The sequence below is a fragment of the Jeotgalibacillus aurantiacus genome (genome assembly GCF_020595125.1).
In the GTDB taxonomy this organism is placed as follows: Bacteria; Bacillota; Bacilli; order Bacillales; family Jeotgalibacillaceae; genus Jeotgalibacillus; species Jeotgalibacillus aurantiacus.
On record NZ_JACNMS010000003.1, the window covers coordinates 507,984 to 618,600 of the forward strand.

Annotated in this window: 116 protein-coding genes, 10 tRNA genes and 1 rRNA gene (1 of these 127 running past the window's edge); 92 read left to right on the forward strand and 35 right to left on the reverse strand. The window is 44.4% G+C overall.

What is annotated here, in order from left to right:
- The 5 genes from metX to H7968_RS12225 form a co-directional block, all read left to right on the forward strand.
- Positions 1–829 carry the 3' portion of a homoserine O-acetyltransferase MetX gene (metX, locus tag H7968_RS12205; RefSeq protein ID WP_227396418.1) on the forward strand. 245 nt of this gene lie to the left of the window's left edge, so only the last 829 of its 1,074 coding nucleotides appear in the window; its start codon lies beyond the left edge, outside the window; it ends in the stop codon at positions 827–829.
- A gap of 58 nt (positions 830–887) precedes the next feature.
- Positions 888–1,871 carry an aliphatic sulfonate ABC transporter substrate-binding protein gene (locus tag H7968_RS12210; protein WP_406566408.1) on the forward strand — a complete coding sequence of 328 codons (984 nt, stop codon included), beginning with the start codon at positions 888–890 and terminating at the stop codon, positions 1,869–1,871.
- A gap of 11 nt (positions 1,872–1,882) precedes the next feature.
- The gene (locus H7968_RS12215; RefSeq protein ID WP_227396420.1) at positions 1,883–2,665 is read left to right on the forward strand and encodes an ABC transporter permease; all 783 of its coding nucleotides are present in this window, start codon (positions 1,883–1,885) and stop codon (positions 2,663–2,665) included.
- Positions 2,666–2,679: 14 nt separating this feature from the next.
- On the forward strand, positions 2,680–3,423 hold the full coding sequence (locus H7968_RS12220) for an ABC transporter ATP-binding protein (RefSeq protein WP_227396421.1): 744 nt from the start codon (positions 2,680–2,682) through the stop codon (positions 3,421–3,423).
- Positions 3,424–3,503: 80 nt separating this feature from the next.
- Positions 3,504–4,355, forward strand: a complete 852-nt coding sequence (locus H7968_RS12225) for a dimethylarginine dimethylaminohydrolase family protein (protein ID WP_227396536.1) — start codon at positions 3,504–3,506, stop codon at positions 4,353–4,355.
- Positions 4,356–4,936: 581 nt separating this feature from the next.
- Here H7968_RS12225 and H7968_RS12230 read toward each other — a convergent pair.
- Positions 4,937–5,089 (reverse strand): hypothetical protein, encoded by a 153-nt coding sequence (locus H7968_RS12230; protein WP_227396422.1) that lies wholly within the window; start codon positions 5,087–5,089, stop codon positions 4,937–4,939.
- Between the two features lie 183 nt (positions 5,090–5,272).
- On the opposite strand from H7968_RS12230, the gene H7968_RS12235 reads away from it, so the two are divergent.
- A complete protein-coding gene (locus H7968_RS12235) occupies positions 5,273–6,853 on the forward strand; it encodes a long-chain-fatty-acid--CoA ligase (protein ID WP_227396423.1) in 1,581 nt (526 codons plus the stop codon).
- Between the two features lie 39 nt (positions 6,854–6,892).
- A complete protein-coding gene (locus tag H7968_RS12240) occupies positions 6,893–7,162 on the forward strand; it encodes a hypothetical protein (RefSeq protein ID WP_227396424.1) in 270 nt (89 codons plus the stop codon).
- 218 nt (positions 7,163–7,380) lie between these two features.
- Here the strand turns inward: H7968_RS12240 and H7968_RS12245 are convergent, their stop codons facing one another.
- Complete coding sequence (locus H7968_RS12245) at positions 7,381–7,908, reverse strand: YceI family protein (RefSeq protein WP_227396425.1); 528 nt, start codon at positions 7,906–7,908, stop codon at positions 7,381–7,383.
- Positions 7,909–8,196: 288 nt separating this feature from the next.
- On the opposite strand from H7968_RS12245, the gene H7968_RS12250 reads away from it, so the two are divergent.
- Positions 8,197–9,318: a hypothetical protein gene (locus tag H7968_RS12250; protein ID WP_227396426.1), complete on the forward strand. Its 1,122-nt coding sequence runs from the start codon at positions 8,197–8,199 to the stop codon at positions 9,316–9,318.
- A gap of 9 nt (positions 9,319–9,327) precedes the next feature.
- On the forward strand, positions 9,328–10,473 hold the full coding sequence (locus H7968_RS12255) for a S1C family serine protease (protein WP_227396427.1): 1,146 nt from the start codon (positions 9,328–9,330) through the stop codon (positions 10,471–10,473).
- A 45-nt stretch (positions 10,474–10,518) separates the two neighbouring features.
- Here H7968_RS12255 and H7968_RS12260 read toward each other — a convergent pair whose 3' ends face one another.
- Both H7968_RS12260 and H7968_RS12265 read right to left on the reverse strand, forming a co-directional pair.
- Entirely contained in the window at positions 10,519–10,839 is a 321-nt protein-coding gene (locus H7968_RS12260) for a winged helix-turn-helix transcriptional regulator (RefSeq protein WP_227396428.1), read from the reverse strand.
- 74 nt (positions 10,840–10,913) lie between these two features.
- Positions 10,914–11,834: a ketopantoate reductase family protein gene (locus tag H7968_RS12265; protein ID WP_227396429.1), complete on the reverse strand. Its 921-nt coding sequence runs from the start codon at positions 11,832–11,834 to the stop codon at positions 10,914–10,916.
- Between the two features lie 167 nt (positions 11,835–12,001).
- On the opposite strand from H7968_RS12265, the gene H7968_RS12270 reads away from it, so the two are divergent.
- The 7 genes from H7968_RS12270 (at position 12,002) to H7968_RS12300 (ending at position 20,594) form a co-directional block, all read left to right on the forward strand.
- Positions 12,002–13,501: a methyl-accepting chemotaxis protein gene (locus H7968_RS12270; protein WP_227396430.1), complete on the forward strand. Its 1,500-nt coding sequence runs from the start codon at positions 12,002–12,004 to the stop codon at positions 13,499–13,501.
- Positions 13,502–13,593: 92 nt separating this feature from the next.
- A complete protein-coding gene (locus H7968_RS12275; protein ID WP_227396431.1) occupies positions 13,594–14,523 on the forward strand; it encodes a DUF1002 domain-containing protein in 930 nt (309 codons plus the stop codon).
- Positions 14,524–14,920: 397 nt separating this feature from the next.
- Entirely contained in the window at positions 14,921–15,940 is a 1,020-nt protein-coding gene (locus tag H7968_RS12280) for an ABC transporter ATP-binding protein (RefSeq protein WP_227396432.1), read from the forward strand.
- Positions 15,912–16,940, forward strand: a complete 1,029-nt coding sequence (locus H7968_RS12285) for an ABC transporter ATP-binding protein (protein ID WP_227396433.1) — start codon at positions 15,912–15,914, stop codon at positions 16,938–16,940. Before H7968_RS12280 ends, H7968_RS12285 begins: the two co-directional genes overlap by 29 nt.
- Complete coding sequence (locus H7968_RS12290) at positions 16,933–18,561, forward strand: ABC transporter substrate-binding protein (protein WP_227396434.1); 1,629 nt, start codon at positions 16,933–16,935, stop codon at positions 18,559–18,561. The genes H7968_RS12285 and H7968_RS12290 overlap by 8 nt, the downstream gene beginning before the upstream one ends.
- A gap of 98 nt (positions 18,562–18,659) precedes the next feature.
- Positions 18,660–19,664, forward strand: coding sequence for an ABC transporter permease (locus H7968_RS12295; RefSeq protein WP_134372337.1), 1,005 nt, complete (start codon positions 18,660–18,662; stop codon positions 19,662–19,664).
- A 48-nt stretch (positions 19,665–19,712) separates the two neighbouring features.
- Positions 19,713–20,594: an ABC transporter permease gene (locus H7968_RS12300; protein WP_406566413.1), complete on the forward strand. Its 882-nt coding sequence runs from the start codon at positions 19,713–19,715 to the stop codon at positions 20,592–20,594.
- A 261-nt stretch (positions 20,595–20,855) separates the two neighbouring features.
- Here the strand turns inward: H7968_RS12300 and mscL are convergent, their stop codons facing one another.
- From mscL to H7968_RS12315, 3 genes are all read right to left on the reverse strand, one after another.
- Positions 20,856–21,236, reverse strand: a complete 381-nt coding sequence (gene mscL / locus H7968_RS12305) for a large conductance mechanosensitive channel protein MscL (protein WP_227396436.1) — start codon at positions 21,234–21,236, stop codon at positions 20,856–20,858.
- Positions 21,237–21,755: 519 nt separating this feature from the next.
- A complete protein-coding gene (locus H7968_RS12310; protein WP_227396437.1) occupies positions 21,756–22,556 on the reverse strand; it encodes an alpha/beta fold hydrolase in 801 nt (266 codons plus the stop codon).
- A gap of 72 nt (positions 22,557–22,628) precedes the next feature.
- A complete protein-coding gene (locus tag H7968_RS12315; RefSeq protein ID WP_227396438.1) occupies positions 22,629–22,979 on the reverse strand; it encodes a CHY zinc finger protein in 351 nt (116 codons plus the stop codon).
- A 113-nt stretch (positions 22,980–23,092) separates the two neighbouring features.
- On the opposite strand from H7968_RS12315, the gene H7968_RS12320 reads away from it, so the two are divergent.
- The 5 genes from H7968_RS12320 (at position 23,093) to H7968_RS12340 (ending at position 29,571) form a co-directional block, all read left to right on the forward strand.
- Positions 23,093–24,853 carry a sensor histidine kinase gene (locus H7968_RS12320; protein WP_227396439.1) on the forward strand — a complete coding sequence of 587 codons (1,761 nt, stop codon included), beginning with the start codon at positions 23,093–23,095 and terminating at the stop codon, positions 24,851–24,853.
- Position 24,854: 1 nt separating this feature from the next.
- Positions 24,855–25,580 (forward strand): LytR/AlgR family response regulator transcription factor, encoded by a 726-nt coding sequence (locus H7968_RS12325; protein ID WP_227396440.1) that lies wholly within the window; start codon positions 24,855–24,857, stop codon positions 25,578–25,580.
- 149 nt (positions 25,581–25,729) lie between these two features.
- Entirely contained in the window at positions 25,730–27,187 is a 1,458-nt protein-coding gene (locus tag H7968_RS12330) for a carbon starvation CstA family protein (RefSeq protein WP_227396441.1), read from the forward strand.
- 295 nt (positions 27,188–27,482) lie between these two features.
- On the forward strand, positions 27,483–28,037 hold the full coding sequence (locus tag H7968_RS12335; protein WP_227396442.1) for a methyltransferase family protein: 555 nt from the start codon (positions 27,483–27,485) through the stop codon (positions 28,035–28,037).
- A 16-nt stretch (positions 28,038–28,053) separates the two neighbouring features.
- On the forward strand, positions 28,054–29,571 hold the full coding sequence (locus tag H7968_RS12340; RefSeq protein ID WP_227396443.1) for a phytoene desaturase family protein: 1,518 nt from the start codon (positions 28,054–28,056) through the stop codon (positions 29,569–29,571).
- Between the two features lie 397 nt (positions 29,572–29,968).
- On the opposite strand, the gene H7968_RS12345 is transcribed toward H7968_RS12340, so the two are convergent.
- Positions 29,969–30,778: a GNAT family N-acetyltransferase gene (locus tag H7968_RS12345; protein WP_227396444.1), complete on the reverse strand. Its 810-nt coding sequence runs from the start codon at positions 30,776–30,778 to the stop codon at positions 29,969–29,971.
- A 137-nt stretch (positions 30,779–30,915) separates the two neighbouring features.
- Positions 30,916–32,457, reverse strand: a complete 1,542-nt coding sequence (locus H7968_RS12350) for a BCCT family transporter (RefSeq protein WP_227396445.1) — start codon at positions 32,455–32,457, stop codon at positions 30,916–30,918.
- A 144-nt stretch (positions 32,458–32,601) separates the two neighbouring features.
- On the opposite strand from H7968_RS12350, the gene H7968_RS12355 reads away from it, so the two are divergent.
- A complete protein-coding gene (locus H7968_RS12355) occupies positions 32,602–33,210 on the forward strand; it encodes a class I SAM-dependent methyltransferase (protein WP_227396446.1) in 609 nt (202 codons plus the stop codon).
- Here the strand turns inward: H7968_RS12355 and H7968_RS12360 are convergent.
- Positions 33,188–33,694 (reverse strand): DNA topology modulation protein, encoded by a 507-nt coding sequence (locus H7968_RS12360; protein WP_227396447.1) that lies wholly within the window; start codon positions 33,692–33,694, stop codon positions 33,188–33,190. The genes H7968_RS12355 and H7968_RS12360 overlap by 23 nt on opposite strands.
- Before the next feature lie 298 nt (positions 33,695–33,992).
- On the opposite strand from H7968_RS12360, the gene rsgA reads away from it, so the two are divergent.
- Both rsgA and H7968_RS12370 read left to right on the forward strand, forming a co-directional pair.
- Positions 33,993–35,027 (forward strand): ribosome small subunit-dependent GTPase A, encoded by a 1,035-nt coding sequence (gene rsgA, locus H7968_RS12365; RefSeq protein WP_227396537.1) that lies wholly within the window; start codon positions 33,993–33,995, stop codon positions 35,025–35,027.
- A 453-nt stretch (positions 35,028–35,480) separates the two neighbouring features.
- Positions 35,481–36,110, forward strand: coding sequence for a DUF4166 domain-containing protein (locus tag H7968_RS12370; RefSeq protein ID WP_227396448.1), 630 nt, complete (start codon positions 35,481–35,483; stop codon positions 36,108–36,110).
- Positions 36,111–36,525: 415 nt separating this feature from the next.
- Here the strand turns inward: H7968_RS12370 and H7968_RS12375 are convergent, their stop codons facing one another.
- Genes H7968_RS12375 through H7968_RS12385 form a run of 3 tightly spaced genes read right to left on the reverse strand, consistent with a single transcriptional unit; the run spans position 36,526 to position 38,898 of the window.
- Complete coding sequence (locus H7968_RS12375) at positions 36,526–37,107, reverse strand: sulfurtransferase TusA family protein (protein ID WP_227396449.1); 582 nt, start codon at positions 37,105–37,107, stop codon at positions 36,526–36,528.
- Positions 37,108–37,123: 16 nt separating this feature from the next.
- Positions 37,124–37,471, reverse strand: a complete 348-nt coding sequence (locus H7968_RS12380; protein WP_227396450.1) for a rhodanese-like domain-containing protein — start codon at positions 37,469–37,471, stop codon at positions 37,124–37,126.
- Between the two features lie 17 nt (positions 37,472–37,488).
- Positions 37,489–38,898, reverse strand: coding sequence for an MBL fold metallo-hydrolase (locus H7968_RS12385; RefSeq protein WP_227396451.1), 1,410 nt, complete (start codon positions 38,896–38,898; stop codon positions 37,489–37,491).
- Positions 38,899–39,088: 190 nt separating this feature from the next.
- Here H7968_RS12385 and H7968_RS12390 point away from each other — a divergent pair, with 190 nt between their 5' ends.
- The 5 genes from H7968_RS12390 to H7968_RS12410 all read left to right on the forward strand — a co-directional run bounded on the left by H7968_RS12390 (position 39,089) and on the right by H7968_RS12410 (position 42,826).
- A complete protein-coding gene (locus tag H7968_RS12390) occupies positions 39,089–39,910 on the forward strand; it encodes an amino acid ABC transporter substrate-binding protein (protein ID WP_227396452.1) in 822 nt (273 codons plus the stop codon).
- Entirely contained in the window at positions 39,897–40,604 is a 708-nt protein-coding gene (locus H7968_RS12395; protein ID WP_227396538.1) for an amino acid ABC transporter permease, read from the forward strand. The genes H7968_RS12390 and H7968_RS12395 overlap by 14 nt, the downstream gene beginning before the upstream one ends.
- Before the next feature lie 15 nt (positions 40,605–40,619).
- Positions 40,620–41,366, forward strand: coding sequence for an amino acid ABC transporter ATP-binding protein (locus H7968_RS12400; RefSeq protein WP_227396539.1), 747 nt, complete (start codon positions 40,620–40,622; stop codon positions 41,364–41,366).
- Between the two features lie 127 nt (positions 41,367–41,493).
- On the forward strand, positions 41,494–42,288 hold the full coding sequence (locus H7968_RS12405) for an HAD family hydrolase (RefSeq protein ID WP_319799498.1): 795 nt from the start codon (positions 41,494–41,496) through the stop codon (positions 42,286–42,288).
- 73 nt (positions 42,289–42,361) lie between these two features.
- The gene (locus tag H7968_RS12410) at positions 42,362–42,826 is read left to right on the forward strand and encodes a DUF4064 domain-containing protein (protein ID WP_227396454.1); all 465 of its coding nucleotides are present in this window, start codon (positions 42,362–42,364) and stop codon (positions 42,824–42,826) included.
- Between the two features lie 41 nt (positions 42,827–42,867).
- Here the strand turns inward: H7968_RS12410 and H7968_RS12415 are convergent, their stop codons facing one another.
- The 3 genes from H7968_RS12415 to H7968_RS12425 are packed head-to-tail and all read right to left on the reverse strand — an operon-like array spanning position 42,868 to position 45,640.
- On the reverse strand, positions 42,868–43,584 hold the full coding sequence (locus H7968_RS12415; protein WP_227396455.1) for a hypothetical protein: 717 nt from the start codon (positions 43,582–43,584) through the stop codon (positions 42,868–42,870).
- On the reverse strand, positions 43,581–44,642 hold the full coding sequence (locus H7968_RS12420; protein WP_227396456.1) for a FecCD family ABC transporter permease: 1,062 nt from the start codon (positions 44,640–44,642) through the stop codon (positions 43,581–43,583). Before H7968_RS12420 ends, H7968_RS12415 begins: the two co-directional genes overlap by 4 nt.
- On the reverse strand, positions 44,639–45,640 hold the full coding sequence (locus tag H7968_RS12425) for a FecCD family ABC transporter permease (protein ID WP_227396457.1): 1,002 nt from the start codon (positions 45,638–45,640) through the stop codon (positions 44,639–44,641). The genes H7968_RS12420 and H7968_RS12425 overlap by 4 nt, the downstream gene beginning before the upstream one ends.
- Positions 45,641–45,803: 163 nt before the next feature.
- On the opposite strand from H7968_RS12425, the gene H7968_RS12430 reads away from it, so the two are divergent.
- Together H7968_RS12430 and H7968_RS12435 are read left to right on the forward strand one after the other, a co-directional pair.
- The gene (locus tag H7968_RS12430; protein WP_227396458.1) at positions 45,804–46,787 is read left to right on the forward strand and encodes an ABC transporter substrate-binding protein; all 984 of its coding nucleotides are present in this window, start codon (positions 45,804–45,806) and stop codon (positions 46,785–46,787) included.
- A 215-nt stretch (positions 46,788–47,002) separates the two neighbouring features.
- Positions 47,003–47,428, forward strand: coding sequence for a pyridoxamine 5'-phosphate oxidase family protein (locus H7968_RS12435; protein WP_227396459.1), 426 nt, complete (start codon positions 47,003–47,005; stop codon positions 47,426–47,428).
- Between the two features lie 12 nt (positions 47,429–47,440).
- Here the strand turns inward: H7968_RS12435 and H7968_RS18040 are convergent, their stop codons facing one another.
- Positions 47,441–47,575 (reverse strand): hypothetical protein, encoded by a 135-nt coding sequence (locus H7968_RS18040; RefSeq protein WP_264476711.1) that lies wholly within the window; start codon positions 47,573–47,575, stop codon positions 47,441–47,443.
- 123 nt (positions 47,576–47,698) lie between these two features.
- Between H7968_RS18040 and H7968_RS12440 the strand changes: the two genes are divergently transcribed.
- Positions 47,699–48,163, forward strand: coding sequence for a GNAT family N-acetyltransferase (locus tag H7968_RS12440; protein ID WP_227396460.1), 465 nt, complete (start codon positions 47,699–47,701; stop codon positions 48,161–48,163).
- Entirely contained in the window at positions 48,160–48,318 is a 159-nt protein-coding gene (locus H7968_RS12445; protein ID WP_227396461.1) for a hypothetical protein, read from the forward strand. Before H7968_RS12440 ends, H7968_RS12445 begins: the two co-directional genes overlap by 4 nt.
- Before the next feature lie 183 nt (positions 48,319–48,501).
- Here the strand turns inward: H7968_RS12445 and H7968_RS12450 are convergent, their stop codons facing one another.
- A complete protein-coding gene (locus tag H7968_RS12450; protein WP_227396462.1) occupies positions 48,502–48,690 on the reverse strand; it encodes a DUF2187 family protein in 189 nt (62 codons plus the stop codon).
- Positions 48,691–48,967: 277 nt separating this feature from the next.
- Between H7968_RS12450 and H7968_RS12455 the strand changes: the two genes are divergently transcribed.
- Positions 48,968–49,426, forward strand: a complete 459-nt coding sequence (locus H7968_RS12455) for a hypothetical protein (protein WP_227396463.1) — start codon at positions 48,968–48,970, stop codon at positions 49,424–49,426.
- Between the two features lie 111 nt (positions 49,427–49,537).
- Entirely contained in the window at positions 49,538–49,807 is a 270-nt protein-coding gene (locus tag H7968_RS12460) for a hypothetical protein (protein ID WP_227396464.1), read from the forward strand.
- A gap of 32 nt (positions 49,808–49,839) precedes the next feature.
- Here the strand turns inward: H7968_RS12460 and H7968_RS12465 are convergent, their stop codons facing one another.
- From H7968_RS12465 to pulA, 4 genes are all read right to left on the reverse strand, one after another.
- Positions 49,840–50,097 carry a metal-sensitive transcriptional regulator gene (locus H7968_RS12465; protein ID WP_134372393.1) on the reverse strand — a complete coding sequence of 86 codons (258 nt, stop codon included), beginning with the start codon at positions 50,095–50,097 and terminating at the stop codon, positions 49,840–49,842.
- 82 nt (positions 50,098–50,179) lie between these two features.
- On the reverse strand, positions 50,180–50,407 hold the full coding sequence (locus H7968_RS12470) for a DUF2164 domain-containing protein (RefSeq protein ID WP_227396465.1): 228 nt from the start codon (positions 50,405–50,407) through the stop codon (positions 50,180–50,182).
- A 78-nt stretch (positions 50,408–50,485) separates the two neighbouring features.
- Positions 50,486–50,674: a YqaE/Pmp3 family membrane protein gene (locus tag H7968_RS12475; protein ID WP_227396466.1), complete on the reverse strand. Its 189-nt coding sequence runs from the start codon at positions 50,672–50,674 to the stop codon at positions 50,486–50,488.
- Positions 50,675–50,715: 41 nt separating this feature from the next.
- A complete protein-coding gene (gene pulA / locus H7968_RS12480; RefSeq protein WP_227396467.1) occupies positions 50,716–53,268 on the reverse strand; it encodes a type I pullulanase in 2,553 nt (850 codons plus the stop codon).
- A gap of 185 nt (positions 53,269–53,453) precedes the next feature.
- Here pulA and H7968_RS12485 point away from each other — a divergent pair, with 185 nt between their 5' ends.
- The gene (locus H7968_RS12485; RefSeq protein WP_227396468.1) at positions 53,454–54,077 is read left to right on the forward strand and encodes an FMN-dependent NADH-azoreductase; all 624 of its coding nucleotides are present in this window, start codon (positions 53,454–53,456) and stop codon (positions 54,075–54,077) included.
- A gap of 61 nt (positions 54,078–54,138) precedes the next feature.
- Here the strand turns inward: H7968_RS12485 and H7968_RS12490 are convergent, their stop codons facing one another.
- Both H7968_RS12490 and H7968_RS12495 read right to left on the reverse strand, forming a co-directional pair.
- A complete protein-coding gene (locus H7968_RS12490; RefSeq protein ID WP_227396469.1) occupies positions 54,139–54,468 on the reverse strand; it encodes a DUF4870 domain-containing protein in 330 nt (109 codons plus the stop codon).
- Between the two features lie 94 nt (positions 54,469–54,562).
- Positions 54,563–55,372, reverse strand: coding sequence for a DUF368 domain-containing protein (locus H7968_RS12495; protein ID WP_227396470.1), 810 nt, complete (start codon positions 55,370–55,372; stop codon positions 54,563–54,565).
- A 126-nt stretch (positions 55,373–55,498) separates the two neighbouring features.
- Here H7968_RS12495 and H7968_RS12500 point away from each other — a divergent pair, with 126 nt between their 5' ends.
- The 3 genes from H7968_RS12500 to yidC all read left to right on the forward strand — a co-directional run bounded on the left by H7968_RS12500 (position 55,499) and on the right by yidC (position 57,753).
- A complete protein-coding gene (locus H7968_RS12500; protein WP_227396471.1) occupies positions 55,499–56,392 on the forward strand; it encodes a diacylglycerol/lipid kinase family protein in 894 nt (297 codons plus the stop codon).
- A gap of 250 nt (positions 56,393–56,642) precedes the next feature.
- On the forward strand, positions 56,643–56,924 hold the full coding sequence (locus tag H7968_RS12505) for a hypothetical protein (RefSeq protein WP_227396472.1): 282 nt from the start codon (positions 56,643–56,645) through the stop codon (positions 56,922–56,924).
- 31 nt (positions 56,925–56,955) lie between these two features.
- The gene (gene yidC, locus H7968_RS12510; protein ID WP_227396473.1) at positions 56,956–57,753 is read left to right on the forward strand and encodes a membrane protein insertase YidC; all 798 of its coding nucleotides are present in this window, start codon (positions 56,956–56,958) and stop codon (positions 57,751–57,753) included.
- A gap of 365 nt (positions 57,754–58,118) precedes the next feature.
- On the opposite strand, the gene H7968_RS12515 is transcribed toward yidC, so the two are convergent.
- Positions 58,119–58,673, reverse strand: a complete 555-nt coding sequence (locus tag H7968_RS12515) for a sugar O-acetyltransferase (RefSeq protein WP_227396474.1) — start codon at positions 58,671–58,673, stop codon at positions 58,119–58,121.
- Between the two features lie 92 nt (positions 58,674–58,765).
- Here H7968_RS12515 and H7968_RS12520 point away from each other — a divergent pair, with 92 nt between their 5' ends.
- From H7968_RS12520 to H7968_RS12530, 3 genes are all read left to right on the forward strand, one after another.
- Positions 58,766–59,509, forward strand: a complete 744-nt coding sequence (locus H7968_RS12520) for an SDR family NAD(P)-dependent oxidoreductase (RefSeq protein WP_227396475.1) — start codon at positions 58,766–58,768, stop codon at positions 59,507–59,509.
- A 153-nt stretch (positions 59,510–59,662) separates the two neighbouring features.
- Positions 59,663–59,947, forward strand: coding sequence for a DNA primase (locus tag H7968_RS12525; protein WP_227396476.1), 285 nt, complete (start codon positions 59,663–59,665; stop codon positions 59,945–59,947).
- A gap of 159 nt (positions 59,948–60,106) precedes the next feature.
- Positions 60,107–60,709 carry a pyroglutamyl-peptidase I gene (locus H7968_RS12530; RefSeq protein WP_227396477.1) on the forward strand — a complete coding sequence of 201 codons (603 nt, stop codon included), beginning with the start codon at positions 60,107–60,109 and terminating at the stop codon, positions 60,707–60,709.
- 399 nt (positions 60,710–61,108) lie between these two features.
- On the opposite strand, the gene H7968_RS12535 is transcribed toward H7968_RS12530, so the two are convergent.
- The 3 genes from H7968_RS12535 to H7968_RS12545 all read right to left on the reverse strand — a co-directional run bounded on the left by H7968_RS12535 (position 61,109) and on the right by H7968_RS12545 (position 63,029).
- Positions 61,109–61,270: a hypothetical protein gene (locus H7968_RS12535; protein WP_166805832.1), complete on the reverse strand. Its 162-nt coding sequence runs from the start codon at positions 61,268–61,270 to the stop codon at positions 61,109–61,111.
- A 64-nt stretch (positions 61,271–61,334) separates the two neighbouring features.
- A complete protein-coding gene (locus H7968_RS12540) occupies positions 61,335–62,474 on the reverse strand; it encodes an MFS transporter (protein ID WP_227396478.1) in 1,140 nt (379 codons plus the stop codon).
- Between the two features lie 132 nt (positions 62,475–62,606).
- Positions 62,607–63,029 carry an organic hydroperoxide resistance protein gene (locus H7968_RS12545; protein WP_227396479.1) on the reverse strand — a complete coding sequence of 141 codons (423 nt, stop codon included), beginning with the start codon at positions 63,027–63,029 and terminating at the stop codon, positions 62,607–62,609.
- A gap of 170 nt (positions 63,030–63,199) precedes the next feature.
- Between H7968_RS12545 and H7968_RS12550 the strand changes: the two genes are divergently transcribed.
- From H7968_RS12550 to H7968_RS12565, 4 genes are all read left to right on the forward strand, one after another.
- Positions 63,200–64,075, forward strand: coding sequence for a M15 family metallopeptidase (locus H7968_RS12550; RefSeq protein WP_227396480.1), 876 nt, complete (start codon positions 63,200–63,202; stop codon positions 64,073–64,075).
- 124 nt (positions 64,076–64,199) lie between these two features.
- Complete coding sequence (locus tag H7968_RS12555; RefSeq protein WP_227396481.1) at positions 64,200–65,144, forward strand: ABC transporter permease subunit; 945 nt, start codon at positions 64,200–64,202, stop codon at positions 65,142–65,144.
- Complete coding sequence (locus H7968_RS12560; RefSeq protein ID WP_227396482.1) at positions 65,141–66,031, forward strand: ABC transporter permease subunit; 891 nt, start codon at positions 65,141–65,143, stop codon at positions 66,029–66,031. The genes H7968_RS12555 and H7968_RS12560 overlap by 4 nt, the downstream gene beginning before the upstream one ends.
- A gap of 12 nt (positions 66,032–66,043) precedes the next feature.
- Positions 66,044–67,033: an NAD-dependent epimerase/dehydratase family protein gene (locus H7968_RS12565; protein WP_227396483.1), complete on the forward strand. Its 990-nt coding sequence runs from the start codon at positions 66,044–66,046 to the stop codon at positions 67,031–67,033.
- A 407-nt stretch (positions 67,034–67,440) separates the two neighbouring features.
- On the opposite strand, the gene cls is transcribed toward H7968_RS12565, so the two are convergent.
- Positions 67,441–68,889: a cardiolipin synthase gene (gene cls, locus H7968_RS12570; RefSeq protein WP_227396484.1), complete on the reverse strand. Its 1,449-nt coding sequence runs from the start codon at positions 68,887–68,889 to the stop codon at positions 67,441–67,443.
- A 324-nt stretch (positions 68,890–69,213) separates the two neighbouring features.
- Between cls and H7968_RS12575 the strand changes: the two genes are divergently transcribed.
- The 3 genes from H7968_RS12575 to H7968_RS12585 all read left to right on the forward strand — a co-directional run bounded on the left by H7968_RS12575 (position 69,214) and on the right by H7968_RS12585 (position 72,253).
- Positions 69,214–69,534 carry a metal-sensitive transcriptional regulator gene (locus tag H7968_RS12575; RefSeq protein WP_227396540.1) on the forward strand — a complete coding sequence of 107 codons (321 nt, stop codon included), beginning with the start codon at positions 69,214–69,216 and terminating at the stop codon, positions 69,532–69,534.
- A gap of 30 nt (positions 69,535–69,564) precedes the next feature.
- Positions 69,565–69,774: a copper chaperone CopZ gene (gene copZ, locus H7968_RS12580; RefSeq protein ID WP_227396485.1), complete on the forward strand. Its 210-nt coding sequence runs from the start codon at positions 69,565–69,567 to the stop codon at positions 69,772–69,774.
- A 76-nt stretch (positions 69,775–69,850) separates the two neighbouring features.
- On the forward strand, positions 69,851–72,253 hold the full coding sequence (locus tag H7968_RS12585; protein ID WP_227396486.1) for a heavy metal translocating P-type ATPase: 2,403 nt from the start codon (positions 69,851–69,853) through the stop codon (positions 72,251–72,253).
- Positions 72,254–72,327: 74 nt separating this feature from the next.
- On the opposite strand, the gene H7968_RS12590 is transcribed toward H7968_RS12585, so the two are convergent.
- The gene (locus H7968_RS12590; protein ID WP_134374897.1) at positions 72,328–72,735 is read right to left on the reverse strand and encodes a CBS domain-containing protein; all 408 of its coding nucleotides are present in this window, start codon (positions 72,733–72,735) and stop codon (positions 72,328–72,330) included.
- A gap of 226 nt (positions 72,736–72,961) precedes the next feature.
- Here H7968_RS12590 and H7968_RS18045 point away from each other — a divergent pair, with 226 nt between their 5' ends.
- Both H7968_RS18045 and H7968_RS12595 read left to right on the forward strand, forming a co-directional pair.
- Positions 72,962–73,096 carry an Lmo0850 family protein gene (locus tag H7968_RS18045; protein ID WP_256369349.1) on the forward strand — a complete coding sequence of 45 codons (135 nt, stop codon included), beginning with the start codon at positions 72,962–72,964 and terminating at the stop codon, positions 73,094–73,096.
- A 137-nt stretch (positions 73,097–73,233) separates the two neighbouring features.
- On the forward strand, positions 73,234–74,139 hold the full coding sequence (locus H7968_RS12595) for a diacylglycerol/lipid kinase family protein (protein ID WP_227396487.1): 906 nt from the start codon (positions 73,234–73,236) through the stop codon (positions 74,137–74,139).
- Positions 74,140–74,364: 225 nt separating this feature from the next.
- On the opposite strand, the gene H7968_RS12600 is transcribed toward H7968_RS12595, so the two are convergent.
- Positions 74,365–75,657 (reverse strand): alkaline phosphatase, encoded by a 1,293-nt coding sequence (locus tag H7968_RS12600; RefSeq protein WP_227396488.1) that lies wholly within the window; start codon positions 75,655–75,657, stop codon positions 74,365–74,367.
- A 381-nt stretch (positions 75,658–76,038) separates the two neighbouring features.
- The gene (locus tag H7968_RS12605) at positions 76,039–77,220 is read right to left on the reverse strand and encodes an FtsW/RodA/SpoVE family cell cycle protein (RefSeq protein ID WP_227396489.1); all 1,182 of its coding nucleotides are present in this window, start codon (positions 77,218–77,220) and stop codon (positions 76,039–76,041) included.
- Positions 77,221–77,547: 327 nt separating this feature from the next.
- Here H7968_RS12605 and H7968_RS12610 point away from each other — a divergent pair, with 327 nt between their 5' ends.
- From H7968_RS12610 to H7968_RS12645, 8 genes are all read left to right on the forward strand, one after another.
- On the forward strand, positions 77,548–78,318 hold the full coding sequence (locus H7968_RS12610) for a hypothetical protein (RefSeq protein WP_227396490.1): 771 nt from the start codon (positions 77,548–77,550) through the stop codon (positions 78,316–78,318).
- Between the two features lie 228 nt (positions 78,319–78,546).
- Positions 78,547–79,779, forward strand: a complete 1,233-nt coding sequence (locus H7968_RS12615) for an ABC transporter substrate-binding protein (protein WP_227396491.1) — start codon at positions 78,547–78,549, stop codon at positions 79,777–79,779.
- Positions 79,760–80,626 (forward strand): ABC transporter permease family protein, encoded by an 867-nt coding sequence (locus H7968_RS12620; protein ID WP_227396492.1) that lies wholly within the window; start codon positions 79,760–79,762, stop codon positions 80,624–80,626. Before H7968_RS12615 ends, H7968_RS12620 begins: the two co-directional genes overlap by 20 nt.
- A 12-nt stretch (positions 80,627–80,638) precedes the next feature.
- Positions 80,639–81,436, forward strand: a complete 798-nt coding sequence (locus H7968_RS12625; RefSeq protein ID WP_227396493.1) for an ABC transporter permease — start codon at positions 80,639–80,641, stop codon at positions 81,434–81,436.
- The gene (locus H7968_RS12630; protein ID WP_227396494.1) at positions 81,433–82,398 is read left to right on the forward strand and encodes an ABC transporter ATP-binding protein; all 966 of its coding nucleotides are present in this window, start codon (positions 81,433–81,435) and stop codon (positions 82,396–82,398) included. Before H7968_RS12625 ends, H7968_RS12630 begins: the two co-directional genes overlap by 4 nt.
- A 22-nt stretch (positions 82,399–82,420) precedes the next feature.
- Entirely contained in the window at positions 82,421–83,083 is a 663-nt protein-coding gene (locus tag H7968_RS12635; protein WP_227396495.1) for a TVP38/TMEM64 family protein, read from the forward strand.
- Between the two features lie 12 nt (positions 83,084–83,095).
- Positions 83,096–83,677, forward strand: a complete 582-nt coding sequence (locus H7968_RS12640) for a CDP-alcohol phosphatidyltransferase family protein (RefSeq protein WP_227396541.1) — start codon at positions 83,096–83,098, stop codon at positions 83,675–83,677.
- Between the two features lie 22 nt (positions 83,678–83,699).
- Positions 83,700–84,791: an NAD(P)/FAD-dependent oxidoreductase gene (locus tag H7968_RS12645; RefSeq protein WP_227396496.1), complete on the forward strand. Its 1,092-nt coding sequence runs from the start codon at positions 83,700–83,702 to the stop codon at positions 84,789–84,791.
- Positions 84,792–85,159: 368 nt separating this feature from the next.
- Here the strand turns inward: H7968_RS12645 and H7968_RS12650 are convergent, their stop codons facing one another.
- Positions 85,160–86,350, reverse strand: a complete 1,191-nt coding sequence (locus tag H7968_RS12650; RefSeq protein ID WP_227396497.1) for a dicarboxylate/amino acid:cation symporter — start codon at positions 86,348–86,350, stop codon at positions 85,160–85,162.
- Positions 86,351–86,614: 264 nt separating this feature from the next.
- Here H7968_RS12650 and H7968_RS12655 point away from each other — a divergent pair, with 264 nt between their 5' ends.
- The 4 genes from H7968_RS12655 to H7968_RS12670 all read left to right on the forward strand — a co-directional run bounded on the left by H7968_RS12655 (position 86,615) and on the right by H7968_RS12670 (position 92,354).
- Positions 86,615–87,685 carry a D-alanine--D-alanine ligase gene (locus H7968_RS12655; RefSeq protein WP_227396498.1) on the forward strand — a complete coding sequence of 357 codons (1,071 nt, stop codon included), beginning with the start codon at positions 86,615–86,617 and terminating at the stop codon, positions 87,683–87,685.
- Between the two features lie 12 nt (positions 87,686–87,697).
- On the forward strand, positions 87,698–89,065 hold the full coding sequence (locus H7968_RS12660) for a UDP-N-acetylmuramoyl-tripeptide--D-alanyl-D-alanine ligase (RefSeq protein ID WP_319799499.1): 1,368 nt from the start codon (positions 87,698–87,700) through the stop codon (positions 89,063–89,065).
- Positions 89,066–89,806: 741 nt separating this feature from the next.
- Positions 89,807–90,520: an alpha/beta hydrolase gene (locus tag H7968_RS12665; protein WP_227396500.1), complete on the forward strand. Its 714-nt coding sequence runs from the start codon at positions 89,807–89,809 to the stop codon at positions 90,518–90,520.
- Between the two features lie 376 nt (positions 90,521–90,896).
- The gene (locus tag H7968_RS12670; protein ID WP_227396501.1) at positions 90,897–92,354 is read left to right on the forward strand and encodes a DEAD/DEAH box helicase; all 1,458 of its coding nucleotides are present in this window, start codon (positions 90,897–90,899) and stop codon (positions 92,352–92,354) included.
- Positions 92,355–92,437: 83 nt separating this feature from the next.
- Here H7968_RS12670 and H7968_RS12675 read toward each other — a convergent pair whose 3' ends face one another.
- Complete coding sequence (locus H7968_RS12675; RefSeq protein WP_227396502.1) at positions 92,438–92,989, reverse strand: hypothetical protein; 552 nt, start codon at positions 92,987–92,989, stop codon at positions 92,438–92,440.
- A 199-nt stretch (positions 92,990–93,188) separates the two neighbouring features.
- Between H7968_RS12675 and H7968_RS12680 the strand changes: the two genes are divergently transcribed.
- Positions 93,189–93,671: a PH domain-containing protein gene (locus H7968_RS12680; protein WP_227396503.1), complete on the forward strand. Its 483-nt coding sequence runs from the start codon at positions 93,189–93,191 to the stop codon at positions 93,669–93,671.
- Positions 93,664–95,172 (forward strand): PH domain-containing protein, encoded by a 1,509-nt coding sequence (locus H7968_RS12685; protein ID WP_227396504.1) that lies wholly within the window; start codon positions 93,664–93,666, stop codon positions 95,170–95,172. Before H7968_RS12680 ends, H7968_RS12685 begins: the two co-directional genes overlap by 8 nt.
- A 34-nt stretch (positions 95,173–95,206) precedes the next feature.
- Here the strand turns inward: H7968_RS12685 and H7968_RS12690 are convergent, their stop codons facing one another.
- On the reverse strand, positions 95,207–95,803 hold the full coding sequence (locus H7968_RS12690) for a rhomboid family intramembrane serine protease (protein WP_227396505.1): 597 nt from the start codon (positions 95,801–95,803) through the stop codon (positions 95,207–95,209).
- A 64-nt stretch (positions 95,804–95,867) separates the two neighbouring features.
- Between H7968_RS12690 and acpS the strand changes: the two genes are divergently transcribed.
- The 27 genes from acpS to H7968_RS12825 all read left to right on the forward strand — a co-directional run.
- Positions 95,868–96,236: a holo-ACP synthase gene (acpS, locus tag H7968_RS12695; protein WP_227396506.1), complete on the forward strand. Its 369-nt coding sequence runs from the start codon at positions 95,868–95,870 to the stop codon at positions 96,234–96,236.
- Positions 96,237–97,172: 936 nt separating this feature from the next.
- Entirely contained in the window at positions 97,173–98,186 is a 1,014-nt protein-coding gene (locus tag H7968_RS12700) for a LolA family protein (protein ID WP_227396507.1), read from the forward strand.
- A gap of 54 nt (positions 98,187–98,240) precedes the next feature.
- Entirely contained in the window at positions 98,241–99,386 is a 1,146-nt protein-coding gene (gene alr / locus H7968_RS12705; RefSeq protein WP_227396508.1) for an alanine racemase, read from the forward strand.
- 153 nt (positions 99,387–99,539) lie between these two features.
- Positions 99,540–99,821, forward strand: a complete 282-nt coding sequence (locus H7968_RS12710) for a CopG family ribbon-helix-helix protein (RefSeq protein ID WP_227396509.1) — start codon at positions 99,540–99,542, stop codon at positions 99,819–99,821.
- Positions 99,822–99,825: 4 nt separating this feature from the next.
- Complete coding sequence (locus tag H7968_RS12715) at positions 99,826–100,176, forward strand: type II toxin-antitoxin system PemK/MazF family toxin (RefSeq protein ID WP_134375994.1); 351 nt, start codon at positions 99,826–99,828, stop codon at positions 100,174–100,176.
- Between the two features lie 122 nt (positions 100,177–100,298).
- Positions 100,299–101,126 (forward strand): STAS domain-containing protein, encoded by an 828-nt coding sequence (locus H7968_RS12720; protein WP_227396510.1) that lies wholly within the window; start codon positions 100,299–100,301, stop codon positions 101,124–101,126.
- A gap of 3 nt (positions 101,127–101,129) precedes the next feature.
- The gene (locus tag H7968_RS12725; RefSeq protein ID WP_134375992.1) at positions 101,130–101,486 is read left to right on the forward strand and encodes an STAS domain-containing protein; all 357 of its coding nucleotides are present in this window, start codon (positions 101,130–101,132) and stop codon (positions 101,484–101,486) included.
- Between the two features lie 4 nt (positions 101,487–101,490).
- Positions 101,491–101,892 (forward strand): anti-sigma regulatory factor, encoded by a 402-nt coding sequence (locus H7968_RS12730; protein ID WP_134375991.1) that lies wholly within the window; start codon positions 101,491–101,493, stop codon positions 101,890–101,892.
- Positions 101,893–101,908: 16 nt separating this feature from the next.
- Positions 101,909–102,919 carry a PP2C family protein-serine/threonine phosphatase gene (locus H7968_RS12735; protein WP_227396542.1) on the forward strand — a complete coding sequence of 337 codons (1,011 nt, stop codon included), beginning with the start codon at positions 101,909–101,911 and terminating at the stop codon, positions 102,917–102,919.
- 81 nt (positions 102,920–103,000) lie between these two features.
- Complete coding sequence (locus H7968_RS12740) at positions 103,001–103,336, forward strand: anti-sigma factor antagonist (RefSeq protein ID WP_227396511.1); 336 nt, start codon at positions 103,001–103,003, stop codon at positions 103,334–103,336.
- Complete coding sequence (gene rsbW / locus H7968_RS12745) at positions 103,336–103,806, forward strand: anti-sigma B factor RsbW (RefSeq protein WP_227396512.1); 471 nt, start codon at positions 103,336–103,338, stop codon at positions 103,804–103,806. Before H7968_RS12740 ends, rsbW begins: the two co-directional genes overlap by 1 nt.
- Entirely contained in the window at positions 103,784–104,578 is a 795-nt protein-coding gene (sigB, locus tag H7968_RS12750) for an RNA polymerase sigma factor SigB (protein WP_134375988.1), read from the forward strand. Before rsbW ends, sigB begins: the two co-directional genes overlap by 23 nt.
- Complete coding sequence (locus H7968_RS12755) at positions 104,578–105,171, forward strand: PP2C family serine/threonine-protein phosphatase (RefSeq protein ID WP_227396513.1); 594 nt, start codon at positions 104,578–104,580, stop codon at positions 105,169–105,171. The genes sigB and H7968_RS12755 overlap by 1 nt, the downstream gene beginning before the upstream one ends.
- Before the next feature lie 888 nt (positions 105,172–106,059).
- Positions 106,060–108,231, forward strand: a complete 2,172-nt coding sequence (locus H7968_RS12760) for a Tex family protein (RefSeq protein WP_227396514.1) — start codon at positions 106,060–106,062, stop codon at positions 108,229–108,231.
- Positions 108,232–108,252: 21 nt separating this feature from the next.
- On the forward strand, positions 108,253–108,666 hold the full coding sequence (locus H7968_RS12765; protein ID WP_227396515.1) for a hypothetical protein: 414 nt from the start codon (positions 108,253–108,255) through the stop codon (positions 108,664–108,666).
- 59 nt (positions 108,667–108,725) lie between these two features.
- The gene (locus H7968_RS12770; RefSeq protein ID WP_227396516.1) at positions 108,726–109,193 is read left to right on the forward strand and encodes a SprT family protein; all 468 of its coding nucleotides are present in this window, start codon (positions 108,726–108,728) and stop codon (positions 109,191–109,193) included.
- Between the two features lie 265 nt (positions 109,194–109,458).
- A tRNA-Asn gene (locus H7968_RS12775) sits at positions 109,459–109,533 on the forward strand.
- Positions 109,534–109,540: 7 nt separating this feature from the next.
- Positions 109,541–109,631: transfer RNA gene (locus H7968_RS12780), tRNA-Ser, on the forward strand.
- 6 nt (positions 109,632–109,637) lie between these two features.
- Positions 109,638–109,712, forward strand: a tRNA-Glu gene (locus H7968_RS12785).
- A gap of 23 nt (positions 109,713–109,735) precedes the next feature.
- Positions 109,736–109,811: transfer RNA gene (locus H7968_RS12790), tRNA-Asp, on the forward strand.
- A gap of 18 nt (positions 109,812–109,829) precedes the next feature.
- Positions 109,830–109,904 (forward strand) — tRNA-Gln (locus H7968_RS12795).
- A gap of 1 nt (position 109,905) precedes the next feature.
- Positions 109,906–109,981 (forward strand) — tRNA-Lys (locus H7968_RS12800).
- 13 nt (positions 109,982–109,994) lie between these two features.
- Positions 109,995–110,076: transfer RNA gene (locus H7968_RS12805), tRNA-Leu, on the forward strand.
- Between the two features lie 73 nt (positions 110,077–110,149).
- Positions 110,150–110,235, forward strand: a tRNA-Leu gene (locus H7968_RS12810).
- An 8-nt stretch (positions 110,236–110,243) separates the two neighbouring features.
- Positions 110,244–110,320: transfer RNA gene (locus H7968_RS12815), tRNA-Arg, on the forward strand.
- Positions 110,321–110,344: 24 nt separating this feature from the next.
- A tRNA-Gly gene (locus H7968_RS12820) sits at positions 110,345–110,418 on the forward strand.
- Between the two features lie 102 nt (positions 110,419–110,520).
- Positions 110,521–110,617, forward strand: a 16S ribosomal RNA gene (locus H7968_RS12825); the annotation flags it as partial.

The window sequence follows — 110,617 nt, forward strand, 5'->3', positions numbered from 1 at the left end:
GACAAAATTTCAGGTCATTACTTTTAATGTGATCGGGGGATGCAGCGGTTCAACTGGGCCGGCTTCCCTCAATCCGGATAAAGAGCTGTACCGCTCGGATTTTCCCTTTGTATCCATCAAAGATATGGTCAATGCACAGCATAAGGCATTGAACGAACTGGGCATCGGACATTTACACGGTGTCATTGGCGGATCGCTAGGCGGGATGCAGGTGCTGGAGTGGAGCGTATCGTATCCGGATTTTATGGATAAAATCGTTCTGCTTGCTGCGACACCGTCATTGAGTGATTACGGCATCGCTTTTAACAGAATCGGTATTCATGCCATTGAAAATGACCCTGGATGGAACGGGGGAAATTATGATCAGGCTTCAGAGGTTAAAGGCTTTGAAGTAGCAAGAATGGTCGGCCTCGTTACGTACCGGAGTCCAGCGCTTTTCACAGGACGTTTTAAACGGGAGGAAAAACCATCTGAGGAAGAACAGCCTTACTATCAGGTGGAATCGTATTTACGTTATCAAGGTGAAAAAATCACGAAACGGTTTGATCCAAACAGTTACTTAACCCTTCTCTATGCCATGAACCATCATGATATTGGACGTGGCAGAGGCGGGATCGAGCAGGCAGCAGCACGAATTAAAGGCGAATTTTTAGGTGTAGGGTTTAAGGGAGATCTCCTTTATCCGCCGCAGGATATCAGACAGTTTGCGGCGCTGGTGGAAGGTGGGTCCTACCATGAAGTCGATACCCATTTTGGACATGACGGATTTTTAGTTGAATTTGATAAATGGGGTCCGTTGGTTAAACATCATTTTGAAAGTAAAGAATAGGCAGTCCGGCTGCCTCTTTCTTTTAACTATAAAACAGAGTAAACAGGGAGGAATTATGATGAATAGAAAAACAACAGGTCTTGTCTTATCTTTAGCAGCAATTGGGGTCCTCGCTGGCTGCTCTGCAAATGCCAATTCTGATGAACAGCCAGATAAAATAACACTTGATTATGCCTATTACTCACCGACAAGTCTTGTTCTGAAGGAGCAGGGACTGGTGGAAAAAGCACTGGAAGACGAAGGGATAGAAGTCGAGTGGGTGCTGAGCCAGGGAAGTAACAAGGCACTCGAGTTTCTCAATTCGCGGAGTGTGGATTTCGGCTCAACGGCTGGTGCTGCAGCACTGATTGCCAAATCAAACGGGTCGCCTATTGAGTCCGTTTATCTATATGCCAAGCCTGAATGGACAGCACTTGTTGCGCCGGAAGGATCTGATATTGAAAGCGTGGAAGATCTAGCTGGCAAAAAGGTAGCGGCAACGCTTGGGACGGATCCCTATATCTTTTTACTAAGAGCACTTGAGGAAGCGGGCCTGTCATCTGAAGACGTGGAAATCGTAAACCTGCAGCATGCTGATGGCGCCAATGCGTTGAGCTCAGGACAGGTGGATGCTTGGGCAGGACTTGATCCTCATATGGCAAGAGCAGAGCTGGATACAGGAGCAGAGCTGTTTTACCGTAATGCTGATTTCAATACATACGGTACGCTGAATGTCCGGTCAGATTTTGCTGAGGATTACCCTGAGTTGGTGGAAACCGTGATTGAGCAATACGAGGTGGCTAGAGAATGGACGATTGAAAATCCGGATGAAGCTGCGGCCATTCTGTCAGAAGAAGCGGATATGAACATTGAAGTAGCGAAAGCGAGTGTCGCACGTAATGATTTTTCAAATCCTGTCATTGGTTCAGAGCATACGGATGCGCTGATTGCAGCGGGTGAAGTGCTGAGAAATGAAGAGGTCATTGATGCAGATGCCGATGTGGAATCACTCGTTAATGAGCTGTTAAATCCTTCATTTACAGAATCACTTGGATCTGAATAGGAGGTGCTTTTATGAAGCAGGTCAATAAAAAGTTATCGATCGCTGGAATCGGACTCGTACTGCCCGTTTTGCTTCTGGTGATCTGGGAAGGGGCAGCCAGACTTGGATGGATTGAACCGTATCTCCTTCCCGCTCCTACAGTGGTCGTCACTTCTATTGTTGAAATGGCACAGGATGGGACGCTTTGGGGACATGTATCTATCACGCTGTACCGTGTGCTCATTGGGTTTTTGATCGGAACGGCTGCGGCGCTCGTGATCGGTTCAGCGGTTGGCTATTTCAAAAGGTTTGAACAGCTGATGGACCCGATTCTTCAGGCATTCCGATCCATCCCTTCACTGGCATGGGTGCCATTGTTTCTTTTATGGATGGGCATAGGGGAGCCGTCGAAGGTCACGCTGATTGCAGTCGGTGTCTTTTTTCCGGTTTATTTGAACATTGTCTCAGGCATCCAGGGTGTGGACAGAAAATTAATTGAAGTTGGGAAGGTGTACCGTTTCAGCTCTTTCCAGCTCGTCAAAAGAATTATCCTGCCAGCCTCGCTCCCATCCTTTTTAGTCGGTATCCGGAGCGGGCTTGGACTTGGCTGGATGTTCGTCGTGGCAGCTGAATTACTTGGGGCAAGCGAAGGTCTCGGTTATTTGCTCGTGCTCGGACAGAATACGTCATCTCCTGAACTGATTATTGCAAGTATTTTATTGTTTGCTGCATTAGGTAAAGGAACAGATGCCTTATTAAAGCAGGTGGAAGTCCGCTCGCTGAAGTGGCAGGATAATCTTCAAAATGCTCAATAACGAGGTGAGAACATATGCTGACAGTCAAGAAAGCATCAAAGTTATTTAAAGGTGGAACAGCCGGTTTTAAAGACGTCAGTTTTACGATACAAAAAGGCGAAATTGTCGGGATTCTCGGTACAAGTGGATGCGGGAAAAGTACGCTTCTGAGGGTGTTATCAGGTCTTGAGCAGTCAGACAGCGGAACCATTCATACCGGTGGAGAGCAGGGTGAGCATCAGGCAGGTGGAATGATTTTTCAGGAGCCGAGATTAATGCCGTGGCTATCAGTTGAGGATAACGTGCTCTTTGGCTTTGGTCAGCCAAAAAAGCATACTGACAAAGCAGGTCATTATTTATCACTTGTTGGATTAAGTGATTTTGCCAAGTCACTGCCGCGCGACTTATCAGGCGGGATGGCGCAGCGGACTGCGATTGCCAGAGCCCTTGCATCACAACCCTCCGTATTGCTTTTAGACGAACCCTTCAGCGCACTGGATGCTTTTACAAAAATGCAGCTGCAGGATTTACTGCTTGATATTTGGAGTCAGGAAAAAACGACAATGGCCATTGTCACGCATGATATAGATGAAGCGCTCTACTTATGTGACAGAGTGCTCGTGATGAGCGGTCAACCAGGTACCATTGCTGCAGAATTGAAAATCAAACAGCCGAAGCCGAGGAGCCGCAGTGATATCAGCCTTGCCGTCTATAAAGAAAAAATCTTTTCCATTCTTGAAGGCACGAACGGCAAGACTAAAGCACAGACAGCAAAATAAAATCCAGCTATTTCCGTTTAATCTCTTTTAAAAAAGGAATAATACACAAAAAGAGAAAATTCGGAGGACTGGATATGTTAATGGAACGAAAAGAGAGTAACAAACGTGCTGGCTGTGAAAACGAATATGGAACCCTCGAACGTGTATTAGTCTGTCCGCCGGCTTTTATGAAAATTGAAGAAGCAATAAATGAAACACAGAAGCATTTTCTAAAAGACAATATTGACCAGGAAAAAGCGATGGAGCAGCATAAAGCTTTTATTCAGCTTCTCCATGAACATGGTGCGGACGTTGTTCAACTGCCGCCAATTTCCGCGTATCCGGAGCAGGTATTTACACGTGATATCGGCTTTACGATTGGAGATACCGTTTTTGTTTCGTCAATGGGTACAGAAATGAGAGATGGCGAGGAATCCATTCTGCTTGAGTGGCTGAGAGAATCAGGTGTGCCTCATAAGAAAATCAAAACATCTTCCATTGAAGGTGGGGATGTCGTCGTTGATGGAAAAACGGTCTGGGTAGGCATCAGCAGCCGCACTACTGTCGAAGCTGTTGAAGAATTACGCACCGCTCTGCCGGATTATGACATCATTGAAGTACCATTTGATTCACAATATCTGCATCTGGACTGTCTGTTCAACATTGTTTCAGAAAATGATGCCCTCATTTATAAAGAGGCATTTGATCAGAAAACCATTGACCATTTTGCTGAAAAGTACGAGTTAATGATGGTGAATGATGATGAACAATTCACAATGGGTCCCAATGTTTTATCTATTGGAAATGATAAAGTCATCAGCCTTCCGGTCAATAAAGAAGTAAATCGCAACCTGAAACGGGCAGGCTATGATGTTTTGGAACTCGATATCTCAGAGATTATCAAATCAGGCGGTTCATTCAGGTGCTGCACACTGCCTGTGAACCGCTCATGACAAACACCTCTCCACTTGATGTGGGGAGGTGTTTTATAGTTGTTGAATAGTAACCGTGCCGTTCCTTTTCGCGGACACGGAAAAGAACGGCACGGCACTCAGTGATAAATTGATAAATAGCCTTGTTTAGAGAAAGAGATTTTCACAAAAATGTCCAAGCTTGGGTGCTAAGTGACCAAATAGCGAAGGAAAGTGACCAAGCCGGGGCGGAATGTGTCCAAATGACTTGCGAAAGTGACCAAATCAGCCGAAAAAGTGACCAAGCTCCGCCTGCCTGCGCTTTTCTTGTCTAGCTCCACCGGGCAGGGACTAGCAAACTTCCCGTCCTCTCCTTCGATAAGTCAACATCAGCTCACTGCGTTCACCGTGTTTCCTTTATCTTCGTCGAGGCCGGTCCAGTTTGTACGTCCCTAAACGCCCGCTTCTGCTTTTCTATGTCTAGCTCCACCGGGCAGGGACTAGCAAACTTCCCGTCCTCTCGTTCGATAAGTCAACATCGGTTCACTTCGTTCACCGTGTTTCCTTTATCTTCGTCGAGGCCGGTCCAGTTTGTACGTCCCTAAACGCCCGCTTCTGCTTTTCTAGGTCGCTGGCTGATCCGGCCCTTCCAGTTTCTTATCTTTTATCACTCCTGCATTTCTTTCTTTCCGGTCAACGGTGCCTTCTTCGTACATGCGCTGGATTTGTTCTTCAGCGAATGATTCTTCGATTTGTGTTTTCTTTTTATCGTTCATGATAAATCGCCTCCTTTTTGAATTAGTATCGTTAAAATGAGACCGATTATTCCTGAGGATGATTACTCTGAAATTTCTGTCAATATTTGATTTCTTTTGTGAAAACGGATACAATACACCATATCTTTCAGGTTTTTCAAAAATGTTAAGGCAATCATAGAACGATCAAAAGGGGATGGGAATATGCATGTGCCATTAATTTTAACGGATTTTCTTGATCGCGCTGTTACACTTTACGGTGATAAAACAGCTGTCGTTGACGGAGAACGCTCGCTGACTTACAGCGATGTTGAAAAAAGGGTCAATCGTTTATCAAGGGGATTAGATGAACTTGGCATCAAAAAAGGAGATAAAGTGGCGTATCTGACGCCGAATTCCCTTGAGATGTTTGAGGGATTTTATGGACTGTACCAGGTGGGGGCTGTGATGACGTCGCTCAACACGCGCCTTCGTCCGGAGGATTATCAGTTCATTTTAAATCACAGTGAAAGTAAAGTGCTGTTTGTTGCTGCAGACTTATATCCGCTCATTGAATCAATCCGGCCAAATCTTGAAACCGTACATACATTTATTATTCATGACGGGGACGCAGAAGGCTGCCTTTCTTATGAACAATGGCTGTCCGACTATTCAGAAGAAGCTTATGACAGGGTGCCACTTGAAGAAACTGATATTGCTTCGCTCCTTTATACGAGTGGGACAACGGGGGATCCAAAAGGGGTGCTCCTGTCACATCGTTCAAACTATCTCCATGCTTTAACGACAATGCATCACTTAAAAGTCAGTGATCAGGATACACTGCTTCACGTCCTGCCAATGTTTCACGTGAACGGATGGGGATCACCCTTTTATTACACGGCAAATGGTGCCACCCAGGTGATGCAGCGTAAAGTGGATCCGAAAGCCATCCTTGAAAATGTGGCTAAACATCAGGTCAGCATTATGCATATGGCGCCGACCGTTTTAAATATGCTGATTGAAGAATCATCCCACACGAACGCAACATTTGATCACGACTTAAGAGTAGTCATAGCCGGCTCTGCACCACCTCCGGCTTTTGTCAGGAAAGTGGAAGAGGAACTCGGGTGGGAATTTATTCAAGTATACGGCATGACAGAGATTTCACCGCTCGTCACAATGTCAGCTCACCGCAGTAATACGCACGTAAAAGACGCAGCCCATTCAGCTAAATTAAAATCCAAAACGGGCTATGAACTGATTGGCTCCAGGGTAAGAGTATTTAATGAAATGGGTGAAGAAGTCGCCCATGACGGTAAATCCATCGGCGAAATTGCGGTCCGCTCCAACAACGTGATGGAGGGCTACTTTAAAAATCCGGAAGCTACCTCAGCAACAATCCGCGATGGATGGCTGTATACAGGAGACATGGCAATAGTGGATGAGCGGGGATATATTGAAATCGTGGATCGCAAAAAAGATGTCATTATCAGCGGCGGTGAAAATATTTCATCCATTGAGGTAGAGGCCGCTTTATACGATCACCCGGCGATTCTTGAGGCAGCGGTCATTGCGGTACCACATGAAAAATGGGGAGAAGTTCCGCATGCCGTGATTGTCAAAAGAGAAGGCTACGAGTTAACAGAGGATGATATCATCGCATTCGCCAATGAAAAACTGGCCCGATTTAAAATCCCAAAAAGCTTCAGCTTCACAAACCAGCTTCCAAAAACAGCATCAGGAAAAATCCAAAAAGTCGTGCTGCGAAAAGAATTCTGGGATAAGGACGGGAAGATGGTGAATTGATCAGTAATCGATGATGACCAAACTGAACAGGAGGATAAGATGAAAAATAGTATTTCCGCTCTGATTTTAACCATCTTTGGTCTTTTAGTTGCCTACATGATCTTTCCGCCATTTAACATATCCTTTGGTAAAGGATCAATGCTAGCCATACCAATTGGATTTATCATTTTTTTGATAGGGGTAACATATGGCATCATTGCCTTCTATAAAAAAGAAAAAGGAGTCCTGAAATATATTTCGTTAACACCTATTCCACTAGGCGTTTTGTATGTGGTCTTCATATTTTATTTGTTTGAAGGGCTGATATAATTCATAGAACTTTTGAAGTGACAATTAGACTTCACTTTGAAAAGCTCATTGAAGATCGTAGTTCCAAACCAGAGTGCCTGGTCATTCCGTAGACTCCCTGCGCGCCGGAGCTAGACAAAGAAAAGCGAAGGAATGACCCGGCACGGTTTACTTATACTATAAAAAAGGGTCAAACATGATCGCCTCATGTTTGACCCTTTTTACTTTTTATAACAAACTTACGCTTCCTGTGCCTGAATCTGCAGGTTAATTTTGATGTCTTCTCCTACAAGCACACCGCCTGTTTCAAGCGCCTGGTTCCACGTTAAGCCGTATTCCTTACGGTTCAGCTTGCCGGTAGCAGAGAAACCGACTTTTTCGTTCCCCCATGGATCTTTTCCAGCACCTTCATATTCCACAGTGAAAGTTTCCTTGCGTGTTACATCCTTAATCGTTACATCACCAGTTAACTCGTACTCGTCGTCACCGGTTTTCTTTACATCTGTCGAAACGAACGTGATGTTTGGAAATTGCTCAACTTCAAAGAAGTCAGCTGAACGAAGGTGATTATCGCGGTCCTGATTGCGTGTGTCAATTGAATTTACATCAATAGAAAAGCGGATATCAGCTCCAGTAAGGTCAGTCGGATCAGCGGTTACATCTGCTGAAAAGTCATGGAAAGATCCTTTTACCTTTGAGATCATCATATGCTTTACTGAAAAATCGATACTTGAGTGTGCTGCGTCTACTGCCCATTTTTTTGTCATAGAAAATTCCTCCTTAAAACAAGTTACATTAAGTAACTTGGTTAGTATTTGTAATTAGTATATTCTGAGCTAAAAAGAAAGTCAATAACTTTCTCTCGAATTCGAGATATTTTTTATTTAATCTATATACCGCTCGTCTGGACTTGAAAATATTTGCGATCAGGAGCACAATAGAAACTTTAAAGAATAAGCCTGTTTCTTCACATAATTATCATTGAATTCTTTGGAAATAGAGTGAAAAATGGTAAGAAAGGGTAGTAGAATATAAGAAAAGAGGAGGGTGACACGATGAGTAACAGACATTCACATGAATCATCTTCAGATCAACCATCGTCTAAATCTCCTTCAAAAGATTTCAGTAAACCTTCGAAACCTTTTTTCAGGCCGATGAGCCTTTTAACGCTGGTTTTTGTGATCTGTATCTTATCTCTTGGAGCAGTATATGTCTATGAGACATGGAGAAATCATCAGGTTGAAGCATGGAAGACTTCGGCGGAAAATGCCGCTTTTAATAAACAATGGAAAGACGCAGAAAGAGATCTGGCACGAGCTGCCTCTGTGCGTCCGGAATATGAAGAGTTGCGCCAGAGTCTGACAGCAGTCAGAGATGCGCGTTTGTTTGAAAAAAAGATTGCACGGCTGGAGGAGAAGTTAGCGGCTGGACAGATTGAAGAAGTAGAAAACGAGATTCGTGATATCCGTGAGACACTTCAAAAAGACAAAAACGGCCTGCTCTTTCTGGAACAGCAAAAAATAATGTCTTTAAAAGAATCCACGCTTATTACTTCGATTAAAAATGAAATCAAAGAGCCTTTATCCATTCAGGCTTTGGCTGGAAAGTTGCTTGAGGTATCGGAGATTAATCGTCCCGAGGCTAAAGAGGTTCAAAACCTCATACGAAATCAGATTGCGGGATTATCAATTGATCAGGCTTCTGCAGAATTAAATAAGTTTCATTTTACAGAAGCGCTGAATATTGTCGAGATTGGACTTGGATATGCACCATTGCATGAAGAATTGATTCAATTTAAAAAAACCATTGAAGCTGAGCGTAATGCCTATCAGGAAGAGGAATATATCAGGCTTGCTGAAGCGCAGGAAGAAGCTGAAAGGCAGGATCATTTTAACCGTACTGAGGCAGTGTCAGTGGAAGAATGGGAAGTGAAAAATATAAATGATACCATTCAATTGACAGGTACGATTAAGAATAACGGAACAAGACCGATCAGCTGGATTGAAATTGAGTGGACCGTTACAGACAAAGTTGGACAGGTGATGTCCGAGAGTCTGACGGTCGTGGATCCCGAATATGTCTTACCTGACGGAGAGGGTTCTTTTAAAGATGAATTAAATTTGTCAGGAGACTATGAAAAAGTGGAGATTACATCCATCACATGGTATTTGGAATAGGGGTGAAGTATGAAGAAAAAATGGATTTCCAGCATACTTGTCTCCGTTACATTAATTGCCCTTACAGTATGGGGAGGCCTGATGCTTAGGGAAGAAATACAGCAAAACGTTAAAGAAGAACCTTCTTATCTGGTTAGTAACCAGCTTGATTCTTCACAGCGGAATTTTATTGAACAGCTTTCTCTTAATCGCGAAGAGGCACTTTTTGAAGCGCAGCAAAAAGTCATTCAGATCGAAACCCCTATCGGTTCAATAGGATCAGGGTTTATTTATAACACGGAAGGGGCAGTCGTCACGAATGCCCATGTGGTGGCAAATGCTTCTGAAGTCACGGTCATTACGGCTGACTCTGCCCGTTACGATGGTGTTGTCATCGGCATCAGTGAAAAAGAGGATATTGCTGTGATACAGGTTGATGAATTGAAGGGGAGAGAGCCTTTGGAGTTGGAACTCGACAGGGAAGCGCAGGTGCTTGATCAGGTGCTGGCACTGGGAAGTCCGCTTGGATTTCAGAACACGGTAACAGCGGGTGAGATCAACGGGACCAACCGATCATTCACCATTGAGCCGTTTATATACGAGAATATTGATCAGTTTACTGCTGCGATTTCTCCGGGAAATAGCGGTGGCCCTTTACTGAATTCATCAACAATGAAGGTAATCGGTATTAATTCAGCGGAGGAACCTGAACAGAATCTTGGTTATAGCATCCCCATTATTGATGTGAAAGATCAGATTGATGAATGGATCGCCTCACCGATGCAGGAGCTCCCGTCATTTGAGAATTACGCCGATCAGCCACAGGATGCAGTCGTTCCAACATTGGAAGAACAGGCTCTGTATATTGCACAATATTATTTATCCAGTATTGAATTTGGTGACTATGTTACGGCTTATTCTTTACTTGGCGCAGACTATCAGAATGACACGAGCTTTAACACATTTAAAGACGAATTTCGAAATCTGCTTTCCATTTCTCTGAAGACGTCTGAAGGTATTGCGATTTCCGGAGAGGTCGAAGTGAGAGCGACTGTTGAAAAAGAGGAAATTGTTTCGGGTAAACCTGAAAAAAATCTTTACTCCTATCGCTTTTTGATCACAGATGAGAATGGTCAGATGAAAATTAAACGGCTGGAATATCAGGAAGCAGAATGACAGGCATAAAAAAACAGCGGGAAATTTCCCGCTGTTTTTTTATATTCAATGACTGGAGTCAATCCATTCATCCGCCCACTTCTGTACGCCGTCCAGAATAGGAGTGAGCGAGTGTCCTTTATCAGTCAGACTGTATTCAATTCGAACCGGAGTTTCAGGGTACACGTCTCTTGCGACGAGACCATGCTCTTCCAGTTCTTTTAAACGTTCGGTTAGAATTTTGTTGCTGATCTGAGGGATCGGCTCTGCAATTTCCGAAAAGCGTTTAGGACCTTCGGCAAGTACACGGATAATCACACCATTCCAGCGTTTGCCGAGAATTTGAAACGCCTGCTCGAATTTGGGACATAAAGACATCGCGGCCATCCTTTTCCCTCCTTTATATGAAAGATGCGTTTAGTCAATCTAAGTATACAGGAGGAGGAGTGGGTTCGTCACCTTCAGCGGTTTAACAGCGTTTCGTATATTTTCACGTTGGCATAAGCTGCTTCCAAAACCGGTGCTTCAAGCTGATACTGGCTCGCTTTTTCCAGCAGCCAGCCCTGCAGGTGATGCGTTTCAGTCTGAAGTCCCTTTTCCATATCGCGCTGCATAGAGGATTTCATGCCGTATTCCATCTCCTGCATTCTCTTCATCTGAATGTCCGGCAGGTTATGGGCAATCGGAGCTTCAATCGCTCTCATGATCATCGAAATTTCTTTAAATAGACGCTCGAGGGTTTGTTTGGCAGCAGGAATTTCAACGGCAGGGCCCACCGGAGCGCGCATGAGCGTAGTAATGCCGGACATTGCTGTGATGAAAGAATATTTGTGCCACATATCCTGCATAATCGTGTCACTTCTTTTAAAGGATGCCTTCGTACCATTAAAAATTTCTTCCAATGCTGAAATTCTGTCAGTTTGACGGCCATCCCGTTCGCCGTATACGAGATCATGAACGGGGCTCGATTGAACAACGGCTCCATTTTCATCAAGTGTCGTTTCAATAAAACAGAGTCCTCCAAGAACACGATCCTCTCCGAACGCTTCAATCAATGGATCGAGGTGGGCGATACCATTCAGCAACGGAAGGATCATGGTCTTGCTGTGGACAAAAGGTGTAATATCCTTGATCACCTGATCAAGATGATAAGCTTTGGTTGTCAGGATGATGAGATCAAATGTCTCGCCCTGATCCTGAGCAGTCAGTAAAATAGGCGCTGTTGAATAATCTCCATGGGGACTTTTGATGACAAGCCCCATTTGCTGCAGCTGACGTTTGCGGTTTTCACGGACAAGAAACGTTACTTTCTGTCCTTTTTCCATCAGTCTCCCACCGAAATAGCCTCCAATTCCCCCGGCACCGGCAATTAGAATATTCATGATGCAAACCTCCAATTCAGTTTTAGTCATTATTGATCATACGTCATTTCGAAAGAAGTCGAAAGAAAAGTCGATTGAATTTTATAAAAATTCCTTTTCATCCCATAATGATCACACTATAATTAGGTTAATTGACTTACATAGATACATATAGGGGGATTATTTTTATGACAAATGGGGGAGTGGGGAAGCGTGAGACAGAACAAAAGCTGTCTGTCCTTCTTTGCAAAATATTTCTTGTTTCTGCTGCTTTAATGGTTGTTAACATGGTTGCGCAGGTATTACTATACGGAATACCTGATTTGACGGTAATGAATGTATTGTATAACACACAGTTCCTGCTGCTGATCTTACCGCCTCTTTACTATAAATTGTCCAGGGAACCGGTCTATTTTAAGGAGTTATCTGTTTTGTCCACTCTTTTATTGGCGTTTATTTTTTATTCAAACGCCTGGGTGAATGTTCCGTATTTCTGGTTTGTACCACTGGGTATTGCAGCGGTTTATGCGGATGCAAAGCTGATGAAAAAAGCATTGATTTCGACCGCGGTTCTGCTGGGAGTAGCTCAGTTTGTTCATTTGTATTTTGCAGAGCCGATGACCGTTACGACGTCGATGGAATTCGCCATTTTAACAGGAGCTTATCATATCGTTCAATATGTTCCGATCGCGATTATTCTGTTATATGCTGTGCGCCGTGCGCGGATCAAAACTGAACAAAGTGAAGAACTAAAAGAAGCGCTTCAAACAATGCTTGAAAAAGTGGAAAGTACCGCTGTTAAACTGGAAGGAAAAGTTGAGAGCCTGACTGATCAGTTAAATGGATCCTCACAGGCTGTGACTTCAGTGAGCAGACAGTTAGAAAAAATGGAAGCGGTATCATTTCATTACCGTGAATCTTCAGCAGCTGCCGAACAGCATGCTGATGGAATTATCAATGAGGTCAGAAATGTATCAGCACGTACAGATGAGATGCACCTTTTAACAGATGAAGTGATCCATGCTGCTGCTCAAAATCAGGCGAATCTGAGGGATACAATCAGACAGATGTCTGAAGTCCAAAGTTCGTCTGAAAAATCTGTTGATACCGTTCAGGTCCTTGATGAAAAAACGAAGGAAATTGATCAGGCACTGAATTTAATCGAAGGAATCGCTGATCAGACAAATCTTCTGGCACTGAATGCATCCATTGAAGCGGCAAGAGCAGGAGAGCATGGAAAAGGATTTGCGATTGTGGCAGATGAGGTAAGAAAGCTTGCAGAACAATCCTCTGTTTCTTCTGAACACATCAGAGCGATCGTCTCCGACATCTCAAACGCTAAAGAGGAGGTCGTTCAGTCGCTGAATAGCACAAAAGGAAAAATCGATACGAGTATGGCTTCTATTCAGGACACTGCTACTGTTTTTCAGCAGCTGATTGGACGTCAGGAACAACTGAAGCAGCAGCTCAATCAGGTCATTGAGGCATCAAAGGGTTCCGCTCAAAGCGGACAGTCTGTTCATGAAGCCATGCAGGTACTTCAGCAGCACGCATCAGAAAATGATAAAAGCATTGAAGACATCATTGATTCCATGCACAGATTAGAACAAACATTTAACGACATCCAATCCTTTGCCGATGAGGTAAAAGGACAGGCAAATGACCTGATGGCTAACCTGAAAAAATAATCCTGAAACCTTTTGTTCAGAAAAAACGTCTATATAGGAGACAGTCAAACCTGACTGCTCTGTTAAATATGGAAATCAAAAGGAGAAATACAATGTTAAAACGCATATTATTATCAACGATGGCGGTTATGCTCATGGTACCTGCTCTGTATGCAGGCGCATCTGATCATAACACGGAAGAAAGTATTGACGAGCGCTTCGGCCTGCCGATTCTCGTACTTGGTGGCACGCTTTCTGAGGATCAAAAGCAGGAAGTGCGCGAAATGCTTGAAGTAAACGATCCGGAAATGGTGGAAGAAGTGGTCGTAACCGGCGAAGATCTTGTGCGTTATATTGATGGAGAAGATCGCAATGCACGTATGTTTTCTTCAGCTAAAATCACACGTGAGGATGACGGGCACGGGCTTGTTATTGAGCGTGTAACCCCTGAAAATATTACTGAAGTAACGGACAGTATGTATGCGAATGCTCTCTTAACAGCAGGGATTGAAAATGCCACAGTGGAAATCGCTTCTCCTGTAAAAGTAAGTGGGCACTCTGCGCTTACAGGGATTTACAAAGCATACGAAGTGAGTGGTGAAGAGCTTGATACAGCAAGACTTGAAGTAGCCAATGATGAATTAAATCTGGCAACGGACCTTGCAAACAAAGAAGGCATTGATCAGGAAAAAGTAAGTGAACTCTTAACAGAAATCAAACAGGCGATTGCTGAGCAGAATCCGGCAACTCGTGAAGATGTCGAGCAGATTGTTAACGATCAGCTGACAAATCTTGAAATTAATCTGAGTGAGGAAGATCGTCAAAGATTAACAGACTTGTTTGAACAGATGAGAAATTTAAATATCAATTTTGATAACGTATCACAGCAGCTGAATGATTTATCCACAGCGATCCAGGATCAGCTCAGCGACGTGATCAATGATGAAGGTTTCTGGCAGGGAGTGCGCGACTTCTTCCAGGGGATTATCGACGCCATTTCAGGCATTTTTGGTGGCGGCACAGAGGATGAATCAACTCCATAAGAAATCCAGTTCAAAACTCTCCGGGATGTCCCGGGGAGTTTTTTAAGTATCAGGCAGTAAGTTGCCTTCCTCTCAAACCATTTTCCTTGTATAGTCATGATCTGTTCATAAATATACAAGTAAGAAAATGAAAATAAAGAGTACGTAAAGGTTCATGTCAACATTTCTCGTTTGATACGGATCTTTTATTATCTTTGTACAAAGGAAAAGATGGATTTATCTTTGATTTAGAAGGGTTTGTCATATTTATACTCAATGCAAAATTATGCAATCTACAGAAAAATTAAAAAATTAGTATTGAAATATTCCTGTAACATCGTATAATAAGGCTTATCAAATTCAGAAAACTAAGTATATTAGAAAAATAAAAATGATTCAGGTTTTGAGGGGGATGACCATGAACACGCAGGAAAAGGTGCTTGACGTCAAAGGGCTCAAGGTTTCCTTCTTCACAGACGATGGGGAAGTACCGGCAGTTGATGATATTGACTTTTATGTCCGAAAGGGAGAAGTCCTTGGTATTGTTGGTGAATCAGGGTGCGGAAAAAGTGTAACATCATTATCCGTCATGGGTTTGATTCCAAGTCCTCCAGGTAAAATTGTCGGAGGCAGCATTAAATTAAATGATGAAGAATTAACAAAAGCTTCTGAGAAGAGGATGCGGCAAATCAGAGGAAATGATGTAGCCATGATTTTTCAGGAGCCGATGACATCGCTGAATCCGCTTTTTACAATTGGAAATCAGCTGATGGACTCGATGCTTATACATAAAAAAGGGAATAAACGAGAAGCGAAAAAACGGGCGATCGACATGCTGAAGCTTGTCGGTTTGCCTCGTGCCGAAGAATTGATGAATGACTATCCGCATCAGCTGTCAGGTGGAATGAGGCAGCGTGTCATGATTGCGATGGCGATGGTGTGCGATCCGAAGCTGCTGATTGCAGATGAGCCGACAACGGCATTGGATGTAACCATTCAGGCCCAGATTCTGAAGCTGATGAAACGTCTGAATGTAGAGCTGAACACTGCTATCATGCTGATTACACATGATCTTGGAGTTGTTGCTGAAACATGTGAGCGGATCGTTGTTATGTATGCAGGGAAGGTCGTTGAAACAGGCCCTGCAATTGATATTTTCAAAGATCCACAGCATCCATATACCAGAGGATTAATCCAATCAGTACCGGACATGAGATACAAAAAGCAGCGGCTTTATTCGATTCCGGGCAATGTACCAAAACCAGGCTCAATCAAAACAGGGTGCCGCTTTGCAGACCGCTGTGAATTCGCATTTGACCGTTGCAGACAGGAAGACCCGCCACTGTATCATACGGCGGAAGGCCGCTCCACAAGATGTTTCCTGTTCGATGAAAAGGAGGGCGCAGCTCATGACAACAGAGCCACTGTTGAAAGTTGAAAATCTTAAGAAGCATTTCCCTGTTCGCGGGGGAATCTTAGGTAAAGAAGTTGGCAGTGTAAAAGCAGTTGAAGGTGTATCGTTTACCGTACATAAAGGTGAAACGCTTGGCATCGTTGGTGAGTCAGGCTGCGGCAAATCGACAACAGGACGCATGCTTCTCAGACTGATTGAGCCGACTGATGGAAAGGTTTACTTTGAGGGTCAGGATGTCACGACATTAAGTACATCTGAAATGCGTAAGCTTAGACGTGATATGCAGATGGTGTTCCAGGACCCGTTTGCTTCACTCAATCCAAGACATACGGTTGAAAAGATTCTCGAAGAACCGTTGAAAGTCCATGGAATTGGTACGCCTAAAGAACGTAAACAGAAAGTACGTGAATTACTTGAAATCGTTGGGCTCAGCAGTTATCACGCCAAGCGTTATCCACACCAGTTCAGTGGTGGACAGCGTCAGCGGATTGGCATCGCCCGGGCACTGATGACCCGTCCGAAATTAATTATTGCGGATGAGCCCGTCTCAGCGCTGGATGTATCGATTCAATCCCAGGTGCTGAACCTGATGCAGGATTTACAAAAAGAATTTCAGCTTACGTATATCGTGATCGCTCATGATCTCGGTGTCGTTCGCCATATAAGTGACCGTGTCGGTGTGATGTATTTAGGTAAAATGGCTGAGCTTGCTGATAGTGAAAGGCTTTATGAAAACCCATTACACCCTTATACGCAGGCATTATTATCAGCCGTGCCGATTCCGGATCCACTGTTTGAAAAAGAGTCTGTTGTGCTTGAAGGAGATATTCCAAGTCCAGCGAATCCGCCATCAGGCTGTACATTCCACACAAGATGTCCATTTAAAATGGATGTTTGTGCCCAAAAGGTTCCCGAGTTGAGGGAGCATGAATCAGGACATTACGTTGCCTGCCATTTATATACAGAGAACGGCAGTGCAGCGAGTCAAAATACAAAAGTACTTGAGGAGGGAAAGCATGAATAAGAAAGCATGGTTATTATTTTTCGTATTGCTTCTTACGGTCTCAACTGCATTATTTGGTTGTTCCAGTGAGGATGGGGCGTCAGAAGACGGCTCAGGAAATGATGGGGGCGGCGATTCTGCTGAAGAAACACAAGATACACTTGTCTTTGGACGTGGGGGCGACTCAGTCGGACTTGATCCAATTACAGTAACAGACGGTGAATCTTTCAAAGTAACGAAAAACATCTTTGATACACTGATTTCCTTCGGTGAACAGGATACTGAAATCCAGCCTGGACTTGCTGCAGAATGGGAAGTGTCTGAAGATGGTCTGACTTATACTTTCATGCTTCAGGAAGGTGTAACATTCCACGATGGTACTGAATTTAATGCGGATGCGGTTGTGTTCAACTTTGACCGCTGGGCTAATGGAACAGAAGATAAGTTCTACTACTACAAATCAATGTTTGGTGGATTCGGTGATGATGAAGGGCACGTAATTGAATCCGTTACAGCGGTCGATGATCTGACTGTTGAAATTAAGCTCAAGCGTCCACAGGCGCCATTCCTTAAGAATCTTGCAATGAGCCCGTTTGGAATTGCAAGCCCGGCTGCACTTGAAGAATTGGGTGATGAAGGGTTTAATGAGGCACCTGTAGGTACAGGTCCATTCAAGTTTGTTGAGTGGAGAAGAAATGAGCGTATTGTGATTGAGAAAAATGAAGATTACTGGCAGGAAGGTTATCCAAAGCTGAACCAGGTTATTTTCCGTTCAATTCCTGAGAACTCAGCACGTCTGAATGCGCTATTGAATAACGAAATTGATCTTGCTGACGGTATCAACCCGAGTGATGCTGCACAAATCGAAGGCAATGACCAGCTGCAGCTGTTTGAACGCCCATCGATGAATGTTGGTTACCTTGGTCTTACTGCAACTCGCGAACCATTTGACGATCCAAAAGTACGTCAGGCGATGAACCACGCAATTGACCGTCAGGCGATCGTGGATGCATTCTTTGAAGGTCGTGCTGAAGTAGCGAAAAACCCTATGCCACCAGTTATTGCAGGATACAATGATGAAATTGAAGGCTACGAATACGATCCTGAAAAAGCAAAGCAGCTTCTGGAAGAAGCAGGTCTTGGTGACGGGTTTGAAATGGAGCTTTGGGCAATGCCGGTTCCACGTCCTTACATGCCAGATGGACAAAAAGTTGCTGAAGCGATTCAGAGTAATCTTGCTGATGTAGGGATTACTGCTGAAATCGTAACATATGAGTGGGCTACTTACCTTGAGAAAGCACGTATGGGAGAAGCTGATGCATTCCTTCTTGGATGGACTGGAGACAACGGTGATGCTGACAACTTCCTTTATGTTCTATTAGATCAGGATAATATCGGAAGCAACAACTATACGTACTACGAAAATCAGGAAGTACACGATCTGTTAATTCAGGCTCAGTCTGAAACAGATGAAGATGCACGTAATCAGCTGTATATGGAAGCACAAGAGCTGATTCATGCGGATGCTCCTTGGGTACCACTTGCACACTCTACGCCTCTGATGGCAGGGTCTGCAGCACTTCAGGACTTCGTTGCTCACCCAACTGGCTCTGATGATCTTCACAAAGTATACTTTGAATAATCAGTAACACGATTGCGGGGGAAGGTGATCATTCGCCTTCCTCCTTTTTCTTTGTCAAACATTACATATTTAATAGAAGTGTTGAGAGGTGAAAAAGGATGCTTCAATACATCATTAGAAGATTGCTGCAGCTCATACCGGTATTACTCGGAATGACGTTTATCGTGTTTTTAATTATACGGGCGATTCCCGGAGACCCTGCATTGGTGATTCTGGGACAGCAGGCTACAGAGGAAGCCGTGGCCGCATTAAGGGCATCTCTTGGTTTGGATGAACCATGGTATGTTCAATATTTTCAGTATCTTGGTAACTTGTTTACAGGAGACCTTGGGGAATCAATCCGGACGCGTACCCCTGTAAACGAAGAAATCTGGCCTTATCTTGCTACAACGTTTGAGCTTTCATTTTTTGCGATTTTAATTGCCGTTATTATTGGAGTTAATGCGGGGATTATCTCAGCATGGTTTCAAAATTCATGGTTTGATTATACAGCGATGATTTTAGCACTTGTAGGTGTGTCAATGCCTATCTTCTGGCTTGGTCTGATGATGCAGTATCAGTTTTCCCTGCAGTGGGACTGGCTGCCGACATCAGGTCGTGAGGATGTTAGGGACCCTGTAACTGCTATTACAAATTTGTACTTACTCGATACATTAATCCAGGGCAGATTCGATCAGTTCTGGACGGTGCTTAAGCATCTGATCATGCCGGGTATTGCACTTGCAACCATTCCAATGGCGATCATTGCGCGTATGACAAGGTCAAGCATGCTTGAGGTCATGAAATCAGATTATATTCGTACTGCACGTGCGAAGGGTGAAAAAATGTTCTGGGTTGTTTATAAGCACTCTCTCAAGAATGCTGTTATTCCAGTTCTGACAGTAATCGGTCTGCAGACAGGATTACTGCTTGGAGGAGCAATTCTGACAGAAACCATTTTCAGCTTGCCTGGTATAGGACGCTACATCTATGAAGGTATTTCATCCCGTGACTATCCGGTTATTCAATCAGGCATTCTGGTCGTTGCCTTTATTTTTGTCATGATCAATCTGATTGTCGATATCCTTTACTCAATTATTGATCCTAGGATTCGCTACAACTGATGGGATTTCACGTAAGAGAGGAGTGTTTGTATGGGTGAACCAGCTAAAATGCAGGAGCCGCCAGCTCCAGTGCAGCCACAAGAAGAAAATATTTCTCCATGGAAAGAAGGATGGAGAAAATTCCGCAAAAATAAAATTGCTCTAGTAGGGACGAGTATTGTTTTGTTCTTTGTCCTGATGGCAATCTTTGCACCATGGATTGCTCCTCAGGGAATCAATGAACAGGACCTGCCAAATCGTCTTCAGCCGCCATCGTCTGAATTCTGGTTTGGAACCGATGATTTTGGCCGTGATATTTTCTCACGTGTTGTGTATGGAGCGCGAATCTCTCTGACCGTTGGATTTCTGGCGGTAGTCGGGTCTGCAGCTGTTGGAAGTCTGCTTGGCATTCTGGCAGGATATTATGGACGCTGGGTAGATACGATTATTTCACGTCTATTTGATATCATGCTGGCGTTTCCTAGTATTCTGTTAGCGATTGCGGTCGTTTCAATTCTGGGCCCTTCACTGCGCAACGCGCTAATTGCCATTGCGATCATTAATATACCGAACTTTGGACGACTAATCCGATCGAGAGTACTAAGCGTAAAAGAAGAGGAATATATTATGGCAGCGAAAGCAATTGGGATGAGTGATGCACGGATTTTATTCTCACACGTTCTGCCGAATTCAATGACACCAATCATTGTACAGGGATCACTTGCCGTTGCAACAGCCATACTGGAAGCAGCAGCATTAGGATTCCTCGGGCTTGGTGCTCAGGTACCGCAGCCGGAGTGGGGAGCCATGCTTGCAGCGTCCCGTGCCTTGCTTGTACAGGCGCCATGGACACTTTTCTTCCCTGGTCTTGCCATCATGCTTGCAGTACTGGGCTTTAACCTGATGGGTGACGGGCTGCGTGACGCACTTGATCCAAAAATGAAAACATAAAAAAAATTCGCCGGTGATGCCGGCGAATTTTTGTGTTACATGGTATTTAGATGCTTGTCTATAAATTGCTGAAGGTGGTAGGGTATAGGTCAAATGACACGATTTTTCGAACAAACCTGAAATTCTTACGAACGTGTCGTATAGTCCTCCGATCCAGGGCGCAAATCCTGTGAACCATCAGCAACATCCCACGAACCTCAGCCGAAATCCTGCTAACCAGCGCCTGCTGAAGCGAAGGACGGCTACTGCCCGATTTATAAACTACAAAGTCTTCTCCTCTTTCAACAAATCCCTGATTTCACGCAAAAGCTCAATCTGTGGATCAGGCACAGGAACAGCTTCCTTCGCCTCTTCTTTCCGCTTGAGTCGGTTCAACAGCTTCACAAACAGGAAAATAGCAAACGCCACAATAATAAAGTCAATAATAGCCTGGATAAACACACCATATGTAACAGCTGCATCGCCAATCGTCAGTGCCAGCCCTGAGAAATTGACACCACCCATCACAATGCCAATCAGCGGAGTGATGATGTTCTCAACAAGTGCGGTTACAATTTTTCCAAATGCTGCACCGAGAACAACCGCAATCGCAAGATCCAGGACGTTTCCTCTCATCGCAAATTCTTTAAATTCCTTCAACATATGATCACCGCCTTTTCTTTTCATTATAAAACAGCAGAAGAGAAATAGTAGTGTTTATTACAAAGACTCTAAATGTTGAAAAATTATAAAAAACCGTGCCTGGTCATTCCTTCGCTTTCCGCTGTCTAGCTCCGTCGGGCAGGGACTAGCAAACTTCCCGTCCCCTCGTCCGATAAGTCAACATCAGCTCACTGCGTTCGCTGTGTTTCCTTTATCTCCGTCGGGTCCAGTCCAGTTTGTACGTCCCTAAACGCCCGCCTCCGCTTTTCTATGGCCGCGCGGTGAGCCAGCTAGTGCTCCGCACTACGCTGTCTCACCTGTCGCTTCTCTGCCGCAGGAGTCTCCGGAATGACCAGGCACTTTAGTGAGAGTTAACCTATAACTTCATTTTTGAGGAGCGTGACTGAATATAACATATCCTTATTTTTTAGCGTTCTATCACATTCTTGTAGCGTCTAGATAAAAAACAAAAAAAGGATGAAACAATTCTTCCTTTTGAAGATGTCCCATCCTGTTTCATTACCCTGTAGCTAATTGCTTACTTTTGTTTTCCAACTTATAAATATAGTCAATTGTCTGAAGGTTAAATTCCTCCGGCTGATCGATGTTGCAAACATGACCGGAACGTCGGATAGTAATGTACTGAAGTGACTGGTCGCGTCTGACAAGCTCTTCTACGGGAGCACGGAAGAGGTAATCCTCCTGTCCCATCACAAAAAATGTCGGGATTCCTTTGTGATCAAGCTGCAGCTTTGATAAATAAGGATTAATCATCTTTGTGAGTGAGAACCACTTGATGAACTCTTTCTGACACATTTTTTTAGCAGAATTGACAAACGCTAAACGGGATTCTTCATGCCGGCGATTTGGCATAATGATCCAGGCGAACAGCTTGTACAGAAGCATGTATGGAATGAAGCGTTTCGTTGTCCGGCCGAACCATAACAGGAACTTGGTGCGGATATCAAGCTTGATAATCGCCCCGCATAAGATCTGTGAGCGGACATATTGAGGGAACTCGCTTGTAATCGTCTGAACAACGATGGTTCCAAGAGAGATTCCGATAAAATGAGATTGCTTTACATGTAAATGATTTAATACGTCAATGACTTCTTTTGAGATCTCTTTAAACGTATCTCCCTTTTTCCAGCGGCCGCGCTCTGACTGGCCGTGACCACGAAGGTCAACAACAATGACGTTAAAATGTTTTCTGAATTCCTTGATTTGTTTAAACCAGATGCTTGAGCTTCCACCGGCACCGTGAATAAAAGTAACCCATGGAAGAGATTCGTTATTTTGATAGGTTCTGTAATGAAGCACGTATCGTTACCCCTTTTTATATACTCTATTAATCTAAACATATTAAACCCTATTGAATCAACTGAAAAGCGGTCAGACCACTTGGAAATAATAGTGTTTGTGAAGGCTGCAGCCCGGGTTGAAGGAAGCCTGGCAGGAAGGGCAGACAGAGTCGCTTTGCAAGTATTCGTTAATCGTTAATTCTGTTCCGCAGGACCCGCAGAGGATTGCTTTTTGATCGAACTGATCAGCAGGCCAGACCTGATGGTTTCCGCAGCCGGATTCATCGTGACAGTTTTTACACGGATAATAACGTCCGCAGCAGTAAAACTTAATCGCAATAACATCGAGTGGGGAATGATAATGAGTGCACCTTGTTTCGCGATCAATTTGTGGTCCGAAGACATCTATACCGTGAATATTGACTTTATGCTGAATTGTCATGTGAGATCACCATTTTTTCTTTTATCTTATCATAAAGGAAGGAAATGCAGCTTCTCTCTATTTAGTAAAAGGTGTTATGATAGCGTTAACAATAAAGGGATGAAGGTGATTGGATGCTGATTCTTGCGATGATTGAACGTCTGGGCATCATTGTCACGGTGGCATTTTTATTGACTCGTTTATCTTTTTTCAGAAGACTGTTTGACTCTCACGGGCAAATTGATGTAAAGCAGCGAATCCTGCTGGTCATCGTATTTGGCTGTTTTGGCATCATCGGTACTTATACAGGCATTATCATTAATCCGATGGAGGATTCGATTGATCGCTGGACCAGGGTGCTGAATGATGATGAAGCGATTGCGAATTCCCGGGTGCTTGGTGTGGTTGTAGCAGGGCTGCTTGGCGGCTGGCGGATCGGTGTAGGAGCAGGTTTAATTGCGGGTGTTCACCGTTTCTTTCTTGGAGGCTTCACCGGCATTGCATGTGGCATTGCAACCATTGTCGCCGGCGCTATGGCAGGTATCATCTCATCAAAGCAAAAGAAAAGCCGGATCGTGACACCAAAGGCTGCGCTGGTAGTAGGTGCATCAGCAGAAGCTGTTCAGATGCTGATCATTCTGGGTATGGCAAGACCTTTTGACCGTGCGTGGGCACTGGTACAGGATATCGGGATTCCGATGATTGTGGCAAATGGGATCGGGACTGCCCTCTTTGTGCTCATTATTAGAAGTGTTATTCAGGAAGAGGAGCGGATGGGTGCCGTTCAGTCTCAAAAAGCCTTACGTATTGCGAATCTGACTTTGACTCATATGAGAAAAGGACTGACGCCTGTTTCAGCTGCTGAAGTCTGCGCTATTTTATATAAGGAGATTCCTTCACTGGCGGTTGCGATTACAGACCGGACCACGATTTTATCACATATCGGAAACGGTCTTGATCATCACGGAACAGGGGAGGAAATCCGGACGGAAGCCACTAAATACGTGATCGAAACCGGACAGGGCATCACGGTTGGGAAGCAGTCCATTCAGTGCGATGATCCTGACTGCCCACTGCAGGCAGCCGTTATTGCCCCGTTAAAGCAGAAGGATAAAACGATCGGGACATTAAAGGTGTATTTTTCATCTGAACGGATGATTTCTCCGATCATGCTGGAGCTGATAAGGGGATTATCGACTTTGTTAAGCCATCAGCTTGAAATTGCGGATGGGGAAAAGCATAAAGAGCTGGCCAGAGAGTCCGAGATCCGGATGCTGCAGGCTCAGGTCAGCCCGCACTTCCTGTTTAATGCGTTAAATACCATTGTCTCCCTTACAAGAACGAATCCGGATCATGCCAGAAAGCTGCTGATCTCATTATCAGCCTTTTTCAGGCAGAACCTTTCCGGAACCACGAAGAAAATTTCTACGGTGAGTGAGGAAATTGAACACGTGAAAGCCTATCTGTCCATTGAGGAAGCGCGTTTTTATGACAGGCTGGATGTCTCCTATGAAGTGGATCCTGGTGCTTTATCTGCAGCTGTTCCGCCGATGACGCTGCAGCCGCTTGTTGAAAATGCGATTAAGCACGGCTTGAAGGGAAAGAGTGAAGGCGGCAGACTGATCGTCAGGGTATACAAAGACGGCGACCGTGTCAGGATAGAAATAGAAGATAACGGACAAGGAATGGATGAAACCCGCCTTGGCTCACTGGTTTCAGCTGCTGTTCCATCAGAAAAGGGAACCGGGATCGGCCTTTACAATCTAAACGAACGTTTGATTAAGGTCATTGATGAGCACGCCGGACTGATTGTGAAATCAGAAAAAGGAAGTGGTACAACCGTCCGTTTTTCTGTTCCGGCCCCTGCAGACGAGTTTATGGGAGAGGTGATGTGACATGGAAATCAAAGCTGTCATCATTGATGATGAACCGCTCAGCAGACAGGAATTACTTCACCTCCTCGGCATGCACGCCGAAATACATGTGATCGGGGAAGCTTCTTCAGCTGAAAAGGGTCTGGAAATTGTACTCAAAGAAGAGCCGGACGCTTTGTTTCTGGATATTGAAATGACCGGTATGAATGGTGTTGAACTTGCTGAAGCCCTTCAGCGGATGAAAAAACCGCCGGCCATTATTTTCGCGACGGCTTATCCGGATTATGCCGTTAAAGCTTTTCGGGTGGAAGCGGTCGATTATTTGCTGAAGCCCTTTGATGAGATCCAGCTCGAACAGGCGATTAACAGGTTAAAACAGCGGCTCGCACCTCCGGAAGTAAAGGTATCTTCTCCGGGAGCCGGAAGACTGGCTGTACAGAGTGAGGACAGGATTATCTACCTCAAACCCGAGGAAATTCTGTACGTCTACAGAGAAGGCAGGGATACCTTTGTTGTGAGTGAAAAAGGCACATATCCAACGAAAGCTGCGCTAAAGGATCTTGAAATAAAGCTGAAAAACTTCTCTTTTTTCCGTGTCCACAAAGGATATCTCGTCAATATAAAAAAAGTGGAGGAGCTTGTATCCTGGAGCACAAATGTTTTCGAATTGAAGGTCCGTGACAGGGCTGAATCCATACCAGTCAGTCGCAATTATGTAAAAGAATTACGTGAAACGCTTGAATTGTAACAGGGGGTGGTCATCACCCTCTTTACACGTCAGGCGTTATTTTTTACTTTTCAGACTTTTATACACACATGTTATCCGGATTTGATCTCAAAATGCCTCTCTCCCGCTAAAATGAAAGCGTATACAAAATGCGTGAGGGGGAACAACAGATGGTTACATTTCTCGTCGCTATCGCTATTTTAATTGTTGGGTATTTTACGTACGGCAAATTTGTAGAAAAAGTATTCGTGGTAAAGGAACAGCGCCTTACACCTGCTTATTCTCATGCAGATGGCGTGGACTATGTACCGATGGATACAAAGAGAAATTCCATGATCCAGCTGTTAAACATCGCTGGAGTAGGGCCGATCTTTGGTCCGATTATGGGGGCGTTATATGGTCCGGTTGCGTTTTTATGGATTGTATTCGGCTGTATTTTTGCCGGAGCGGTTCACGATTATCTGACCGGTATGATCTCAATCCGGAATAAAGGAGCTCACCTTCCTGAGCTTGCCGGAAAGTTTTTAGGTAAGGCCTTTAAGCACGTCGTCAATGCATTCTCTATCTTATTACTTGTTCTTGTCGGAACCGTGTTCGTAACGGCACCTGCTGCATTAATTGCAGACCTGACGCCGGCCTGGATTACAATGGGTGTAATTATTGGAGCCATTTTTGTTTATTATATTTTTGCTACATTGCTTCCGGTTGATAAAATCATTGGACGTCTTTATCCGATCTTTGGTGCTCTTCTTCTGATTAGTGCGATAGGAGTAGGGGGAGCGCTTGTTGTTCAGGGCCACCCGATCCCTGAAATGACATTAGAGAACATGCATCCGGGTGGACTGGCGATCTTCCCGTTATTATTCCTGACGATTTCATGTGGTGCACTATCCGGATTCCATGCCACACAGTCGCCAATCATTTCAAGAACGACCCAGAAAGAAAGTCAGGGAAGAAAAATCTTCTACGGCATGATGATTTTAGAGGGGATTATCGCGATGATCTGGGCAGCAGCCGGTATGGCACTGTTCAATGGTGCGGATCTAAATGAAATTCTTGCTGCAGGCGGTCCTGCTGCAGTCGTACGTGAAGTATCGATTACAACGCTTGGTGCGATTGGCGGAACACTTGCCATTATCGGGGTTATTGTCCTTCCGATTACATCAGGCGATACAGCTTTCCGAAGTGCTCGTATGATTATTGCGGATTACATTAAGGTTGGACAAAAGAAGATTATGAGCCGACTTTGGATTGCGATTCCACTGTTTGTGATCTCAGTTGTGTTAACTCAGATTGATTTCAATATTCTATGGCGCTACTTCTCCTGGGCGAACCAGTCAACAGCGATGATAGCGCTTTGGGTTGGTGCGATGTACCTTGCGCTTCAGCGTAAAAATTTCTGGATTGCAGCTGTACCGGCCGCCTTTATCACAATGGCTACTTTTACGTACATTCTGAATGCAGAAATTGGCCTCAGGCTGCCGATTGAAGTCTCGTATGCAGGAGCAGCTCTCATCACAATCGGTGCCATTGTTGCTTTCTTCTATACGGTTAAAGTAAGACTGGCAGCAAATGATTCAGGACTCCGTCCGATTGTAGTCGATGACGAGTTTGATCAGACCGCGTAAAACAGGGGTTTAGGGTTAAATATAGAGGCCTTTCAGGATGTGTCGCCTGAAAGGTTCCTCAAAACAGTACAGTGGCGAACCATTTTCCGTTGCTGTCCTGTTTTGAGGAATACTGCCGGCAGCGTTCCTCTGATTTACACCTGACCCATAAATATTTTCCCAAATGACCTCCTTTCTGATGAAGGGAGGTTTTTTTATGTATGAAGTAGGCAATAACAGGAATATGTGCAATAATTCCTCATTGTATTAAGTCTGAAAATTCTTTATATTTAAAGGAGCAGGGGGGTGGAGACCGATGTCTATAGCAGAATGGATCTTTATCCTTGTCAGTGTCGCCTGGGTGGGGGAATTTATATTCTTCCGAAATCGGGGAACCGGAAAAGGTGATCCTCTTGAAAAACGCTCTTTTTACTACATCCTCGGAAGTCTGCTCGCTGCTATAGCGCTGGCACTCGCACTTCAGGAAATGAAAGAAACCGGCATAGAGACAGTACTTAGATGGATAGGTCTCACTCTTTTTGCAGGGGGCGTTTTTCTGCGTTACTGGGGTATTCTGCATCTTAAAGCGCAGTTTACACGTCATGTAACCGTCCGTGAAGGTGACAGTATAGTCAGTTCCGGACCTTATCGGAAGCTGAGACACCCGCTCTACACAGGCCTCTTTTTAATCGGTATCGGCATGACCCTGTTTTTCATGAGTCTGCTCGCCGCCGCAATCGGTTCCGTTGCTTTACTTTTCACACTTTTATACCGGATTCAATATGAGGAGAAGTTGCTGATTACGCAGTTTGGACCAGAGTACGAAGAATGGATGAAAAGCCGTTACAGGCTGATTCCATTTATATATTGAAAAGGGGAGTGGCAGAATGAAGAAGAAAGCATTGGTTATTGGTGCAGGTTTAGCAGGTATGTCAGCAGCGATCAGATTGACAGCTGACGGATACGACGTAAAGATTATTGAGAAAAACAGCAACGTGGGTGGTAAGCTGAATCGCCGTGAAGGAAAAGGCTTTACGTTTGATACAGGACCATCTATCCTGACAATGCCGTGGGTACTTGAGCAGCTGTTTTCAAGCGTACACCGCCGGATTGAGGACTACATAACGATCGAGAGAATTGAGCCCCAGTGGCGTACATTCTTCGAAGATGGTGTCCAGCTGGATGTTACGAGCGATCTTCCTACCATGATTGATGAAATGAAAAAAGTGAGCGGCAACACAGATGCCAGCATCAGTGAGCTCATCAACTATTCAGAGAAGATGTACGACCTCTGCATGAAGAGCTTTTATAAATACAGTCTTGCAGATTTAAAAGATCTGAAAAAATATCATACACTAAAAGATTTAATGTCGATGGATCCGCTTAATACGGTTGCAGAAGGCACGAAGAAAAAATTAAACAACAAACATCTTGAACAGCTGTTTAATTTCTTCGTGATGTACGTCGGATCAAATCCGTATCAGGCGCCGGCTATTTTAAACCAGCTCATTTACGTTCAGCTTGGACTTGGCATTCATTATGTAAAAGGTGGCATGTACAACATTGCCATTGGAATGAAAAAGCTGCTTGATGAGCTGCGTGTTGAAGTTCAGCTGAATTCACCGGTTGATCATCTTGTACTGGAAGGAAAAACAGTAACGGGCGTCAGAACAGCTGACGGTACATTACATGAGGCGGATATCGTTGTATCCAATCTGGAAGCGATCCCTGCTTACCGCAACCTCGTCCCACATAAAGAAGGGAAGAAGGAAGCGAAGAAGCTGAATAAAACGTTTGTTCCAAGCGTGTCAGGACTTGTTCTCCTTCTCGGAGTAGACCGCCAGTTTACAAACCTAAAGCACCACAATTTCTTCTTCTCAGAAGATCCTGAAAAAGAATTCAGTGATATTTTCGAAAAAGGGATCCCATCAGATGACCCGACTGTTTATGTTGGCATTTCTTCCCGCTCAGATGACTCGCAGGCACCCGCCGGCAAAGATAATCTGTTTGTCCTTACACATGTCCCGCCACTTAAAGAAGGTGAACAGGGTAAATACGACTGGGCAGAGTATCGCGAACTCGTACTCGACAAGCTTGAGCGTATGGGTGCAAAAGGACTGCGTGATTCTATCGAGTTTGAATACCGCTTTACGCCGGAAGACCTTGAAGAGCTTTACGGTCCAAACGGAGGCTCCATTTACGGTATTGCATCTGACAAGAAAAAGAATGGCGGATTCAAAATTCCTGCCAAGAGTGAGCTTTACGAGAACCTTTATTTCGTAGGTGGCTCAACTCACCCGGGTGGCGGCGTACCAATGGTCACATTATCCGGCCAGCTGACAGCCGATTTAATTAAGAGAAATGAAGAGGGCACTTTAGTCAATTCGAAAGTGAAGCACGCGTGATAGATAAAGAAGCCGGGATGATATTCCGGCTTCTTTTTTTAGGTTTTTATCTGAATTTGGATTGCTTGTGGGGGAGTGTGAAGCGGTCGACAGAAATTAAGCTTGTATCGACAGAAATGTAGCGTGTAACGTCAATAAACCGTGGTCTACCAACAGAAATGAAGTGTCAACCGACAGAAATGCTGATGCAGATGAATTGATCGACAGAAATGTAGCTTGTATCAACAGAAATATAGCGTATAATGCCAAAAAATCGGGGTCTACCAACAGAAAATGGAGCGTGAATCCGCACAAATGTTGATGCAGGTTGAGCGATCAACATTTGTGCATTGTTTAAAGAATAAAATGTAAGCAAACGTTATGAAAGCACTTCGTTTGCTCACTCATAGATAAAACGTCAGCTCAGCGGAAAGTCAAAATAATCCTGGGCATGGTAAACCTTGAATCCACATGATTCATAAAGCTTCAAGGGACCTTTATTCTCAGCCTCCACCTCAAGATGCACCTCAACGTTTTCCTGCTGAAGCTGGCTCAGGACAAGAAGCAGCGCATTTCGGCCAATCCCTCGTCCTCTCAAATCAGAAGAAACGACAAATCCGTAAATCCACTTTTGACCATCGTTTGAATGGATTCTGATCTTCCCTGCAGGTTTCCCATTCCATTCAATGATATAAGTGATGGTGGAAGGGTCGTTGCGTTCTGCGTTCAGAAATTGTTCAGCGTCCTCCACCGGCACGAAAAAGCCCTTCGCATCGAGCTTGATTTGGAATTGACGATCTTTTTCTTCAGAGCGGCGGATCGACACTGCTTCAGAAGCAGCAGGAAGCGGCTGTGATTCCCATTTCATCTGGTATTCCGTCATTTTATAAACCGCTTTTACTGCCTGGATAAATGCCTGCCCGGATTCTGATTGAGCCGGTGTGTTCAACAGCATTGTTTTGATGCCCATCTCAGGTACCGCATCAATTGCTTCTTTGAACAAAGTTGAAAAAAGACCCTGTCTCCTGTAGTCGGGGTGAACCATTCCACAAACTTCACCCACAGAGCCGAAATAATAAACACCCAGATAGGCAATCAGTTCATCACTTATAAATTGATAAAACATCTTAACACCGTCACCTGTCTGAATGGTGTCTTCGTTCAGTTTTAATTGAATTCCATCCGTTTTCTCACAAAGCGTTTTCAGCTCAGAAATTTTCTCTAACATAACGATCCCTACTTTACTCATAATGATGATTGATTCTTCTATCAGAATAGCTTAAAAAGATAAATTCCACTATGAATCATTCATAAAAAAACTGGAGACGAACGCAATGCGCCATCATCTCCAGCTTTATCATCTATTTACTCACCACTTCTCTTTTTCGCTTTTCGGATCGGAGGAGCAGGGAACTCCTTTCGTAAAAGGCTGAAGAGTGTATAAACCATCAGAATAAGGATAATGGTAAATGGCAGTGCTGACACAAGTGAGGCCGTCTGCAGTGCTTCGAGTCCGTTCTCGCCGGCCACAAGAAGTACGAGGGTAATCGCTCCAATTAAAATACCCCAAATGATGCGGACGATCAAAGGAGGGTTCAGGCCTCCAGATGTTGTCATACTGCTGATAATGTATGTGGCAGAATCCGCAGATGTAATAAGGAAAGTAAAAATCAGCGAAATAGCCAGTATTGACAGGACCAATGAAAGTGGGAGCTCATTAAAAGTCACGAATAAAGCACTCGTTATATCATTGTTTACTGCTTCGGCAATATTTGTTCCCTGAAATAAGTCAAGGTGCAGCGCAGTTCCGCCAAAGACTGCAATCCACAGAATGGCAATAACCGGAGGAACAATTAACACGCCGACAATAAACTCACGAATTGTACGGCCTTTTGATACACGGGCAATAAAGGCTCCGACAAATGGAGACCAGGCGATGGCCCATGCCCAGTAGAAAATGGTCCAGTCATTCACCCACGTACCACCCTGATAGGGCTGCAGACGCAAGCTGTAACGAACGAAATTTGTAAGATAATCTCCAAGACCCAAAACAAATGTTTCAAGAATAAAGATTGTTGGACCAGCGAAAAACACAAACAGCATTAACAGTAATGCGACACCCAGATTGACATTACTGAGCCATTTGATCCCGCGGTCGATCCCTGTGGTAGTGGAGAAAATAAAGAGTGCAGTAAGGACCACCATAATAATAATTTGCGTAGTTCCGTTATTCGGAACATCAAATACGCTGTTCAGTCCTCCGTTGATTTGAAGGACACCGAGTCCGACCGAGGTAGCGACACCCATAACAGTAGCGATGACCGCCAGGATATCAATTGTCTGATTCAGAGGTTTTTTGTAGGAGCGTTCTTTGATCATTGGTGAAAGACTGGTTGAGATGAGCCCATTCTCTTTTCTTCGGAACTGAAAATAAGCAATAATCAAACCTACAATGGCAAACACAGACCACTGACTGATACCCCAGTGAAAAAAGGAGTATGCCATAGCGAGTCTGGCTCCTTGTTCAGTCAAAGGTTCTGTTGATGCTTCAGGAGAAGTGAAAAAGTGGCTCATCGGTTCGGCGATTCCCCAGAATACGAGGCCGACACCGAATCCTGCAGAAAACAGCATTCCGATCCACGTGAAGAATGGATATTCAGGACGATCATCATCCCCGCCAAGTCTGACCCTTCCGTATCGGGTCAAAGCTAAAAACAGCAAAAATAAAACAAAAAAGAATACCGCCAATAAGTAAAGCCATCCGAATGATTCCGTTGTGAAACCGAACGCAGCATTCGCCCCTGCTGAAAACTGTGCAGGAAGGAATGCTCCAATCAGCACTAACACCGTTATGATGGCAGCTGATACATAAAAAACAAGTCCAAGTGATTTCTTTTCTTTCTTCATGTTGTCTCCTTTCTTGGTTAAATGTTTACCTGTTCTAGTCCTTATTTCCCTGTTGGCTCTCACATTAAACGGAAAAACTGTGTTTGAACTGGAGAGAATCAGTCAATAATAAACTATCAAAATTCAAACGGAGAAGGTGCGATGATGAGTGTTCCCTTTTTTAAACAGTTCAGCCGTCCAAAAGGTGCAATGGGAAAAGTGGCGGGATACATTATGTCAAAGGAAAACAAAAAGCTGAATCGCTGGTCTGCAGGCTGTCTTGATGTGCAAACCGGTGAAAGAATTCTTGAAATCGGTTATGGACCAGGTGCGTGTATGAAGGAAATCATTAAAAAGAATGTCATTATTGACGGTATTGATGCATCCGCAGCGATGGCAGAACAGGCCGGAAAAAGAATGGAGCAATCAATTGAGAGTGGGAAGGCGAGAGTCATGCAGGGGAAGGTTGAACACATTCATCTGCCGGAAGAATACTATGACAAAATACTCTCCGTTAACAATTTCACCATATGGGAAGATCCGGATCAGGGGCTTAAAAAGCTGTATCACGCCTTAAAAGAAAATGGCCGGATCGTGATTACGATGCAGCCCCGTGAAGATACAGCCAGCCCGAATTTAACCCGTATGATGGGCAATGATCTTTATCGCCGACTGGAAAAGGCCGGTTTTGAACATGTGACTCTTTCCTACAGAAGGTTCTGGCCGGAGCTTGCTGTAGCGGCTGTTGCATTTAAAAAGAAGAGAGATCATTAAGCCATTTTTCAGTTTCGGCAGGTGAACGGTGGATGATGATCCGGGCATCTGTTTTGTTCAGACGACCCATGACAACAGGGGCGTGGCGGTCATTGTAAAACCAGATCCATTTCAAAAAATCCAGGTCCAGTTTTTCCTTGCAGCCCTCTGTCATATCCGGACGGGAACGGTTGGCGTACTGTAACCTTCTTTTTATGGCTCGGCTCACACAAATAAAACGGGAGTAGTGCAGGAAAATAACGGTGTCGCACATTTCAAGACGCTGTTCCATGGTGCTGTTGAAGTTTCCATCAATGATCCACTGTTCCTGCATCATAATATCCTGTGTTTTATGACGGAACTCGTCCCGGTCACTCTGCTCCCAGCCCGGTTTCCAGAATAACGCGTCAAGATGATACACCGGGATGCTCAAAATGTCTGAGAGCCTTCTGGCCATGGTCGATTTCCCGGCACCGCCGGATCCGATAATCAGGATTTTTTTCATAGTAAAAACCTCCTTTAATAAAAAATATAAAAAGTGCTGGTCAGATGCAGCGCTTTCAATTATACTAAAAAAGAAGTAAATGGAAAGGGTGTGTTGAATATGACAAACGACGTAAATATGATCATTGTCTTAAGCGTACACAACCCGTCTGACCACTTGAGGTCTTCCATTCAGGAATAGGATTCTTCTGTTATTTTTCAAATCAGAAGTCCGCGGGTTTGTGTACATTCACAAATTCGCGGGCTTTTTTATATTTGAAAAATCAGGAGGAATTACATTGACAACTTTATTATCAAAAATGGGCTGGAATCAGGACTGGGAAAATAAAATATCTAAAACAGAACTGACACCCGGCAGAATTATTACAGAGCACAAACACATTTACCGTATTCAAACGGAACAAGGATTATTAATCGGTGAAGTATCAGGGAAATTCCGACACCAGGCCATTTCACGAGAGGACTATCCTGCTGTTGGGGACTGGGTGATGGCAGATATCCGCCCGGAAGAAGGAAAAGCGACCATCCATGAAATCCTGCCGAGAATATCGAAATTCTCCCGAAAGGCACCCGGAGATACGACTGAAGAACAAATAGTGGCTGTAAATATCGATACCGTCTTTCTGGTCATGGCATTAAATCAGGACTTTAATTTGAGACGCCTTGAACGTTATCTTCTTTCAACATGGGAAAGTGGCGCAAATCCGGTTGTGATTTTGTCAAAAGCTGATTTGTGTTTGGATCCGGGTGCGAAGCTGGCTGAGGCTGAATCGGTTGCCATGGGTGTACCAATCACAATCACAAGTGCGAAAAATGGCACAGGCATTGAAGAAGTGAAATCCTACATCAAAGAGGGGATGACGATCGCTGTCATGGGATCATCCGGTGTCGGCAAGTCGTCCATCATCAATTCACTGCTTGGAGAAGAGCGGATGCTGACCCATGAAATCAGAGAAGACGATGGAAAAGGAAAGCATACGACAACACACAGAGAACTGCTATTACTTCCGGAACAGGGTGTAATTATTGATACGCCAGGGATGAGAGAGCTTCAACTCTGGGAATCAGAAAGTGGTCTGTCCCACAGCTTTCAAGATATTGAGCAAATTGCTGAACAATGTCAGTTCAGGGATTGCCGTCACGAATCAGAACCCGGCTGCGCTATTTCCCGGGCAATAAATAATGGCGAAATAGATCAGTCCCGATTCGACAGCTATGTCAAACTGCAGAGAGAGCTTGCTTACCTGGAACGTAAAACGAATAAAAAAGAACAGCTCCTGGAGAAAAAGAAATGGAAGAAAATTTCCCAGCAGCAAAAAGCGCACTACCGTTAAAAATCCGGCTTCGGCCGGATTTTTACTATTTAAGCATCTATCATTTTGAGAGTGTAGGCGACTCGTACAGCCCCGACAAGCATAAGTCAAAGATGAAAAGAGGGCCGACCTTCGCTTTCGTTCATCTTTGGCGTATGACCTCGAGTTGCTAGTCGCCGCAGTTGGAAAATGAAAGCATAGAATTTCTTTTGAAAATAATTATGTGATTTAATACCAGAGTGCCGGGGACATCCGAAGACTCCTGTGGCGGAAAGGGTCAGGTGAAACCGACTGTGCGAAGCGCAGGTGGGTTCACCGCCCGGCCACGGAAAGCGTAGGATGTCCCCGGCACGGTTTTATATGGTTAAACATCTAAAGACAGATGAAGCCATCTATAAACACATACATCCTCATGAAATGACTATTGCGGTGCTATACTGATATTATCAATTTCAAATATCAGGAGGACCTGAGATGAAATCAATGTTTGAAAAGGCGGTCGGAAACTCATTTAACCGGATGCACCCTGAGCTTCAAAAGAAATACGCCCTCCATAGCGAGTCCGGCTATATGGTCATCACCGAAGGAACCATGCACGAAATAAAAGGAGGATCTTTACTAGTCAGAAAAGTATCGATTCTTGGCACGAAGCTTAATTTCGCTTTTCCGGAACGCGGAGACGAAATTCCTTTTTATATGGAGAATAAAGCATATAAAGATAAGCACGGTAAAGAAAGCATGACGTGGAAAAGAACCTTTCGATTTCCCGGAACTGTCCGCTACTTCCACGATGAGATGAAGGAAGGAGAGCACCCCGATACGGTCGATAATTTAACAGACCAATGGGGAATTGTCCGTCTTCCACTAGACCTGAAAGTAACGAAAACAGGTGGCATGCTGCTGACCTCAAGAACCATGACAGTTCATCTGTTCAATACAATAATTCAAATCCCATCTTTTTTAGGTGTAAAAGCAACCGTAATTGAAGAATTCAACAAAGAAAAAGACCTGTTCGACGTTCACATTCATATTTATCAGCCCTTGTTTGGAACGATTCTTTCTTACAAAGGGACTGTGAAGATGAGATTTCCGGAAGTGGATTGAGAGTGGTGGCAGGTTCGTAAAATAATGGACAGGGTTCGCAGAATGTGAGCTGATGTTCGCGGAATTTCAAGGATGTTTCGCAGGATTTTTGGCTCGTTTCACAAAATCCCGCATCACTTTCGGAGAATTGTACCAATTGACCTATGCGCGGAGACTAACAAGCCAGTACAGCTTCCTACTCCACACTTACTCAATAATAATACTTTTTATACAAACAATAGGACCCTGTATCCCTCATCACGCAGCCGTGAAGAAGGGGATACAGGGTCCTGTTCTATTTTCTCAAATCAATTAGATAATGCTAAGACCAGACGCATCCGCATACTCTTCCGGCAGAAAAGTGACAGGTGAGACAGCTTAGTGCGTGCGGGTTCACCGTCCAACCGTGGAAGAATGAGTCCGGCCTGGTTTTATATTATTTCATCCCTGCCGTCGCCAGCAATTCACTCGTAATCGGACCATTCCACTCACTCATCCCCGGTGCAACGCGGATGATATTCGAGCGTCCATTCACCATCAGGTTGTCACACGCCATTTGACTGCGCATCCCTGATTTACATAAAACATAAACCGGCTCTGATGCAGGAATCGCAGCAATATACTGCTCCACTTGTGCAAGTGGAACTGAATGCGCGCCTGGAATGTGACCGCCTGCATATTCTTCGGGCTCGCGGACGTCCAGTAAAATAACGGGCCCCGTTTTCATTTTTGCTTCCAACTCTTCGTTCGAGATGCTCTTCACATCTCCGGCAGGTGCAACTTTCTTACGTTCAGTACGTTTTACATAATGAGTCTGAACGTTTCCATCCTCTGAGCCTGATAAATATTCATTTCCTGTGCTTTTACACCATGCAGGGATATCAGCCATTGAGCCTTTATCTGTTGTGGTGATTTGAAGAATTTCTCCTTCCTGCAGGTTAGCCATCGCTTTCTTCGTACGCACGATTGGCATCGGGCAGGCAAGACCTTTGGCATCGAGTTTGTGATCAGCATTCATTGATTCAAAACACTCCTTATAGTTGGTTCATCCCGCCGCGTACATTGACAATGCGGGTGAAGCCTTGTTTTTTCAGTACTTTTGCAGCCTGCGTGCTTCTCATTCCACTTTGGCACAGCAGGACGACTTCTTTATTTTTATCTAACGAGGATGCCTGCTGCGGCAGACTCCCTAACGGTATATTTTGAAACCCTCTCATGTTGCGTGCTTTGAATTCTCCAGGGGTTCTCACGTCAATCCACTGGGAATCCTTTGTCTTTTTTAATGTTTTCAGTTCGTCTGCTGAGATCGTCTTGACTCCTTTAGCAGGCATCATTCGCCAGATAAAAAAGAGGACAACGGCTCCGATTAAGATCCATTCCATTTATGACATGCCCTCCATTACACGAGTACTTCCTTGGGACGATTCTTTGACCATGCATTGAATCCTCCAGTCAGGTGTGTCACATCTTTATAACCAAGACCAAGCATGACGCTTGCTGCGATCGCAGAGCGTGCGCCTGACTGACAATGGATCAGTACCGGTTTATTTGGATCCAGTTTTGACCCTTCTTTTCTTAAATGACCAAGCATTTTGTGCTCGGTTCCTTCAATGCGTCCATTTTTCCACTCGCTGTCATTTCTAACGTCGATAACCTGGTAGTCTTTGTTATCTTTCAGCTTTGCAAATGTTTCAGTATCAACAGATGTGTAGGTTTCAGTTGCAACAGATGCAATGATTGCCGGATCAGCAAGCTTGACGATGCGGTCTAAATGAATGGACTGCAGCGTCTGGATGGCTTCTTCCGCCTGTTCAGGTTTGACGATAAGTGCAATGTCTTCATCGTAGTTGATTAACCAGCCAGCCCAGTTCGGCAGCATTTTTCCGAATGGAATATTGATGGAGCCTGGCACCAGCCCTTTTTCAGCTTCTTTTGAAGGGCGTGTATCAATCACGATGTTTCCAGGCTGTTGACTGAAAGCTGCCAGATCGTCTGCGCTGTTAAACCATTCAACGTTCGTCTCATCCAGAACGGCTGGACCAAGTTTGTTGACCTTTTTCATTTCAGCAAAATAAGCAGGTGCTTCAGGCTGATCCTTCAGAAGCTCTTCGATAAATGCAGCTTCATTCGTCTCTTTCATCGCCCAGTTGAATTGCTTCTCATAGCCGACTGTTGATTGCGGCACTGCGCCGAGTGATTTGCCGCATGCGCTTCCTGCACCGTGACCCGGCCATACCATCAGATAATCAGGCAGTTCCTTAAAGCGCTGGACAGATTGGAACATCGCTTTTGCTCCGCTTTCGGCAGTCCCTGCAGCACCGGCAGCTTTTTCGAGCAGGTCCGGACGGCCGATATCTCCAACAAAGACAAAGTCTCCTGTAAAGATACCCATTGGTTTGTCTGCACCGCCACCTCTATCTGTCAGGATAAAGGAGATACTCTCGGGGGTATGACCCGGGGTATGCAGCACCTTAAATTCAATGTTTCCGATCTTGAAGGTGCTTCCATCTGTAACCGGCTCTACATTCAGATTGTCTGTATATTGATATTTCCAATTTTCATCCCCTTCATCAGAAAGGTATAGCTTTACACCATGTTTTTCAGCAAGCTGTCGTGCGCCTGACACGAAGTCTGCATGAATGTGTGTTTCCGCAGCAGCAGAAACCGAAAGTCCTTCTTTTTTTGCATCCGCCAGAATGGCTTCAACGCTTCGCGGCGGATCAATCAGGATAGCTTCTCCTGTACGCTGGCAACCGACAAGATATGAATATTGTGCAAGTTTTTCATCAAAATAAGACCGGAATAACATACGTTAAACGCCTCCTTGGATAGTCACAGAGATTATTTATGGTTAATACCCTGTGGGGTATAATTGAATTAAATCATCTTCATGGCACAAAAGCAAGTGCAAAGTTTGAAAAAGTTATTTACATTTTTGACGAATCGGAGTACAATCATCCGTATGTTTATAAATCCGATAAGAATAGGTGGTTTTTATTTTGAAGAAACGATTTGCATTTTCAGCATTTGCATTAGCAGGACTTTTAGCGGCTTGTGGTTCAACTGACGATGGAGGCAGCACAAACGGATCAGGCGGCAGTGAGAGTTCAGAAGAGCTGACTCTTTTAGAGCAGATCCAGGAAGAAGGTGTCATCAAAGTTGGAACGGAAGGAACTTATGCACCTTTCACATTCCACGATGAGTCAGATACGCTTACTGGTTACGATGTTGAAGTCATGAATGAAGTGGCAGAACGTATGGGTGTAGAAGTTGAATATATGGAAACGCAGTGGGATTCTATGTTTGAAGGCTTGAATTCGGAGCGTTTTGATGTCATTGCCAATCAGGTAGGCATTCGTGAAGACCGCTTGGCTGAATATGATTTTTCTATTCCATATACGCTTTCATCTGCAGTAGTTGTTGTGCCGGAAGAGAACTCAGCGGTATCTTCATTTGAAGATCTAGAAGGACTGCAATCTGCACAGTCATTGACAAGTAACTACGCTGATATCGCAACAGAATACGGTGCCGAGCTTGTGCAGGTAGAAGGATTGGCACAGGCGATTGAATTGATTAAGACAGGCCGTGCGGAAGTTACGGTAAATGATAAGCTTGCGATTCTTGATTTCCAGAAGCAGCAGCCGGATGCAGGGATTAAGATTGCTGCTGAAGAAGGAGATGTGGCAGAAAGCGCATTTATGTTCCGCAAAGGAAATGAAGAGCTTGTAGAGGAGTTTAATAAGCACCTTGAAGAGATGCAGGAAGATGGAACATTAACAGAAATCTCAGAGAAATGGTTTGGCGAAGATGTTTCTCAATGATCTCAACATAAATAATGCGGCTCCAATCGTGGACTGGGATTTATTCTGGTCCTCACTTGGTCCGATGATTGAAGGCGGAATCCAGTATACGATTCCGCTTACTCTTATTTCCTTTGCATGCGGGATTGTCATTGCAGTATTGACTGCATTGGCGCGTATATCAACGAGTAAGATCCTGGCTGGAATCGCACGGGTATATGTGTCTGCGATTCGTGGAACACCTCTGCTCGTACAGCTGTTTATTATTTTTTACGGGCTTCCGAACCTTGGAGATGCTTTTGTGCTCGATCCATTTCCGAGTGCTGTCATCGCATTTTCGTTAAATGTCGGCGCTTATGCTTCAGAAATTATCCGTGCATCCATCCTTTCTGTTCCGAAAGGGCAGTGGGAGGCAGGCTATACAATTGGGATGACATATCGTCAGACGCTGTTTCGCATTATTCTGCCTCAGGCAACAAGAGTATCTATTCCGCCATTATCAAATTCCTTTATCAGTCTGGTGAAGGACACATCACTTGCTTCGCAGATTCTTGTAGTGGAGCTGTTCAGAAGATCGCAGGAAATCGCTGCGCGAACGTATGATTTTCTTCAGCTTTATTTAACAGCAGCACTTCTATACTGGATCATCTGCTTTATTCTATCAATAATACAAGGCAGAATCGAAAAAAGGCTGGATCGTTATGTTGCTAAATAAGGAGGGACAATGATGCTGATCAGTGTGAAAAATCTTCATAAGTCATTTGGCGATTTGGACGTTTTACGTGGAGTGGACCTGGAGATTCCTAAAGGAAATGTTGTAGCGATTATCGGTCCTTCCGGTTCAGGAAAGACAACCTTTTTGCGCTGTCTGAATGCACTTGAAATGCCGAATAAGGGAACCTTTACTTTTTCGGACGGTTTTGAACTCGATTTCTCCCGTTCACCTAAAAAAGAAGAGATTTTAAAGCTTCGCAGGAAATCAGGGATGGTGTTTCAATCCTACAACCTCTTCCCGCACAAGACCGCCCTTGAGAACGTAATGGAGGGGCCGGTTATCGTACAACGCAAGAAGAAAGAAGAGGTACGTGTGAAAGCGGAAGAGCTTTTAAAGAAAGTGGGATTGGCTGAAAAAATGCACCTGTATCCTCACCAGTTGTCAGGCGGACAGCAGCAGCGTGTAGGTATTGCCCGTGCGCTTGCGATTGAACCTGAACTGATGCTGTTTGATGAGCCGACCTCTGCACTTGATCCTGAGCTTGTGGGGGAAGTGTTAAGCGTAATGCGTGAGCTTGCGAAGGAAGGGCAGACGATGGCTGTTGTCACACACGAGCTCAAGTTTGCCGAGGATGTGGCAGATCACGTGATGTTTATTGATGGAGGCGTCATTGTAGAGCAGGGACCACCTGAAGAGATCTTAAAATCTCCAAAAGAAGCACGAACCAAACAGTTTCTGGACCGGGTGTTGAACCCGTCTTAAAATGATAGGAAGACCTGATCTGAGGATTGGGTCTTTTTGTTTTGGGCAAAGCGGCTGTTGTCCGTTTACTGCCTGTATTGCTTTTCATCCTGAATTTTGTGACAATGAATAAAACCATTGTGAAGGAGTGAGCGTTTTGCCGAAAACACTGTTTTTTGATTTGGATGATACGCTTTTATGGGATAAAAAAAGCATTGATACAGCACTACAGAAAACGGCTGACGATGCAGCTGAGAAGTATGGGGTGGAGTCAGAACAGCTGATTGCTGAAGTAAGAAAGGTAGCACCTGAACTTTATAGCAGACTTACGAGCTATGAGTTTACAAAAAAAATCGGTATTAACCCCTTCGAAGGGCTCTGGGGTGAATTTGGTGATGTGGTTCATCACGGTTTCAGAACAATGGGGGAAGAAGTGCCCGCCTATCAAAAAGTGGTTTGGGAAACCGCTCTTCAAAACCTTGGTGTGAATGAAGAAGGTGGCAGGCTTCGTGAGAAATTTATTGAACACCGAAAAACTTCTCCTTTTTTATATGAGGAAACAATGGATGTATTAAATGAGCTCAAACAGCTTGGTCACCGCCTTGTTATGGTGACAAACGGTGCTCCTTCACTGCAGCTGGAAAAGCTACGTATTACACCGGAAATCGTACCGTATTTTGAATACATCGTCATCTCAGGAAACGTCGGGGAAGGGAAACCCGCTAAAGCTGTGTTTGACCACGCATTGAGATTAGCGGAGGAAAATAAAGAAAACGTCATCATGATTGGGGATAATCTGAAAACTGATATTCTTGGTGCAAACCGCTCAGGAATTGAAAGTATATGGATCCGGCATGACTTGTCCGTTTCACCACAGCAGGACATTGACGGTCAACCGGCTCACACGGTCAGCCGCCTGAAAGAAATTTTTTCCGTTCTTTGAAACTTTTAAGTGTAAGCATGCGTAAAATAGGGGAAAGGAAATTATTCCATACATATTTTAAGGAGGTTTTTTCATGAAACGTACCGCTGAAGGTGTATTAACGATTATTGGCATTGTTATTAACTTTTTAATGATCGGTGGGGCTCTGCTAATACTTGCGCTATTTAGTGATCCGGTTGCACGGCAGGAATTTGAAATGCAGTTTCAGGCTGATCCTGCTTTAGCTGATGCAGGCGTCACGCCGGATCAGGTTTTTGGTATTGTAGACAGCCTTGGTTTTGCATTTAATATTGTTGTTATCATTAGTATCATTTTGAGTTTTGTAGCATTGTTTGCGATGAAGCGTAATAAAAAGCCAAAGCTTGCAGGAAGTCTCCTCATTGCAAGTGCGCTGCTTGTTGGAGTTGCGACTATTCTGCTAGGCTGGTTGCCGGCACTTCTCTTCCTGATTGCAGGAATTATGTGTTTTGCAAGAAAGCCTAAGGTGCCACAGCAGACAACGGTTTATCAGGAAGATGAGCAAATTAGACCTTTATAAATGATAAAAAAGTGCCCGGGAATAAATTTCCGGGCACTTTTTTATGCTTTCAACTGGCAGCATGTTTTGCAATTTTTTCCTCCTGGCAGTTGGACCTTATAACAACATGTACTTCTGACACGACTGCCATCCTCCATTAAGCGTTTTGCTTTAAATTCATTCAGGTGATAAAAAGGGTTCGTTTCATGAATGCCAAAAAACGTTTTCCCGGTCCATCTGCTCAGCTCATCTTCCCAGTTCTGCTGATCAAGATCACTCAGTTTAGGTGCCAGCGTTAAATAAAACCATCTGATATAAATAAAGAAGTTTTCCCATAATACCAATTTGTTCACTTTGGCTGCTTTTTCAACGGATAGAATGAGAGGTTTACACCAGTCGAAGTACAGTTTATGAAAATAAGCTTTACTGTCCATGGTCTCTTTATACGCGACTGCATGACTGATATGAAGCCTGATACCAAAAGGTGCGTCAGCTTCATAGGCAATCCGGATATCAGAAGCAGCTAAATTCCACTGAACACCTTCTTTATAATAGGCAAGGAGAGCACAAATCAGGACATGTGCCGTTCTCTTCATAGAAAGAGAGCCGGCAACCATCAGCTTAGGGGCGTCCTGAAGTGTTTTAATATGCATAATATCCTCAGCAGCGAAATCAGGATTCAGCCAGGCAGAAACGTCCCACTCTGGACCCAGAGCTGGTTCATCAAATATCACGGGAAGAACTTCTTCAAGATAATCGAATAAGGCCTGCCGGTTCATGATTTGCGGCTCCTTTCTTTAAAGAGTAAATATATGAAATAAGGCGCACCGATCGCTGCAGTAAATACACCTGCCGGAACTTCAAGAGGTGCAGCAATAAGGCGGCCGAGCAGATCTGCCAGCATCACAAGTCCTGCGCCAATCAGAGCAGCCATTGGAATCAGCGCCCCGTAAGATGAACCTACAAGCTTTCTGGCGAGGTGCGGCGCCATGAGGCCCACAAACCCGATTCCTCCTGCAAAGGCAACCGAACCTCCGACAAGACCTGTACTTAACAGTAGAATAAAAATACGCTGTTTCGAAACGATGGATCCCATTGATGTGCTTATATCATCTCCAAGCTCAAGCAGGTTGAGATGACGTGCCATAAGTAAACTTAACAAAAATAGAACCCCAACCCAAGGAAGCAGGATCCAGACCTGGCTCCAGGTTGAACCGTTAACAGACCCTGTAATCCAGATATTCGCCTGACTTGCACGGTAAATTGGGCCAATCAGCATCAGCATTGTGGTACATGCATTCATTAATAATGAGAAACCAATACCGATCAGCACAAGCCGAATCGGGGAAAGTCCGTTTTTCCAAGAAAACACATAAACGAGTATAGCAGCTGTAAGAGCCCCAAGGAAAGCTGCTACCGGTAACCATTGAATAGAAACTGATAATGCTCCATTGGAGTCGCTGAAAAGCACGAGAAAGCCGACGACGAATACACTTGCACCACCAGTAATACCAATGATATCAGGCGATGCCAATGGGTTTCTGACCATTCCCTGAAGCAGCGCTCCGGCTACGGCAAGTGCGATGCCAACCAGCAGGGCAATCAGAATTCTTGGAAGTCTGAATTCCTTCACGATTAATTCATTCAGTGGTTCTCCGCTACCGAATAAGACTTGTAAAATATCCTGCGGCGGAATCCACACATCACCCAGGCCAAGACTGATTAAGAAAGCGCCCGTTACAACGATTAGAGCCACAATCGTTCGCAAAACCGTCCGTTGATCAAATAAAAAGGAGGGCCCCTTCGATCCTAGACGAATCGGAATAAATCGCTTCATGATGAAGTTCCCACCTTTCTTGCAATGTAAATAAAGATTGGCGTCCCGATAATTGCTGTCATAACCCCAACAGGAACCTCCTGAGGCATGATCACATAGCGTGCGGCAATATCAGCAGCCAGTAACAGATTGGCCCCTAAAAAAGCAGACATCGGAATTAACAGACGGTGATCAACACCAATCCACTTCCTGGCTAAATGTGGAATCATAATCCCGATGAAGCCAATCGGGCCTGCTACAGCAACAGCACCGCCAGCTAAAAGTACGACGATGATCCCAATCCAGATTTTCAACACACCGGTTTTGACACCAAGTCCATTAGCGACATCATCACCCATCGCCAGAACATTAAAGGACCTCGAGAAAAACATTGCGATTATAAATCCTGCTGCAAGATAAGGTAGCGCCGTTTGAAGCAGCGCCAGGTCTCTTCCCTGAACCGAACCGGCAAGCCAGAAGAGCACCTGTTCAAGAGCAGATTCATTTAAAACGAGTAGCCCTTGCGTCACTGATCCAAAAAGAGCTGATAATGCAGCGCCGGCGAGCGTCAGCTGAAGAGGGGACAATCCTTTTTGATCCAATGATCCAAGCGCATACACAGAAACCATTGCAACGGCTGCTCCAATGAATGCAAGTACTGCAAACATTTGAATGGAAGTGACACCAAAGAGCGTTACCCCCATTACAACAGCCAATCCTGCTCCTGCATTGATACCAAAAATACTCGGTGATGCAAGTGGGTTTTTCGTTAACGTCTGCATTAAAACGCCAGCAACGGCTAAAGACGCACCTATGGCTGCAGCGATGAGTGCACGTGGAACACGAACAGATTGAATGATCAAATGTTCGTTAGATCCATCAAAAGCATTAAATGAAGCTATAATCTGACTGAACGATGTTTGCTGATAGCCAAATCGAACACTGGCCAATATAAGCAAACACATAAGCAAAAATGAGCCTGTCATTGATAATAAGACAAAAAGCCGTGAAGATTTCATAAAAGTCCGTTCCTTCCTGACACACAATTAGTTCTATTATAACGAATATAACAGCTAATGAAAATCATTTTCATTTAGATATTGACATTGCTTTCTGAATATTTTATGATGAAATAGCTTTGAGAATGATAATCACTATTACTAAAAGGAGAGTATCTTGCAAATGAAAAAGTTTAACCTTTTCTTACTTCTGATTGGCTTACTGACGCTCGTGCTGGCGGCATGCGGCTCAAATTCAGATGAAAATACATCAGAGGAACCGGCTGCTGACGGCGGTGGTTCTGAGGAAACAAGTGAAACATACACAGTTGAACATGCAATGGGTACAGCTGAGATCAAAGGAACACCTGAAAAGGTCGTGATCCTGACTAACGAAGGTACGGAAGCTCTTTTATCAATGGGGGTAACACCTGTTGGAGCGGTACAATCATGGACAGGTGACCCATGGTACGATCACATCTCTGATCAAATGGAGGGAGTAGAGGTCGTAGGGACAGAAAGTGAAGTAAATGTTGAAGCGATTGCTGCTCTTAAACCGGACCTGATTATTGGTACAAAACTTCGTCAGGAAGCTGTATATGAACAGTTGAACCAGATTGCCCCAACTGTTATGTCTGAAACACTTAAGGGTGACTGGAAAGAAAACTTCGCTCTTTATGCTGAAGCTTTAAATAAGTCTGAAGAAGGCGAACAGGTGATCAGTGAGTTTGATCAGCGTGTGGAAGAATTAAGTGGAGCGCTTGAAGAAGGTGGACATCTTGAAAAAGAAATTTCAATGGTCCGTTTCCTTGCAGGGGACACCAGAATTTATCATAAGGATTCGTTCTCAGGCATTATCCTCGATCAGTTAGGGTTTGCCCGTCCTGAAGAACAGGATATCGATGATTTTGCTGAAGACGGTGTCACAAAAGAGCGTGTTGGTGCGATGGAAGGGGACGTACTATTCTATTTCACTTATGAAACAGGTGACGGAGAAGGAAACGCAACAGAGGAAGACTGGCTGAATGATCCATTATTCCAAAATCTTGAGGTTGTAAAAGCAGGAAACGTTCAGGAAGTAAGTGATACTATCTGGAATACTGCCGGAGGTGTTCTTGCAGCTAATGTGATGCTGGATGATATTGAGAGCTATTTTTTAAGTGAATAATAGATAAATTGAAACAGGCTGCGACAATTGTTGCAGCCTGTTTCAGTTATCAGATTTATAAATCGGGCAAGGCCATTCCAACGCAGTCCAGTAGTGAACAGCTGTTGATCAGCTATGGGTTCGCCTTTCTTTTTTGAAATAAAACATTCGTAGGTTTTTAACTACCCTTTTTGTGGAAATAATAAAGGCAGACAACAATAAAGGAGATGGTTGGAATGAATCAGAAGGAATTGAAAGATCACATTATGAGTGTTATTGAAAATAATAAGGTAGGAACGCTTGCTACTGTAAAAAATAACCGTCCGCATTCCCGTTATATGACATTTTACAATGAAGGTTTGGTGTTGCATACACCGACAAGCAGTGATACCCATAAGGCAGATGAGGTTGATGAGAACCCTTTTGTACATATTCTATTGGGGTATGATGGGGAAGGCTACGCTGATTCTTATGTAGAGATAGAAGGTACGGCTGTTATAAGGGATTCAGAGGAGATCCGTCATAAGCTTTGGAATGATCGTTTTTCAAACTGGTTTGAAGGTCCGGATGATCCAACTTATATTGTGCTTGAAATTGAACCAACGTCTATCCGTCTGATGAATTCCGGAGAAGAACCGCAAACGCTTGAACTGGATCAGTAAAAAATAAGCATCCTAACGATGATCATCGTCGGGATGCTTATTTTTTTGCTTTTGTAAAAGTGTTATGAAAATAAGACCGACGGCAAGAATAAAAATCAGTCCGGCTCCAAATAAAAGCTGAAATATCCAGTCAATGGCTGCGTCCATCTGAATCCCTCCTGTAGATTTTTTTATGCTGATATCATTGATCTTACTTATCTGAACATGAAAGTTACGGGTGATTTGATTATAATGGATTCATGTATCGGATGAAAGAACGGAGGAATCATTATGAACTGGGAATTGAAGCGGTTTGACGAATTAAATACAAGGGAGCTGTACAACATTCTTCAGGCCAGAAATGCGATTTTCGTGGTGGAGCAGGAGTGTGCGTATCACGAAATCGATGGGCATGATCCTGATTGCTGGCACCTGTCGTTGAAAATAGATGGGGAGCTGGCCGCATATTCAAGGTTATTGGAAAGAGGAGTGAAATATGATATCGCGTCTATAGGGCGGATTATTGTGCCGGAGAAATTCCGTGGTAATGGTTTGGCAAGGCTATTAGTTCAGCGGTCCATAGATATTATGGTAAATGATTGGAAAGAAAAAGAAATTAAGCTGCAGGCTCAAACGTACTTGAGAGACTTTTATGAATCATTTGGTTTTGAAGCGACTTCTGAAGAATATCTTGATGATGGTATTCCGCATGTAGATATGGTTATGACGATTAAGGAAACGAGTGACGCAAAATGAGCGGGAACAAAATTGTGATCGGAATTGTAGTGTTTGTTCTGTTGATGATTTTGGGTATTTTTGTTGTGATTGCGAATTTTAATCCTGAGAGAATGTCAACTGGGCTGATAGGTGAAGTTGGGATTGGGGAGTTTTATGAGGAGAGAAATATTTAGAAACCGCGCAGGAGACATTCTTTCCACCTCAGGAGTCTGCGGTGAGTCGAGCCCGGGATGGTTGTCTGAAGAACTTTTCAATAAAATTGTCTATAAATGATGATGTAACGATGAGAAAAAGCTGCCTGAATGGGCAGCTTTTGGTGACTTTGTTGATCAGACTATGAACCTGCTCACGTATGTTTACTTTTCGATAATCTCATAATTTTCATGGGACACAACGGTGAAATTGGTTCCATAATCCAATAGCAATGCATCTTCTTCTGATATATTTACAATTACGGATCGCTCAAGAATTTTGGTTACTTCACCTGTAATATCAAAACCATGGCGAGTAAATTTAATTTTTTGACCTACATTTGCCTGTGTCATAATCAGCACCCCATATCCTAAAGTAAAATATCCGATTGTCTGCTCTATTATAACGCAGACTTTTCTTCCTTCAAACGCTTATACTTCCTGAACTGTACACGCATTCATTTCTCTATACCCCATTATTACTTAAGTATTCTACTATAAATAATCTTAAATAGGGTGAAATTTCTGTAATTTTCACGAAAAAGATTTTCAGACTATGCATCATTTAACTTACTTTATTAAATGCGGTTTGATAAAATGGACCGTAATGGCGTTTTCACGGGGGGGTAACATGAAGAGCAGGAAGTCTTTCTGGTATACAGCAGGAGCATACAGCATTATTATAATGCTGATTTCAATGGCTGTTTTATTTAATATCTATCCTGGTGGCTATGGATATATCTATAACGAAGAAACGGAGCAGATCACGCTTGAGCGTGGTGTCTTTGGAAAAGAGAAGGTAACGGATCAGGTAGCGGACGATGAGGCGCTCAGTTATGTGCTTTATCAAAATGAGGTTGACCGCGCGATTCAATCATGGATTCTCGTACTGACGCTGGGGATTTTTATAGTGTACTTAGTACAGCGAATATTACCGGCTTATCAAAATCGTAAAGAGCAGGGTTACAGGGTAAAGGATTTAATAGCGCTTGGACTATTTGTCCTGACAGTGGTAGTTGCTGTGTCATTGCTCGTATCACTCAGTCAAAGCATTCAATATCTTGAGCAGGTTTATCATACTGTTGCTTAGTTAGTCACGGGACAACAAAAAAATCATCTGTCGAATCATCACAAATAGGTGTGAATTTTCTGACGATTAATGGTACAATAGCCTTACCAAATGGGATAGGCAGGTGAATATATGAGTAAAAAAAGAAGAAAATCTTCACATGATGGTTGGATTAATTTCATTTTTACTTTGATTTACCTAAGTTACTGGTGGTTTATTCTGCAAGGAGTCCTCCAGGGGTTTTCACAGCTCATCTACATAAGCATTGTACCGTTTATCATCCTGATGTTTTTACACTCTTTGACCACAAGATGGATGGAGAGACGTGTTGAGAAACAGCTCGCAGCAAGTGTTGAAAAAAGTATTGCCAGATATAAAGACCGGATTCGAACCGGCGCATAAAAAAGAGGCTGGAGCGGTTTCCAGCCTCTTTTTTATCTCGATTTTACCAGGAGTTGAACAGCCTCATTGATATAGTCGGCCGATTCTTCACCTTCTTTTGCATTTCGCAGACATTCTTCAAGGTTTCGTGCAACAATTAATCCGATGGTCCGATCAAGTGCGGTTCTGGTGGCAGAAAGCTGGGTGATGACATCCTTACAGTCTTTTCCCTCTTCCATCATACGGATAATTCCTTTGATCTGACCTTCAGCACGCTTTAAGCGGTTGAGCTGTTGTTTATCGTAATTCATATAGAGAACTCCTTTGAGTATAGTGAATAGTAATCGTATTTCTATCGTATAAGGAGATGAAGGGATTGTAAAGAACGATGTCTTATTTTTGAATTTCGAACAGATCCTCCAGTTTTTCTGCAAAAAAGCGGTGTGAATCATTGACACCCTGATTATAAATAGCTGGTCCAATCTCCTTCAGCATAAAATCCAGTAATAGAGTGGCGCGCAACTGTCCGATATCTTCATCATATTCATCGAGAAAGTAACCCTGTATTTTTTGAACCATGATTTTTTTATCATCGGCTGTAAAAGCAAATGGATCTTTCATTTTTATCAATCCTTTTCGAAAAATTAAGAAGGCCATGATATTCATAAAGAAGCACCGGACAGGCCGGTGCTTTTTGCTTTATTTATTTTTGTTCATATAGCGGTTCATTTCTTTTCTGTGACGCTGATCTCTCACAACGATGACGGCGTGAATAAGTCCCGGAATATAGCCGAGAATCGTCAGCAGAATATTTAGCAAGAAGGATCCGAACCTCCCTGTGAACAACACGGCCAGGGGAGGTAAAAAGATGGCCAAAATGTATAACATGCAATCATCTGCCTTTCAATTTTCTAACATGCCTATTCCCGCTATAACCCTGGGTTAAACGGTAAAGCAACCACGCAAGTTGATAAACCGGGCACTTCAATCATGTCTGACCGGACGATACTGAGCGGCTCCCTGCTGGCACTTTCGCCATCGACAAGCAGATGCCAGGTTCCACTTTTCTCGAGGTGAAAAGGAACCGGATGCACATGTGCATTATGAACCACGATATATTCATTATATGGAGAATGCTCATCACCGTTAAGTTTGTAGGCAATTACATGGTCATCTGTCGGATAAATGTGCATCTTCTGCATGATTTCCTCCATAGACCTCATCCTGAATACCCGGGCTGACTTTCGCAGGGAAATCAGCCCTTTCACAAACTCAATGTCCTGATTAAACTCTTCGCGCCTGAACCAGTCCAGCTGGTTAATGGCATCAGGGGAACGATAGCTGTTATGAACGCCTTGTTTAGTTCTCATAAACTCCTGACCTGCATGTAAAAACGGAATTCCCTGCGACAGTAGAACAATAGAAGTAGCAAGCTTGTGCATTTTTCTTCGTTCAATCATTGGTGAGCCCGGATTGGTCAGCTGCAGTTTATCCCAGAGCGTATGATTATCGTGTGCTTCCACGTAATTCACAACCTGCCCCGGCGATACAAAAGACTTCCGGTCATAAGGAACCTTCATGCCTGCTGATATTCCCTGCAGCATTCTATGACGATATCCGGGTCTGCCATTAACAAACCCGTTATCCTGATCTGAGAAATTGCTTCCTTTCAAATCATCCCGAAGAGAGTCATTGAAATGAGCGATACCGGGCATTTTATAAGCATTTTCCTGGTTTGCTTTTTTATTTCCGGAAAGAGAGGTCTGAAGATCCCAACCTTCACCTAAAATGATGATGGAAGGGTCTACATCATCGAGAGCCAGTCTGATTTCATTCATCGTTTCCACATCATGTATCCCCATCAGGTCAAATCGGAATCCGTCGATATGATACTCTTTGGCCCAATAGACGACTGAATCAATGATAAAACGTCTCATCATTGCCCGTTCCGATGCTGTATCGTTCCCGACACCTGTTCCGTTGGATAGACCATCCCGTGTATAGCGGAAGTAATAACCCGGCATCAGGAGGTGGAATGGTGAACGCTTAACGTCATACACATGATTATAAACAACATCCATAATCACCCTCATTCCACGGTCATGAATGGCCTGAATAAGTGTTTTTAATTCTTTTATACGAAGCGCCGGATCATACGGGTCTGTCGAATACGATCCTTCGGGTGCATTGAAATGCTTTGGATCATATCCCCAATTGTACTGAGGAGTATCGAGCATCGTTTCGTCTACAGTCCAGTAATCGAAAAATGGGAGCAGCTGCACATGAGTAACTCCAAGGTCTGCAATATAATCAAGCCCTGTGGAAAAACCGTCGGGTGTAGCGGTTCCGAGCTCTGCAAGGCCAAGATATTTTCCTTTTTGTAAAATCCCACTTTCTTCGTGGATCGAAGCGTCGCGAATATGAAGTTCATAAATGATAGCATCTGTAGGCGATGTTAATGTTGGTTTCGTGCGATTCCAGTGATAAGGATTGGTTTTGCCCATATCCATGACCACGCCGCGTGTGCCATTCACTGTCACAGCTGTAGCATACGGATCAACAGCCTCAAACCATTCCTTCCCGATTTTTACCCTGTACAAATAACGCGCTTCATGCCAGTCTCCATCAAGATCGAAATGCCAGGTTCCATTCGGACCCCGATTCATCTTATAAAGATGTGGTTCTTTTGTGTTGCGGTCTTTGTATACGGCAAGCGTTGCTTTATGAGCGGAAGGGGACCAGAATGAAAAAGAAGTTTTTTCTGGTGTGTAAAAAGAACCCAGAAAGCCATTGTAATAAAAACGCTGATCAAAGGGTTTTGTTCGTACAATATCTCCGTAGGATACGTCACAATAGCCAAAATGCGAAATGGCAACCCGGTAACGCTGACTTAATGAGAGTTTTTCATTTGTCACAATTGTCAGCTGATGGGCCAGGTCAGATGCTTCGTGATCCTTATTAACCCGTATATCTTTTATTGTAGCGCCTTCAAGATTAACCGCGATATTATCGTGTTCCCAGTCAAAAGCAAGGTTTGTACGGACGCATATTTCATGCCACTTGTTCATCTTCGCACTTAAAATACTTGGATAAACAGTAATATCATTTATTTGAGTATAAATCTTCTCCATTCCCTGCATCAGCCAGACTTCAGCCTGACCTTCCTTATTAAATGAAGAGATAAATCGATCATCAAAACGTTTGCTTGCCCAGTCATTTTCTTCTGTGCTTTTGCGAATGATAAAGCCTACACGTTTAATACCTGCAGGATCTTCCATCGTAAAAACTGCTTTTTTGCCATAGGTATCCTGACCGGAAAACTCCACCATTTTTCCTTTTTGTCCTTCCAGCCATACCCACAGGTTCCACCCGTCATAATCATGATCATAACGGTGATAATGAAGTGTAATGGTTACTTCCTTATGAAGGTGTCCGGGCTTGCGATCCGGTGAAAAATCCTCATTCTGATGTATAATCACCATCGTTACCACGCCTTTTCAAAAAAAGATTTTACTTCTACTATACGCCGGGGCAGGGGGATCTTGTTTCTTCTTTTTACCCATTATGTCCAAAATATAAGCACTTTGAAAAGTGCGAATGCTTTTAAAAGTAAGAAAAAGAGGTAATATGGATAGTAGCAGGACCATCTTGAGGGAGGAATGAAAATATGAAGGTTTTATACATTAATGCAAACCCGCGCAATAAAAAATCTGTCAGCGAAGAAATTGCAGATACTTTTATCGAAGAGTTGAAACAGGCACAGGGGGATGTTGAAGTAGATTATGCACATCTGTATGAAATGAAGCTTCAGGAAATCGATGAAGATGTGCTGGCATCATGGGGTAAACATCGTTCAGGGGAGCCGTTTACTGAAACAGAAAAAGAAAAGGTCAAGGCGATGGATGATGTGCTTGATCAATTTTTGTCAGCAGATCTGTATGTTTTCGTGACACCATTTTGGAATCTGCTCTTCCCTCCGCGCCTTAAAACGTATATCGATTCGCTTTGTATACCGGGCAAAACGTTCCGCTACACTGCTGAAGGCCAGGAAGGACTTGTCGAAGGTAAAAGAGCCGTCCATATTGAAGCGGTTGGCGGCGTCTATAAGGGAACCGGACTTAATTTTTCAGAGGACTACCTCCGTGAAATTATGCGATTCCTTGGCATTAAGGAATATGACTCTGTTATTTGCGAAGGGATGAGCCAGTACCCTGACATGGCAGATAAGATTCTTGAAGAATCAAAGGCTGAAGCGAAGGAGCTTGCGAATAAGCTCGCAAGAATGGAATAAAATCAAAAACCCGTACATCTCACAAGGCGTCTGAGGCTGATGAGGTGTGCGGGTTTTACATTTATGATGGGGTGAAGAAACGGATCGTCAGAGGAATATGATACACCTCGCCCTGCAATGCTTTGATCCCTGCTAAAACCGTGAAAATAATCATCAGCACACCCAGGATCACATTCAATACGATCCCAATGCCAAAAACAATCAGAAAGCCGGCAGCAGCCTGATATAGGAAATAACTGATCACGAAATTGAGATACATATAGCCATGCTTTTGCACGAAGAGTGAATCCCGTTTCACAAACCATAAAACAAGGGGACCGATTATAGCGGTAAAAAAGCTTGTGAAATACATAAGCCCCGCAACTAAACGTTCGTCAGACACACGATTCATGATGATGCCTCCTTTTTATTATTGTACGGATTTCAATGATAAAAAGATTCAAAAAAACCATCCCGCCTATAATGGAACGGAATGGTTTAACCTATTATCCTTTTTTGCCAAGTGTAACCGCCGTATAGAATCCTGCCACAGCGGCAACGAGACTTAAGATGACATTAAGCGGCTCAAAAGTAAGACCTGGATACACGACAAACAGTGAACCGAAAACAAGTCCGATAATGAACGCATACATCATGATTGGAAAGCGATTCATTAGGTAGCGAATCGCTTTACTGCTGAAGATAAAACCAAAAGCCACACCTGCTCCTACAAGTGCAATGATGACAAAGTTAAGGTTCGTGATCGCTGAAATGGCTGTTTCATACACCCCGATAACGAGAAGAATGAATGACCCGCTGATTCCAGGTAACAGCATAGCCGAACTAGCCAGTATACCGGATAGAAACAGCAGCAGTGCCGTCGAAACCGTAACAGACGTAATCACACCCTCCTCTGAAGGGTTAATAAACGCCATACTCGCAACGATAACTGCCCCGATAAATAATAGAAGAAGGTGCTTACCTTTAAAGTTTTCTTTTGCATTTGATTCCCTTAACAAGTAAGGTAATATACCGCCAATCAATCCAAGGAAGAAGAAGTTGGTCGGCTGCGGATAGTTCGCCAGAAGCCACTCGATTAAGTGACTCAGTAACAAAATAGCAGTAGCCATTCCTGCACCAAGTGTTAATAAAAACGGAAGATGCTTCTTCCATTCACGTGTCGTGATGCCACTGACAGCATTAATAAATTGATCGTAAATCCCAAGCAGGACAGCGATTGTTCCGCCACTTACACCAGGGATGACATCGCTCGTTCCCATCGCAAGTCCGCGAAATATATTTCTCCAGTCAAACATAGGTCAGACTCCTTTAAGTTTGTGATTCATTCAACAATCTACATTATACGGGAATTTGTGTGTTTCGTCATGAATGAAAAAAGGGAATGACAAAAAGGTATCAAAAGTCTTAAGGGAGGAACAGAGATGAAAAAGGCGATGCTTATTTTAAATCCTTCATCTGGTAAAGAAGAGGCGTTAAAGCACAAAGAATCTGTATTAAACACATTAAAAGAAATGGGCTATGAAGTCACCTTAAAAGAAACGGAAAAAGAATATGATGCAACAGTATTTGCTGAGCAGGCATGCCATGAACAATATGATGCGGTTGTCTCCATGGGAGGCGACGGTACGTTAAATGAAACCATTACAGGTCTTGCCAATCAGGAATATCAGCCGACACTTGGGATTATTCCTCTGGGAACGGTGAATGACTTTGCCCGGGCGCTGAACATACCAATGGATCCGGAGCAGGCGATTGAGCAATTAAAAACAGCTCATCCAAAAAGAGTTGATATTGGTAAGATCAATGATAAATATTTTATGAATATCATTGCACTTGGAGGGATTGCAGAAGCAACCTTCGGCGTGTCGGTTGAGCAGAAAACGAAGCTTGGTCCACTGGCTTATATGATAGAAGGGTTTAAAACGATCAGGGAAAAAGAGCCCTTTGACATGGTTCTTACCCATGATGATCAAAAATGGGAAGGAAACGCGCTTCTTTTCCTTATGGCACTGACGAACTCGGTTGGAGGTTTTGAAAAGCTTGCCCCTGATGCCGAAGTAAACGATGGAAAGCTTCATTGTTTTATCATTAAAGATGTTCCGCTTTACAAGCTTGTAGCCATTATGACCTCCCTGTTGAAAGGAACGCTTGAAGAGGATGAGAACGTCGAATACTTTACAGCGGGAGAAGTGCACGTTGATTCAGAGAAAGACCTGATCTCTAACGTTGATGGTGACGAAGGTGCACACGTTCCGCTGACAGTTAAAGTATTAAAAAGCCATATCCCGGTTTTCTGTCCTGCTGAGTCGGAATGATGGATCTAACTATCAGGTGAGTAGGCCTCGGCAAAGAAGCTTAAGGCGCGGCCTCGAAAAGTACCTGACTGTCACGGATTCCGCCGGGGCAGCAGGAAGTATTATTGTGCATTTCCTCACAAACAATATCTTCTAATCATTGCTTTTCCTATGCTTTCGGGTGTATACTGCAGTCAACATCAATCAAACTGACTTACAAGGCTTAAAGTCTTATATAAATAAAGCCTGCAAGCTTAAAGGAGTTCTCTTCATGGAGTTTATCATACAGGCGATTATGGAATCGATGAATGAAGGTACGATTCCGATTGCCTTTTTGCTATTAATGATCTGGAGCTGGAACCGTCCGATATTCTTCAGCGGACTGGGCAGACGGGAGCAGCAGCTTTTTGTGCCGGAAGTATCTGAATCAGGCAGGGAAACAGCGCTCCAGGGTCTATTTCATTTTTGCAGCCCGATGCAGCTTGTCCGCACGATTAAACGGAAAGAATGTCCGGATGACCGTGACGAACAGCCAACACCATTTCTTCTTTAATCAAAATTAAAAAAGAAATGGAATGGTGAAAATGAAAAAATCTTTATTGATCATGATGCTGGCACTGGGAGCAGCCCTGCTGTCCGGATGTGCCGCAGTTGAAAATGAAACAGGCGTATTTTATCACGCCTTTGTGTACCCTTTTGAAATCGGCATTCACGAAATCGGAACGTTCCTCGGAGGAAACTTCGGGATGGCCATTATCGTGATCACACTGCTGATTCGTCTCATCCTGATGCCGATGATGCTGAAAAACTATCGTACCCAGCAGGTCATGAAAGAAAAAATGAATGCCCTCAAACCTGAAATGGACGATATATCAAAGCGTATGAAGGAAGCAGAGTCAAAAGAAGATCAAATGAAAATTCAGCAGGAAATGATGGGATTATACCGTAAGCACGGTGTGAACCCGCTAAACATGGGCTGTCTGCCATTGCTGATCCAGATGCCGATCCTGATGGGAATGTACTTCGCCATTTCTTATTCAGAAGAGATCGCAAGTCATTCATTTCTCTGGTTCAACCTCGGTTCACCTGACATTGCCATGATGCTTGCAGCAGGTGCCGTTTATTTCGTACAGGGTGCAGTGAGCCTTCACAATCTGCCGGAAGCACAGAAAAAGCAGATGAAGCTCTTCACTTACATCTCTCCGATTATGATTATGGTCATTTCACTGAATGCGCCGGCAGCACTGCCGTTATACTGGACAGTCGGCGGTTTGTTCCTGATTATCCAGACGCTGATTGGACAGAAATATTACCGGAACCATCCGGAAAAAGCAGTTGAAAAAGAAACAGCCTCCAGCGAAACAGCAGGCGAGGTGAAATAACGGAAAGCTCTCCCGGTTTTGGGAGAGCTTTTTTCATTAACCGTGTCGACTCGTTCCTTCATTGTTTGTGATGAACTGAGCGGTGGCGCAATCACTCATTGTCTTTACTGTCGCTATCACGTTAATTTCTGTCGATCGGGATGCTGTTTCTGTCGCAATACCGTCTCGACAAGCCAGAATTGTTGATAGCACTTATTTTTATGTCGATACATCTCGGTTTCTTGTTGATAGCGCATCAGTATTTGTTGATAGCACTTAAATTACTGTCGATAGCTAAGCGGCGTCCATTCAGCCAGCCATCCCATTCATCCCGGTCTCAAGAAACGCACCTTGCAACCGAGTAAGGAATGTCCCCGCACGGTTTCTCAGTCAATCTCCCTGATCACACGGGCTGGATTCCCACCTACAACAACATTTGCAGGAACATCCTTTGTCACAACCGCTCCTGAAGCAATGACCGCATTGTCACCAACTGTCACACCGGGATTGATGATCGCACCGCCGCCAATCCAAACATTATCACCAAATGTTACCGGTTTTCCAAACTCCCTGCCGCTGTTACGTTCAGCTGCGTTTAACGGGTGAGTGGCTGTGTAAATATGTACGCCCGGAGCAAGCATGCAGTGATCGCCGAATCGGACCTCACATACATCTAAAATGACACAGTCAAAGTTTGCGAAGAAATGGTTTCCGACATGGATATTGGAGCCATAGTCGCACTGAAAGCTTGGTTCGATCCAGATGGACTCACCGGTTGAGCCGAAAAGCTCCTTCAGCAGACGAACGCGTTCTTCGCCTTCTTCCTCGGTTGTGGCATTAATGAGCCGTGACATCTTTCGTGCGTAAATCCGTTCTTTTAATAGCTGCGGGTCCTGCGGGTCATACATTTCTCCGGCCAGCATTAATTCTTTTTCAGTCATGTATATCCTCTCCTCATAAACAGTTTACCAGCTTCTTTTCGAAATCGGTTGCCCGACATACTATAATGAACTTAGTCAAAGGAGGTTATCATATGAGAAAAGCAATCGTCACAGGCGCATCAAAAGGACTTGGAGCGGCTGTAGCCAATCACTTTATTAAACACGGAATTGAAGTAACAGATGTATCGCGATCTGAAAATAGCGGGTTAAAAGGTCATCAGCAATATCATCATGAAAAAGTCGATCTTGGTGTAACGGAAGAAGCCGTATCGTTTTTAGAAGGCTGGTTCCATGAACAGCCGGAGGATCTTGAAAAAGTATACCTGATTCAAAACGCAGGTACGGTGCAGCCGATGGAACCCGTTGGGAAGATGGATGCAGAGGCCATCGAAAAAGCAATTCAGTTAAACTATGTCACGCCGGTTGTGCTGTCTAACCTGGCTTTCCAACTGGCGTCAGAACAAAAAGTGGAGTTAGTCATTGTGAACATCACTTCCGGTGCAGCCAACAAACCGAATCATGGCTGGAGCGTCTATGGAAGCACGAAAGCAGCACTGAATTTATTTACAGAAACGGCTGCACTTGAACAGGGCGATGAGGGCCACAAAATGATTTCCTTCAGCCCAAGTATTATGGATACCGGTATGCAGAAGGAAATCCGTTCCGCAAAACAGGATTCATTTGCCCAGGTAGAAGCCTTTAAAGAATATAAAGAACAAGGCAAGCTGAGAAAACCGGAGGAAGTTGGGGGAGTATTAGTGAAAATCCTGTTAGAGGAAGCGCTTGTGAATGGAAAGCTCTATCATATTAACGATTACCTCCCGAGCACAAAATAAATCAGGTCATATATTTACAATGGAAATCAAACTGTTATCTTCAATGTGTTTTTTAATGGTAAATTTACACTTTGTCTGTTTTTAAATCATTTCTCATGGGTATCCTAACAATAGGCAATAATGTTGGATATTTTTGAGAGGAGATGGATTAGCATGGAATGGAAAAAATACTTACAGGTTGGTGCAGCCGGATTTTTAAGTCTTGGGGTTCTTGCAGCATGTGGTGATGATACTGAGGAACCAATGGATACAGGAGACACGGAAGAAGAGGCACCGATGGATGAAAACACCGATGATAACATGGAAGAGGATATGGAAGAAGGCATGGATGAAACCGAAGAAAACGTAGAAGAAGGTATGGATGAGACAGAGGAAAATGTTGATGAAGGCATGGATGAAATGGAAGATGAGATGAACGAGGAAGACAGTGAATCTTAATAAAAACGATCAATGGCCGGGGCTGACTCTTTAGAGTTAGCCCGGTTTTTTGATTTGTGAGATCTGCAGGTGAAATTACTTCATCTTGAGAACCTCCTCACACCCTTTCGTTCCCCTAAATAAAGTGGTAAGCTGATTGAAAAGATGTGAGGTGAGGATATGAAAACACTACTGTTAACCGGTTTTGAACCGTTTTTACATTTCAAAACGAATCCTACAATGGAGGTTGTGAACGCTCTCCACGGGACTGAGATTAACGGTTGGACAATCGAGGGGCGTATTTTGCCGGTCGACTTTCAGCAGTCCGGTGACCTTTTGATCCAGCACTACGAAGAGATTCAGCCTGGTGCTGTCATATCACTCGGGTTAGCAGGAGGAAGAACGCACATTACGCCTGAACGGATCGCCATCAACTGTAACGATGGGGAAAAAGACAACGAAGGGTACAAGCCGGAAGGTGAAAAAATTGCCGATGATGGACCGGACGGACTGTTTTCCACTCTGCCTATTCAGGAAATGATTGATCATTTAAAGGATCACGGTTTACCGGGGAGTATTTCAAACACGGCTGGAACATACTTGTGTAATCATGTGATGTATCGGATGCTTGATCAGATCAGGCGTGAGGGGAAATCAATTCCATCCGGGTTTATACATATCCCGTCCTCGCATGAAATCGCTGTGGAGTCCAGGAAGATGCCAAGCTGGTCTCAGCGCGATCTGACTGAAGCGGTGAAGTTGTGTATTGAAAAGTTGAATTGATTTTGTAAAGCCGGGCCGGGTGGCCTTTCTTAACATAAAACAAAGGCCTATAAAAAGGGCCTCTGTTTATAATAATAATGGTTTAAGAGATTGAGTATGCTTCGTGTTTAATTCTTTTAAAAAGCAACATCAAGTACCAGCATGCTCACTGCGCGGCCATGGAAAAGCGGAGGCGGGCGTTGAGGTACGTACAAACTGGACCGGCCCCGACGGAGATAAAGGAAACACAGCGAACGCAGTGAGCTGATGTTGACTTATCGGACGAGAGGACGGGAAGTTTGCTAGTCCCTGCTCACCGCAGCTAGACAATGGAAAGCGAAGGAATGACCCGGCACGGTTCACTTTATTCACCCATCAAGAAAAACAGCGAACCTTAATAAGGTCCGCTGTTTTTCATATTTATTTAATGGACTGCAGTCCGTCGATCCGCTTTTGGAAGGATGCGAGCTTTTGTTCGAGTTCAAGGACAGAATCGAGTAGAGCCCGTCGTTCTTTTTGGCGGATTGATGTATCAAGTTTGGTTAAAAGGGACTGTACGGTTTGTTCAGTGAGTCGCTTCATGATTGAATGCCTCCGCTTAGTTTAGTTGTTAAATGATACGGAGGTATTCAAATCTTTAAGGGGGTCATGCAATTTTTTTACGGTGCATCACCAGTGATAATGCAATAGCAGGAATAACAGCGATACCCATGCCGATAAAGGCAAGTCCGGATGAAACATCATACAGCACGCCGCCAATCTGAGTGAGCACGGCTGCACTCAGTCCCATGCCCAATGATGCGTAGACACCCTGAGCAGTCGGGATCAACGGTTTCTCAACGGTCCGGTAGAGATAACGGATAAAGGCATAATGTGCGAGTCCGAATGTGAGTGAGTGGAACAATTGTGTGATGAGAAAAATCCACAACGTGGGAAATAGTCCCACAGCTACCCAACGGATGACCGCGGCCAGTGAAGCAATGATAAACATAGTGGAAACCGGTGTGTTTTTCAACAGCCTGTCTGCAAAGGTGAAAAATAAGATTTCAGACAGGACCGCAATATTGAGAATGAACCCTATGTATCCATTTGACACGTTCAGTTCCTGAAGATAAATAAATCCATAATTATAATAAGCAGCGTGAGCGCCTTGAATTAAAATGCAGATTGTCATCACGATGAGAAAGCCATGCGTTTTAAAGACGGCCTTGTAGCCGCCACGCTGAGGACTGACGCGTTCCTGCAGTGCACCGGGAGCTGATTGGAAGGCCGCTGCAATCATCAGTAATGACCCCGCAAACATCACGCCCATAATAGCAGATTCCGTCCAGATACCTGTCACGACACCGACTACAATTAAGCCGACGGTATATCCGACAGATCCCCAGGAACGGCTTCGCCCGTAGTGGATATGATCTGTTCTCATGAGAAGAGAGGCATTGCTCTCCATCATAGGCAGGATATTCGGGTAGAACAGGCTGAACAGGATCATCACCAGTGTTAATCCGAAAAAGGAATCAATGGGGATGAACAATAATAACAGCCCGGTCGAAATAACCGGTAAAAGTTTCATCAGAACGGCTAAGCTGAAGCGCTTGCTGAGTTCCGGGAATAAAAATAAAGTAGAAAATGATCGGGCGAATAATCCGGCTGCAATAATAGAGCTTGCTGCAGCAACGCTCAGGTCTTTTTCAAAGACAAGCCATCCTGTCCAGTAAGGCAGAAATACGCCCCATGTAAAAAAGAACGCAAAAAAGTTAACGGAAAGCCATGCCTGCGGTTTCATGTCGTCACACTCCGTCCAGTTTCAATTGTCGAATTTCAGTATAACACGCAGTGAAACAGGATTGAGAAATGTGTGACGAATCTTTTTCTGTCCATAAAAAAAGCCCTGCATGAGCAGGACTTTTAAAGCGTATTATTCAGCTGTAATCTCAAGGTCTACATTAATATTGCCACGTGTTGCTTTAGAGTATGGGCAGAAGTTATGTGTTTTTTCAAGTAAATCCTCTGCTTCTTCCTGTGTAATGCCGCTCACTTTCACAGCGAGCTTAACGGAAATTTTGACACCGCCATCCTCTTCGTCTTTCTCAAGGCTGACGTGAGCAGTCGTAGAATGATCGACTTCTTTTTTAGCGTTTTTAGCCATCAGGTTAAAGGCACCGTCAAAACATGCTGCATATCCTGCGGCAAACAGCTGCTCGGGATTTGATTTGCCTTCAGGGTCCTGACCATCACCAGGCATGGCAAGATCCAGCTGGATTAAGTCATCATCTGAGCGTACGTGTCCGTTTCTTCCGCCTTTAGCGGTTGCTGCACTTGTTAAAATCGCTTTTCCCATTCTATCCATCTCCATTTCTTTGCATTGTGTTGAAACTGCATATCAATATCTTTCTCTTTTTTACAGTCTTTTAAACATTTAAGGACTTTTCGTGAAATCATATATTGAAGGCCGTTTTTTTGATAAACTGAAAGAATGGAACTGAGAGCTACAGGAAGGGAACTGTCATCATGAGAAATGGACCGCTTGTCACAGAAAAAAAGAAAAAAACAAAATGGTGGGTTGCACTTGGTGTAACCGTTACAATTTTAGCAGGGGCCTCACTTGGGGCATTGAGTGCATATAACTGGTCGGTAGATGCGGCCATTAACGGTCTTTTCGGGGGTTTGGTCAATCAGGAGGAATCTCCGGAAGTGATCGATGAACCTGCAGCTGATGAATCGGAAACGGATTCAGACCAGGTAAGTCAGAATCCAGAGCCGGACCTTCCGGAGGAACCTCCTGAAGAAGCAGAAACGCCTGTTACGCCTGACCCTGAAACACCTGCAGAACCCCAGGAGCCTGAAAAAACACCTGAGACCGTAACTGAGCCATATTATGTAGACGGTGTATTGATCGCGAACAAACAGCATCCACTGCCAACGGACTTTGCGCCTGGTGAAGACCCGGAAGCAAGAGCTGCCTTTAATCAAATGGCAGAAGCAGCTTCAGCCGAAGGGATTACACTGGTTGCCTTCAGTACATTCCGCTCGTACGATTATCAGGTGGATTTATACAACCGTTACGTGGATCAGCACGGTCAGGAAGAGGCAGATCGTTTCAGTGCCCGTCCTGGTTACTCTGAGCATCAGACCGGTCTTGGATTTGATATCGGAGAAGCTGGACAGGAAGAGCATTGGGCTGAAGACAGCTTTAAGGATACAGCCGGAGCGAAATGGCTGGCTGAAAATGCACATGAATACGGATTTATTCTGCGCTATCCAGCCGGTAAAGAGGAAATCACAGGGTATCAATATGAATCGTGGCATTTCCGTTATCTTGGCAAGGAGCTTGCAACTGAAGTGTATAACAGTGGATTGACACTTGAAGAATATCTCGGCATTTAATTGAATAGTAACCAATACAAAAAGACTGAATCACTGCCACTGGCAAATTCAGTCTTTTTTTCGTTTCCCTAAACAGTTTTTTTCGCTATACTATTCAGAAGAGTCTAAAAAATGGAGGAGTCACATGGGAAGAAATATCGTAAAACTTATTCTGCAGTGGGTGTTTGCTTTCGGCCTGCTGTTTATTCTCCTTCTCCTACCCAGGGAAATGGAGATGGAGACAGGTGCTTCAGGTGAATTTGTAGCAGCTCATTATACCTATTCAGCAGACGCGCATGTGGAAAATGTAAAATCTTTTTTCATACAGCTGATTAACGGAGAAGGGTTGGGAACGGACCGTTATGACAGACCGCTTCTCGGACATGCATGGGAAATGATTCAGAGGAGTCTATGGCTGATTATTCCTGCGTTTTTTGTCAGCATCCTGCTTGGTATTGCAAAAGGTGTATTCGACTTTCAGACAAGACATGGTAAACGGAGGGGTGCGGGTCTTCAGACAACATGGCTCGGGCTTTCTCTGCCGGATCTGTTTTTTATTATCATGATTCAGATGACGATGATGTATCTGAACGTCAACGGGATCGTGACCGGCCTGAAGTTGTACACCCATGAGACGATAGAGGCTGTCGTGATGAATGTCATTTATTTATCTATTTTTCCGATGTTCTATCTGGCGAATATTACATATGCAGCACTGAGTGGGGAACAGGGAGCGGATTATATAAGAACAGCAAGAGCCAAAGGGGTTCCTGCTTTTAAGCTGCTCTATATCCATATGCTTCGCAATGGACTTGCTAAAATTTTTGTCCATACGAACACAGTTGTTCTTTACTTACTGTCGAATTTGTTTGTCATTGAATATTTAACGCAGTATCGTGGAGCGGCCTACTACTTTAAAGAGTATGTAGCTGCTTCGCAACGGATAGTGGATGGCCAATCACTGATGGTCGACGTAGGAGCTATTGTTGCCTTTACATTATTCTTCACTTTAATGATTCTGTTTGCAGGGCTGATCAGTCAGGTTGCAAGAACTTTTTTGCTGCCTCATGAAAGGGGGAGCAACGGATGAATCGTCATTTAGCAACGGGCAGCATCATGCTGATCATTTTATTGTTTATCACATTTTTAGGTCCGTTTCTTCCGATGGTGGATGACAGCCTGACGCAGCAGGGGGCAAGATTTACCGATTCAGGAATTGAGGTTCCGCCATTCCCGCCTTCTCCACAGGATCCGCTCGGCTCGGACCGGGATGGACGGGACGTGCTGAGTCTTCTTGTAGCAGGATCTAAGGAAACGTTACTTGTGATCGTAACGATTGTGGTGATCCGCTTTGCAGTAGCTGCGATATTAGGGATTGGCAGCTATTATTCAGGATTGTTGAAAGGTTTCTTATCTGTATGGAGCCAGCTGTTTTCCTTTATGCCACCTGTCTTTTTTGTCATCTTTTTTGCGGGCATGCCATTTATTATGTTTTCTGAACACCGCCAGCTCTGGCTCATCCTTGCAATTGCACTGGTGGAGGTCGGACGAACGGCCAATATGATCAGAACGTCCATGATTCAAAGTTCAAAAAGACCTTTTTTTGAAGCTGGTATCGTAACAGGCTGCTCAAACGTTACTTTATTTAAAGCGTACTTTTGGCCGGAGCTGCGCCTGATGATGCTGACGAGTTTTGTTAATGACCTGGGTCGAACCTTATTTTTAATTGCACAATTTGCCGTGATTGGTGTGTATCTGCAAAATGCTTTCGGTTCCATAAGAGGCGGTGGCGTCGAGACAATGAACAATTCTTTTATCTGGCCGTCGCTTCTCGATAACATCAACCAGGATGTATTCACTGCAGAATGGGTTGTACTTTCAACTGTTGGATTTATTACTTTTACGATGGTGACGTTCTATCTGCTCAGCAACGGGATCCGCCGTTTTTATGAAGAGCGCTATCAACAATCTATTTAAGGAGTGAGGAAAATGAGGTTATTGATTTTAGGTGGCACACAGTTTCTTGGTAAACACATAACAGAGAGTGCGCTGAAAGCAGGTCATGAGGTGACACTTTTCAACCGTGGAAAAACGAATGCTGAATTATTCCCCGCTGTAAAGAAGCTGACTGGGGACCGGAATGATGATCTTTCTGCACTCGGAGAAGGGAGCTGGGACGCCGTCATTGATGTTTCAGGGTACGTACCATCCCAGGTGAGAAAAACTGCCGAGCTCCTGAAGGACCGGGTGAAGCATTACACGTTCGTATCAACGATCTCTGTTTACAGTGATTTTTCAAAGGGGCCTGCGGTAGAGGAATATACGCCGCTAGGGGAGCTTAAGGAGGAAACAGAAGAAGTAAATGGCGCTACATATGGTCCTCTCAAACAAAAAAGTGAGGAAGTCGTAAAAACGATTTATGGAAAAGATTCATTGATAATCCGTCCAGGCCTGATCGTAGGTCCAGATGATCCAACCGACCGTTTTACTTACTGGGTCTGGCGCGCTTCAAAAGGTGGAACAGCGGTTGCACCCGGTAAGCCGGCTCGTCACGTACAGTGGATTGACGTCAGGGACCTGAGTGAATGGATGATCCGCATGGTGGAAAAGCAGGAGAACGGTACTTATAATGCTGCTGGTGCGAAACCTTTTCCGACCATGGAAGACTACCTGACAACTGCTAAAAGAGTCACCAACTCAGATGTTGACTTTATCTGGGTGGAGGACGAAGCGCTCAAAAATCACGATGTCACACCATTTGTTGAAGTGCCATTCTGGATTCCTGTCTCAGAAGAGATCCCGGACGGATTTATTCTTGCTGATACGACAAGAGCGACACAAAAAGGTTTAACCTTCCGTCCTCTTGAAGAAACAATCAGCGATACGTATCTCTGGTTGACCTCAAGAGAAAATCACCAATGGAAAGCCGGGATGACAGAGGAAAAAGAAAAAAATATATTATCCGATGTGCAATCATAGAAATAAAAGGTGTTTGAATTTTTAGAAAAGTGGTATAATAGTCTTATAACTTAAGACAGGGGTGGTAGTGATGAATCGTACATCAAAGCTTGGAATGATTTTCGCCATCGGCCACACACTCTTTTTCTTTAACCTAGCCTTTGATTTCATTGTTTTTTACTGAATCCGCTGTCGCTCATGGAAATAAAAAAAGCAGTGTTTTTTCATGAAAAACGCTGCTTTTTTTATATGTTATTTAATTATATAATAAGTCTAAATGCCCATTTTTCTCGTAGTGTTAGCAGGATTAATACATAGTATTTAAATCTTATGGCGATTCGCAATCGAAAGGTCAAAGTCCACTTAATCAATCTTGCAGACATCATAAAAAAGACTGGAGCAATTTTAAAAGCTCCAGTCTTTTTTTATTAAAGGATCGGTGATAACAGCCTTGAAATGGATTCTTTGAATCTGATCAGGTGTGAGCGTTTCTGGTACAGTTCAGGTGTAAGCTCCGTTGATTTTTCCATATCCTCTTCAAAAATAAGTGCAAGTGAAGTGGCGGTTTCCTGATGATAGATAAATGCGTTGACTTCAAAGTTCAGGCTGAAACTCCGTAAATCAATATTGGCTGTTCCGACAGAAGCTGACTCATCGTCTGTAACGAGTGTTTTTGCATGAATAAATCCGTTGTCGTATACATAGATTCGTGCACCGGCTTTCATTAATTCACCTACATAGGAATAAGTGGCCCAATAGACAAACATATGATCAGGCTTGTTCGGAATCATAATCCGGACATCTACACCTGACAACGCAGCGATCCGGAGAGCATCTAAAAGGCTGACATCGGGAATGAAATAAGGCGTTTGAATATAAACATACTTTTCAGCGTTATTGATGAGCTTTAAATACCCGTTTTTAATTTGCTCCCAATCAGAATCAGGTCCGCTTGAGACGATCTGCATGGAGATGTCTCCTTTGCGGGGGATCGGCGGGAAATACCGGTCTGCATATTCGATATCATAGCGGTGTGAAGCCTGGTTCCAGTCCAGGATAAACCTTGTCTGAAGCGGGTGTACAGAGCTTCCTTCAACCCTCAGGTGGGTATCCCGCCAGTAGCCGAACTTCTCATCGAGTCCAAGATATTCATCCCCGATATTAAATCCGCCAATATAGCCAATCCGTCCATCAATAATGGAGATCTTCCGGTGATTCCGGTAATTCAGGCGCGGGTTAATCAAAGGTACCTTCGATGGGAAGAACGCCTCTACTTCTCCGCCTGCTGCCCGCAGCTCTTTAAAATACCGCTTTGTCATACCCCGTGAACCCATATCATCATAAAGGACACGAACCTTGACCCCCTGCTTCGCTTTTTTCACAAGCAGGTTATAGAGTTCTTTCCCGAGGTTATCTTTTCTCAAAATATAAGTCTGGATATGAATATGATCCTTCGCATCCTCAATGTCTTCAAACAGCTGTTTGAATTTATCCCGTCCATCTGTAATGATCCGTAAATCATTATCCTGTGTTAACACTGCAGCGTTATTAATCAGCTGCATATAAATAATATCCTGGTTTTTTTCTGTTTCACGTGATTGAAATTCAAACTTTTTGTCATGAATTGCGTCAATCTGATAACGGATCAGCTGTTCAATCCCAACCCTCTTGCGCCCTTCCCAATTAAATAAATGTTTCTTTCTTAAACTGCGTCCGAGCAATAAATAAAGAGCGAACCCTGCGATCGGAATAAAAAACAAGACCATCAGCCATGCCCAGGTTGCACTTGCATCTTTTCGTTCAAGAAAAATGAGGATCCCTGCGAAAATAAAGTTAAGAAAAAAGACAAATCCAACTAAAAAAGAGATCCAGTCCATCACACATCCCTGCCAATCGATTTAGAATCATTATTTATTATAATTTCCCTATCTGCATAAAATAGAAACTTTTTATCTTACTGTACGTATAAAGACTATCAGAAGGTTTCATGAAAAGAAAAAGATGTATGCTTATTGCAGGTGGATTAATCACAGGAATTCATATGCAGACCAGTTGAAAAGTTCTGGAAAGTCATTTATAGTTCAAGTTATCAGGACAAAACAAATTAGTTTACATACCTATAAGGGGTATAATATACTTAGAATAACCATAAACTGAATGCAAATCAGGGAGGGATATGTGTGGAAGCAGTGGGGACAGAAATGAATTTTACAGCAGCTGAGGAAAGTCATTGCGGTTCAGAAAGAAAAAGTCATCATTCAGACGAAATGAAAAAAAATCTTCAAACCCGCTTAAACAGAATTGAAGGCCAGGTCCGTGGCATCAAAGGAATGATCGAGAAAGATACGTATTGTGATGATGTCATTACACAAATCGCAGCAACCCAGTCAGCCTTAAACAGCGTGTCAAAGCTCCTGCTTGAAGGGCATATGAAAAGCTGTATTGTTGATCGCATTCAGGAAGGCGATTTAGAAGTGGTTGATGAGTTACTCGTCACAATGAAACGGTTAATGAAAAAATAAATTGAAACGATTCAGGAGGATGTAAAAATCATGGTAGAATCAGTTACACTTAATGTAGAAGGAATGTCATGTCAGCACTGTGTGAAAGCAGTGGAGTCCAACGTTAAAGAACTTGGTGGTGTCAATGATGTACGCGTACATCTTGAACAGGGTACAGTAGATGTTGATTTCCAGGCGGCCTATGTATCACTTGATCAGATCCGTGAAACGATTGAAGACCAGGGGTATACAGTAAAATAAAGTACGTGCGCAGGAAAACTGCGCACTTTCTTTCAAATCATAATATACCCTATGAGGGTATAAGGGGTGAGACAAGATGAAACAAAAAGAATTGAGTATCACAGGCATGACGTGTGCGGCCTGTTCGACACGCGTTGAAAAAGGGCTGCAGAAGATGGAAGGGATGCAGCAGGCCAATGTCAATCTGGCTTTGGAAAAAGCGACAGTTTCTTATAACCCTGACCTGCTTTCCTTGTCAGACATTCAGGAAAAAGTAGAAAAACTCGGGTATGGTGTTGCTGTTAAAAAAGAAGAATTTGATATTAGCGGCATGACCTGTGCCGCCTGCTCGACGCGGGTTGAAAAAGGACTGAACAAGCTTGAAGGTGTGAAAACAGCAACAGTCAATCTTGCATTAGAGCAGGCAACGGTCGAGTACACAGATCATGTACTCTCAACAGAAGATATTATTAAGCAGGTTGAAAAGCTTGGCTATGGAGCCGCTAGAAAAGAAGAGAGAAAGCCGGAGCAGGACCATCGTCAGGCAGAGATCAGCCGTCAGCAAAAGAGATTTATTTTTTCTCTTATTTTTGCTGCACCATTGCTGTGGACAATGGTCGGTCACTTCTCATTTACACAGTGGATGTATGTACCGGATCTCCTGATGAATCCATGGGTGCAAATGGCACTGGCAACCCCGGTTCAGTTCATCGTTGGAGGACCTTTTTATAAAGGGGCGTATAAAGCACTCCGAAACGGCAGCGCTAATATGGATGTACTCGTAGCACTGGGTACCTCTGCCGCCTATTTTTACAGTGTATATCTGGCGATTCAGAGCCTTTCGATGCCAGGGCACATAATGGGACTTTATTTTGAGACAAGTGCAGTACTGATTACGCTCATTGTACTTGGAAAGCTTTTTGAAGCAAAAGCAAAAGGCCGGTCATCTGAAGCCATCAAAAAACTGATGGGTCTTCAAGCGAAAACAGCTTTTGTCATCAGAGATGGTGAAGAAGTTGAAGTGCCTCTTGATCAGGTTCAGGCTGGGGACCTGCTTGCTGTCCGTCCAGGAGAAAAGATACCTGTAGATGGTATCATTGAAGAAGGTCAGACGGCTATCGACGAATCTATGATTACGGGAGAAAGTGTACCGGTTGACAAGATTGCCGGAGACCATGTAATCGGATCAACGATTAACCAGCAGGGCTTTATCAAAGTTAAGGCGGTCAAAGTCGGTAAAGAAACAGCGCTCGCTCAAATCATCCGGGTGGTCGAGCAGGCTCAGGGATCAAAAGCGCCGATTCAGCGCCAGGCAGACCGTATTTCAGGCATTTTTGTACCGATTGTTGTCGGGATCGCGACCCTTACCTTTATCGCGTGGATCACACTCGTGTCACCAGGTGAGATTGCCTCGGCGCTTGAAGCAACTATTGCCGTGCTTGTCATCGCATGTCCGTGTGCGCTTGGTCTTGCAACCCCCGTTTCCATTATGGCTGGCTCAGGTCGTGCAGCCGAAGCAGGTATTTTATTTAAAGGCGGAGAGCATTTAGAAACGGCACAGTCAGTGGATACGGTGATTCTCGACAAAACAGGTACGGTAACAGAAGGACAGCCCGTTGTGACGGATGTGATTCCGCTTAACGGCTTTTCAGAAGAGGACCTGCTTTTACATGCCGGAGCAGCAGAGGCAGGATCAGAGCATCCTCTGGCAAAAGCAGTTGTGAAAGGTATTCGTGACAGAGGATTTGAAGTGAAACAGGGAACGGATTTTCAGTCTGTTACGGGATTTGGTGTGAAAGCCGTATTAAATGAAAAACAAATTCTTGCAGGAACACGAAAGCTGATGATACAGGAAAACATATCAACAGATGGCGTTGAGGACATGATGGCTGATCTTGAGGAAAAAGGGAAGACCGCCATGCTCTTTGCGATTGATGGAGAGCTTGCAGGCATTGTTGCAGTGGCAGATACAATGAAGGAAACATCTAAAAAAGCGATCGAACGTTTAAAAGAAATGGGTCTTCAGGTAATCATGATCACTGGAGACAATGATCGGACGGCCCGTGCAATTGCAGCCGAAGCAGGCATAGAACAGGTCATTGCAGAAGTACTTCCCGATGGAAAAGCGGCTGAGGTAAAGAAGCTTCAGGTGAAGGGCCATAAGGTAGCGATGGTGGGGGACGGTATTAATGATGCACCGGCTCTTGCCTCAGCTGATACCGGAATGGCGATTGGAACAGGTACGGATGTAGCGATGGAAGCAGCAGATATTACACTGATCCGCGGGGATTTGATGAGCATTGCTGATGCGATCATGATGAGCAGAAAAACGATGCGCAACATTAAACAAAATCTGTTCTGGGCTTTCGGCTACAACACACTCGGAATCCCGATCGCGGCTGTCGGTCTGCTTGCCCCTTGGGTAGCCGGAGCAGCCATGGCTTTCAGTTCAGTATCAGTCGTTTTAAATGCATTGAGATTACAGAGAATAAAGCTTTAATGAAAAGAGACTGGAACGTCTAAAAGCTCCAGTCTCTTTTTGTATTGGGTTTATGCTAAATAGCATGGGCTTCTTTAAGGCTGGGAAATATCCGTTAATGTATCCCCGGCTTTTTGATTGGACTGAGGATTCACAGACAGATCGCCTAAAGAAACAAGGCCAACAATACGCTCATCCTGTACAACCGGCAGGCGGCGCACCTGAGAGGAAGCCATTACATCGGCCGCTTCTTCTGAAGTCGTCTCAGGTGTTACATGAATTAATTCATGCGTCATAACCTGATCAACCGATTGACTCTTATGTTCTGCCACGCCTCGGATCACGATATCACGATCCGTCACCATTCCAACCGGGCGGCCGCTTTCGTCCACGACAGGAAGCACACCAATATCATGTTTTTTCATCATTTCTGCTGCTGTTTCCACTGTATCCTGCTTACTGCATGTGATGACATCCTGTGTCATTACTTCACGTACATTCATTTTTTACACCTCCCATTTATTCAATTCGTAGTATGCGGAATGAAGAAGATTTTATTCATTTAACAAAATCATTAATTTTTCTTAAATTCAGGTTTTTTATTTTGTGAAAGTGGTATCATAATCGTAATGATGCTTATTTAAATTTTTTTTGTGTAAAAATGAAACCTTTTGGAGATTTTATTCGTTTATATGTATATAATCAAACTTTTCGGAAGAGGTGCTCAGCATGTCAAGAAACAGTGAAACCATCAAGGAAATGATGACGAAACTGTCAGAAGTCGGGGTAAAAATTTCAACCACGAAATCACGCCTGGAGATACTCGAATCTGTCAAGCAGCCGCATCAGATATCCGGAACATAATGATTACGCGAAAGGTGCTCCAAGTGGGGACCTTTTTTATTTTGGCGCGTAAAATACATAAAGTACCCTTTTACAAAATCATGTAGTATATTTCCTGAATTCGGGTATAAAAAGAACAGAAGAGAGGAGGCAGGGTTGTGTATCAAAAAGCGATGTTGATTTACAAAGGCAGTGCCAGGGAAAAGGAAATTGAAAAACTGATCAGTCAGACAGCAGGGGTATTGGCGGCATCCATACCTGCTCTGTCTCTTTACCAGACGCAAAAACCCGGTGATGCCGAACGTTTTTGCAGACAACATGGAGAAGAAGTGGATCTGGTCATCATAATGGGTGGGGACGGGACAGTACATGAATGCATTAACGGACTCGCACCGCTTGATAAGCGGCCGGTGATCGGCATCATTCCTGCGGGAACTTGTAACGATTTCGCACGGTCACTTAACATACCGCTGAACATCAAACGCGCGGCGGAGCTCCTTGTGCATGGCGGCATCGAAAAACCTGTGGATCTCGTTGAAAGCAACGGCAGGTATTTCTCAAATTTCTGGGGAACCGGCTTAATCGCAGAAGCTTCCCAAAACATTAACGATGATTCGAAAAATGTCTTCGGCCGGATCAGCTATTATGTCAGTGCGATAAAATCACTCAGCGGCCAGGAAGATTTTCATTATAAGCTCGAAATCGATCAGGAGATTGTTGAAGGAGAAGCCGTAATGCTGCTTGTAATGAACGGAAAATCCATTGGTGCAACTGAATTTCCTTTAACATTAATTGATATGCATGACGGGATGATGGATCTTTTAATTTTAAAGGAAAGCGGGTTTCCGTTATTTAAAGAAATATTAGCCGCAAAAGCCATGGTCGATTGGGATACATCGAATTCAGACATCGTTCATTATCAGTGCAGAAAGCTTTCAATCAGCCTGGGAAAATCCCAGGTGATTGATATGGATGGAGAACACTATGAAGGGCAGGACCATCATTTAATAGTGGAAAAAGACTGCCTGAGTATTGTGGTTCCGGAAATGCCGGGTGAACTGTAAATAACCATGACAGGCAACCTGAATGATGAGTTGTCTGTTTTTTTGTCTGGTCATGGATAAGTCTTTTGGAATGAATCTGACGAACTGTTCTCCGGAGCTCACAAAGGTGGCTTGCACCCCCACGAAAGTCCGTGACAGCCTCACCCCGGCCCTCACCAATTTCCCGGCAACCTCACTTTCAGCAATAAAAGGCAGGTAAGCATCAGCCTACCCGCCTATCATGACTTATTTTAGTTTCAGTACTTCCTCAATGTTTTTCGCAATATCAGTATTATCAATCAATCCTGCAAACTCATCTTTACCCGGACCGAATGCGTATACAGGAACATCCACCCCTGTATGAGCTTCTGTTGTCCAGCCGATCAGCGCTTCTTCACTTACAAATTGATTGATTGTAATTGCAACGCGGTCTTCTTCGACAGACTGAATTTCTGCGATCTGCTCTTCGGTCAGTTCAAGTCCTGTATGTTCCTTAACGACTTCAGCCACATTAGAACGGTCTTCATTCAGCATATCCGCCATCATATCACCCGTTGCTGTAATGCCGCGAACAAACTCAAGATTTGTGTCATAAAGATTTTGATCTCCGACACTCATACCGCCAGTCTCATGATCTCCTGCGATGATGACAGTCGTGTTTTTGTCTTTTTTAGCAAAATCAAGTGCTGCTTTGACAGCTTCTTCAAAATCTTTTGTATCATTCATTGACCAGCCAATATCATTTGCGTGTCCGGCCCAGTCAATCTGACTGCCTTCAACCATCAGGAAGAAGCCTTTTTTATTTTCTTCAAGCACATCAATTGCAGAGCTTGTCATTTCAGCAAGGCTTGGCTGCTCTGTTCCTTCACGATCAAGAGAAGTGGCCATTGCATCTTCCGCGAATAGACCGAGCATCTTATCTTCCTTACTTGCATTTTTCAGGTCTTCAGCTGTTTCAGCGAAACCATATCCCATTTCTTCAGCCTGATCCAGCATGTCATCTGTGAAATATTTAGCGCCTCCACCATATAACACGTCAACGTCATTTTCCAACAATTGAGGAGCAATGGAGTCTTCATCATTTCGTGAAACAACATGAGAACCAAATACAGCTGGTGTTGCGTGTGTGATGGTTGAAGTAGCAACAAGGCCGGTAGACTTTCCATTTGCTTCAGCTTTTTCAAGTACCGTTTCAAGATTTTCACCATCAGGGGTCACACTAATCATGCCGTTATTTGTTTTTTCTCCGGTTGCCATCGCTGTTCCGGCAGCAGCTGAATCAGTAACCTCCGTATCAGCAGAATGTGTTTTCATCATTCCTACTAAATGCTTGTCCATCACTGATTCTTCACCTTTAAACCATCGGTAAGCCGTAGCCTGAGAAGAAGAGTAGCCATCCGGAATAAGTAAGATCACATTTTGATCCTTTTTAGTGCCTTTACCTTTTCCATTATTCGCCTCAGCCTGGTCGTTCATGTAAACCGCACTTCCTAAAAGTAATGCACTTGCCATCGTAATAGACGTTGCCTTTTTCCACATGTGTAAAACTCCTTTCGCTTAGCGCGTTTATGTTATGTACAACGCAAGTATGCGAAAACTTTTATGCGAAGACAAGTAGATTTACCATTTCTTTATGGAAAGTAAAGGAAGGGTAACAACCTTCAATGTAAAATAACAAAAAAGCTTCGGATTTCGTACAAACGATATATTTACAAATAAATGGAATGTATTATATTTGTAAAAACCTCTTATATTTAAAGGATCCTGTATCTTTAGTAGTAGAGATCAGACGAATGACTTAAGTGGCGTTTTTTGTCATGTGATTGATAAATAACTCGTTTGTGAAGAAAAGCGAAGGATTGATCTGGCGTGATTTGGAAATTAATCAAATTGAAAAAAGAGCCGTTCGCAAACGGCTCTTTAACGCTCATCTTCTGAAGAGAACATATAGGTTTTGTGATGAAAACGCATAGAAAACAGCAAACCTAATGCAAAGAGTGTACCAATAAGAGAACTTCCTCCGTAGCTGACGAGTGGTAATGGGATACCTGTAATCGGCAGCAGCTGGATCGTCATCCCGACATTCTGGAAGACGTGGAAGGTGATCATGCTAATGACGCCGGCACATACATACACATTAAACTGACTCTTTGTTTCCAGTGCAACTTTTGTTAAATGGTAAATAAGAAGAAAGAACAAACTTACAACAAAACTCGCTCCGATAAACCCATACTCCTCACCAATAACGGCAAAAATAAAATCAGTATGGTTATCCGGTACATATACCTGGCGATCCTGAAATCCTTTTCCGAAGATTTCTCCGGAACCGATCGCGCTCATCGCGGTTGTCAGCTGATAGGCATCCCCGGACGCGTAAGAGTATGGATCAAGCCATGAATATATGCGTCGAAGCTGATAATCTTGAAAGTATCTTGCCATGAGGTCCTGACGGAAAATAGCAAAGTAAAGTGCTGCGCCGGCAATAGCGGTAATCGTTCCGAATGTAGGCAGCAGAAGCTTCCATGAAATTCCGGACACAAGGATTATACCTACTGTTAAAGCGATAAAAACAAGCATTGTCCCAAGGTCAGGCTGCTGACTGATTAACACAAACGGAATCCCTGAAATTAATCCGATTTTTGCAAGCAACCACAGATCACTTTTTACATCACGGTTCACAAATACTTCGTTATGTACCGTGACAACTCTGGCAAGTGCGATTACGGTAAATGTTTTCATAAACTCTGAAGGCTGGAGTGTACCGATTACCGGAAAGTAGTACCAGCTATATGCACCGTTACGATAAGGAACAATACTTTCGGGTAAAATAAGTAAACCAACGAGCAGGATCACGCCGAATCCATAAAAGACCCACGCGAGCTTTCTGAACTGGTCCATATCAAAGTACATCATAAAAGCAATCATCACGAAGCCGGCAGCATAAATAGCGCCCTGTCTCAGTGCAAAGTTCGTGCCGAGCGCCGCGTATTGCCCGGTCGTCTGGGCGGAGGCAATGGCAACAGTACTGGCGATCATAAACAATATTAAAAGACTGGCGAGTGTCCAATCGATTCGGTCTGAAAAGTTATTATTATTATTCAATCTATTCACCTGGATTCTATTATTTCCTTTGACATTCAGTATCAGCGTATCAGATTATGCACCTCTTCACAATTCACAAGAAGTCTCATCCTGATAAAATCAGTCTGTTACTTTCGTCAGAGGTGCCTGTTGAATAGACGTAAAACAGGCATTGGAAGTTTCGGCTGTGACAAACTGTTCATAATATAAGTAAGGCCCAGTTGAGAAAGACAGGGTTTTAGACCGGATGTTCTTAAATTTGACATGATTTCGGGAAGTTATATTTTCGCGTTAGACAGACAATTTGATACAATGGGGTATATCACAGTCGGACGGGGAGATGATCACATGAAAAATCAGGCGGGTTCACAGGGATGGATTTATTTACACCTGAATTTATCCCAGGATTTTGTCATGTCTAACGGAATCGAATTCAAAGAATTTTATCATGCACTTTCAGATCATCTCCATCACTTACTACTGGTTAAACACCAGTACGAGCAAACATCATTCAATATGCATACATATCTTGAATACGTGAACGCAGATGAGGTGTCCAAGCTTGTAAAAGAGGATGTAGCATCTTACGGAGATTTTTGCTGGATTGACTTTGAGGATGAAGCAGGACTGGACGAAATGTCCCCTCAGGAAATTGCCGAGCTTCTATATATCGGACACATGAAGCATCACCTCAACACACCTTTTTATAAGAAGCTGAATAACCGGTTTGTCTATCTTTCTTCAGAGGACGGTCTGCTTAACCGGACGTATTACCGTGAATGGCCTGATTTCTTCCAGCTGGTCGGAACCATTGTGCCTGAGAAATGGAATGCCAGGAAAGGTGGACGAGGACTGATTCAATGGAAGAAAGAGAAGTCACTTCCAGCCATTCCGAAAGAAGTCGTCATGTCACTTTCCCATTTGCTGAGAGACGGAGTCATCATATCTGTCCAGCACGGCATAGGTGGCAAAGGGAAAATTGAACTGCCGGTTTGGGTGGTTGGTGACTATTCCAATATGGACGATCTTCAGGACGATATGAAAGCTAAATCAAAAAGAGAGCCGGCTGCGGTGTTTTCCTTTGACCGGAAAACAAAGGAATGGACGGCTATTCTCTGATTATTGAAGTACCTGGTTAATGGATCAGGTACTTTTTTTCAAGTTTAAAAGATTAAACCGCCGGATTTAATCAGAAATGTGATTCAGCTAACATACTTGAGAGCACGGGAAATAGGATCATGTATCAATAAAAGATAAAATCAGAAAGACAGCAACAGATCATGGTTAAATATGATCCATTGAAACAAATGAATCGTATACAGAATATGAACGATTGAGGTGGTAAATATGAAAAAACGATTGATTGGAACGGCCGGGATCCTGCTTTTAGCCGGTTGTAACATGACGAGTGGCGATCAGCCGGATCAGGAGCTGAGCGAGCTGTCATGGGACGAGATCACAGCAGAAGCAGAAGGTGACACAGTTCGCCTCTACATGTGGGGAGGAGACGAAGGGATTAACCGGTATATCGATGAATATGCCGCTCCAGCCCTTCAGGAGGAATACGATGTGACGCTTGAGCGGATTCCGCTGGATACAAATGAAATTATACAGAAGCTTGAGACGGAAAAACGGGCCGGGCAGGATGATGGCACAATCGATATCATCTGGATGAACGGCGAGAACTTTAAGCGGGCAAAAGAAGGGGAACTGCTGTATGGACCGATCACGGATCAGCTCCCTGCATTCGAGGAATTCTATGATACGGAAAGTCTGGATTTTGCCTATGACTTCGGTACAGAAACAGAAGGATATGAAGCGCCATGGGGAAAAGTGCAGTTCGTATTCCATTACGATTCTTCAAAAATCGAAGAGCCGCCATCCACTCTGGAGGAGTTGTCATCCTGGATTCAGGAAAACCCCGGCAGGTTTACGTATCCAGCTGCAGATGACTTTACCGGTAATGCGTTTTTAAGACATATTTTATATGGAACGGCATCATCCGTTGATACGCTCTTAGAAGAGCCATTCTCAGAAGAGTTTGCAGCTCAGGAAGCCTCAGGTATGTGGGGTTATCTGAATGAGATTGAATCTGACCTGTGGCGCGGCGGTGAAACGTATCCAGGCACATTGGAAGAGCTTGACCGTCTATATAGTCAGGGAGAAGTATGGATGACGATGGGCTATAACGAGGCTCGTGCAGAATCGCTTGTGGCTGATGGGATTTTCCCTGAAACGACCAAAGCTTTTGTGCTTGAGGATCCGGGTTCTATTGGGAATACCCATTTTTTATCTATCCCTTACAACAGTCCATCAAAAGAAGCTGCTTTAACAGCAATTAACTTCTTTTTAACGCCGGAAGCACAGCTCGCTAAGCTTGACCCGCAATACTGGGGAGAAAACACACCTATCAACCCTTCAAAACTGCAGGGTGAAGATCAGGCAGCCTTTGAAGAGCTGGATCGTGGAGGCACAGTATTAAGCCAGGAAGAGCTTCTGGAATCATTTGTTCCTGAGGTCGATGCTGCTTATGTTCCCTGGTTAGAGGATGCGTGGATCAATGAAGTGGTATCAGACTAATAAACCGGCAGTGCTGTTGATTCCGGCACTGCTGTTTTTACTGATGATTGTGTACAGCCTCGTCATGGCATTTGCAGAGAGTATCCGTTCTCCGGAAGGTTGGACCTGGCAGTATTATGCTGATTTGTTCAGACAAAGTCAGCTGATCGAATCACTTGGGTACAGCCTGTTAATTACGGTTGTTTCTGTATTTTTTTCAGTCTTAATTGGCTGGGGTGTTGTGAGATGGTTTTCTTCCTTTATTGATGAGCCTGCAGGGAAGTGGCTTGTGTGGATTCCGATGCTGTTTCCCCATTTTGTGTGGGGGTATTTTATCCTTTTGCTGCTCGGTCAAAGCGGACTCGTTTCATCCTTCCTGTATCAGGCTGGCTGGCTCTCCTCACGGGAAGCTTTCCCCGTTTTTACGCAGGATCCTTATGGCATTGGCATCATCATCACCTATTTGTGGAAGGAGATTCCTTTTGTTATTCTGATGCTGCTTCCTGCTTATTTACAGCTGCCCAAACAATATGGGGAAGTCATCTCTGTGCTTGGTGGTGGCAGAAAAGAATGGTTTAAAACGGTTGAGTGGCCATGGGTCCAACCGGTGATCGTTGAAATCACACTGATTTTGACTGCTTTTATTTTCACAGCATATGAGGTGCCTGCGCTGCTTGGTATTTCGTATCCTCAGATGACAGCTGTCCTTGCTTATGAGTGGTTTTACGGGGCAGCATGGGAAGAGAGATCCTACGCTTTTGGACTATTATGTATCATTGCATTTATACTCGGCGCGATTGCGCTTTTATCGTTTACGTTAATGAATCGGAGAAGATGGCTGTTGTCAAAAAGCAGTCATCAGTATTAGGAGGAGCGCTGTATGAAAAAGTGGATTTTTTACGTCAGTGCTTTTCTGCTGTTTTTCATTCCAGCTGTTCTGCTGATTGTTAAAAGTTTTACGCCTGTCTGGAGGTGGGGTGAGCCGTTCACCTTTGACTGGACCTTGCGTGGATGGGAAACGTTCTTGCTTGATTCACGGATTTTTGAAGCCATGATGATCTCCCTTTTTATTGCGCTAGTGGTGACCTTTATGAATCTTTTTGCGGGCATTCCTGCTGGAAAAGCATTGTCACATTCTGAATTTAAAGGGAAAAGCGCGCTTGAAGTCCTGGTTGTCCTCCCACTTTTTCTCCCTGCGATGGCTGCCGCGGTGGGTCTGCATATTACAATGATCCGCCTTGGACTCGCAAACAGCTGGCTTGGGGTGGCGATCGTCCATCTTGTGCCAACCATTCCTTATACAATTAAAGTGATGAAATCCGGTTATGACCGTCTGAACCCGGATATGCTTCAGCAGGGGAAAATGCTTGGAGCGGGCAGCTGGCATGTTTTTCGGACGATTGAACTGCCGATGCTGATGCCGAGCATCCGCAGTGCCGTTTTTTTGACCGTAACGATCAGCATGAGTCAGTATGTGTTGACTGCTATTATTGGGGGAGGAAATGTCATTACCCTGCCGATTATTTATTATCCTTTCCTGCAATCAGTTGATGACACAGTCATGGCAGCCTTCTCAGTTGCTTTTGCGATTTTGCCGGTTTTAGCTGTGTTATTTGTCGAGCTGGCTGCGACCATTCTGGCAGGGAGATTTTCGATGAGTAAACGAGGTGCCTTATGAGTCGTCCATTTATAGAAGTAGATCGCGTATCAAAACGATTTAAGAAAAATGATGTGTTCAGTGATCTCTCATTTTCTTTAAAGGAAGGGGAGGTCCTGTCACTTGTGGGTCCATCCGGAACAGGGAAGTCTACGCTGTTGCGATGCCTGGCGGGGATTGAATCTTTTACATCCGGGGAAGTCCTGATTGAGGGAAACTCCATTTTGCAGACGGCAGCAAAAGACCGTCCGATCGGGATGGTGTTTCAGCAGGCGCTGCTTTTTCCACACTTGACGATCCTTGAAAATGTCACGTACGGTCTGCGATTGCATACAGCAAAAAGAGAAGCTGTGATCGAAGGATTAAAATATTTAAAGCTTGTTGGGCTTGAAGACTATAAAAATGAATATCCGCATGCGTTATCAGGCGGACAGCAGCAGCGCGTGTCGCTTGTCCGCGCGCTCATATTGAAACCAAAGCTGTTACTGCTCGATGAACCTTTCTCCAGTCTTGATCCGGAGCTTCGCCGTGAACTCAGAGGCTGGGTAAAAGAGCTTTTGCGAAAAGAAAATATGACTTCTATTTTTGTAACGCATGATCGCGAAGAGGCCATGCTGCTCGGTGACCGGGTTGCCGTGTTGGCAGACGGGCTCATTCAGCAGCAGGGGCGCCCCAAAGACGTATATGATCAACCGGTCAATCGGCTGGTAGCAAGGTTATATTCAGATGCTTTTGTGCTGAATGATGCGTCATACTGTTTAACAGAGCATCTGGAGTGGCTGTCAGAAGAGCAGGAAGGATACGAATGCTTTCGGGCAGAATGGGTAAATGAAACGTATCAGCATGGACAGCGTTACGCTCACATCCGGATGTCCGGGGATCAGGGACGGTATGTAATCCCTGTGCCGAGGGAGCAGTCTATCCATGCAGGTCAAGCAGGATTCATTGGGGTTCCTCTTGCTTTTATTAAAAGGTTTGAATAACAAAGGAGGCAGTCGTACGGGAATGAAAACACGTCAGGTACTGCCAATCATCAGTATTACAGTGATCATTCTGCTTCTGTTGTGGGTGAACAATGAATATTTAAATTTCAGCCCTGTAGATATTCAGCAGTGGATTCAGTCATTTGGTTTCTGGGGTCCAATATTTTTTATTTTGGTATATACGGTTCGTCCGCTCATCCTGTTTCCGGCTTCCGTTCTGTCAATCGCCGGAGGGCTTGCCTTTGGTGCAGTGAACGGATTCGTGTACATTATGATTGGGGCAACACTAAGTGCAATGACGGCTTATCTGCTTGCCCGCAAATTTAATCGTGCTTTTATTCAGCGCATGCAGGAGGGGCGAGTCAAAACGGTCATTGAGAAGATGGAGGAACGCGGCTTTATGTACGTCCTCGTCTTACGTCTTGCTCCGTTACTGAATTTTGACCTTGTCAGTTATTCGGCAGGACTTGCCAACGTAAAAATAAGAGCCTTTCTATTTGCTACGATCATTGGCATTTTGCCTGGAACGATCGGATACAGCTTTCTAGGTGCCAGCGTGGCAGAAGGGGATATGCGTGTCATCTTACTGGGCCTAGTGTTTTTTGCTATCGTCATATCCGTACCGATCATTTTCAGGAAACGCGTTGCGGAATGGCTTGGCCTTCAAAAAAATGAAAAAGAATAGGGGGTGCCTGCTCTGCTTGATACGCACGCTAGAAAATATGTACAACCCGTCATTCAAAAAACAGCTGACGGATTGTTGAAAACAGGACTCACAGCCAATCAGGTGACAATCGGTGCATTTATCATCGGTGCTTCATCAGGCTGGCTTTACTATATTGGACAACCCCTGCTCGCCGTATTTGTACTGTGGCTGTCGGGGTTTCTTGACGCAGTCGACGGCTCCATGGCCCGGGCAACCAAAACGTCTCCATTTGGGACCGTCATGGATGTCACCTTTGACCGTATTGTTGAAATCAGCGTGATTCTGGGTGTTGCTTTTTTACATCCCGAAATCATGTGGGCAGCGCTGTTGCTGATGTCATCCATCGTCATCTCTATGACGATTTTTCTGACGGTTGGCAACGTGTCCGAAAATAATGGAGTCAAATCGTTCCGTTATCAGGCTGGCCTTGCCGAACGGACAGAAGGCTTTATCCTGCTGACTGTGATGATGCTGGCGCCGGGTATCGTTTTGTGGACGACGCTCGTATTTTTTGCTGTCGAATTGTTCACGGCGGGTCAGCGGTTTATGGAAGCCAAAAAACTGCTCAGTTAAGCAAGAAGTTCAGGAGGCGTTTATGTATACAGTTCTATTAGCGGGAGGCGGACACACACACCTTGAGGTTATCAAGTCTCTTTCGGCTGAAAGAGATCCATTCATCAGATGGGTGCTGCTGTCGCCTGATCGCTATCATTATTATTCCGGTATGTTTTCCGGCTATGCTGAAGGATTATACTCGTTAGACGAAATCAGGGTCGATTTGAAACAGCTCTGCCTTGATAAAAAAATTGATTTTATGGAAGTCGCAGTTGAATCCATAAAGCCTGATCAGAAAAAAGTGGTCGTGTCATCAGGACAGATCCTCTTTTATGACCGCCTGTCAATTGATGTCGGGTCCCATACTGCGCCTGATTTTATAGAAGGTCTGCAGGAAAGGCAGGTTCATATCAAACCTGCCCACCTTTTCCCGGAGAGGATGGAAGTCTGTCAGCTGGCCCGGGAATTAGTCATCATTGGCGGCGGAGCGGCAGCCTGCGAAATGGCCTTTTCATTTCACGCCTGGAAAGAAAAACGCGGACGTAAATACGATGTGATTACCGTTATTTCATCCGGTCCTTTTATAAACGAGCAGGCAGATCCTGTGATTGAATCACTCTTTCGGCAAAAAGGTATTCAATTTTATAAAAATGATCGGGCGATAAAAGTCGATGATCGTTACGTTTATACCGAAAATGACCGCGACATTCCATATCATGAGGTCATGTTTCTTGGAGGCGCACAGGCTCCGAAATGGCTGGAGAAATCTGGGCTTTCCACCGATGAAAAAGGATTCGTGCTCGTAGACGCAACCCTTCAGACGGTTGATCACAGCGATGTTTTTGCAGCAGGAGACTGTGCCGCACTCGCCACCCATCCGCATTTACCGAAAAGCGGTGTGTATGCAGTAAGGCAGGGTAAGGTGCTGGCGCACAATCTGGTAGCCAGTCTGAAACGTGAAAAGCTCAACGACTATATACCGCAGAAAAGAGGTTTGATCCTGCTGGCGACGGGCAATAAAGAAGCCCTCGCACTGTACGGGAAAGTGGTGCGGTTCGGTAAATTGGCGTGGCTGTGGAAAGACTGGATTGATGTGAGGTATATGAGGAAATTAAAAAAGCTGTCCGATTAGTGGACAGCTTTTTGTGTGGGTTTACTTAAAACCGTGCCGGATATAGTAGACGTGGCAGACCGGCAATCAACATTTTCTGAAGGGCTAATGACAGAAAATGATCTGCTATCAACAGTCTCGTCCACGCTACTGACAATAATTAAGCTCTTATTAACGAAATGTGCGATCTTCAAGCACCTATCAACATGAGTTGCTGCCCTATTAACAGTAATGGTCTGGCAATCGACAGTTTTACCTGTTCTATCGACATTCATTCAAGAATGATTTTATATACAGTAACTTGAAAATATTAAAAGTGCCAGGTCATTCAGCAGACTCCTGAGGAATGATCTGGCACGACTTTCAAAATCACACAAACCGGCGGGCCATTACCCCGCCTTCGTCACACTCTCTTCCTTAACGGCACGACCCTTTGTAAAACGGTCCACGATGGAGCTGATGGCACCGTCTCCTGTTACGTTTGTTGCTGTTCCGAGACTGTCCTGTGCAAGATACAGCGCAAGCATCAGTGAAGTCATAGCGCCAGAGAATCCGAGCATAGACTCAAGAAGACCAAGAGAGGCAACAACAGCTCCGCCCGGTACGCCTGGAGCTGCGATCATCGTCACGCCAAGCATGAGAATGAACGGGAAGATCTGACTGAATGTAGCCGTCTCACCCTGAATAAGCATAACCGCCATGGCGCAGCTGACGAGTGTTATCGTACTCCCTGATAAATGAATATTAGCCAGTAATGGAACGCAGAAATCTGCTGTTTTTTCACGAACACCCATTTTTTTTGAATGCTCAAGCGTTACAGGAATCGTTGATGCAGATGATTGTGTACCAAGTGCCGTAAAGTAAGCGGGCATCATTTTCTTCAGCATGCCAAATGGATTTTTACCGTGAAGTGAGCCTGCGACACTGTATTGAATCACAAGATACAGAAGGTGCAGTACGATAATCATCGCAAAAACAAGCAGGAAGACATTAATAATTGCTGATACCTGACCGCCTTGCGTCATATTCGCAAAAATCCCGAAAATGTGAAACGGCAGAAGCGGAATAATGATCTTCTCAATCAGCTTTTGAATAATCGTACGGAATTCTTCCAGTCCTTTTTGAAGTACACTGTTTTTCAGTGCAGAAATACCAATTCCTAAAACAAATGATAATAATAAAGCAGTCATGATGCCCATGACCGGCGTCATTTCAATTCCGAAAAATCCGCTGAGTAGAGCTTCTTCTGGATTTTCAAATGCCTGCGAGGCTTGAGAGTCCAGCAAAATAGGGTATAGAACAGTTGCGCTGGTAAATGCAAGAAGACCTGCTATGACAGTTGAAGCATAAGCGATCCCTGCTGTCAGTCCAAGCGCTTTTCCTGCCCCGCGACCCATTGCGCCAATGCCCGGTGCGATAAAAGCAATGATAATCAGTGGAATGGCGAAGGATAAAAATCCGCTGAACAGATCATTGAAAGTAGCTGTTGTCCTGATGATCCAGTCAGGGCTAATGCTGCCGACTGCTACACCAAGTGCAATGGCGATGATGATTCTGGGAAGAAGTCCGATTTTTTTCATGATGAAGTCCTCCTGTTGTGTACAGTTGTATTTGATAGAGGGATTATAACGCGTTCCCTAGGACTTGTTAAGTACAAAAGTTTAAAAAATAATAATAAAATTATTGTGAATTATCAGTTATATAAAGGACTGTTTCACCTTGAACTAGGTTTTTTGTTATAGTAAAAAAACAAAAAATCGCTTCAACAAACTCATTTAACGAATGATGAAACATGATAAGATAGATGAAGAATAAAATTGGTGATTAAATGGAGGATTTTATAGATGAAAACAAAGCTGTGTCTGCTATTCGGAGGGAAATCTGCTGAACATGAAGTATCATTGCAAACGGCCAAAGCGGTGATTAAGGCGCTGGATCTTTCAAAATTTGAAATTGACCCTGTTTTTATCACAAAAGACGGCGAATGGCGCAAGGGACCGTCTCTTACCAGTCCGGTTGAAGATGTGAAGCAGCTTCAATTTGGAGAGGAGCGTGAGGTTTCGGCGGCTGAAGGCGTCTTGACTGTTCAGGGTGATGCGGAACGCGGGTATGATATTGTATTTCCACTTCTGCACGGACCAAATGGAGAGGATGGAACGGTTCAGGGCCTGCTTGAAGTACTAAATGTACCTTACGTCGGCAACGGCGTGCTTGCATCTTCAGCAGGTATGGACAAAGTGATCATGAAAAACTTATTCCGTGATGCAGGGCTGCCCCAGGTTGAATACGTTTCTTTTGTGCGCGCTGTATGGGAACAAAACCGTGAAGAGGCGTATCGAAAAACAGAGGATGAAATCGGCTACCCATGCTTTATCAAACCTGCCAACCTTGGTTCAAGTGTTGGAATCAGCAAATGTACAAATCGCGAAGAGCTGGAGAATGGCTTTGAAGAAGCATTTCAGTTTGACCGCAAAATCATTGTCGAACAGGGTGTGAAGGCACGTGAGATCGAACTGGGTGTCATCGGCAATGAATTCCCTGAAGTGTCCGTACCGGGTGAAATTGTCGCGAAAAAAGATTTCTACGACTATAAGGCGAAATACGTGGATGGTGATTCAGTGATGATCATCCCTGCGGAGCTGCCGGACGGAATGGCAGAAGAGCTTCAAAAAATGGCCAAAACCGCATTCCAGGCAGTCGACTGTTCAGGTCTTGTACGTGCTGATTTCTTTGTAACAGAGAAAAACGAAATTTACATTAATGAGATCAATACAATGCCAGGCTTCACTCCTTTCAGTATGTTCCCGCTCTTATGGGAGAATACCGGCGTTTCCTATCCGGAACTGATCGAAAAACTGGTGAAGCTCGGCATGGAACGCTATGATGAGAAGCAAAAGCTGAAATATTCGATATAAGGAGTCTGTTTGATGAGAAAAACATTAACTGAACTTGCAGCAATGCTTGAGACAGATGCGCCTGCAGCGCGTTTTAAAGATGTCATTGTAGACGGAGCGAGCATTAACACCCGCACCATCCAGCCGCAAAATCTGTTTATTCCTTTTAAAGGAGAGCGGACAGACGGTCACAAATACGTCCGTCAGGCGATCGAGAACGGAGCTGGAGCCTCGCTTTGGCAAAAGGATGTTCCGAACCCGCCGGAGGATCTGCCGGTTGTTCTTGTAGATGATTCTGAAAAAGCGTTACAAAAGCTCGCATCTGAATATAGAAAAGAGCAGCATTTTAAAGTCGTGGCGATCACAGGAAGTAACGGTAAGACGACCACAAAGGATATGGTCGCAGGTGTCTTATCCAAACAATTTTCCGTCCAGAAAACCGAGGGGAATTTAAATAATCAGCTCGGGCTGCCATTGACGCTGCTCAATATAAAAGAGAGCACTGATGTTGCCGTGCTGGAAATGGGCATGAGCGGATTCGGTGAAATTTCTCTGCTGTCAACCATTGCCCAGCCGGATATTGCGGTGATCACCAACATCGGGGAGTCCCATCTTCAGGATCTCGGTTCGCGTGAAAATATCGCCAAGGCCAAGTTTGAAATTACAGATGGTCTCGGTGAAAACGGTCTGCTGTTTTATTATGGAGACGAACCGCTTTTACAGGGGCTTGTTTCAAAAGCGCCTGGTATTAAAAGTGCTTCATACGGCTATGCCGAAACAAACGGACTTTATCCGAAAGAGGTTGAGATTTCTGATGAAGGAAGCCGTGTCCAGTTAGGGTCAGAACGCTGCGACTGGATAACGATCCCGGTTTTAGGACGTCATAACGTGCTGAACGGACTTGCAGCGATTCGCGTTGCCCTTCACCTTGGCATGTCAGCGAAAGAGATTTCTGAAGGCTTTTCAGCAATGGAAATGACCTCTATGCGTATGGAGCGTGTAACCGGAGCTGCTGGAGAAATTTTCATTAATGATGCGTACAATGCAAGCCCGACTTCTGTCCGTGCAGCGCTTGGTTTCTTAAAGGAAGCGAAGGCAGAAGGGAAGAAGATCGCGGTGCTTGGCGATATGCTTGAGCTCGGTGAAATGGAAGAGGAATTCCACCGTGCCATTGGCCGTGAAATTGACTTTTCACAGATTGATGCCCTGTTTACATTCGGCCCGCGTTCAAAATGGACAGCGGAAGAAGCGGTGCGTCTGAGCGGGAATGTGTTCAGCTTTGAAGATGATCACGCAGCGCTTGCTGAAGAACTCCGCAAGCATGTGGCAGCCGGAGATCTGATTTTAGTCAAAGGCTCACGCGGCATGGCACTTGAAAAAGTGATTGAAGCGTTTAAATAGTAAGTGAGGGTGGCTGAGGCAGAAATTTGTCTCAGCCATTTTTAATGTGCGGGGGGTAGGTTCGGAGAATTTTGGGTTTGTTTCGAAGAATGCAGGCGATGTTTCACAGGGTATCGCGTGGGGTTCACAAAATATTTAATGTGTTTCACAGAATTCGATGCTCCTTTCGTAAAATTGTGAGTTTTGACTTAGCTGGGAGAATACTCATTTTGAAGACATCCGTTGCCACGGGGGGCGAAACAGCACTTTGAACAATTGTACTGATCCGGTTGATTTATCAATCGTTCTGGAAATGAATTCAATCGTTTGAAAAATCTTATGTACTGTTCCACGATTTATTTGTACTGATCGCCTTTCAAACACCATTTTTTGTAACGCTTCGTCTCGGGATTGTATCGTTTCAAACTGGATATGTACTGTTTCAAAAAACATTTGTATCGATCCACCTCCCATCGCGCGCAAGACCGTTTGACGCGGACCACACCTGTTCAATGACACTTCTTGTGCCGCGGCCAACAATCACTCGTTTCAAACTGGATATGTACTGTTTCAAAAAACATTTGTATCGATCCACCTCCTCTCTCGGTAAAGACCGTTTGACGCGGACTAGACCTGTTCAATGACACTTCTTGTGCCGCGGCCAACAATCACTGCCACCCCCCACCCAACACTTTAACCCGGGGTTCAACAACCTCATTCAAGGGTATAATCACAACACAGACGTTTAACGGAGGGAAGACGATGGGACAGACAGGATGCCTGCTTTTACATGGATTTACAGGTGGTGCTTACGAAGTGAATCCACTCGCCAGATATTTGCGTGAGCATACTGACTGGATTATTTCGGTGCCGGTTCTGCCCGGGCATGGACGCCATCTCGATTTAAGGCAGGCCACCGCTATGGAGTGGCTGCTGTGTGCGGAAGAAGAGCTTGAACGCCTTTTACTTTATTGTGACGAGGTGTTTGTAATCGGCTTTTCAATGGGTGGTTTGATTGCCTCTTATCTGACCATTCATTATCCGGTCAGTAAATTGGTTCTGCTGAGCGCTGCTGCGTTATATATTAACCCAAGGCAGATTGTTCAGGATATCAACGGAATGATGAAGGATGCGATCCGGCGGACCCTGCATGAAAATGAATGGTTTGGCCATTATAAATATAAGGTGTTAAACACCCCGATCCGCTCAACATGGGAATTCAGGAAGCTTGCATCACACATGGTTCCGCTTTTATCTAAAATCAAAGTGCCTGTTTTTATTGCTCAGGGTCAGATGGATGGCATTGTTCCGCCGAGGGCTGCCCGTTTTGTTTATGACAGGGTTGGGACGTATCAAAAAAAATTATATTTATCAAAAGGGTCGAAACACCTGATCTGCTATGGGCCGGACTGTGATGACCTTTTTCATGAGATCGCTTTCTTTTTAAAACAGGACGAACATCCTGATGATGGATGATTGTATTTTGGAAAAAGACGTGATAAGATACGTAAGACATCTGCTGAACTTAAACATTGAGCTCTCTTACGATTAAGAAGAGTGTGATATATATTTCTGAATACATGGAGTTTCAGTCCTGCTGAATTAACCGTTTGTCCATATGAGGCATACAGTATCCGTGTGTATTTTGTTGGTTGTCCAACATGAAAGACCAATTAAAAAATTGGCATCTCTGACGCACTCGGCCTATGACCGAGTTTTCTTTTTGGGGAAGAAGTGCCCCTTATTTAATACGTTACAGGACAACGATCAAAAAGCAGTCGCAGTCTTCTGAGCGATCTTAGCTTTATGTATGAAGGTTAGATGATTTGAATAAAAAAGGAGTATGAAGGATTTGACACTTTTTTCAGAATTACCAATCAGTCCAGCTATTTTAAAATCAATTAAACGTATGGGGTTTGAAGAGGCTACGCCGATTCAGGCAGGTACGATTCCATTATCAACAGAAGGTAAGGACATCATTGGCCAGGCACAGACTGGTACAGGAAAGACAGCTGCATTCGGAATTCCGATGCTTGAGAAGATCGACACGCGTTCTTCAAGCATTCAGGGTCTGATCATCGCACCAACGCGTGAGCTTGCGATTCAGGTATCTGAAGAGCTTTACAAAATCGGTGCAGACAAGCGCGTTCGCGTTCTTTCTGTATACGGAGGCCAGGACATTCAGCGCCAGATCCGCGCAATGAAGAAGCGTCCTCATATCATCGTTGGTACGCCGGGTCGTCTTCTTGACCACATTAACCGCCGTACGCTGAAGCTTGATGAAGTACAGACGCTTGTACTTGATGAAGCGGATGAAATGCTGAACATGGGATTCATCGATGATATCGAATCAATCCTGAAAAACCTTCCTGAAACACGCCAGACACTTTTATTCTCTGCTACAATGCCAGCGCCAATCCGTAAGATTGCTGAGCGTTTCATGACAGAGCCGGAAACAGTAAAAGTGAAAGCGAAGGAAATGACGGTTGAAAACATCGAGCAGTTCTTCGTAAAAGCACATGAGCGTGAAAAGTTTGACGTACTATCACGTCTTCTAAACGTTCAGTCACCTGAGCTTGCAATCGTATTCGGACGTACAAAGCGCCGTGTTGACGAGCTTGCACGTGCTCTTGAAATCCGCGGCTATATGGCTGAAGGAATTCACGGTGACCTTACGCAGGCGAAGCGTATGAGCGTATTAAAGAAGTTTAAGGAAGGCCGTATTGATGTGCTTGTCGCAACAGACGTAGCTGCCCGCGGACTTGATATCTCAGGCGTTACACACGTTTACAACTACGATATTCCTCAGGATCCTGAAAGCTATGTTCACCGTATTGGACGTACAGGCCGTGCAGGGAAAACAGGTATGGCGATGACATTCGTAACACCTCGTGAAATGAACTACCTTCGTGTGGTAGAGCAGACAACGAAAAAGAAAATGAATCAAATGCACCCGCCAAGTTCTTCAGAAGCACTTGAAGGCCTTCAGCGCGCTGCTATTGATGAGCTAAAAACAACACTTAAGAAGAACAACCTCGAAGAATACAAAGTACTTGCACGTGAGCTTTTGAATGACGGAGAAGAGCCGTTAGATCTAATCGCTGCTGCGCTTAAGATCCTGACAAAAGAGCCGGACGAAACACCAGTGGATATAACTCCGGAAAAGCCTCTTGCATCTAAAAAGAAAAAGCCTTTCCGCAAGGACGATAAGAAATTTGGTTCCCGTGGTGGAAACCGTAGCGGTGGAGGCGGCAAACCTTACAACAGCCGTCAGCGTCAGCCACGCCGTACGACTCGTGAAGGTCAGTAATAAATAAAAAAATCGCTGTGCACATCATGTGCACAGCGATTTTTTTATTTACTATTAATGAAGCTTCATTTGACTTTAGGCAGTCATCGTTCCGTCAGTTGATATCTGATGCCGACTGACAGCAGCATGCCTTCGATTTCGTTCTTTTTAAAGTTAAATTCTCCTTTTTTTAATTCAAGCTCCGACCCATCTTTCATTGACAAGACCATAGAATTATAAGGTATTTCATCATTCATTTTTAACAGAACGGCATCTTCAACATCTGTCCATTCGTATCGATCACTTGTTAAAGATAATACCTCACTGTGAAAAATCGCTTCTTCCCGAACGACGGTATAACTTGTCATACTAGCAGCAAGAAAAGCGATCGAGATCAGCAGTACAAAGAACCCGGCAACTTTAATTTTTTTGTTGTCTTTATAGATCATGAAAAAGAATAAAGAAAGCAGTAGAACAAAGACACCGAACAAAACATTTGCGAAATTAGGCGTTTGAACCAGGATCACATCCCCATATGTAAACAGTAAGTGGTGAACGAGATTTGGTGCAACAAAGGCTAAGAATCCGCCTGATAATAAAGTGATAACTCCTAACACAATCCATATCATATTTCCTTCTGCAAAATCACGATTCATATCATTTCCTCCTTGAATAATCCTTTCCTATTGTACATTATTTTCCATGAAAAGGTTTCTTATTTTTTAAAATTCTTCTGTAAATTTACCAAAACATTTAATGAAACACTGAAAAAAGAATGTTCGGTTATTGAAACGTATAACGGTGATGAAACGTATGGTACAGTATGAATGAAGACAACAGAATGGGGAGAACATTATGGGAAGCAATGAACCAAAGATGAGAATTTCCGAACGGGCATTGACTGTCTGGAAGCTTTACGGATGGATTTCTGCCATTATCACGACGATTATTGCAGCAGGTGTGATCACGCTCGCTGTTTTATTTGACTGGTCTGTCTGGTTTATTGTGGGCGGAGTAGTAGTTCCGATTTTAGAAATTATTTTATTTGTTTATGTATTTCCAACGCTTAAGTGGCGCAGGTGGCGTTACGAAGTAAGGGAAGAGGAAATTGAATTACAGCACGGAATCTTTATTGTGAAGCGTACGCTTGTGCCGATGGTCCGGGTGCAGCACGTTGATACGGAGCAGGGGCCGATTTTGCGTAAATACCGGCTTGCAACGATCTCCATTTCAACAGCTGCAACGGTTCATCAGATTCCGGCACTCGATATTAATGAAGCGGATGAACTGAGAGATTCCATTTCGGCGCTGGCAAGGGTGGCTGAAGACGATGTCTGAGGAAAAAAGACTGCACCCGATTACGACCGTTATTAATTCTGTAAAAGCGATAAGAGAAGCCATTATTCCGATTATCATTCTGTTCTTTGTTAATGGCAGAGGGGATACCGGATCTATTCTGGACTATGTCCCAATTCTTGTAACAGCCGGTCTGATCATTCTTCTGATCTTTTTGGGTTTGATTCAATGGTGGCGTTTTAAATACTGGATTGAAGAAGGAGAGCTTCGAATTGAGCAGGGGCTCTTGGTGAAGAAGAAGCGTTATATTCCCTTCGAACGTATTCAAAGTCTGAATTATTCAGAAGGAATCTTCCATCGCCCGTTTAAACTCGTGAAAATCAAAGTGGAAACAGCAGGTTCTTCGGCTGAAATGGATTCAGAAGCGGTTCTTACTGCGATTACGAAGGAAGAAGCGAATGAATTAAACCGGATGATTGCGGCTGCGAAAAAGAAGCTGAGGGACAAGGGGCTCGATCCTGAGCTGCCTGTTGTAGAAGAGCCGGATGTGGAAGACCGCGTTCTTTATAAAATGAGGCCAAAAGATCTGATCGTGATGGCAACGACTTCGGGAGGGGCGGGAGTCGTACTCGGTGGTGTGCTGATCTTTCTTTCGCAATTCAGTGAGGTTATTCCGTACGAAGCTGTTTTTAACGAACTGATTGAGTTTGTGGAAGCCGGAATTTTACTTGCCGGTATCCTGATTGTGCTCGTCTTTTTCATCGCATGGCTTATTGCAGTCGCGATGACTTTTCTACGCTATGCCGACTTCACTGTGAGGCTGGTTGATAAAGACCTTGTCATTACAAGGGGACTGCTTGAGAAGAAACAGACAACCGTTCCTTTAAAAAGAATTCAAGGCATCCGATTTGATCAGAACATTATACGCGAACCGTTCCGCTACACATCCGTAACGATTGAAAGTGCGGGAGGGTCAGTACTCGAAAAGGATTCAAATGCCATCAGGCTGCTGCCGATGATAAAGGAAAATGAAGCCATTCCGATTTTACATGAGGTTCTGCCTGACTATGAGTGGAAAGTTGATTTTAAAGGTGCGCCATCAAGATCGATCTTCCGCTATATTTTCTGGAAGATATTCTTCTCACTTTTTGTCATCATTCCGGTTTCCTGGTTCTTTTTCCCGATCGGATTGCTGTCACTTACGCTGATCCCATTATCCATTTTGCTCGGCTGGATGCAATACCGCACAGCCGGCTACAACCTGTCAGGTGACCAGCTGGTAATGAGATTCAGGGGAATCAGTAAGCAGATTGTCTATATGAAGAAAAAGCGTATTCAGTCCGTAACCTGGACCGAAACCTATTTCCAGCGCAAAGGTCACGTTGCCACGATCACAGCCACCATCAAATCATATGTTGGGGGCAGCTCGACAAGTGTGGAGCACTTGGACAAAAAAGACGTGGTAACGCTGATGGACTGGTATCGCCCTGAAGCCGTTTCAAAACCGGAGGCAAGGGAGATCATTGGGGAATTGGAGACATAAAAAAAACGGATATCCTCAGGGATACCCGTTTTTTCTATGTCCTTTTTTTAGACTGGAAAATAAACATTCCGATGAAAAATCCTGCTGCGAGTCCGCCTAAATGCGCGATAACGTTGATGTTGTTTCCGAAAAACGTCATGATCACACTGATAATAATCAGCGGCAGCATGACCTGGCGGATCTCCATCGGCGCACGTTCGCGGTAAATAAAATAAATCGCTGCGTATAAGCCAAATACGCCAAAAATCGCTCCGCTTGCTCCAACTGATGTATAAGCCGGACCCTGAAAAACAAAGGTCATCGTACTTGCGATCAGCCCGGCTAATGTATACACGATCGCATACTGGAAAGAACCAATCATCCGCTCAAGAGCCGGAGAGAAAATAATCAGGGCAAACATATTAAAAATCAGATGCCACCAGTCTGCATGGACAAACACAGACGAAATCAACCGCCAGTACTCACCCTGTGCAATCAGACCGTTCACACCCGCAAGTGTCCAAAATGTCGTAAAGCCGATTTCCCCGGGGATTTGCGTGGCAATATGAATCAGCAGATTTGCCGCCACCAGAAATGAAATGACAGGATATAACCTGATAAACTGTGATAGACTTTCATTACGAGAAAACATTAAAATCCTCCCTGTGATCGGTGTCTTTTTATCATACAGGATTTTATACGAAAAAGGTGACAAGATGATTCATGGAATCGGTTTAGATATCGTTGAAATCAACAGGCTCTCAGCATTATATGACAGGCAGCCGAAAATAGCCGAACGCGTTTTGACTGAAAAAGAGCTTGAGCGTTTCGAACAATTAACAGGTGGACGACGGATCGAATTTCTGGCCGGACGATTTGCAGCCAAAGAAGCATTCGCCAAAGCACTCGGAACCGGTATCGGAAAAGAGTGCTCCTTTCAGGATATTTACATTGAAAAGGATGACAGAGGAAAGCCGTTTATTCACTACAGCGGCTGTGGAAAGGTGCATGTGACCATCACTCATACAAAGGAATACGCGGCTGCGCAGGTCGTGATTGAGAATAAAGAGGAGACTGGCTTGTAGGAAGCCGTCTTCTTTTTTGTGTGTGGCGGTGGGAGCGGGCGACGGGGAGGTGCGGTGCGGAATTGTACTGTTGTCGTGAGTTATTGTACTGTTTCAGTTAAATATTCAATCGAATGAAAAATGTATTGTACTGTTCCAGGAAATAATTGTATCGTTCACTTCCCAGACCACATTTTTTGTAACGTTCTCATCCATTATTCACTCGTTTCAAATTTTTATTGTACTGTTTCAACAATCTTTTGTATCAATCCGGTCCCTTTGCTATAAAGACTGTTTGCCGCGGAACAGCCCAGTGCGATGCCACATCCGGTGCCGCGTCCAACAATCACTCATCTCAAATGTTTCAACAATCTTTTGTATCGATCCGTCTCTCTTGTTGAAAAGACTGTTTGCCGCGGAACAGTCTAGTGCGATGCCACATCCGATGCCGCGTCCAACAATCACTCAGCCCGATTTGTTTAATTCCTTCACTGGCGTAGGTGATTCCATCTTTTGAAAAATTAATTGAGTCGTTTGAGAAAATGATTCCTTCTTTCCGGAAAAAAATTCCCTCATTAAGCCTCCAGCCGGTCATAATCCCTTCAATCGTCTCGCTTATTCCATCACATTAACATCATGATTCCTTCACTCCAGTGAACAATTCCTTCACCCTCTCCATAACAACTAAGTAGCACTCCGCCTTTCAATTAAGCCAATTTAATTCCTTCACCCTCTCCACAGCAACTAAGTAGCACTCACGCTTTTCAATCAAACCAGCTAAATCCCCTCACTCTCCCCACTACAACTAAGCAGCACCACTCTTCCATCAAGCACTTAACTCTCCACTCATCCGCCTTAATAAACCCGTCCCTTAAAAAAGTCATACACCTTCCCATCATTTCATAGAATCGTAATGCACCGGTTGGACAACGTGTAATGAGTGAAGGGGAGGAAACCATGAAGAAAATTGCTCTCTGTTTCATAGCAATCTGCCTGATGATGATGCTTGCGGCTTGTGGTGAGAAAACGAAGGATGAGGCAGCGAAAGATTTGTCGGACAAGTTGGAGGAGTCGCAGGGGTATAAGGCTACAGCGAAGATGACATTCAGTACGGGAGAGCAGCCACAGGAGTATGATGTGGAGGTCTGGTATCAGAAGCCTCATTTTTACCGGGTTCATTTGAAGCATGCGGAGGAAAAGCAGAGTCAGATGATTATCCGGAATGATGAGGGTGTGTTTGTCCTGACACCTGCGCTTAATAAGAGCTTCAGGTTTCAAAGTGACTGGCCGGCAAATGGAAGCCAGGCGTATTTAGTGGAGTCCTTAATTAAGGATATTCAGGAAGATAAGGAAGCGGTCTTCACTGAAAAGGACGGCAAATACATTTTTGATACGAAAACGAGGTACAAGCATCAGGCGATGTTCCCGCTTCAGCAGGTCGTGTTTGATAAAAAGTCTCTGACGCCGGGATCTGTGCAGGTGAAGGATCAGGAAGGCAATGTGAAGATCGACCTTGCTTTCAAGGATGTCAGCTATGATGTGTCTTTTGATAAGAGTGATTTCAACGTAGAGAAGAACATGATGGGTGCGATGGTGGAGACACCGGTCCTTGGAGATGGTGAAGAGGAGCAGGAATGGGCTGTTTTATACCCGACTGTTGAGATTGAAGGGACGGCTTTGACAGAGGAAAAAGAGATGACGACAGACAATGGAAGCCGGGTCATCTTGACGTATGAAGGGGAAAAGAGCTTTACGCTGATTCAGGAGAAACTGGAGACAGCTCCTGTCATGCTGACGACTTCAGAAGCATCGGGTGAGGTGGCGGATCTCGGATTTGCCGTTGGAGCAATGACAGAGCGTTCTGTTGAGTGGAGCTATAATGGTGTGAATTATCTGCTTGCTTCTAATGACCTGACGCAGGAAGAAATGCTGAATGTCGCTCGCTCCGTTCAGGGCTCTATGGTAAAATAACGACATCTTTGCGGGAGCAGCGATTGTTCCCGCTTTATAAAGAAGGTGTCTGCAATGAAAGATTTTCATCGTGATACATGGATTGAAGTGGATCTGGATGCAATTACGCATAATGTAAAACAAATTTTAAAGCATATTGGTGAAGAGCAAGTCGTGATGGCTGTGGTGAAAGCGAATGCTTATGGACACGGCTATGTGGAAGTGGCCAAGGCTGCTCTTGAAGCTGGTGCTACCTGGCTTGCTGTTGCATTTTTAGATGAGGCAATCTATCTCAGAAAACAGGGGTTTAAGGTGCCGATCCTGATCATGGGAGCGGTTCGCCCTGAAGATGCGGGGCTTGCCGCTGAACACAACATCCGTGCGACTGTTTTTTCAGCAGACTGGCTGGAGCAGGCTGTGCCGTATGTCGATAAAACGCCTTTAAACGTTCATTTTAAACTGGACACAGGAATGGGCCGTCTGGGCTTCACTGACTCTTCAGAGATCCAGAGGGCTGAAGAGCTGGCATTGGCACTCGATTCATTTAACCTGGAAGGGGTCTTTACCCATTTTGCCACTGCGGACGAGCAGGACCAGTCCTATGCAGATGAACAGCACGAACGGTTTATTGACATGCTGTCTGTATTCAATTCAAAACCTGCTCTGATTCACGCGTCAAACAGTGCTGCTTCCCTTTTGCGGAAGGATTCGGTTTTTAATGCGGTTCGCTTTGGTATATCCATGTACGGTCTTGTGCCTTCGGGTGAAATCAAGGATTTGATGCCGTTTCAGCTCAAGCCTGCGCTTTCTTTTAAAACAACGCTCGTTCATGTGAAAAAGATGAAACCCGGTCAGAAAATCAGCTACGGTGCAACCTATACTGCTGAGCATGAGGAGTGGATCGGCACACTTCCTGTCGGGTATGCGGATGGCTGGACCCGATATATGCAGGGTTTTGACGTACTTGTGGATGGTGTGCGTGCGGAAATTGTCGGCAGAGTATGCATGGATCAGTGCATGATCCGTCTGCCGTATGAGTTGAAAATCGGTACGATGGTTACACTGGTAGGGAGGCAGGGAGAAGAGGAGATTCTACTGGACGATGTGGCGGCTTACGCTGGTACGATCCATTATGAGTCCGCCTGTCTGCTGACTGCGAGAGTACCGAGGGTTTATCTGAAAAACGGGTGCATATCCTCTGTGCTAAATGGACTAAAATAACCGGAACCTGTATAGAATTGTCAGAAACTTCGCGAACAGACCTTTTCAGGATCTGAAATAAGTGATAAGATAAACGTGGACTTGAAAGATGAATGAACAAGAGAATAGAAGAAATGACAAAATAGGTATGCATTGATGGTGGAGGTGTAGTTTGTGTCGGAATCCAGCGCAACATCAGAAATCTTGGTACGATTACCAAAACAACTGCTTACAGAACTGGAAGCGTTTGCCGAGCAGGAAGATTTAAGCTGCAGTGATTGCATTTACCGTGCAACGAAAGCTTATGTTCGCGACAGACGGAAGAAACAAACACAGGATGCAATGCGCAGGGGCTATATGGAGATGGCGAAAATCAACCTGTCAATGGCTTCAGAAGCGCTGCAGGCTGAGTACGAAGCGGAGCATACCATTGAACGACTGGTAAGCGGAGGATAACGCTTTGATAGTAAAGCGTGGAGACGTATTTTTTGCTGACCTATCTCCCGTTGTCGGTTCAGAGCAAGGTGGAGTCCGCCCCGTTCTCATCATCCAAAACGACATCGGAAATCGGTTTAGTCCCACAGTAGTGGTCGCGGCGATTACCGCCCAAATTCAAAAAGCTAAACTCCCTACCCACGTTGAAATCAGCTCAAAACGTAATGGTTTTGAACGGGATTCAGTTATTTTACTGGAACAGATCCGAACATTAGACAAACAACGACTAACAGATAAAATAACCCATCTGGATGACGAGACGATGGACAAGGTAGACGAGGCTCTTCAAATCAGCTTAGGTTTAGTAGACCTCTAATGTGGAAAACGCTCTTAATGGAGCGTTTTTTTCTTTTGGATAGACCATTGCCCTGCACTCCTCTATAATAAGAGGTAATAAATAAAAGAGTACTATTTTCAGAGCATAGAGGTGAACGAAATTTGTTTAATAAAATAACTGCGCACGTACAGGAGCGCAAAGAAGAGCTCGAAGTCCTTTGGAAGAATCAGCTGGCCCAGGACTCGAAAGAACGTGTGATCGAAGTAATGCCTGAGCATGTGTTTGAAGCAACGAGCTCAGAATTCTTTGAAATCATTCTCCTGAACATTCAGGAAAAAGATCAGGAATATCAGCAGAAGCTTCAGATCTTTTCTGACAAAATTGTTCGCCTTGGGTGGCCGATCGCCCTTGTCGTTCAAGGTTTACGGGAATTTGTCCATGTCATTCATGAAGACTTAATTGAACAGGGGACAATCACAAAAGAAAGCGAAGGAGAATATCTTGAGCACCTTGATAAATGGATGACCCCCATGGCCAACGAGATTATTCATACATACGCCTCCACATGGGAAAAAACCGTTTCTCTCCAAAAGATGGCCCTTCAGGAACTATCAGCTCCCCTCATTCCGGTTGTTGACCAGATTTCTGTCATGCCGCTTGTCGGAACAATTGATACTGAACGCGCACGACTTGTGATGGAAAACCTTCTTGAAGGAGTCGTCAATCATCGTGCAGAAGTCGTACTTATTGATATTACGGGTGTACCGGTTGTAGATACAATGGTCGCGCACCATATCATTCAAGCTGCGGAAGCCGTGAGACTCGTTGGAGCCAAGTGCATGCTTGTCGGAATCCGTCCGGAAATTGCCCAGACGATTGTGAATCTCGGCATTGATCTGGAACGCTTCATTACCACAAGTACGATGAAAAAAGGGATGGAGCTGGCGCTTGAGATGACAGGTCGAAAAATCGTGGAATTGGAGGGATAGGCTGTGAGAATTCCCATTTTGAAGTTGAAAGATTGCCTTTTAGTGTCGATTCAATGGGAGCTGGATGATCAGACAGCTCTGGAATTTCAGGAAGATCTTTTGAAGAAAATACATGAAACCAATGCACGCGGCGTCGTAATTGATATTACCTCCATTGATTTTATCGATTCTTTCATAGCCAAAGTGCTCGGTGATGTGATAAACATGTCGAGGTTAATGGGAGCGAAAGTAGTGATCACAGGGATTCAGCCCGCAGTGGCAATAACATTAATAGAGTTAGGCATCAGGCTGGACGACGTTATGACAGCCCTCGACCTGGAAAAAGGTTTAGAGAAACTTCAACAGGAATTGGGGGACTGACCAGATGGAAATCCAATCCTGTGTAACCATTCTGAACGAATGGGATATCGTAGCTGCTCGTCAGCTTGGTAGAAACGTAGCGAAAGAGCTGGGATTTGGAACCGTGGATCAGGCTAGAATTACAACGGCCATCAGTGAACTTGCCCGAAATATTTATTTGTATGCCGGTCAGGGACAGCTGTGTATTGACCGATTAAGTGAGAACGGCAAAACGGGTCTAAGAATTATTGCACTGGATGACGGTCCGGGAATTCCAGATATACGCAAAGTAATGGAAGACGGTTTTTCAACATCAGGGGGTCTTGGAGCTGGCCTTCCGGGAGTGAGACGGTTAATGGATGATTTTAACATCGACTCAAACCCAGGGGAAGGAACAGATATCCGCGCGACGAAATGGCTCCGTTAGGAGGGTCATATTGAAGATGAATTTGCAGCAATCGATGGAAAAAAAGTACATGGAAATCCTGAATGAATATATGCAAAATCAGTCTGAGCAGGCTCTTTATGCTGCTCAGCAATTCAGCAGGCTGGCGCTTGAGAAAAAAATGCCACCTGAAGAAGTGATCAGTGTGCAAAAAAGTGTTATGCAGGAATTAATGCCCGACCTCCCTGAGGAAGTCTGGCATTCTTTTGATATCCTTCTTGAAGTCATGACCGCATACGGATTTGCTTTCCGTGAGCACCAGAGTCTGTTGGATACACAAAAGGAATTGAAAAATGAAATGGAGATCGCCTCTAACGTTCAGGAAACATTGCTGGGTACATCTGTGCCGACAGTTGACGGTCTTGAAATCGGGGCACTCAGCGTTCCTGCCAAGCAGATGAACGGTGACTATTTCCATTTCGTGCATGACGGGGATCACTCGGTTAACGTGGCAATCGCTGACGTAATCGGAAAAGGGATCCCGGCTGCATTGTGTATGTCGATGATCAAATATGCCATGGACAGCCTACCGGAATACCGGAAAGATCCGAGTGCTGTACTGGAAAGTCTGAACAGAGTGGTGGAACAGAACGTGGATGACTCGATGTTCATCACTATGTTTTACGGCATGTATGAGCTTCGGGGGCATATTCTTCATTTTGCTTCAGCCGGACACGAACCCGGCTTTTTTTATCAGCATAAAGAAAAAAGATTCCTTGACCTTGAAGCGAAGGGACTGCTTCTCGGAGTTGATAAAGATGCCAAGTACAGGCGCTATGAACAACAGGTTGAGATTGGCGATATGATCATTTTGATGTCTGATGGCGTAACAGAATGCAGAACTGATGAAGGGTTTATCGAACGGGACACACTTGTTTCATTTATTAACGAGTATATTGAACTTCCTCCTCAGGAAATCGTCAATAAAATCTTCCGGGATCTGGAACGACTTCAGCATTTCCAGCTTCGTGACGATTTTACGTTAATCATTATGAAACGGACAAAATAATATCGGAATGCGTTTTAATCAATCGGAACTAGGGTAGTTTACAAATACATTCCGTGCAGATATCAGAAGAGGTGGAAAAGGATGAACATTACAGTTACAACAACCGAACAGACTGACGAATTAGTTCGTATCGCCATTTCAGGTGAAATTGATGCGTACACTGCACCTGTTTTGCGCGAAAAAACAGAGCCATTTACAAAGCAGGAGAACCTGACTGTGATTGCCGATCTATCTGAAGTCAGCTACATGGACAGTACAGGAATCGGTGTTTTTGTAGGCTTGTTCAAAGGGATTAAAGCAAATGGAGGACACCTTCAGCTGATTGGTCTTTCCGACCGTCTGAAGCGTCTTTTCGACATCACGGGACTAGCTGACATCATGGACATTAATCCCGAAGTAAAAGGTGGAATAGACTGATGAAACCATTTGATTATATTGAGATGAAGATCCCCGCCAAGGCTCAGTACGTTGGCGTCATCCGACTGACAATCTCCGGGATTGCGAGCAGGATGGGGTTTACGTACGATGATATCGAAGACTTGAAAATCGCTTCCAGTGAGGCGATTACGAACGCTGTTCAGCATGCATATTCAGACGATGATGAAGGCGAAGTAGTCGTCGGATTCGCTCTATATCATGACCGCCTGGAGGTCATTGTGGCTGACCATGGATCAAGCTTTGATTTTGTCAAAGTGAAAGAAGAGGTAGGTCCTTACAATGAGGATGCGCCTGTCGACATGCTTCGTGAAGGGGGGCTTGGCCTTTACCTGATCGAAAGCCTGATGGACGAAGTGAAGATCAGTCAAAAGGAAGGTGTGACGGTCTTCATGACAAAGTATATTGAGGAAGAGCAGGTGGAGAGGGATGCGAAAACTATCTCAACCTAATCAACCGAGCAAAAACGAAGTACTGGAATGGATCAAAGCCTACCAGGAAACGCAGGATGAGCAGGCCCAGCATAATCTGGTCATGCACTATCGCAACCTGGTGGAATCCATCGCCAGAAAGTATTCAAAGGGCAAATCCTATCACGAAGATATCGCTCAGGTCGGCATGATCGGTCTGCTCGGTGCCATTCGCAGATATGATGACGCATTTGGAAAAAGCTTCGAAGCCTTTGCGATTCCAACGATTATTGGTGAGATTAAAAGATTTTTACGTGATAAGACCTGGAGCGTCCACGTTCCGAGAAGAATTAAAGAATTAGGCCCTAAAATAAAGGCTGCTGTTGAAGAACTGACAACAACACTTCAGCGCTCCCCGAAAGTGAACGAAATTGCTGACTATCTGGAAGTTTCAGAAGAAGAAGTACTTGAAGCAATGGAGATGGGAAAGAGCTATCAGGCGCTCTCTGTTGATCACTCTATAGAAGCTGATTCTGATGGCAGCACCGTCACACTGCTTGATATCGTTGGCAGCATGGATGACAACTACGAAAAAACCGATCAGCGTCTTGTTCTTGAAAAAGTACTCCACGTATTAACTGATCGTGAAAAGCAGATCATTCAGTTTACATACCTGGAGAACCTGAGCCAGAAAGACGCAGGCGATATGCTGGGGATTTCCCAGATGCACGTTTCAAGGCTGCAAAGGAGAGCGATTAAAAAGCTCCGTGATGCCATTCAGCAGGAGAATGAGCACGCAGGTGGCTTTGAATGATGGAAGCACTCCAACACCAGCAGGTACGTGTAAAAGTCGGGCAATATGCTAAAAACGGACGTTCAGACTGCGGCGACAGCTATTATATGCTGGCCACCGATGACTACTTTCTATGTGTGCTAGCTGACGGCTTAGGCAGTGGCAGATATGCAAAGGAAGCATCAAAAGCAGTCTGTGATACCGTCGAAAAAAATCCTGATGAAGACGTAGACCGGTTGATGGAACTGTGTAACAAGTCACTTCTCAAAAAACGCGGTGCCGCAGTTGCCATCGTAAAAATCACTTTTGACACAAAAGAAGTGGTCTACAGCTGCGTGGGCAACATCCGCTTCTACTTCTATTCAGAAAACGGCAAACTTACCTATCCGCTTCCGGTCACAGGCTATTTATCGGGTCGGCCGCAGGTATATAAAACACAAAGGTTCCGTTACGAAGAAGGTTCCTCATTCCTGTTTCATTCAGACGGACTTCAAATTACAAGAGTGAGACCGCTGTTACAGGGAGGAAAATCTCTCGAGTACATCTCATCGTATCTGCACTCCATTGTGTCAGATGCGGATGATACAACATTTCTCATTGGAAGACTGCCTTGATCAGGGTGGTCTTTTTTGTTTGTGTTGAATTGCTTGTTTTTTAGAGCCGGGCGGTACTCGATCCTTCGCTTTCCGCAGCCGCGAGGTGAGTCAGCTAATGCTACGTATTACGCTGTCTCACTATATACAGAAAAAGGTTGTCTAATAAGCAATTAAAGTCGTCAAATGCAACATCTATGACCTCGCGCAAGCACAGCTTCAAGCATAAAGACTTTAGGTTACCTAAGTTCTTGAAGAGCCCCCGGGCTTCGTCGGGATTTTTCTTGAAAGTGTCCAAGTTAGGGCGGAATGTGTCCGAGTTGAGTTGGAAAGTGACCAAGCTTGAGTGGAAAGTGACCAAGTGAAGCCCGAGAGTGTCCAAGTTTGAGGAGAATGTGACCAAGCTGCCCCCTCCCCAAACGCCCGCCTGCGCTTTTCTTTGTGTCCAGCTCCGGCGACTAGCCCCTCGAGGTCATAAGTCAAAGCTGAACGAGGGTAAAAGGCAACCCTCTTTTCATCTTCGCCTTATGCTTGTCGGGGCTGAACGAGTCGCTTGCGCTTTTCTTTGTGTCCAGCTCCGGTTCGCAGCGGTTAGTGCGCTTCCCTCAGCTCTGTCCGATAAGTCAACATCGGTTCACTACGTTCACCGTGTTTCCTTTATCTCCGGCGCTTCAGTCCAGCGCATACACCGCTAAACGCTCACCTCCGCATTTCTATTGTCCAGCTCCGGCGGGCAGGGACTAGCAAACTTCCCGTCCTCTCGTTCGATAAGTCAACATCAGCTCACTCCGTTCGCTGTGTTTCCTTTATCTTCGTCGAGGCCGGTCCAGTTTGTACGTCCCCAAACGCCCGCCTCCGCTTTTCTGTGTTACAATCTATAGGAAGTTTATTTGAAAGGCTGTGGGTGAATTGGATCAGAGGAAAGAGCAGATTGGGCGTTTGTCGAAGGAGATTTCGATTTCGGCGCCGCAGATCGAAAAAGTGATTCAGCTTTTAGATGAGGGTAATACAGTTCCTTTCATCGCCCGTTACCGAAAAGAGATGACGGGTGCGCTTGATGAAGTTCAGATTAAAGACATCGCAGATAAATGGGAGTATTTATTAAACCTTGAAAACCGTAAAGAAGAGGTCCTCCGTTTAATTGAGGAGCAGGGCAAGCTGACGGATGAACTGAAAACCTCCATTACGGCTGCTGTTAAACTGCAGACGATTGAGGATTTATACAGACCGTACCGTCAAAAACGGAGCACGCGTGCAACAAAAGCCAAAGAAAAAGGGCTCGAGCCGTTAGCTGAATGGCTGCTTCATGCGTCACCTGAAGACAATATCGAAGCAAAAGCCGCTGAATTTATTTCAGAAGATAAAAGTGTGGACACTGCTGCAGATGCCATCGCCGGAGCGCAGGATATTATCGCTGAAATGATTGCAGATGACGCGAAAATCCGTGAGTACATAAGAAATCAGACGATGCGCAACGGGAAAATCGTCTCCAAAGTGAAGAAACAGGAGCTTGATGAAAAAGGCGTTTTCGAAATGTATTACGAATATGAGGAACCGGTTTCGAAAATTGTGCCTCACCGTATTTTGGCGCTAAACCGGGGTGAAAAAGAAGAAATCCTCCGTGTTTCCATTCAGCCGGACCAGGAGCAGATCCTGGCAGAATTGAAAAGAAAGAGAATCAAATATCCAAACGCACAGCTGTCTGCAGAAGTGGAAGCAGCCGTGGAGGACAGCTACAAACGCTTGATCCATCCATCGATCGAACGTGAAATCCGCAACGAACTTACTGAAAAAGCGGAAAATCAGGCTATTCATATCTTCTCTGAAAACCTGAAAAACCTGCTTCTGCAGGCTCCTTTAAAAGGGAAAAAGGTACTTGGAGTCGATCCTGCCTATCGAACAGGCTGTAAGCTTGCTGTCGTGGATGAAACAGGGAAGATGCTGCACATTGCGGTGATCTATCCTCACACAACAAGCGATCCATCAAAAGCGGCAGCTATTTTCCGTAAAGTCGTGCAGGATTATGAGATTGAGCTTGTTGCGATCGGAAACGGAACAGCTTCCCGTGAAACAGAACAGTTCGTGGCAGAACAATTAAAACAGGTTGACCGTGAAGTCTATTATTTAATCGTCAACGAGGCGGGTGCCAGTGTGTACTCTGCATCTGACGTGGCAAGAGAAGAATTCCCTGATCTTCAGGTAGAAGAACGAAGTGCCGTTTCCATTGCCAGACGATTGCAGGATCCACTTGCCGAGCTCGTAAAAATCGACCCGAAATCAGTCGGTGTCGGTCAGTACCAGCACGATGTTTCTCAGAAGAAACTCAATGAATCTCTGACCTTCGTTGTTGAAACAGCGGTTAACAAAGTAGGGGTAAACGTCAACACGGCATCCCCATCACTGCTTCAATATGTAGCCGGACTGTCTAAAACGGTCGCGCAAAATATAGTGAAAGCCAGGGATGAGGCAGGGAAATTCGAAAGCCGTACTCAGCTGAAGAAAATTCCGCGCTTAGGTGCTAAAACGTATGAACAGTGTATTGGTTTCCTCCGGATTGCAGAAGGGAAAAATCCGCTGGACCGTACCGCCATTCACCCTGAAAATTATAAAGACGTAGAAAAAATGCTTGATTCCGCCGGCTTCACGAAAAAAGCAATCGGATCAGACGAACTGAAAGAAGCCATCATTCAAAAAACACCGGAGCAATGGGCAGAAGAAACAAACATCGGTATTCACACGATGCGTGATATCATTGAAGCATTGATCCGCCCGGGACGTGACCCGCGTGATGAACTCGATAAGCCGCTGCTTAAACAGGACGTTCTGAAAATGGAAGACCTGTCACCAGGCATGGAGCTTCAGGGGACGGTCCGTAACGTAGTCGATTTCGGGGCATTCGTGGACATTGGTGTAAAACAGGATGGCCTTGTCCATATTTCCAAGCTGAAAAAAGGATTTGTTAAGCATCCGCTTGACGTTGTCGCACTGGGTGACGTTGTAACTGTCTGGATCGAACAGGTTGATGTGAAAAAAGGCCGGATCGCCTTAACCATGCTTCAGCCAAAAGATCAGACTTCATAAAAAAGAATCGGAGGAACCGCTATGTTAGGATATATCATTGCAATCTGTACAGCAGTCATTGCATTAGGCATTACATTCAACTACATCGCACATCTCGGCACTATGGTTAAAACAGCTGAAGGGAGAGGGGAGCAGGGAATGACGGTCGGTACTGTCATCACCCGTTTTATGTTCTCAACGATGCTGATTGAACTTATCCCAATTGTCATCATCGTACTTTCATTTGTCTTACTTGACTCTCCATCGGAAGGATTTCCAGCCATTCCAATCGTGATTATGGTTGGGGCCACTGTATTTGGTGCAGTGCAAATCCTGATCAGAATGAAGCAGGACGTTCCGGCAGAAGCGAGAGGACAGGTCCGTTCATTCTCCATGATCGCGATGCAGCTCGTCATTACGGCACCACTCGTAGGACTGATCTTCCTATTTATCTAAATGACCACGGGAATCCGCTGCATAAGCGGGTTCCCTATTTTAATCCGGGAGCTAAAATCATGAACAACGAAGAACTGCAACAGCTGACTCAACAAATATCGCTACATGATTTCCAAAGGACCTTTAAGCATAAAGCTTATTTTAACAAGCGACTGAGAACGACGGGAGGGAGGTACATGCTCGACTCCCATAACATCGAAATGAATCACAAGTATCTGGATGAGCACGGTATGGATGAACTGATCGGCATCATCAAACATGAACTGGCCCACTATCACCTTCATATAGAAGGGAGAGGCTATCAGCACAAAGACCGTGACTTCCGGGAGCTAATCAAGAAGGTAGGAGCCCCAAGGTTCTGCACACCGCTTCCATCTGAATTAAAGAAGAGAGTGCAATCATTCAAGGTCTACGCGTGCTCTGTGTGTAAGCAGCCTTATCATCGTAAGCGCAGAATCAATACAGCAAAATACGTCTGCGGTAAATGCGGCGGAAAGCTCCAATACATTAAGACGTTAGAAAGATAATCGGATCCGGTTCTTTGAAACTGGATCCTCTTTTATTTTTATAGACGGAAGTGCTGGATTCCTTTTGACACAAGCGGTTAAATGTGATAAATTACATTCACTAGCTTTTTCAGCAGAGCAGCTGATCGAAAAAACTTTTTAAAATTATTTTATAAAAGTTGTTGACTTATGTTTTTGATCTCTGTTATGATATTAAACGTCGGCAAGAGAGACGCCAAGTAATAACATACATAAGCTTAGCTGACAAAACTACATTTTATATTGTTCCACAGTAGCTCAGTGGTAGAGCAATCGGCTGTTAACCGATCGGTCGTAGGTTCGAGTCCTACCTGTGGAGCCATTTTTATGGGGAAGTACTCAAGAGGCTGAAGAGGCGCCCCTGCTAAGGGTGTAGGTCGCGTAAGCGGCGCGAGGGTTCAAATCCCTCCTTCTCCGCCAGAACATGGCCCGTTGGTCAAGTGGTTAAGACACCGCCCTTTCACGGCGGTAACACGGGTTCGAATCCCGTACGGGTCACCATTTTCATACAAGAACATTTTTTAGGTCCCGTGGTGTAGCGGTTAACATGCCTGCCTGTCACGCAGGAGATCGCCGGTTCGATCCCGGTCGGGACCGCCATTTAATTCATTCGATGATTGGGCTATAGCCAAGCGGTAAGGCAACGGACTTTGACTCCGTCATGCGTTGGTTCGAATCCAGCTAGCCCAGCCACGAGCCATTAGCTCAGTTGGTAGAGCATCTGACTTTTAATCAGAGGGTCGAAGGTTCGAGTCCTTCATGGCTCACCATTATTTTTTGTTTGCGGGTGTGGTGGAATTGGCAGACACGCTAGACTTAGGATCTAGTGCCGCAAGGCGTGGGGGTTCAAGTCCCTCCACCCGCATTAATCTTTTTGAAAAAAGTAATTGACTTCGAAATGATATATTGATATAATAAGTTTTGTCGCTCGAATACGAGCGGTCGTGGCGGAATGGCAGACGCGCTAGGTTGAGGGCCTAGTGGGAGAAATCCCGTGGAGGTTCGACTCCTCTCGACCGCACCAAAAAGTTAGCGCCCGTAGCTCAATTGGATAGAGCGTTTGACTACGGATCAAAAGGTTAGGGGTTCGACTCCTCTCGGGCGCGCCATTATTACTTTCATATAAAAACCACGCGGGTGTAGTTTAGTGGTAAAACCTCAGCCTTCCAAGCTGATGTCGTGAGTTCGATTCTCATCACCCGCTCCATTATTACTGAAGTATTGAACCTTGAAAACTAAACAACCAAACGTCAACGTTTAAGATTTTAAGTCTTTTTCGAATAAAAAAGACAATGAGCTTTTCAAACACTTTACGGAGAGTTTGATCCTGGCTCAGGACGAACGCTGGCGGCGTGCCTAATACATGCAAGTCGAGCGAACGGAAGAGAAGCTTGCTTCTCGGATGT

What these genes read in the sequence shown, in the direction of transcription:
- H7968_RS12275 (WP_227396431.1), top strand. Translation starts at nt 13,594, where the DNA reads ATGTTAAAACGCATATTATTATCAACGATGGCGGTTATGCTCATGGTA.
- H7968_RS12675 (WP_227396502.1), bottom strand. Translation starts at nt 92,989, where the DNA reads ATGAATCGTGATTTTGCAGAAGGAAATATGATATGGATTGTGTTAGGA.
- H7968_RS12545 (WP_227396479.1), bottom strand. Translation starts at nt 63,029, where the DNA reads ATGGGAAAAGCGATTTTAACAAGTGCAGCAACCGCTAAAGGCGGAAGA.
- H7968_RS12590 (WP_134374897.1), bottom strand. Translation starts at nt 72,735, where the DNA reads ATGAATGTACGTGAAGTAATGACACAGGATGTCATCACATGCAGTAAG.
- H7968_RS18040 (WP_264476711.1), bottom strand. Translation starts at nt 47,575, where the DNA reads ATGGACGCAGCCATTGACTGGATATTTCAGCTTTTATTTGGAGCCGGA.
- H7968_RS12260 (WP_227396428.1), bottom strand. Translation starts at nt 10,839, where the DNA reads ATGGCCGCGATGTCTTTATGTCCCAAATTCGAGCAGGCGTTTCAAATT.
- rsgA (WP_227396537.1), top strand. Translation starts at nt 33,993, where the DNA reads ATGGGCTGGAATCAGGACTGGGAAAATAAAATATCTAAAACAGAACTG.
- H7968_RS12540 (WP_227396478.1), bottom strand. Translation starts at nt 62,474, where the DNA reads ATGAAACCGCAGGCATGGCTTTCCGTTAACTTTTTTGCGTTCTTTTTT.
- H7968_RS12555 (WP_227396481.1), top strand. Translation starts at nt 64,200, where the DNA reads ATGGGAAGAAATATCGTAAAACTTATTCTGCAGTGGGTGTTTGCTTTC.
- H7968_RS12490 (WP_227396469.1), bottom strand. Translation starts at nt 54,468, where the DNA reads ATGAATCGTGTGTCTGACGAACGTTTAGTTGCGGGGCTTATGTATTTC.
- H7968_RS12270 (WP_227396430.1), top strand. Translation starts at nt 12,002, where the DNA reads ATGACAAATGGGGGAGTGGGGAAGCGTGAGACAGAACAAAAGCTGTCT.
- H7968_RS12575 (WP_227396540.1), top strand. Translation starts at nt 69,214, where the DNA reads ATGAATTTTACAGCAGCTGAGGAAAGTCATTGCGGTTCAGAAAGAAAA.
- H7968_RS12585 (WP_227396486.1), top strand. Translation starts at nt 69,851, where the DNA reads ATGAAACAAAAAGAATTGAGTATCACAGGCATGACGTGTGCGGCCTGT.
- H7968_RS12770 (WP_227396516.1), top strand. Translation starts at nt 108,726, where the DNA reads ATGAACAACGAAGAACTGCAACAGCTGACTCAACAAATATCGCTACAT.
- H7968_RS12615 (WP_227396491.1), top strand. Translation starts at nt 78,547, where the DNA reads ATGAAAAAACGATTGATTGGAACGGCCGGGATCCTGCTTTTAGCCGGT.
- H7968_RS12325 (WP_227396440.1), top strand. Translation starts at nt 24,855, where the DNA reads ATGGAAATCAAAGCTGTCATCATTGATGATGAACCGCTCAGCAGACAG.
- H7968_RS12395 (WP_227396538.1), top strand. Translation starts at nt 39,897, where the DNA reads ATGTTTCTCAATGATCTCAACATAAATAATGCGGCTCCAATCGTGGAC.
- H7968_RS12755 (WP_227396513.1), top strand. Translation starts at nt 104,578, where the DNA reads ATGGAAGCACTCCAACACCAGCAGGTACGTGTAAAAGTCGGGCAATAT.
- H7968_RS12440 (WP_227396460.1), top strand. Translation starts at nt 47,699, where the DNA reads ATGAACTGGGAATTGAAGCGGTTTGACGAATTAAATACAAGGGAGCTG.
- H7968_RS12740 (WP_227396511.1), top strand. Translation starts at nt 103,001, where the DNA reads ATGAACATTACAGTTACAACAACCGAACAGACTGACGAATTAGTTCGT.
- H7968_RS18045 (WP_256369349.1), top strand. Translation starts at nt 72,962, where the DNA reads ATGTCAAGAAACAGTGAAACCATCAAGGAAATGATGACGAAACTGTCA.
- pulA (WP_227396467.1), bottom strand. Translation starts at nt 53,268, where the DNA reads ATGGTGATTATACATCAGAATGAGGATTTTTCACCGGATCGCAAGCCC.
- H7968_RS12230 (WP_227396422.1), bottom strand. Translation starts at nt 5,089, where the DNA reads ATGAACGATAAAAAGAAAACACAAATCGAAGAATCATTCGCTGAAGAA.
- H7968_RS12290 (WP_227396434.1), top strand. Translation starts at nt 16,933, where the DNA reads ATGAATAAGAAAGCATGGTTATTATTTTTCGTATTGCTTCTTACGGTC.
- H7968_RS12470 (WP_227396465.1), bottom strand. Translation starts at nt 50,407, where the DNA reads ATGAAAGATCCATTTGCTTTTACAGCCGATGATAAAAAAATCATGGTT.
- H7968_RS12265 (WP_227396429.1), bottom strand. Translation starts at nt 11,834, where the DNA reads ATGAATATTCTAATTGCCGGTGCCGGGGGAATTGGAGGCTATTTCGGT.
- H7968_RS12225 (WP_227396536.1), top strand. Translation starts at nt 3,504, where the DNA reads ATGGAACGAAAAGAGAGTAACAAACGTGCTGGCTGTGAAAACGAATAT.
- H7968_RS12735 (WP_227396542.1), top strand. Translation starts at nt 101,909, where the DNA reads ATGAATTTGCAGCAATCGATGGAAAAAAAGTACATGGAAATCCTGAAT.
- H7968_RS12550 (WP_227396480.1), top strand. Translation starts at nt 63,200, where the DNA reads ATGAGAAATGGACCGCTTGTCACAGAAAAAAAGAAAAAAACAAAATGG.
- H7968_RS12220 (WP_227396421.1), top strand. Translation starts at nt 2,680, where the DNA reads ATGCTGACAGTCAAGAAAGCATCAAAGTTATTTAAAGGTGGAACAGCC.
- H7968_RS12425 (WP_227396457.1), bottom strand. Translation starts at nt 45,640, where the DNA reads ATGAAATCTTCACGGCTTTTTGTCTTATTATCAATGACAGGCTCATTT.
- H7968_RS12460 (WP_227396464.1), top strand. Translation starts at nt 49,538, where the DNA reads ATGAGTAAAAAAAGAAGAAAATCTTCACATGATGGTTGGATTAATTTC.
- H7968_RS12435 (WP_227396459.1), top strand. Translation starts at nt 47,003, where the DNA reads ATGAATCAGAAGGAATTGAAAGATCACATTATGAGTGTTATTGAAAAT.
- H7968_RS12295 (WP_134372337.1), top strand. Translation starts at nt 18,660, where the DNA reads ATGCTTCAATACATCATTAGAAGATTGCTGCAGCTCATACCGGTATTA.
- H7968_RS12235 (WP_227396423.1), top strand. Translation starts at nt 5,273, where the DNA reads ATGCATGTGCCATTAATTTTAACGGATTTTCTTGATCGCGCTGTTACA.
- H7968_RS12380 (WP_227396450.1), bottom strand. Translation starts at nt 37,471, where the DNA reads ATGGAATGGATCTTAATCGGAGCCGTTGTCCTCTTTTTTATCTGGCGA.
- H7968_RS12505 (WP_227396472.1), top strand. Translation starts at nt 56,643, where the DNA reads ATGGAGTTTATCATACAGGCGATTATGGAATCGATGAATGAAGGTACG.
- H7968_RS12635 (WP_227396495.1), top strand. Translation starts at nt 82,421, where the DNA reads ATGAAAACACGTCAGGTACTGCCAATCATCAGTATTACAGTGATCATT.
- sigB (WP_134375988.1), top strand. Translation starts at nt 103,784, where the DNA reads ATGCGAAAACTATCTCAACCTAATCAACCGAGCAAAAACGAAGTACTG.
- H7968_RS12685 (WP_227396504.1), top strand. Translation starts at nt 93,664, where the DNA reads ATGTCTGAGGAAAAAAGACTGCACCCGATTACGACCGTTATTAATTCT.
- H7968_RS12415 (WP_227396455.1), bottom strand. Translation starts at nt 43,584, where the DNA reads ATGAACCGGCAGGCCTTATTCGATTATCTTGAAGAAGTTCTTCCCGTG.
- yidC (WP_227396473.1), top strand. Translation starts at nt 56,956, where the DNA reads ATGAAAAAATCTTTATTGATCATGATGCTGGCACTGGGAGCAGCCCTG.
- H7968_RS12525 (WP_227396476.1), top strand. Translation starts at nt 59,663, where the DNA reads ATGGAATGGAAAAAATACTTACAGGTTGGTGCAGCCGGATTTTTAAGT.
- H7968_RS12340 (WP_227396443.1), top strand. Translation starts at nt 28,054, where the DNA reads ATGAAGAAGAAAGCATTGGTTATTGGTGCAGGTTTAGCAGGTATGTCA.
- H7968_RS12680 (WP_227396503.1), top strand. Translation starts at nt 93,189, where the DNA reads ATGGGAAGCAATGAACCAAAGATGAGAATTTCCGAACGGGCATTGACT.
- H7968_RS12620 (WP_227396492.1), top strand. Translation starts at nt 79,760, where the DNA reads ATGAAGTGGTATCAGACTAATAAACCGGCAGTGCTGTTGATTCCGGCA.
- H7968_RS12330 (WP_227396441.1), top strand. Translation starts at nt 25,730, where the DNA reads ATGGTTACATTTCTCGTCGCTATCGCTATTTTAATTGTTGGGTATTTT.
- H7968_RS12280 (WP_227396432.1), top strand. Translation starts at nt 14,921, where the DNA reads ATGAACACGCAGGAAAAGGTGCTTGACGTCAAAGGGCTCAAGGTTTCC.
- H7968_RS12475 (WP_227396466.1), bottom strand. Translation starts at nt 50,674, where the DNA reads ATGTTATACATTTTGGCCATCTTTTTACCTCCCCTGGCCGTGTTGTTC.
- H7968_RS12335 (WP_227396442.1), top strand. Translation starts at nt 27,483, where the DNA reads ATGTCTATAGCAGAATGGATCTTTATCCTTGTCAGTGTCGCCTGGGTG.
- H7968_RS12410 (WP_227396454.1), top strand. Translation starts at nt 42,362, where the DNA reads ATGAAACGTACCGCTGAAGGTGTATTAACGATTATTGGCATTGTTATT.
- H7968_RS12560 (WP_227396482.1), top strand. Translation starts at nt 65,141, where the DNA reads ATGAATCGTCATTTAGCAACGGGCAGCATCATGCTGATCATTTTATTG.
- H7968_RS12450 (WP_227396462.1), bottom strand. Translation starts at nt 48,690, where the DNA reads ATGACACAGGCAAATGTAGGTCAAAAAATTAAATTTACTCGCCATGGT.
- H7968_RS12650 (WP_227396497.1), bottom strand. Translation starts at nt 86,350, where the DNA reads ATGAAAAAAATCGGACTTCTTCCCAGAATCATCATCGCCATTGCACTT.
- H7968_RS12655 (WP_227396498.1), top strand. Translation starts at nt 86,615, where the DNA reads ATGAAAACAAAGCTGTGTCTGCTATTCGGAGGGAAATCTGCTGAACAT.
- H7968_RS12515 (WP_227396474.1), bottom strand. Translation starts at nt 58,673, where the DNA reads ATGACTGAAAAAGAATTAATGCTGGCCGGAGAAATGTATGACCCGCAG.
- H7968_RS12255 (WP_227396427.1), top strand. Translation starts at nt 9,328, where the DNA reads ATGAAGAAAAAATGGATTTCCAGCATACTTGTCTCCGTTACATTAATT.
- H7968_RS12455 (WP_227396463.1), top strand. Translation starts at nt 48,968, where the DNA reads ATGAAGAGCAGGAAGTCTTTCTGGTATACAGCAGGAGCATACAGCATT.
- H7968_RS12535 (WP_166805832.1), bottom strand. Translation starts at nt 61,270, where the DNA reads ATGAAGCGACTCACTGAACAAACCGTACAGTCCCTTTTAACCAAACTT.
- H7968_RS12385 (WP_227396451.1), bottom strand. Translation starts at nt 38,898, where the DNA reads ATGTTATTCCGGTCTTATTTTGATGAAAAACTTGCACAATATTCATAT.
- H7968_RS12375 (WP_227396449.1), bottom strand. Translation starts at nt 37,107, where the DNA reads ATGAATGCTGATCACAAACTCGATGCCAAAGGTCTTGCCTGCCCGATG.
- H7968_RS12625 (WP_227396493.1), top strand. Translation starts at nt 80,639, where the DNA reads ATGAAAAAGTGGATTTTTTACGTCAGTGCTTTTCTGCTGTTTTTCATT.
- H7968_RS12345 (WP_227396444.1), bottom strand. Translation starts at nt 30,778, where the DNA reads ATGTTAGAGAAAATTTCTGAGCTGAAAACGCTTTGTGAGAAAACGGAT.
- H7968_RS12350 (WP_227396445.1), bottom strand. Translation starts at nt 32,457, where the DNA reads ATGAAGAAAGAAAAGAAATCACTTGGACTTGTTTTTTATGTATCAGCT.
- H7968_RS12700 (WP_227396507.1), top strand. Translation starts at nt 97,173, where the DNA reads ATGAAGAAAATTGCTCTCTGTTTCATAGCAATCTGCCTGATGATGATG.
- H7968_RS12355 (WP_227396446.1), top strand. Translation starts at nt 32,602, where the DNA reads ATGAGTGTTCCCTTTTTTAAACAGTTCAGCCGTCCAAAAGGTGCAATG.
- H7968_RS12530 (WP_227396477.1), top strand. Translation starts at nt 60,107, where the DNA reads ATGAAAACACTACTGTTAACCGGTTTTGAACCGTTTTTACATTTCAAA.
- H7968_RS12210 (WP_406566408.1), top strand. Translation starts at nt 888, where the DNA reads ATGAATAGAAAAACAACAGGTCTTGTCTTATCTTTAGCAGCAATTGGG.
- H7968_RS12420 (WP_227396456.1), bottom strand. Translation starts at nt 44,642, where the DNA reads ATGAAGCGATTTATTCCGATTCGTCTAGGATCGAAGGGGCCCTCCTTT.
- alr (WP_227396508.1), top strand. Translation starts at nt 98,241, where the DNA reads ATGAAAGATTTTCATCGTGATACATGGATTGAAGTGGATCTGGATGCA.
- H7968_RS12665 (WP_227396500.1), top strand. Translation starts at nt 89,807, where the DNA reads ATGGGACAGACAGGATGCCTGCTTTTACATGGATTTACAGGTGGTGCT.
- copZ (WP_227396485.1), top strand. Translation starts at nt 69,565, where the DNA reads ATGGTAGAATCAGTTACACTTAATGTAGAAGGAATGTCATGTCAGCAC.
- H7968_RS12500 (WP_227396471.1), top strand. Translation starts at nt 55,499, where the DNA reads ATGAAAAAGGCGATGCTTATTTTAAATCCTTCATCTGGTAAAGAAGAG.
- H7968_RS12465 (WP_134372393.1), bottom strand. Translation starts at nt 50,097, where the DNA reads ATGAATTACGATAAACAACAGCTCAACCGCTTAAAGCGTGCTGAAGGT.
- H7968_RS12315 (WP_227396438.1), bottom strand. Translation starts at nt 22,979, where the DNA reads ATGACAATTCAGCATAAAGTCAATATTCACGGTATAGATGTCTTCGGA.
- H7968_RS12520 (WP_227396475.1), top strand. Translation starts at nt 58,766, where the DNA reads ATGAGAAAAGCAATCGTCACAGGCGCATCAAAAGGACTTGGAGCGGCT.
- cls (WP_227396484.1), bottom strand. Translation starts at nt 68,889, where the DNA reads ATGGACTGGATCTCTTTTTTAGTTGGATTTGTCTTTTTTCTTAACTTT.
- H7968_RS12300 (WP_406566413.1), top strand. Translation starts at nt 19,713, where the DNA reads ATGCAGGAGCCGCCAGCTCCAGTGCAGCCACAAGAAGAAAATATTTCT.
- H7968_RS12610 (WP_227396490.1), top strand. Translation starts at nt 77,548, where the DNA reads ATGAAAAATCAGGCGGGTTCACAGGGATGGATTTATTTACACCTGAAT.
- H7968_RS12485 (WP_227396468.1), top strand. Translation starts at nt 53,454, where the DNA reads ATGAAGGTTTTATACATTAATGCAAACCCGCGCAATAAAAAATCTGTC.
- acpS (WP_227396506.1), top strand. Translation starts at nt 95,868, where the DNA reads ATGATTCATGGAATCGGTTTAGATATCGTTGAAATCAACAGGCTCTCA.
- H7968_RS12660 (WP_319799499.1), top strand. Translation starts at nt 87,698, where the DNA reads ATGAGAAAAACATTAACTGAACTTGCAGCAATGCTTGAGACAGATGCG.
- H7968_RS12445 (WP_227396461.1), top strand. Translation starts at nt 48,160, where the DNA reads ATGAGCGGGAACAAAATTGTGATCGGAATTGTAGTGTTTGTTCTGTTG.
- H7968_RS12285 (WP_227396433.1), top strand. Translation starts at nt 15,912, where the DNA reads ATGACAACAGAGCCACTGTTGAAAGTTGAAAATCTTAAGAAGCATTTC.
- H7968_RS12630 (WP_227396494.1), top strand. Translation starts at nt 81,433, where the DNA reads ATGAGTCGTCCATTTATAGAAGTAGATCGCGTATCAAAACGATTTAAG.
- H7968_RS12495 (WP_227396470.1), bottom strand. Translation starts at nt 55,372, where the DNA reads ATGTTTGACTGGAGAAATATATTTCGCGGACTTGCGATGGGAACGAGC.
- H7968_RS12430 (WP_227396458.1), top strand. Translation starts at nt 45,804, where the DNA reads ATGAAAAAGTTTAACCTTTTCTTACTTCTGATTGGCTTACTGACGCTC.
- mscL (WP_227396436.1), bottom strand. Translation starts at nt 21,236, where the DNA reads ATGTTGAAGGAATTTAAAGAATTTGCGATGAGAGGAAACGTCCTGGAT.
- H7968_RS12370 (WP_227396448.1), top strand. Translation starts at nt 35,481, where the DNA reads ATGAAATCAATGTTTGAAAAGGCGGTCGGAAACTCATTTAACCGGATG.
- rsbW (WP_227396512.1), top strand. Translation starts at nt 103,336, where the DNA reads ATGAAACCATTTGATTATATTGAGATGAAGATCCCCGCCAAGGCTCAG.
- H7968_RS12565 (WP_227396483.1), top strand. Translation starts at nt 66,044, where the DNA reads ATGAGGTTATTGATTTTAGGTGGCACACAGTTTCTTGGTAAACACATA.
- H7968_RS12240 (WP_227396424.1), top strand. Translation starts at nt 6,893, where the DNA reads ATGAAAAATAGTATTTCCGCTCTGATTTTAACCATCTTTGGTCTTTTA.
- H7968_RS12360 (WP_227396447.1), bottom strand. Translation starts at nt 33,694, where the DNA reads ATGAAAAAAATCCTGATTATCGGATCCGGCGGTGCCGGGAAATCGACC.
- H7968_RS12730 (WP_134375991.1), top strand. Translation starts at nt 101,491, where the DNA reads ATGGAAATCCAATCCTGTGTAACCATTCTGAACGAATGGGATATCGTA.
- H7968_RS12320 (WP_227396439.1), top strand. Translation starts at nt 23,093, where the DNA reads ATGCTGATTCTTGCGATGATTGAACGTCTGGGCATCATTGTCACGGTG.
- H7968_RS12765 (WP_227396515.1), top strand. Translation starts at nt 108,253, where the DNA reads ATGTTAGGATATATCATTGCAATCTGTACAGCAGTCATTGCATTAGGC.
- H7968_RS12645 (WP_227396496.1), top strand. Translation starts at nt 83,700, where the DNA reads ATGTATACAGTTCTATTAGCGGGAGGCGGACACACACACCTTGAGGTT.
- H7968_RS12245 (WP_227396425.1), bottom strand. Translation starts at nt 7,908, where the DNA reads ATGACAAAAAAATGGGCAGTAGACGCAGCACACTCAAGTATCGATTTT.
- H7968_RS12250 (WP_227396426.1), top strand. Translation starts at nt 8,197, where the DNA reads ATGAGTAACAGACATTCACATGAATCATCTTCAGATCAACCATCGTCT.
- H7968_RS12690 (WP_227396505.1), bottom strand. Translation starts at nt 95,803, where the DNA reads ATGTTTTCTCGTAATGAAAGTCTATCACAGTTTATCAGGTTATATCCT.
- H7968_RS12215 (WP_227396420.1), top strand. Translation starts at nt 1,883, where the DNA reads ATGAAGCAGGTCAATAAAAAGTTATCGATCGCTGGAATCGGACTCGTA.
- H7968_RS12600 (WP_227396488.1), bottom strand. Translation starts at nt 75,657, where the DNA reads ATGTGGAAAAAGGCAACGTCTATTACGATGGCAAGTGCATTACTTTTA.